This window comes from Microvirga sp. 2MCAF35 (assembly GCF_052115545.1).
Lineage (GTDB): Bacteria > Pseudomonadota > Alphaproteobacteria > Rhizobiales > Beijerinckiaceae > Microvirga.
This window is the reverse complement of the sequence record NZ_JBFRGW010000020.1, coordinates 1-81649: the sequence shown is the minus strand read 5'-3', so window position 1 is coordinate 81649 and position 81649 is coordinate 1. Positions and strand designations below refer to the sequence as shown.

At 63.1% G+C, this 81649-nt stretch carries 79 protein-coding genes; 53 read left to right on the top strand and 26 right to left on the bottom strand.

The window, feature by feature from the left end; translation table 11 throughout:
* Nucleotides 1-257: 257 nt before the first annotated feature.
* Nucleotides 258-737, bottom strand: coding sequence for a DUF2938 domain-containing protein (locus AB4097_RS12290; protein ID WP_442039858.1), 480 nt, complete (start codon nucleotides 735-737; stop codon nucleotides 258-260).
* 69 nt (nucleotides 738-806) lie between these two features.
* Nucleotides 807-1406: a superoxide dismutase gene (locus AB4097_RS12285; RefSeq protein ID WP_442039856.1), complete on the bottom strand. Its 600-nt coding sequence runs from the start codon at nucleotides 1404-1406 to the stop codon at nucleotides 807-809.
* 422 nt (nucleotides 1407-1828) lie between these two features.
* Here AB4097_RS12285 and AB4097_RS12280 point away from each other — a divergent pair, with 422 nt between their 5' ends.
* Entirely contained in the window at nucleotides 1829-2785 is a 957-nt protein-coding gene (locus AB4097_RS12280) for a hypothetical protein (RefSeq protein WP_442039854.1), read from the top strand.
* Here AB4097_RS12280 and AB4097_RS12275 read toward each other — a convergent pair.
* The 3 genes from AB4097_RS12275 to AB4097_RS12265 all read right to left on the bottom strand — a co-directional run bounded on the left by AB4097_RS12275 (nucleotide 2778) and on the right by AB4097_RS12265 (nucleotide 7923).
* Nucleotides 2778-3332 carry a hydrolase gene (locus AB4097_RS12275; RefSeq protein WP_442039852.1) on the bottom strand — a complete coding sequence of 185 codons (555 nt, stop codon included), beginning with the start codon at nucleotides 3330-3332 and terminating at the stop codon, nucleotides 2778-2780. The genes AB4097_RS12280 and AB4097_RS12275 overlap by 8 nt on opposite strands.
* Nucleotides 3333-3337: 5 nt before the next feature.
* A complete protein-coding gene (locus AB4097_RS12270) occupies nucleotides 3338-5722 on the bottom strand; it encodes a PAS domain-containing protein (protein ID WP_442039850.1) in 2385 nt (794 codons plus the stop codon).
* 89 nt (nucleotides 5723-5811) lie between these two features.
* On the bottom strand, nucleotides 5812-7923 hold the full coding sequence (locus tag AB4097_RS12265) for a S9 family peptidase (RefSeq protein WP_442039848.1): 2112 nt from the start codon (nucleotides 7921-7923) through the stop codon (nucleotides 5812-5814).
* Nucleotides 7924-8347: 424 nt separating this feature from the next.
* Between AB4097_RS12265 and AB4097_RS12260 the strand changes: the two genes are divergently transcribed.
* Together AB4097_RS12260 and AB4097_RS12255 are read left to right on the top strand one after the other, a co-directional pair.
* The gene (locus AB4097_RS12260) at nucleotides 8348-8782 is read left to right on the top strand and encodes a MucR family transcriptional regulator (protein WP_442039846.1); all 435 of its coding nucleotides are present in this window, start codon (nucleotides 8348-8350) and stop codon (nucleotides 8780-8782) included.
* A gap of 836 nt (nucleotides 8783-9618) precedes the next feature.
* Entirely contained in the window at nucleotides 9619-10443 is an 825-nt protein-coding gene (locus AB4097_RS12255; protein ID WP_442039844.1) for a DUF6456 domain-containing protein, read from the top strand.
* Here AB4097_RS12255 and AB4097_RS12250 read toward each other — a convergent pair.
* Nucleotides 10440-10895, bottom strand: a complete 456-nt coding sequence (locus tag AB4097_RS12250; protein ID WP_442039842.1) for a SufE family protein — start codon at nucleotides 10893-10895, stop codon at nucleotides 10440-10442. The genes AB4097_RS12255 and AB4097_RS12250 overlap by 4 nt on opposite strands.
* Nucleotides 10896-10936: 41 nt before the next feature.
* Nucleotides 10937-11257, bottom strand: coding sequence for a hypothetical protein (locus tag AB4097_RS12245; RefSeq protein ID WP_442039840.1), 321 nt, complete (start codon nucleotides 11255-11257; stop codon nucleotides 10937-10939).
* 354 nt (nucleotides 11258-11611) lie between these two features.
* Between AB4097_RS12245 and AB4097_RS12240 the strand changes: the two genes are divergently transcribed.
* Nucleotides 11612-12457 carry a peptidoglycan-binding protein gene (locus AB4097_RS12240; RefSeq protein WP_442039838.1) on the top strand — a complete coding sequence of 282 codons (846 nt, stop codon included), beginning with the start codon at nucleotides 11612-11614 and terminating at the stop codon, nucleotides 12455-12457.
* Complete coding sequence (locus AB4097_RS12235) at nucleotides 12457-12798, top strand: DUF1491 family protein (RefSeq protein ID WP_442039836.1); 342 nt, start codon at nucleotides 12457-12459, stop codon at nucleotides 12796-12798. Before AB4097_RS12240 ends, AB4097_RS12235 begins: the two co-directional genes overlap by 1 nt.
* A gap of 50 nt (nucleotides 12799-12848) precedes the next feature.
* On the opposite strand, the gene AB4097_RS12230 is transcribed toward AB4097_RS12235, so the two are convergent.
* Together AB4097_RS12230 and AB4097_RS12225 are read right to left on the bottom strand one after the other, a co-directional pair.
* Complete coding sequence (locus tag AB4097_RS12230) at nucleotides 12849-13433, bottom strand: carboxymuconolactone decarboxylase family protein (RefSeq protein ID WP_442039834.1); 585 nt, start codon at nucleotides 13431-13433, stop codon at nucleotides 12849-12851.
* Between the two features lie 103 nt (nucleotides 13434-13536).
* The gene (locus AB4097_RS12225) at nucleotides 13537-14544 is read right to left on the bottom strand and encodes a hypothetical protein (RefSeq protein ID WP_442039832.1); all 1008 of its coding nucleotides are present in this window, start codon (nucleotides 14542-14544) and stop codon (nucleotides 13537-13539) included.
* 249 nt (nucleotides 14545-14793) lie between these two features.
* Between AB4097_RS12225 and AB4097_RS12220 the strand changes: the two genes are divergently transcribed.
* The gene (locus tag AB4097_RS12220) at nucleotides 14794-14997 is read left to right on the top strand and encodes a hypothetical protein (RefSeq protein ID WP_262027528.1); all 204 of its coding nucleotides are present in this window, start codon (nucleotides 14794-14796) and stop codon (nucleotides 14995-14997) included.
* A gap of 33 nt (nucleotides 14998-15030) precedes the next feature.
* Here the strand turns inward: AB4097_RS12220 and AB4097_RS12215 are convergent, their stop codons facing one another.
* The 4 genes from AB4097_RS12215 to AB4097_RS12200 are packed head-to-tail and all read right to left on the bottom strand — an operon-like array spanning nucleotide 15031 to nucleotide 18961.
* Entirely contained in the window at nucleotides 15031-15540 is a 510-nt protein-coding gene (locus AB4097_RS12215) for a GNAT family N-acetyltransferase (RefSeq protein ID WP_442039830.1), read from the bottom strand.
* Nucleotides 15541-15545: 5 nt separating this feature from the next.
* A complete protein-coding gene (locus AB4097_RS12210) occupies nucleotides 15546-16109 on the bottom strand; it encodes a DUF1254 domain-containing protein (RefSeq protein ID WP_442039828.1) in 564 nt (187 codons plus the stop codon).
* On the bottom strand, nucleotides 16106-16756 hold the full coding sequence (locus AB4097_RS12205; RefSeq protein ID WP_442039826.1) for a DUF1214 domain-containing protein: 651 nt from the start codon (nucleotides 16754-16756) through the stop codon (nucleotides 16106-16108). Before AB4097_RS12205 ends, AB4097_RS12210 begins: the two co-directional genes overlap by 4 nt.
* A 21-nt stretch (nucleotides 16757-16777) precedes the next feature.
* On the bottom strand, nucleotides 16778-18961 hold the full coding sequence (locus AB4097_RS12200) for a transglycosylase domain-containing protein (RefSeq protein ID WP_442039860.1): 2184 nt from the start codon (nucleotides 18959-18961) through the stop codon (nucleotides 16778-16780).
* A gap of 242 nt (nucleotides 18962-19203) precedes the next feature.
* Between AB4097_RS12200 and AB4097_RS12195 the strand changes: the two genes are divergently transcribed.
* A complete protein-coding gene (locus tag AB4097_RS12195) occupies nucleotides 19204-19707 on the top strand; it encodes a YcgN family cysteine cluster protein (protein ID WP_442039824.1) in 504 nt (167 codons plus the stop codon).
* 244 nt (nucleotides 19708-19951) lie between these two features.
* The gene (locus AB4097_RS12190) at nucleotides 19952-21343 is read left to right on the top strand and encodes a M10 family metallopeptidase (protein WP_442039823.1); all 1392 of its coding nucleotides are present in this window, start codon (nucleotides 19952-19954) and stop codon (nucleotides 21341-21343) included.
* Between the two features lie 294 nt (nucleotides 21344-21637).
* Here AB4097_RS12190 and AB4097_RS12185 read toward each other — a convergent pair whose 3' ends face one another.
* The 6 genes from AB4097_RS12185 to AB4097_RS12160 all read right to left on the bottom strand — a co-directional run bounded on the left by AB4097_RS12185 (nucleotide 21638) and on the right by AB4097_RS12160 (nucleotide 28173).
* Entirely contained in the window at nucleotides 21638-21985 is a 348-nt protein-coding gene (locus AB4097_RS12185; RefSeq protein ID WP_442039821.1) for a hypothetical protein, read from the bottom strand.
* Between the two features lie 92 nt (nucleotides 21986-22077).
* A complete protein-coding gene (locus tag AB4097_RS12180; RefSeq protein ID WP_442039819.1) occupies nucleotides 22078-23160 on the bottom strand; it encodes an AI-2E family transporter in 1083 nt (360 codons plus the stop codon).
* Nucleotides 23161-23952: 792 nt separating this feature from the next.
* Nucleotides 23953-24543: a DUF2939 domain-containing protein gene (locus tag AB4097_RS12175; RefSeq protein ID WP_442039817.1), complete on the bottom strand. Its 591-nt coding sequence runs from the start codon at nucleotides 24541-24543 to the stop codon at nucleotides 23953-23955.
* A 158-nt stretch (nucleotides 24544-24701) separates the two neighbouring features.
* On the bottom strand, nucleotides 24702-25790 hold the full coding sequence (locus AB4097_RS12170; RefSeq protein WP_442039815.1) for a TRAP transporter substrate-binding protein: 1089 nt from the start codon (nucleotides 25788-25790) through the stop codon (nucleotides 24702-24704).
* A gap of 161 nt (nucleotides 25791-25951) precedes the next feature.
* Nucleotides 25952-27850, bottom strand: a complete 1899-nt coding sequence (locus tag AB4097_RS12165; RefSeq protein WP_442039813.1) for an HWE histidine kinase domain-containing protein — start codon at nucleotides 27848-27850, stop codon at nucleotides 25952-25954.
* 128 nt (nucleotides 27851-27978) lie between these two features.
* Nucleotides 27979-28173 carry a hypothetical protein gene (locus tag AB4097_RS12160; RefSeq protein ID WP_442039811.1) on the bottom strand — a complete coding sequence of 65 codons (195 nt, stop codon included), beginning with the start codon at nucleotides 28171-28173 and terminating at the stop codon, nucleotides 27979-27981.
* Between the two features lie 161 nt (nucleotides 28174-28334).
* On the opposite strand from AB4097_RS12160, the gene AB4097_RS12155 reads away from it, so the two are divergent.
* The 10 genes from AB4097_RS12155 to AB4097_RS12110 all read left to right on the top strand — a co-directional run bounded on the left by AB4097_RS12155 (nucleotide 28335) and on the right by AB4097_RS12110 (nucleotide 36501).
* Nucleotides 28335-29366, top strand: a complete 1032-nt coding sequence (locus AB4097_RS12155; RefSeq protein ID WP_442039809.1) for an endonuclease/exonuclease/phosphatase family protein — start codon at nucleotides 28335-28337, stop codon at nucleotides 29364-29366.
* 283 nt (nucleotides 29367-29649) lie between these two features.
* Nucleotides 29650-30198 (top strand): hypothetical protein, encoded by a 549-nt coding sequence (locus AB4097_RS12150; protein WP_442039807.1) that lies wholly within the window; start codon nucleotides 29650-29652, stop codon nucleotides 30196-30198.
* On the top strand, nucleotides 30155-31459 hold the full coding sequence (locus tag AB4097_RS12145; protein WP_442039805.1) for a DNA-packaging protein: 1305 nt from the start codon (nucleotides 30155-30157) through the stop codon (nucleotides 31457-31459). Before AB4097_RS12150 ends, AB4097_RS12145 begins: the two co-directional genes overlap by 44 nt.
* A 532-nt stretch (nucleotides 31460-31991) precedes the next feature.
* A complete protein-coding gene (locus AB4097_RS12140; RefSeq protein ID WP_442039803.1) occupies nucleotides 31992-32279 on the top strand; it encodes a hypothetical protein in 288 nt (95 codons plus the stop codon).
* 108 nt (nucleotides 32280-32387) lie between these two features.
* Nucleotides 32388-33563 (top strand): phage portal protein, encoded by a 1176-nt coding sequence (locus AB4097_RS12135; RefSeq protein WP_442039801.1) that lies wholly within the window; start codon nucleotides 32388-32390, stop codon nucleotides 33561-33563.
* A 425-nt stretch (nucleotides 33564-33988) separates the two neighbouring features.
* A complete protein-coding gene (locus AB4097_RS12130) occupies nucleotides 33989-34189 on the top strand; it encodes a hypothetical protein (RefSeq protein WP_009493950.1) in 201 nt (66 codons plus the stop codon).
* Nucleotides 34186-34335, top strand: coding sequence for a hypothetical protein (locus AB4097_RS12125; protein WP_442039799.1), 150 nt, complete (start codon nucleotides 34186-34188; stop codon nucleotides 34333-34335). The genes AB4097_RS12130 and AB4097_RS12125 overlap by 4 nt, the downstream gene beginning before the upstream one ends.
* Nucleotides 34332-34868, top strand: coding sequence for an HK97 family phage prohead protease (locus AB4097_RS12120; protein ID WP_442039797.1), 537 nt, complete (start codon nucleotides 34332-34334; stop codon nucleotides 34866-34868). Before AB4097_RS12125 ends, AB4097_RS12120 begins: the two co-directional genes overlap by 4 nt.
* Before the next feature lie 109 nt (nucleotides 34869-34977).
* Complete coding sequence (locus AB4097_RS12115; protein ID WP_114945502.1) at nucleotides 34978-35181, top strand: hypothetical protein; 204 nt, start codon at nucleotides 34978-34980, stop codon at nucleotides 35179-35181.
* Between the two features lie 81 nt (nucleotides 35182-35262).
* On the top strand, nucleotides 35263-36501 hold the full coding sequence (locus AB4097_RS12110) for a phage major capsid protein (protein WP_442039795.1): 1239 nt from the start codon (nucleotides 35263-35265) through the stop codon (nucleotides 36499-36501).
* 4 nt (nucleotides 36502-36505) lie between these two features.
* On the opposite strand, the gene AB4097_RS12105 is transcribed toward AB4097_RS12110, so the two are convergent.
* Nucleotides 36506-37327, bottom strand: a complete 822-nt coding sequence (locus AB4097_RS12105; RefSeq protein ID WP_442039793.1) for a S1 family peptidase — start codon at nucleotides 37325-37327, stop codon at nucleotides 36506-36508.
* A gap of 329 nt (nucleotides 37328-37656) precedes the next feature.
* Nucleotides 37657-38397, bottom strand: a complete 741-nt coding sequence (locus tag AB4097_RS12100; RefSeq protein WP_442039791.1) for a S1 family peptidase — start codon at nucleotides 38395-38397, stop codon at nucleotides 37657-37659.
* A gap of 24 nt (nucleotides 38398-38421) precedes the next feature.
* On the opposite strand from AB4097_RS12100, the gene AB4097_RS12095 reads away from it, so the two are divergent.
* The 6 genes from AB4097_RS12095 (at nucleotide 38422) to AB4097_RS12070 (ending at nucleotide 41056) form a co-directional block, all read left to right on the top strand.
* Nucleotides 38422-38988 (top strand): head-tail connector protein, encoded by a 567-nt coding sequence (locus AB4097_RS12095; protein WP_442039789.1) that lies wholly within the window; start codon nucleotides 38422-38424, stop codon nucleotides 38986-38988.
* A 249-nt stretch (nucleotides 38989-39237) separates the two neighbouring features.
* Entirely contained in the window at nucleotides 39238-39573 is a 336-nt protein-coding gene (locus tag AB4097_RS12090) for a phage head closure protein (RefSeq protein WP_442039787.1), read from the top strand.
* Nucleotides 39570-39980 (top strand): DUF3168 domain-containing protein, encoded by a 411-nt coding sequence (locus tag AB4097_RS12085; protein WP_442039785.1) that lies wholly within the window; start codon nucleotides 39570-39572, stop codon nucleotides 39978-39980. The genes AB4097_RS12090 and AB4097_RS12085 overlap by 4 nt, the downstream gene beginning before the upstream one ends.
* Nucleotides 39981-40033: 53 nt before the next feature.
* Nucleotides 40034-40444, top strand: a complete 411-nt coding sequence (locus AB4097_RS12080; RefSeq protein ID WP_442039783.1) for a phage major tail protein, TP901-1 family — start codon at nucleotides 40034-40036, stop codon at nucleotides 40442-40444.
* A 10-nt stretch (nucleotides 40445-40454) separates the two neighbouring features.
* Entirely contained in the window at nucleotides 40455-40787 is a 333-nt protein-coding gene (locus AB4097_RS12075; protein ID WP_442039781.1) for a gene transfer agent family protein, read from the top strand.
* 47 nt (nucleotides 40788-40834) lie between these two features.
* The gene (locus tag AB4097_RS12070) at nucleotides 40835-41056 is read left to right on the top strand and encodes a phage tail assembly chaperone (protein WP_442039779.1); all 222 of its coding nucleotides are present in this window, start codon (nucleotides 40835-40837) and stop codon (nucleotides 41054-41056) included.
* A gap of 415 nt (nucleotides 41057-41471) precedes the next feature.
* On the opposite strand, the gene AB4097_RS12065 is transcribed toward AB4097_RS12070, so the two are convergent.
* Nucleotides 41472-41828, bottom strand: coding sequence for a hypothetical protein (locus tag AB4097_RS12065; protein WP_442039862.1), 357 nt, complete (start codon nucleotides 41826-41828; stop codon nucleotides 41472-41474).
* On the opposite strand from AB4097_RS12065, the gene AB4097_RS12060 reads away from it, so the two are divergent.
* Nucleotides 41752-42426 carry a phage tail tape measure protein gene (locus tag AB4097_RS12060; RefSeq protein ID WP_442039777.1) on the top strand — a complete coding sequence of 225 codons (675 nt, stop codon included), beginning with the start codon at nucleotides 41752-41754 and terminating at the stop codon, nucleotides 42424-42426. The genes AB4097_RS12065 and AB4097_RS12060 overlap by 77 nt on opposite strands.
* Before the next feature lie 6 nt (nucleotides 42427-42432).
* On the opposite strand, the gene AB4097_RS12055 is transcribed toward AB4097_RS12060, so the two are convergent.
* Nucleotides 42433-42678, bottom strand: coding sequence for a YdcH family protein (locus AB4097_RS12055; RefSeq protein WP_442039775.1), 246 nt, complete (start codon nucleotides 42676-42678; stop codon nucleotides 42433-42435).
* Nucleotides 42679-42763: 85 nt separating this feature from the next.
* Between AB4097_RS12055 and AB4097_RS12050 the strand changes: the two genes are divergently transcribed.
* The 18 genes from AB4097_RS12050 (at nucleotide 42764) to AB4097_RS11965 (ending at nucleotide 65396) form a co-directional block, all read left to right on the top strand.
* Nucleotides 42764-43402: a phage distal tail protein, Rcc01695 family gene (locus AB4097_RS12050; protein ID WP_442039773.1), complete on the top strand. Its 639-nt coding sequence runs from the start codon at nucleotides 42764-42766 to the stop codon at nucleotides 43400-43402.
* Nucleotides 43403-43543: 141 nt separating this feature from the next.
* Complete coding sequence (locus AB4097_RS12045) at nucleotides 43544-44434, top strand: DUF2163 domain-containing protein (RefSeq protein WP_442039771.1); 891 nt, start codon at nucleotides 43544-43546, stop codon at nucleotides 44432-44434.
* 248 nt (nucleotides 44435-44682) lie between these two features.
* Nucleotides 44683-45117: an NlpC/P60 family protein gene (locus AB4097_RS12040; protein ID WP_442039769.1), complete on the top strand. Its 435-nt coding sequence runs from the start codon at nucleotides 44683-44685 to the stop codon at nucleotides 45115-45117.
* The gene (locus AB4097_RS12035) at nucleotides 45117-48974 is read left to right on the top strand and encodes a baseplate multidomain protein megatron (protein WP_442039767.1); all 3858 of its coding nucleotides are present in this window, start codon (nucleotides 45117-45119) and stop codon (nucleotides 48972-48974) included. Before AB4097_RS12040 ends, AB4097_RS12035 begins: the two co-directional genes overlap by 1 nt.
* A 168-nt stretch (nucleotides 48975-49142) precedes the next feature.
* The gene (locus AB4097_RS12030) at nucleotides 49143-50681 is read left to right on the top strand and encodes a DUF2793 domain-containing protein (protein WP_442039765.1); all 1539 of its coding nucleotides are present in this window, start codon (nucleotides 49143-49145) and stop codon (nucleotides 50679-50681) included.
* Between the two features lie 9 nt (nucleotides 50682-50690).
* Nucleotides 50691-51239 carry a glycoside hydrolase family 108 protein gene (locus tag AB4097_RS12025; RefSeq protein WP_442039763.1) on the top strand — a complete coding sequence of 183 codons (549 nt, stop codon included), beginning with the start codon at nucleotides 50691-50693 and terminating at the stop codon, nucleotides 51237-51239.
* Between the two features lies 1 nt (nucleotide 51240).
* Nucleotides 51241-51450, top strand: a complete 210-nt coding sequence (locus tag AB4097_RS12020; RefSeq protein WP_442039761.1) for a hypothetical protein — start codon at nucleotides 51241-51243, stop codon at nucleotides 51448-51450.
* 95 nt (nucleotides 51451-51545) lie between these two features.
* Nucleotides 51546-51860: a PepSY domain-containing protein gene (locus AB4097_RS12015; protein WP_442039759.1), complete on the top strand. Its 315-nt coding sequence runs from the start codon at nucleotides 51546-51548 to the stop codon at nucleotides 51858-51860.
* Nucleotides 51861-51979: 119 nt separating this feature from the next.
* Nucleotides 51980-52651, top strand: coding sequence for a response regulator transcription factor (locus AB4097_RS12010; protein ID WP_181053469.1), 672 nt, complete (start codon nucleotides 51980-51982; stop codon nucleotides 52649-52651).
* Complete coding sequence (locus tag AB4097_RS12005) at nucleotides 52648-54045, top strand: sensor histidine kinase (protein WP_442039756.1); 1398 nt, start codon at nucleotides 52648-52650, stop codon at nucleotides 54043-54045. Before AB4097_RS12010 ends, AB4097_RS12005 begins: the two co-directional genes overlap by 4 nt.
* A 65-nt stretch (nucleotides 54046-54110) precedes the next feature.
* Nucleotides 54111-55211, top strand: coding sequence for a c-type cytochrome biogenesis protein CcmI (gene ccmI / locus AB4097_RS12000; RefSeq protein ID WP_442039754.1), 1101 nt, complete (start codon nucleotides 54111-54113; stop codon nucleotides 55209-55211).
* Complete coding sequence (ccmE, locus tag AB4097_RS11995; RefSeq protein WP_442039752.1) at nucleotides 55208-55666, top strand: cytochrome c maturation protein CcmE; 459 nt, start codon at nucleotides 55208-55210, stop codon at nucleotides 55664-55666. Before ccmI ends, ccmE begins: the two co-directional genes overlap by 4 nt.
* Nucleotides 55667-55694: 28 nt before the next feature.
* Entirely contained in the window at nucleotides 55695-57677 is a 1983-nt protein-coding gene (locus AB4097_RS11990) for a heme lyase CcmF/NrfE family subunit (RefSeq protein ID WP_442039750.1), read from the top strand.
* Nucleotides 57678-57680: 3 nt separating this feature from the next.
* Nucleotides 57681-58139, top strand: coding sequence for a cytochrome c-type biogenesis protein (locus tag AB4097_RS11985; protein ID WP_442039748.1), 459 nt, complete (start codon nucleotides 57681-57683; stop codon nucleotides 58137-58139).
* 722 nt (nucleotides 58140-58861) lie between these two features.
* The gene (locus AB4097_RS11980; protein ID WP_442039746.1) at nucleotides 58862-60070 is read left to right on the top strand and encodes a S1C family serine protease; all 1209 of its coding nucleotides are present in this window, start codon (nucleotides 58862-58864) and stop codon (nucleotides 60068-60070) included.
* Nucleotides 60071-60208: 138 nt separating this feature from the next.
* Nucleotides 60209-60907 carry a winged helix-turn-helix domain-containing protein gene (locus AB4097_RS11975; protein WP_442039744.1) on the top strand — a complete coding sequence of 233 codons (699 nt, stop codon included), beginning with the start codon at nucleotides 60209-60211 and terminating at the stop codon, nucleotides 60905-60907.
* 10 nt (nucleotides 60908-60917) lie between these two features.
* Entirely contained in the window at nucleotides 60918-62351 is a 1434-nt protein-coding gene (locus AB4097_RS11970) for a HAMP domain-containing sensor histidine kinase (protein ID WP_442039742.1), read from the top strand.
* A gap of 93 nt (nucleotides 62352-62444) precedes the next feature.
* Nucleotides 62445-65396 carry a bifunctional [glutamine synthetase] adenylyltransferase/[glutamine synthetase]-adenylyl-L-tyrosine phosphorylase gene (locus tag AB4097_RS11965; RefSeq protein ID WP_442039740.1) on the top strand — a complete coding sequence of 984 codons (2952 nt, stop codon included), beginning with the start codon at nucleotides 62445-62447 and terminating at the stop codon, nucleotides 65394-65396.
* A 102-nt stretch (nucleotides 65397-65498) separates the two neighbouring features.
* On the opposite strand, the gene AB4097_RS11960 is transcribed toward AB4097_RS11965, so the two are convergent.
* Together AB4097_RS11960 and pepN are read right to left on the bottom strand one after the other, a co-directional pair.
* Entirely contained in the window at nucleotides 65499-67826 is a 2328-nt protein-coding gene (locus AB4097_RS11960; RefSeq protein WP_442039738.1) for a PAS domain-containing sensor histidine kinase, read from the bottom strand.
* Between the two features lie 191 nt (nucleotides 67827-68017).
* Nucleotides 68018-70669: an aminopeptidase N gene (pepN, locus tag AB4097_RS11955; RefSeq protein WP_442039736.1), complete on the bottom strand. Its 2652-nt coding sequence runs from the start codon at nucleotides 70667-70669 to the stop codon at nucleotides 68018-68020.
* Nucleotides 70670-70866: 197 nt separating this feature from the next.
* Here pepN and AB4097_RS11950 point away from each other — a divergent pair, with 197 nt between their 5' ends.
* The 10 genes from AB4097_RS11950 to AB4097_RS11905 all read left to right on the top strand — a co-directional run bounded on the left by AB4097_RS11950 (nucleotide 70867) and on the right by AB4097_RS11905 (nucleotide 80797).
* Nucleotides 70867-71307 carry a VOC family protein gene (locus AB4097_RS11950; RefSeq protein ID WP_442039734.1) on the top strand — a complete coding sequence of 147 codons (441 nt, stop codon included), beginning with the start codon at nucleotides 70867-70869 and terminating at the stop codon, nucleotides 71305-71307.
* A 139-nt stretch (nucleotides 71308-71446) separates the two neighbouring features.
* A complete protein-coding gene (gene xdhA, locus AB4097_RS11945; protein WP_442039732.1) occupies nucleotides 71447-72928 on the top strand; it encodes a xanthine dehydrogenase small subunit in 1482 nt (493 codons plus the stop codon).
* Between the two features lie 3 nt (nucleotides 72929-72931).
* On the top strand, nucleotides 72932-75457 hold the full coding sequence (gene xdhB, locus AB4097_RS11940) for a xanthine dehydrogenase molybdopterin binding subunit (RefSeq protein WP_442039730.1): 2526 nt from the start codon (nucleotides 72932-72934) through the stop codon (nucleotides 75455-75457).
* Nucleotides 75454-76419 (top strand): xanthine dehydrogenase accessory protein XdhC, encoded by a 966-nt coding sequence (gene xdhC / locus AB4097_RS11935; protein ID WP_442039728.1) that lies wholly within the window; start codon nucleotides 75454-75456, stop codon nucleotides 76417-76419. The genes xdhB and xdhC overlap by 4 nt, the downstream gene beginning before the upstream one ends.
* Nucleotides 76420-76424: 5 nt before the next feature.
* Nucleotides 76425-76910, top strand: coding sequence for a nucleoside deaminase (locus AB4097_RS11930; protein WP_442039726.1), 486 nt, complete (start codon nucleotides 76425-76427; stop codon nucleotides 76908-76910).
* Nucleotides 76911-76980: 70 nt separating this feature from the next.
* Nucleotides 76981-77646, top strand: coding sequence for an urease accessory protein UreE (locus AB4097_RS11925; protein ID WP_442039724.1), 666 nt, complete (start codon nucleotides 76981-76983; stop codon nucleotides 77644-77646).
* Nucleotides 77647-77666: 20 nt separating this feature from the next.
* Nucleotides 77667-78137 (top strand): Cys-tRNA(Pro) deacylase, encoded by a 471-nt coding sequence (gene ybaK / locus AB4097_RS11920; protein WP_442039722.1) that lies wholly within the window; start codon nucleotides 77667-77669, stop codon nucleotides 78135-78137.
* 85 nt (nucleotides 78138-78222) lie between these two features.
* Nucleotides 78223-79221, top strand: a complete 999-nt coding sequence (gene dusA, locus AB4097_RS11915) for a tRNA dihydrouridine(20/20a) synthase DusA (RefSeq protein WP_442039720.1) — start codon at nucleotides 78223-78225, stop codon at nucleotides 79219-79221.
* Between the two features lie 391 nt (nucleotides 79222-79612).
* A complete protein-coding gene (locus AB4097_RS11910) occupies nucleotides 79613-79936 on the top strand; it encodes a hypothetical protein (RefSeq protein ID WP_442039718.1) in 324 nt (107 codons plus the stop codon).
* A 90-nt stretch (nucleotides 79937-80026) separates the two neighbouring features.
* Complete coding sequence (locus AB4097_RS11905; protein ID WP_442039716.1) at nucleotides 80027-80797, top strand: ADYC domain-containing protein; 771 nt, start codon at nucleotides 80027-80029, stop codon at nucleotides 80795-80797.
* A gap of 639 nt (nucleotides 80798-81436) precedes the next feature.
* Here the strand turns inward: AB4097_RS11905 and AB4097_RS11900 are convergent.
* Nucleotides 81437-81649, bottom strand: a 213-nt coding sequence (locus AB4097_RS11900) for a hypothetical protein (protein WP_442039714.1), incomplete at its 5' end; no start/stop codon positions are given.

The window sequence follows — 81649 nt, the reverse complement described above, 5'->3', positions numbered from 1 at the left end:
TCTAAACGCCTAAAAGAACCGTGCGCGAGGAGCAGTTCGGCTCTTCCATTCACATCAGTAGCGAGCCGGATTGCCCGTCGCGCCACCCTCGATCAACCTTCAGGCTCGCAGCGCAAGCTGCGGGCCCATAGGTGCTGGCTCTTTGACAGATAAAGACCACTGCATTCTCAACGAACCGATTCTCGCTGGCGCAAACGGGCTGCCATGCTTCATGAGCAGAGACAGGACAGCTCCAGTACCGAATTGGCCTGAGCGTCTCAGCGGACGAGAAGTGCGCTCACGTAAAGGCCTAACCCGAATACGATATGCCCAGCGACGTTGAGAGCCCGGATCTGGTTCGCATTGGGCCGTTTCGAAGCGGCAATGCCTGCACCCATGCCGGGCTGGAGCAGGAACCAGCCTGCGCCGACCGTGACCAGGCCGACAATGAGGGCAGGCATCAGGGTCGGCTGCCGGGACCAGCCGGAGGGCGCGAGAGCCAGCAGAATGGCCGCAAAGAGGATGCCGACAGCGTAATGACCAATCGAGCCCACTGCCTTTTCGTGAGCGAACGGACGGGCCTTTGCGATATCTTCATGATAGACGGTGCCGCTCACAAGATGACAGAACCAGCGGCCAACCGGGCCCCAGTTCGCGCCCGGTAGTCCGAAAGCGTGTTTCAGGAACAGCCCCCACAGGTCGAAAACCGCCGTTGCGCCAATCCCGATCAGAATGGAGCGGTACAGGAACTCGATCACGACTAGGCCTCCATGGGGCAATATGAAACGGGCCCCCGAAGAGGCCCGTTTGACGTATCGTTATTCTGATTACTTGGTCGCGTTCTCGAACATCTCTTCGACATGCTCCCAGTTCACGAGATTGTCGAGGAAGGCCTTGAGATAGTCGGGACGGCGGTTGCGGTAGTCGATGTAGTAGGAGTGTTCCCATACGTCGCAGCCGAGGATCGGCTGGGCGCCGTGCACGAGCGGGTTCTCGCCGTTCGGGGTCTTCATGACCGTGACCTTGCCGTCCTTGACGGCAAGCCAAGCCCAGCCGGAGCCGAACTGGCCGACGCCAGCCTGGATGAAGTCTTCCTTCATCTTGTCGACCGAGCCGATATCCTCGACGATCTTCTTCTCGAGCTTGCCCGGAAGGGCGCCGCCGCCATTGGGCTTCATCCAGAGCCAGAAGTGGATGTGGTTGTAGTGCTGGCCGGCATTGTTGAAGAGGGCCTGGTTCTTGCCGTAGGAGCCTTTCACGACCTCCTCGACGCTCTTGCCCTCGAATTCCGTGCCTTTCAGCAGGTTGTTGCCGGTGTTGACGTAAGCAGCGTGGTGCTTGTCGTGGTGAAACTCCAGGGTTTCCTTCGACATGTAGGGCTGCAGGGCATCATAGGCATAAGGCAGTTCGGGCAGGGTGAACGACATCGGCGTCTCCTTTGGATTGAGCGACCCGGGCTATCGGACCCAGAAGTGGGGACCACTTCTGGGATCAGATCCGATACCCCTCGTTTGACTGCGCATCGCCCGATGCGGACCCGGAGGGCCGCGTCAGCGAAAACCGGGGCCACTTTCCCGCACGATGCGCCTGGAGCTTAGTTAAAGCGGCACATGCCCAAGAGCAACGGCCAAGCTCCGGACTTTTTTCTGGTCAAGCTTCCCAGGCGGTTGTCTTTTGCCTATAGAAGCATAGCTTTGCCTTGATTGTCCTGGCGCATCGTGCGGAAACGTTCATTCGGGTTTCCCGCGGAAACGAGCGCTGCCTATATGGGAGGGAGCATCGGATCGACCTTGAAAGTGGGGACCACTTTTCGGGCCGGTGCTCTGGGTTTGCGTATGATGGAGACGGCATGATCATCGCTCTTCTGGCCCTCGCTCTTGCGATGATCGTTGGTGGGCTTTTCGCAGCTTTCTTTGGATGGGATATCGTTCTGGTCGAGCGGGGCTGGACGATGGTGATCGCCGGCAGCATCACGGCTGCGAGCGGCGCGCTCCTGCTCGGCATCGCGGCAGTCGTTTCCAAGCTGGCGAAGATCGAGAAACGGTTGTCGCAGTTCCAGGGCAGCTTCGATGAGAAAGCCCTTCTTGGAACGCCGAGACCCCTGAATGAACCCTCGCTGGCGGCGCTCCCCGGCGGCGGCGTGGCCGGAGCCCCGGCCGCCCATGCCCTGGAGGACGACGCACGTGTCGACGAGAGGCAGGCGACCCTTCCGCTTTTCGAGGGCGAGGATCGCCGGGGGAATGACAGGGACGCCGCAGAAGACGTGAAGGTGGCTGCATGGCCGGAGGAGCCGCAGGCTCCCGAGCCGGTCGTTCCGTTCCCGCCCAGGACGGTCTCGTCTCCGGCCCGCGCAGAAGATGAGCCGGACATGAAGGTGCCGGATTTCCTCCTGGCCGAACGGGCACGCGACGAGGATGAAGAGCCGCGTGTCTTCGATGGTTCCGATCTCTATCACCGTGACTTGGACGAGCGTGAGCCCGAGACCGCTACACATCATCGCGACGAGCGTGGCGAATCTCGGGAGACGGCCGCCGAGACCGCTTCCGGGATTGAGCCCGAGCGCGAACCTGAAGTCGCGCCCGATTCTGAGAGGGAAGCGGAAGAGGAGCACGAGACGGCTCCCGACACGTCTCATCCCGCCGTGGTGGTCGGCACCTATAACTCCGGCGACAATAAATACGTGATGTTCTCGGACGGCTCGATCGAGGCCCAGACCCCGAGCGGCGTGTTCCGCTTCCAGTCCCTGGACGAACTGAAGACCTTCATTGCCGCGGGAGGCGAGGGAGGCTCGCCGACTTCTACCTGAACAGGGGAGCCAGCGCGCGGAAATCCTCCGTCGCCGCTTCGCCCATCCACTCGAAGGCCACCATTTCCGTGGTCACCCATTGACAGCCGGCGTGAAGCAGGCGCGCGCAGGCGGCGTTGACGCTGTGGATCGAGCGGCTCGACACCGCATCCGCCACCACGAACACCTCGAGCCCGGACGTCTTGAATTCCAAGGCGCTCTGCAGCACGCAGATATGCGCTTCGGTTCCGCAGATCACGAGTTGGCTCCGCCCGCCGCCTCGCAGTCCTGAAACCCGCTCGACAATTCCCGGATTGCGAGCGGCCGAGAACGTGGTCTTGGCCAGAGTGACGGCTTGCGCCGGCAAGGCTTCCTGCACCGGCGGAATGGTCGTGCCAAGTCCCTTGGGATATTGCTCCGTCACCGTGACGGGAACGCCCAGCCGTTTGGCCGCCTCCAGCAGGATCCGCACATTCCGGAGGATGGTTTCGCCTTCATGAATGGCCGGCATGAGGCGTGCCTGAAGGTCGACGATGATGAGGTGGGAGCGTTTTGCATCGAGCAGCATGGAGCCTACCTGTCCGGATTGAAGGTGGGGGGCTCGGTCGGGATCGGAAGCCGCATCGAGAAGTGCAGGCCCTCAGGGGGAAACTCCATGGAGACCTCGGCCTGAAGCTGCGTAGTCAGGACGCGTTGCAGCAGGCGCGTCCCGAACCCCTGGCGCGTGGGCGTGCCGACGATTCTTGGCCCGCCACGCTCCACCCAGGAGAAGCGCAGCATCGGGCATTCGCCTTCCAAGATCTCCCAGCGGACCTCCACCTGGCCGCCGAAGGTGGACAGCGCTCCATGCTTGGCCGCGTTCGTCGTCAGTTCATGGATCGCCATGCCGATCGGAACGGCCGCTTCCGAGGGCAGTTCGAGCGGGGGGCCCATGATGGTGATGCGGTTCCTGGCCCCATCCTCGTAAGGCCCGAGTTCCGTCTGGAGCAGTTCCTCCAGGCTCGCCTTCTGCCACAGGTCCTCGGTGAGGAGGTTGTGGGTGCGCGCCAGGGAGACGATGCGGCCGACGAAGCCCTGGTAGAATTCGTCGATGCTCGAAGCGGTGCGGGCCGTGGAGCCGACGATGGCCTGCACGGTGGCGAGAGTATTCTTGACCCTGTGATGCAGTTCCCGGATGAGAAGGTTCTGGCGGTTCTCCGCCTCCTTGTAATGTGTGATGTCGATGTCGACGCCGATCATCCGCAACGGGGATCCGTCGGCCTGATAGAAGAACAATGCGATGGTTTGCATCGTACGCATTCCGTCGGGACGCCGAATTCGGTAGATGAACTCGATCTCCTTATCCTTGCGGGCCAGCGCGTCTGCGATAGCCTGCGTGGCATAGGTCCGATCTTCCGGGATGATGCGATCCGCCCAGTCGGACGAGGAGCCTTTGAACGACCCGGGTTCGAGGCCGAAGAGACGCTCCTGCTCCGCCGTCCAGGTGATCGTGTCGGTCGGAATATGCCAGTCGAAGACGCCGATCCCTGCCGCGCTCTGAGCTAGCGACAGACGTTCTTCGCTCGAGCGTAGAGCCTCTTCCGTGATCTTCAGGTCATGGATGTCGACGCTGGTGCCGACCCATCCCTCGAAGTCTCTCGTGGCGGCATGATGCACCGGAGCCGCACGAATGATGTGCCAGCGGTATTCTCCGTCGGCGGAACGATAGCGAGCCTCCGTCGTATAAGTGGTTTTACCGGCGATGACAGGCTTGATCTCCTCGTTCATCCGGGCCCAGTCTTCAGGATGGATGGCTGTTGTCCAGCTATGTCCCAGGGCCTCGCTTGGCGGGAGGCCCGAATACGTGACCCATCGTTCGTTCGTGTAGGTCAATTCGAGGTTCGGCTTGATGATCCAGACAAGCGCGGGGAGGGATTCCGCGATGAGCTTGAAGAGAGCTTCGGTTTCGCGAAGCTTCGTCTCGGCGCGGGTCTTTTCGATGGCCAGCCAGGTGCGCTCGGCCACATCTTCGACAAGGGAGAGCTCGTCGCTCGTCCAGTCCCTGGGAGTCGAAGAATAAACGTAGAATTCTGCGATGAAGCGTCCGTTCTTGTGAATGGGCACGGCGAAGCCCGAACGCACATTGATGGTGCTGTAGAAGGCTTGAGTGGCCGGATCATAGAGGCGAGAATCGGTTCTCACATCGTTGATGATCGAAGGTTGTCCTCGCTTCAAAGTCTCGATGATCGCATTGGCATGCTGATCGATTTTCCTGACCTTGCCCTCGTTGCTGATGAGCCCTCGCGACCATTCCCGTTCAACGATGATGACGCCGCGGTCTTCGTAGACCTCGCCATAGCCGGCGGTATCCACCTTCAAGAAGGTGCTCACATTGCGAGCAGCGATCTCCATGACCTGAAAGGGATCGTCGATATTGCTGAGCTGATCGTTGAGCTTGAGGAGGAACTCCTGGCGCCGTTGGGCCTGGCCCACTTCTTCTCTGATTTTCTGCCGCTCCCTGATGTCCTGCAGGACGCCGGCGAAGCGGACGGGTTCGTTATTCTCGTAGATGATGCCGCCTCGCACGTGAACATGGCCGATGCTTCCGTCGGGCTTCAGAATGCGATGCTCGATGTTGAAATCGGTCTTGGTGCGCAACGCATATGCAACCGCCTGGTTGATGCGATCGAGGTCTGCCGGATGAAAGAGGGCTTGCAGCTCGCCATAGGTCAGCGAGGCGTCCTGCGGGAGGCCGAGATATTCCTTGAAGACAGCCGTACCGATGACCTCGTCGGTCTTCAAGTCTCGTTCCCAAGCGCCGAGCCGGCCGATGTCAAGCGCGATCCTCAGCTTGAAATTGCTGGTGCGGAGGGATTCCTCTGTCTGAGCCAGACGTGTTTCCAGCTCTGCGATGCGCTCCCTGTCGCCCTCTGGTGAGGCGACTTTGTCCTCGGCCAGTAAACTGCCGCGCTTGGTCATCGATTTGTACTCTCGGCTTCCCTAGCAGGCTCTGCAGCTTGCTAAGGCGGCATCCTTCAATACGTTACGTTTTGACATAGCGCATCAGATCAGTTCTGAAACCCCTCAAGGCACCGGATGGCGAAGGTATAGGCCAGGGCGACTTCCTCAAGCCGGTCGAAGCGGCCCGCCGCGCCGGCGTGACCCGCATCCATGTTGAGCTTGAGGATGATCGGGCCACCGCCCGTCATGGTGGACCGCAGCTTGGCGACCCATTTCGCCGGCTCCCAATAGGTTACGCGCGGATCTGTGAGTCCGGCGAGAGCCAGGATCGCCGGATAGGCCTGCGGCTTCACGTTGTCATAGGGCGAGTATGACAGGATCGTGTGGAAAGCGGCTTCGTCCGCGGCCGGGTTCCCCCATTCCGGCCACTCGGGCGGAGTGAGGGGCAGTTCGCTGTCGAGCATGGTATTGAGCACGTCGACAAAAGGGACCTCGGCAATGATGCCTGCGAAAAGGTCCGGGGCCAGATTGGCGACAGCTCCCATCAGCATGCCCCCCGCGCTGCCGCCATGAGCCACGATCCGCCCGCGGGAGGTATAGCCTGCCTGGATGAGGGCCTCGCCGCAGGCGACGAAATCCGTGAACGTGTTCGTCTTCTTCTCGCGCTTGCCGTCCATGTACCAGCGCCAGCCCTTTTCCGTTCCGCCGCGGATATGGGCGATGGCATAGACGAAGCCGCGGTCGACGAGGGACAGAATGCCTGTTCGGAAGCTCGCCGGCATGGACATGCCGTAGGAGCCGTATCCATACAACAGGCAGGGCGCGGAGCCATCGAGTGCGACTTCGCGCCGATGGACAAGCGAGATAGGAACCTGCTCGCCGTCGGGAGCCGTGGCAAACAGGCGGCGCGTCACGTAATCGGCTGGGTTGTGCCCGCTCGGCACTTCCTGCCGCTTGCGCAAGGTGCGCTCTCCGGTGCGCAGATGGTAGTCGATCACCTCGCTCGGCGTGGTCATCGACGAGTAATGGTAGCGGATCACGTCCGTGTCGAATTCATATCCGGCCGAAAAGCCGAGCGAATAGGCTTCCTCCTCGAACGCGACGGTCTCCTCCCGCCCGGTGGCGAATTCACGCAGCACGATGCGCGGATTTGCGTTTTCACGCTCGAGGCGCACGAGATAACGGGCGAGCGCGACGACGGAGAGGATCATCGTGCCGGGTCTGTAAGGAACCAGCTCCTTCCACTGTGCCCGACCGGGCGTTGCGACCGGCACCGTGACGATCTTGAAGTCCTCGGAGCCGTCCGCATTGGTGCGGATGATCAGGCTGTCGCCGTGATGCTCCACGTCGTACATGAGTTGAGGCGTGCGCGGCTCGACGATCCGTGGCGATGCCGAGGCATCCGTTCGGTCGAGCAGCCAGATCTCGGAGGTTTCGTGATCGCTCGCTTCGATCAGAACGAAGGCGTCCGACTGCGTGATGCCGAGCTTCACGAAGAAGCCCGGGTCCTTCTCTTCATAGACGACCTGATCCTGGTCGGTGCTTGAGCCGAGGAGATGACGTTTGACCCGCACCGGGCGGTGGTTCTCGTCGAGCTCGACATAATAGAAGCCCGAGGAATCGTTGAGCCAGACGGCGGCGCCCGACGTCTGCGAGACCTCGTCCGGCAGATCCGCGCCGCTTTGGAGATCCCGAGCGCGGATGGTGAAGTATTCGGAGCCCTTGATATCCGCGCCCCAGGCCAGCAGCCGATGATCGGGAGAATGGTCCGCGCCGCCGAGATCGAAGAAGGGATGCCCTTCCGCCTCCTTGTCGCCGTCGAGCATGATCGTCTCATGGCCGCTGTCGCGGGGCTGCCGGCAGACGAGGGGATGCTGACCGCCCTCCCGGTAGCGCGTGAAGTACGCGAAGGGGCCATCCGGTTCCGGAACGGAGGAATCATCTTCCTTGATGCGCCCGCGCATCTCGGCCACGAGATGGGCCTGGAACTCCTCCGTTCCGGCGAAAGCTGCCGCAGCGTAGGCGTTCTCCTGCTCAAGGACCGAACGGATGGAAGGATCGAGGGTAGACGGATCTTTGAGGACTTTCTTCCAGTTCTCGGCCTTCAGCCATGCATAATCGTCCTGAACCCGAATCCCGTGCACCTGAAAGACATGAGGTTTAGCGGGAACCGACGGGGCGGCGGGCAAAGGGGCGACAGGAAGGCGCTGAATATTCATGAAATTGTCCGGCCAGATGATGAAGAAGTGGAATTATGCACAGATAACGGGGATTTCCCATGTCGGGTCCAGATTGGGCCTATCGGGCATCGAGCATCCAGGAAAAGTGCCTTTTTAGTTACTTCTTCGGATCGGAGTGATGAAATTTACGTGATGAACGCCTTAACCAGTGATCAACGGCGACAACTGTTCAACGCAGGTTTATTGCATAGTGATAGTTGATACGAAGTTTTCCAAAGTTTTCCTTATGCACATCTTGCAATGCGGCTCAATTTGCCATACTTGGAAAAAACGAGCACGATTTCTGTGCAAGTAGGGTGCGGCTCAAGCAAGAAGCAAGCATTGCTTCAGACGAGAATGCTCAAACATAGGTTGAAATGCTTTTTTGAGCCATTCTAAAGAGCCGGAAAGGAAGAAAATCAAAATGAGCGACAACATCGCTGCTTCGAACTACATTGAGCTGGCTGCGGATATCGTGTCCGCTTACGTCAGCAATAACTCTGTTCCTTCGGGCGACCTGCCGACGTTGATCAACGACGTCCATTCGGCCCTTCTGCGTGTCGGGGGCGGCACCGTGGAAGTGCCCATGGAGGCTCCGAAGCCGGCGATTCCCGTGAAGAAGTCCGTCACGCCGGATTACATCGTCTGTCTCGAAGACGGTAAGAAGTTCAAGTCCCTGAAGCGTCATCTGCGTACGCAGTACAACATGACGCCCGAGCAGTATCGTGAGAAGTGGGCTTTGCCCGTCGATTACCCGATGGTGGCTCCCAACTATGCCAAGGCCCGTTCGGAACTCGCCAAGGAAATGGGCCTCGGCCAGCAGCGCCGTAAGCGCCGTTCCTCGCGCAGCAGCAGCTAAGATCGCCTTGAGGGTCGAGACAGCCGCCCTCAGGGGCGGCTTTTTGCGTTTTGGGGCAACAACTCCGCTGTCAGTGAGCTCTCTGGTCAATTGATTCCGTGCGGACCGAGCGGGTGTCGCTGACGCTCTCGCGAGCGGTGGCGTGATTGGGGCTCTTGTCGTTGTATGAACTCAGGTGCTGCGGGCGTCGATCTTCCGCGGCGGCAAAGATGACGTCGGAGTTCTTAGCCGGAGAACTCACTGTCCTTGAGCCAGAGCATTTTCCAGCGTGGTGGATCCAGTTCGTTGTTCAAAAATACGATCCACCCAAGAAGAGAGGCTATTCCACGCAAGCGGAAACAGTTCTCGCGGCCGGGCGGCATTGCAACGACACTGACCAGTGGTCTCAAAACACTGCGGCTCGACCGCTTGGGCAAACCGTTCTCGGCGTATAACTGGACAGGCCCGACGAAGGCATTCTCAAGGTTGGAGCCGGATCGACATGGGATTCATCCGAAGCCTGTTCGAAGGGCTTTCCTTTGCTTGGCGACAGCGAAGGCTCATTACGGCCTTTGTACGGGTGTGGTGCGCCTCGTCCGACTTATCCTCACTCTTATCAACAGTTTTGAATCCTCGTTGACAACTAGGAATATGCCCCCACTATCGAGGGTGGAAAGGGCAACCCTTCCTTACTTTATTTATGGGAACAAAACATGAACATTATTGACGGCGATGCGGTTCATCAGAGTATTGCCGCAGCAAGGATTTCAGCCCCGAAAAAGACCGGCTCGGGGAGGCGTAGGCCTAGCGGAAGCTGCAAGCCGGAGAGCGCGGTCGGGCCTGCAGCCGGTGATTCCTTGACCAAGGAGGCGCGGCGGCTTCTCACAATGCTCGGGCAGCCGGAGACGTGGGCGATCATCGATCCGACGGACCCGGCGAGCGTGCTTGTCCACAGGCGTCGGTCGGGAGTTTCTGTTGGGGCAGGGCGCTTCGCTTCCGCCGTGGCGGACGCTCTCGTGCGCCAGGATCTCGGTCGCTGGGAGCAGTCCGCGTCGGGCCGGAAAACCCTGCGGCTGACGAAGGTCGGCGAAGCGTGCCTGCGGCGCGCCTCGGCGCCCGAAGCTGATATGGCGTTCTTTCACCAGCATCGCGAAACGGACGTTGCCATCGTGGAATCGGAGACAGGGGTCGCCCGCGTTCGCGTCGATTCCGACGAGAGCCCCCTTGATTGGCTGCGCCGCCGCAAGGGCCGCGACGGCGAGCCCATGATCGACGAGGCTTCCTATCAAGCCGGAGAGCGCCTGCGGACCGACATCATGCTCGCCGGGCTTCTGCCTGGGGTGACGGCGCGCTGGGATGGAATGCCGAGGAGTGGAGGACCGGGCTCTCCGAGCGAGTCGACGGACCGGATGGTGGCCGCCCGGCAGCGACTGCGGAACGCCTTCGATGCCATCGGGGGCGATTTCAGCGACCTGCTTCTCGACTTCTGCGGCTTCCTGAAGGGCTTGGAGCAGATCGAGCGCGAGCGGCAATGGCCCGCGCGCTCCGCCAAGATCGTGGTGCGTCTCGCCCTGTCCCGGCTCGCGGAGCATTACGGCATCGAGGCCTCGGCCCGAGGGCCTGCCGCCTCGCGCGGCATCCGCACCTGGCAGGCGGTGGTGATCGAGGGTGGAAAGGATTAGGACGCCGCGACGGCCGTCTGTGCGTCCCGACGGATGCGTTCGACCATGGATCTGACGCCGTTCGACCGTTGCGGCGTCAGGTGCTCGGACAGGCCGAGTTCCTTGAAAAGCGCGAGGGCATCGGTCGCGAGGGCCTGCGAGGGAGTCTTTTCGTTATAAAGGGAGATCAGGAGCGCCACGAGGCCGCGCACGATGTGAGCGTCACTGTCGCCGCGAAGATGCAGGACGGGTTCGCCGTTCGAGGAGATGAGCCCGGTCTGGAGCCAGACCTGGCTGGCGCAGCCCTGAACCTTGTTGGCATCGTTATAGGCCTCTTGCGGCAGCGGCTCCATGAGACGGCCGAGCTCGATGACATAGCGGTAGCGTTCCTCCCACTCATCGAGCAGCTCGAAATTGGAAACGATTTCGTCGATTGTCGGCAGCATGGCGAACCCGGGTTGTCTGCCCGTCATATAGCCATCGTCATCCGGTTTGGCGACGGAAGAGACCGGATTTATGTGCGGGGCTTGGACGCGGCGGGCTCGCGATCCTCGGGCCGCAGGGTATCGGAAGGCTTGGCGGAGCCGGCAAGCGGGAGGCCGGACGTGCTGAGCACCCGGTCGACGACCGCCTGCTTGGCACTTTCGGGCAGCGCCTTCCAGATGGATTCGAGATGGCCTGAATGATCGGTTTCGGGTGCGGTCGCCGTCGCCGGTTCGGTCTTCTTCGGAGTGAAGAAGGCCTCGACGGCCGCCGTACCCTCATCATGCTGCCGCACTGGTGAGAAGTAGAAAATGGTGCCGACGATGAGGATGAAACGGAGAATCGAAAACATGAAGCGGTCGGTCGGCTGAAGCCCAGGATTGATGCAGCACCATAACGTATGCCGAGTGGGCCGCGTAGGACGTGTTTGGGAAAGATGGAAACAGGATGAACAAAATATTTATGTTGGGACCATGCATTAAATGCATGAAAAGAAAAGAGAAATTTTAGAGCACTATGTTCTCTGCCGTCTCAGTGCCGCCTTTCCCGGGCGGTATCTCCCTGCGACCCGAGGCAATTAGGTTTCGCTTAAACCGGGTCTGTCAGGCTTTGCCCTCAGAAGGACAAGAATCGGTGCGTTGCCGTCTTGTCTTGCTGCCTGGGCGGACCACAACGACATCATCCTTCGAAGACGGAAACGACTCCCTTGCGTGAAGCTTTTGTCGACCATCCCGATGACGATCTCGACCTGCCGGCGGTTGTGCGCCGAAAGGCCCCGGCACGACCGGCGCAGAAACGTGCCGCCAAGCCGCCGCGCAGGCCGGGCATCGGCGAGAGGGTGGCCTCGATCGTCTTCAGCCATCCGCGCCAGATTCTTGCAGCCCTGTTCCTGACCGGATGCGGCGGCGCGATTGCCTGGAACGCGCTGACGCTGCAACACAGCCGCCATCCGGCGCCGCTCTTCAACACGCGGGAGATCGTGCTCGCGCCGGAGCCCAAGGTGGAGAGCGAAGCCCGCCAGCCTCTGCCGCCCGCGCGCCCCGGGGCGCCGCCCGTCGAAGACATGGCGCCGGCCTCGGCGCCCCATGAGGCCGCTGCCCATCCTTCCCCAGAGGCAGCGCTGCCATCGGTCGCCACGCCCCGGGCTCCGGCGCGCAACCCGATTGCTGAAATGATCCGCAACGGCGGACAGCCTGTCCCGGCCGCCGCGCCGGTCGCCCGCGTCCCGCAGCCGACTGCTCCCGCTGCGCTCGCGCCTCCGCCTTTGCGGAGCGCCAGCCACGATCCCATCGCGGACATGATCCGCATGGGCGGGCCGGTGCCTGTGCCGCCCGGAAATGTGGGGCGTGCGGACCAGGGCGATACGGTTCTGGCCGGGCAGCGTGCACTCGCGCGGTTGGGCTACAGCGTGAAGGTGGATGGCCTGATGGGCTCGGGCACGCGGCAGGCCATCGAGCGATTCGAGCAGGACCGGCGGCTGCCCGTCACCGGCGAGTTGAACGCGCGGACGATCCGCGAACTCTCAGCCGCGTCCGGCATCGCGGTCCCATGATGTCCCGCCTTCGCTCCGACTTCTGGGTTTCGGCTTACCTGCGCCGCTGTTCGGTCGAGGGAGTCGAAGCCGCCTTGCGCAAGCGCGGCGCCGCCGAAGCGGGCGCGGTATTCGTCAAGGTGGACCGGCTCGACGGCACGGCAAGCCTTTACGGGCCGGCACCGCAGCTCTTCCTCGACGAGAGTGGCGAGCGTCTCTTCTCGGCTGTTTTGAAGGACGTGATGCCGCTCGACGTGGAGGAGCGGATGACGCGCGAACTGCGCTTCGACTCCGATCTTTGGCTCGTGGAGGTCGACGACAGGGCAGGGCGGCACTTCCTGGACCTCGCGTCCGAGGACTGAATCGGTTGCCGACGTGCAGCACCGGCCTGGGTTTCGGTGCAGTTCATGGCTCAGAGCGGACGGCCAACACTCATGGCCGAACGGAACTCGACATCCTCGTCGATGAAGACCGCCTCGGTGCCCGCGCCCATGGCGTCGAAGAAGCGGCTGACAAAGCAGCGGAAGGAGGCGCAAAGGGCGATGTCGCAGATCTGCTGATCCGAGAAGCCGACCCGCCTCAAGCGCTCGATGTCGATCCCGGTGATATGGGGCGCGTCCCGGGCGACCTTTTCGGCATAGGCCAGCATCGCGACGTCTTTGTCCGATAAGCCCGCGGTTCGAAAATCCCGCTGAACGGCGAGCACCGCCTCCTTCGAGCCGAGGTCCTCGATGAGCTGCTTTCCATAGACGTGGGAGCAATAGGTGGAGGGAATATGTTTCGCCGCGATCAGCGTGATCAGGCGCCATTCTCGAAGGCCGAGCGAGAAGCCGGCGCGGAGACGGTCGGAGAATTCGGTGTAGATCGGCAACAGGTCCGGCCGGGCCGTGAAGCACTTTGCGGCCTCCATGACGAAACCGACTTGCGCTCGCTGCTTCTCGTAAATCCCCGCGACTTTGCCGGTTGCGTCTTCTTCCTCGATCGTCTGCAGGAACATCCGACCCTCCAGTCACATCGCCGACACGGACAATCTAGCAGAAACCCGGCTGAGCCTGCAGCCACCCCGAGCTTGGATCTTAAGGTGAGGTAGGTCCGCTGTCTCAGGCGAGTGCTTCCCCCGAGAGAATCTTCACATCCAGAATGCACTCGATGAGGGCCAGCGCGACAGGCCCGGGGACATCCTGCATTTCGTGCACCAACGTCCTGATGGCGGAAAGCGGGTAGGACAGGGCGGGGTGCAGATTGAGGAAGATCCGGATCGCCTCTCTCCGCGGCACACCGAGGACGTTCAACGCTAGTGCAAGAAGACGGTGGCGTCCGGTTTCTAGCAGACGCCACTCCGTGGATGGGGGAAAGCCGAAGAGGGCGGTCAGGATCGTTTCCAACCTGTGCTCGTCGCCCTTGAGGCCTGCGGCCATGAGGTCCGTCAGATCCTGTTCTGTCAGCGTGAACGACAGGCTCACACGCCGATGGGCGAGGCAGGCCGCAATACGCTCCCTGATCGCCTCTCGACGCTCCCTGGGGGCTGCCAGATACAGAGAGGCCTGAGCGGCCGCCGGAAGGTCGGCGCGGTCGAGAAGGATGGCCGCCAGGGCTGGACGTCGGCCGGCCTGCCGCAGCAGATCCGCGAAAGGCTCGGTATCGGGAAGAAGAGCGGGATTGGCCGCGAGCGCATCCTCGACGGTGTTCTCTCTCAAGGCCAGAAGCTTGTGGACCGTCGCCGAATCGAGATCCGGTTGTGACGCGATGGCGATGCGTCCTTCCGACGTGGCAAGCTGCCGTCTCCTGAAAGGAGGCGCGGGTCGGTGATGAGGGTTGTTGACGGCGTCAGGTGAATGCCGAGCCAGATAATCCAGGATGGATGCTGGCGTGTCCGGGCAGGGCGCGAGGATTCGGGCGAGGTCGCGCTTTGTCGCCGTGTCGGTCTTAGGCAGAAAACCGAGAACAAGCGTCTCGAAGGTTTCGATGCTCTCCCGGTCGCGCGCCGCCGCCGCGACGAACATCTCCGCGTTCACTTTCAGGAGAGCCGCGCGTGCATCGGGAGAGCCGTCCGGCGATCCAAAACCCGACAAGTCCGACCAAAGGTCCGGATGTGCAGACGATGACATGCTCGCACTCGCTTCAACGCAACTGGCTGAACGTTAGGAGTTGCTCCTTAGCGCACCTTTAACGATCAAGTACGGCCCAGGAATTAAGGGTTTCACATGAGGAACTGAAGCGCGGCAGCGAGTGTTGTTTTCTTGTCAGGGCGTGCAATTTTCTGATGCGCAGACCCCGGCGGCAACGAACTGTTAACCATAGATCTCTTTTTGTGAGTCAGGCGTAGAGGCAGAAGTGGCACGATAGAGGAGGGCGACATGCGAGACATCTGGACCAGATCGCCGGGAGTGGTGATCGCTTTTCCGGATAGTACGGAGCGTCCGCAGCGCCCGATCCTGGCGGCCGATGAGCCTCGCGGCGAGATCCTGCTGTTTACGGGCGTCCGTTACGAGAGGCCTTCTCCCAATCCGGGCCCCTCCCGCCCGCTGGCGTCCAACAGCCCCGGCCGTCGCCGCTCCTAAATCGTATTCCGATTTTATGATGATGGGACGCCGTTAGGCGTCATGGTTCGGGCTTGCCAGATCGTGCATCATGAGCACTGCGTCCGGCCCATAACTCGCGAGCTTCGCTTCCAGGCCCGACTTGGCCAGCACACGAAAGCCGACCCTCTCCCAGAACGCCTGAGACCTGTTGACGGCAACGAGCGAAAGATTGCCGAAGCCTGCTGCGCGCGCCATTTGGATCAGCCTGTTCGCCGCCTGCGCCGCCTGACCTTTGCCCCGCGCGATCGGCAGTAGGGCGACATCGTGGATGTAATAGGTGCTTGTCGCCTCAGGGAGTTTGCCGAGCAGCTTATTCAAGGGCGGCGGCTCTCCCCGGTGCCAGGGATGGGAGAGCGCATAGCCGATCGCGCGCCCGTCCTCGACCAGCATGAGGCACCCCTGTGGGTAGAGGTGCTGACGCTCCGCCAGCACTTCGAAATCCTCCGGATGATCGACGTGGATCGTGTCCGCGAGAACCTGCACCTGGGCCAGATCCTCAGGCGTCATAGGGCGCCAAGGCATGATGGTCAGGGATCCTGTTCGGCCGTGCAGGAGACCGCCTTCGCGGCCTCTTCCGCCTGAGGCCTCAGGCTCGGGCTGGGAGCGGCGACGCGCACGATCACGAAGCCCTGCTGCTCGGGGGAAACGATCCGCACGTCCCGCGAGGGATCGTTCTCGTCCTCGGCGGCGCGGGCCTCGTCGAGCTGACGGGCGGTCAACGTGACGATCTCAAGTTCGCCCCGCACGGCGGCACGGTCCGTGACCGCGAAGAAGACGCCGCCCGACTCCTTGTGAAAGGAGAAGGACAGGGGAAGCGACCCGGTCTGAGCCGTGACGCGCATGGGACCGTTGCGGAGATCGAAGGCGCAGGTCGCCACGGCGATGGCCGGGTCCGGTCGCGGAAGCCAGGTGTTCTCACCGCCCGGCGCGCTGATGATCTGTGCCTTCTCGGCGGTCAGGGTCGCCTGGACCTTCGCGAAGGCATCCTGGTCCGCAAGATAGGGACTCGCAAGGATCGCCACGATGTGAATCCCTGCGGCAATCACGATGCCGCAGAAGGTGGCGATCAGGAAGCGGGAAAAGCCTCTCATGCTCCGCACCCCAGACGCTTGATGACAGGAAAATCGGCTTCCTCGAGATTGGCTCCGGCAGCTCCCGGAGGATCGTAGAGACGCAGTGACACCGTGAAGGGCCCCGAGGCGGGAAGCTGAAGCCAGTTGCCAGGCTGCAGAATGCGGGACAGGGCGATGGTGAAACGGTCCTGTGAATCCCGGAGCACTTCCACCGAGGTGAAGTTCCTGCGTCCAAGCTCCGTGATGGGCAGGCGCCCGTCTCCGTCATAGAGGGTCAGCGTCCAGAGCCGCGCGGTGGGAGCGATTGCGCCGATGGTGTAGGTGCAGGCGGAATCGAGCGGCTGACTATCGCTGTCGGTCCGGGCGGTGAAGCCCAGTCCTTCGCCCGTCGCCAACGGAACATCGCCACGTCGGGCGAGGATCGCGCGCATGTAGGGATCCGCCCCAGGCGAGCCGAGCTTGGGCCACGCCTGCCACGGTCCGAGCCGCAGGCTGCCGAAGGGCGGATCGCCGTTGATGGCCCAGTAGGCGGAGCCCAAGCCCAGTCCCAGCGCCAGAAGCAGCGCATAGACGATGAGGATGGCTGTCGGGACGCGTCTGACGGTCACGGGCGATAACGGGGTCGATGGCGCGCGCATCGAAGCGGCCGCCGGGGCATTCGTCAAGTGAGCCTCTGTCTGCATTCGTTAGGGCATCGCTACCTGGCGACGGCCATCCGCAGCCGCGGAGCCGCCCGGGGCCTCCGGAGCCTTGCCTGTCATGGCCGAGCGATCGACGGACTGGAATAGGGTGCCGATGCCGCCAAGGACCTCGTAGGACTTACGGGAAAGAGTGCCCGCCAGGAAGGATTGGGCAGGGTCCGGTGTCTGGTCGGCCGCCGGTCCCTTCGAGGAGGCGACGCGGAAAGCATTGGCCGGGCTCGCGCCAGGGATGGGGCGGATCTCCAGGTTCTGGTGGGCAACGGCCATCACTTCGTGCCATGTCATGGCCGGGAGCGTGCCGCCGGTCATCTCGTTCATGGGGCGGGAATCATCGTTGCCGTACCAGACGCTGGCGACGAGATTTCCGGTGAAGCCGACGAACCATGCATCCTTGTAGCCGTTGGTGGTTCCGGTCTTTCCTGCCGTCGGAATGCCTTCCAGCGCGGCGCGCTTGCCGGTGCCTTCCTCGACCACCTTGTTGAGCATGAAATTCATGTCGTTCACGACCCGGGTGTCGAGCACCTGCTTGGGCGGTGTGTCCCGGTCGTGCCGGTAGATTACCTCGCCCGAAGAGGTGCGGACCTCCCAGGCGGCATAGGGATCGGCGCGCTTGCCGCCATTGGCGAAGACCGCGTAGGAGGCGGCCATGTCGATGGGCGTGACCTCGGCGGCGCCGATAGGCAGCGAACTCGAATCGGTAAGCGGGTGGGTCAGGCCCATGCGCTTGGCCGTATCGACGATCACGGCGCGGCCCGCCTTGGCGTTGCCCTTGCCGATTTCGACGGACATCTGGACCGGAATCGAGTTGATGGAGCGAGCGAGCGCCGAAACCAGAGGCATGGCGCCGGCGAAGGAGCGGCCGTAGTTCTGGGGACACCAGTTTCCGAGGCAGATCGGCCGATCGACGACGGTCGAGTTGGGCCGCAGCTTCGGATTCGTGGTCAGGGCCGCAGCATAGACGAAGGGCTTGAAGGACGAGCCCGGCTGGCGGAGCCCGGCCGTGGCGCGGTTGAACTGACTCTGGCCGTAATCCCGCCCGCCGACGATGGTGCGGACGGCGCCATCCACGTCCATGACCACGATTGCGCCCTGGCCGGCCCGGTACTGGCGGCCATGCTGGCGGAGCATGTTCTCCAGCGTCTCTTCCGTATGGCGCTGGAGAGCCGTGTCGAGTGGCGTCTTGACGATCAACACCCGCTCGTGGCCGAACTTCTTCTGGGCAGCGATCGCCTTGACCTGATCGTACGCCCAATCGAGATAGAAATCCGGGGTCGTCTCGCGCTGGCGGTTGACCGGCGTTGCGGGATTGCGTCGTGCCGTCTGGATCTGGCCTTCCGTCAGGAAGCCGGCCTCGACCATATTGCGCAGGACCTCGTTCGCCCGGGCGCGGGCCGCCGGCAGATTCACGTGCGGGGCATATTTGGTCGGAGCCTTGAACAGGCCGGCCAGCATGGCGGATTCCGCCAGGGTCAACTCCTTGGCGGGCTTGCCGAAATAATAATCCGCCGCCGCCACGACACCGTGGGCGCCGCCGCCCATATAGGCGCGGTCGAGATAGAGCTTAAGAATCTCGTCCTTCGTCAGGTGAAACTCGAGCCAGACCGCCAGGAACGCTTCCTTGATCTTGCGCTCCAGGGAGCGCTCGTTCGTGAGGAAGAGGTTCTTGGCCAGCTGCTGGGTGATGGACGAGCCGCCCTGCACGACGCCCCCGCCTTGGGTGTTCACCACGAGCGCGCGAAACGTGCCGATCGGGTCGATGCCCCAGTGATCGTAGAAGCGCCGGTCTTCCGTCGCCAGCGCGGCCTTGATCATGTAGTCGGGGAAATCCTCAAGCTTGTAGGAATCGTCCAGGTGCAGGCCCCGCCGTCCGACCTCCTGGCCGTAGCGGTCGAGGAAGGTGACGGCGAGATCCTGGGTCTTGAGCCAATCGTCCTCCGTCTCACGGAAGGCCGGGAGGGCAAGCGCCAGCATGACGATGCCGCCGGCGGTCCCGAGCGTCGTCGCCTCGCTGGTCAGATCGAGGATGCCGCGAAGAGGGCCGCGAAACCGCAGGCACTTCATCTTCTCCGTGTACCAGCCCCATGCGCTGCCCAGCCCGCGTCCGCTCTGATACAGCGTCGAGTTGAGCCATGCGTCGAACCACAGCGCGCCGCGCTTGATCCGCGTCATAAGTGAAATTGGGGGCTTCTGACTCACGACGGTCCTCGAGCAGGTCGGGGCCTGACCTGTCTAGTTTATGATCTTCGAATGTCTTATCGGCAATGCCGAAGCGTGGCGATGCCGATATATATATAACTCAGAACCTTGTTTGTAGGTTCACAGAGATTTACCTCTTCCGAAGGATAGGCCGCCCCGTTGTGCGGCCGAGCACCTTCCCTCAAACCGCCTCAAAGAGACGTCAAAGCGCCCACATGCCAAATGCCGCACCCCTCGCTCTCCCTCAGCCGGAAGAGCAACCCTTCTGGCGCGTGAAGCCGCTCGAAGCCATGGCCTCGGACGAGTGGGAGAGCTTGTGCGACGGCTGCGGTCGCTGCTGTCTCGTCAAGCTCGAGGACGAGGATACGGCTGAGGTGATGTACACGGATGTAGGCTGCACCCTCCTGAATGACCAGACCTGTCGCTGTCGAGATTATACGAACCGCCAGGCCAAGGTGGCCGACTGCGTGCGCCTGACGCCACAGGCCGTGCGGAGCCTCTCCTGGCTGCCAAATACCTGCGCATACAGGCTGCTGGCTGAGGGACACGATCTCTATTGGTGGCACCCGCTGGTTTCAGGGGACCCCGAGACGGTTCATGCAGCAGGGATCTCCGTGCGCGACCGGGTCGCCGGCCCGGAGGAAGAATTCACCATCTCCGAGCTTCTGGAGCGGATCACCGATTGGCCGATGGAGGATCCAAGCCTCCGTGGGGAATGAACGTTCGGGGGGCAAAGCGTCGCAGACTTGGATGGTGCGAAAGCCCGACGCGATCTCCTCCTCCCAGGGGAAGACACGCAAAGTCGCTGAATGATTGCAGTGTACCCGAAATAAAATCCGCTCACGAAACCGACGAATACCTCTTTTGGAGTAATTGCCAGCATCGCGTTCAAAGGCAACCCTTATCGGTCTTGGATAAGTTCTAATCTCTTATTTTAAGATTAATTTCCGAATAGGGTGTTTTATGTCTGCTATTGCTACTTTCGGCCGGGCTGGAAATGCGTATATCGACAGCGTTCTTGGCGATTATAAATGGGCAGCCAACAGCGTAACCTATAGTTTTCCGACGAGCGGATCGGTCTACGGAAATCCATACGGCTCAGGAGAAAACATTACGCACTTCGCGAGCCTCGGCTCCGTTCAGCAGACAACCGCCCGCAACGCATTGAACGCCTATGCCTCCGTTGCGAACCTGTCCTTCACGCAGATGAATGAAACGTCTAAGCAGCACGCCGATGTGCGCTTGGCCATGTCGGATGCGACACCGACCGCTTGGGCTTATCTCCCCTCAACGGCAGCGGAGGGCGGAGATGTCTGGTTCAATGTCTCCAACAGGTACTTCACCAGCCCGGAAAAGGGCAATTACGCCTACATGGTCTTTCTGCACGAGCTCGGGCATACGCTTGGGCTCGAACATACGCATGAAGGCAATATCATGCCGCAGGACCGAGACTCGCTGGAGTACACGGTCATGAGTTACCGCTCCTATGTCGGAGGATCGACGACATCAGGCTACACGAATGAGCCCTTTGGATACGCGCAGTCGCTCATGATGTACGACATCGCGGCCGTGCAACACATGTACGGCGCAAATTACGCCACGAACAGCGGCAACTCGACCTATGCTTGGAATCCAGCGACGGGCGAGATGACCATCAATGGCGTAAGTCAGGGGACGCCCGGCGAGAACAGGGTCTTCCTGACAATCTGGGATGGCGACGGCGACGACACGTATAACCTCTCGAACTATACAACCAATCTCAAGATCGATTTGCGGCCTGGTGAATGGACTAAGACATCCAACACTCAGCTTGCGAAACTGAACTGGGACGGCTCGAAGGTCGCCGTCGGCAACGTTGCCAATGCCTTGCTCTATCATGGCGATACGCGCTCTCTCATCGAGAACGCCGTGGGCGGCTCAGGCAACGATTCATTGACCGGAAACGAAGGCAGAAACCACCTCATTGGTGGTGCAGGAGCGGACAAGCTATACGGACTTGACGGGGCAGACATCCTCGAAGGCAACGCCGGAGCCGATACGTTCTTCGGGGGCAGCGGTGCGGACATCTTCGATTTCAATTCCCGCAGTGATTCTCTCTCTAGTGCACGCGATACAATCCAGGATTTCGTGCGAGGCACCGACCACATCGACCTGCGCACCATCGATGCCAATACCGTAAGCAGTGGGGATCAGGCGTTCTCGTTCATTGGGGGCGCAGGCTTTACGGGCCACGCAGGTCAGTTGAACTTCACAGGCGCTGTATTGGCGGGAGATGTGAACGGCGACAAGATTGCGGATTTCCGCATCAACGTCACAGGCATCTCGATGCTGAAATCCGCCGACTTTTATCTCTGATAAGAGTTCATGGGGTTGCGCCGATGAGCGAGTGGATCGATTTCGCCCAATGGCAGAACTGCATGCAGATGGAACGACCCGGTCTCGTATTCGAAGTCCGGAACGGCGAGGGGCGGAGCTTGCTGACCACCTGCACCGTTCCGCTTCAGCTGCCATCCGATTGGAAATCGCCACCTGTGCAATTCCGTCTGGTCCAGGAGCCGAAGCCGCGTCATTCGAACCCTATCCCAAGACCGCAATCCTGAGATTGCGCGGAGAAGCAGGCGCTAATTCATAAGATTGGGATGCAGGGTTTTATTGTGGGGAGTTCCGGCGGCGCGACGTGACCGTTGGATTTGTCCCCTGGGCGACCTGCAGACAGGTGAGCATGTCGACATAGCTCGGCGTGCCGCCGATCTGCGCCTCCCCCGCGCAGGTGGTGCGCAGTCCCTCGGGCGCGCCACCCCAGATCTCCCGAAGCTGTCGTTCCGCCGCAGTCTCGTCCCTCACGCAGCTCTCGTATGGGTTCGTATCCTGCGGTGTGAGAGGCAGAGCCTCCTTGCAGGTCGCCTCGACATTGAAACGGGGAAGCTGCTGGGCCGTAGCGGGAACGCTTGCAAGGCTTCCAAGCAGCGCAATCGTACCGAGCATATATGCCTTCATGACAGCCTCCCTGGGCTATGCGTTGCTTCAACCCCTTGGTGGATCGAACACGGTACGTATTCCAGCGCTCAGGCTGTGAGCTCATCAGAAGGTTACGTGCTCGCCTCCTTCTGTTTGTCATTGCCAGACTCGCCCGGGACTACGGTGTGCTCCCCGAGAGTTTCGCGCACATAGAGCTTCTTGACCAGAACGTAAGCAACCACGGCCAGCGGGAAGCCGAAGATTAGGCCGAATGCGCCGAACAGGGCGCTGCCGGTCAGGATGGCGAACAATGCCAGAGCGGGAGGAATGCTGATGACGCTGCGCGCCACGAGGGGAAAGATGACGTTGCCTTCGATCTGCTGAATCACGATGACGGCGAGAACGGTCCAGAGCGCCGTCTCTCCGCTCACGCCGAAAGCGATTAGCACGGCAGGCAGCGCTCCCAGGATCGGGCCGAGAAACGGGATGAAATCGGCTAAGCCTGCGATGAGACCGAGTGCGATGGCGGAGGGCAGGCCGATCAGCCAGAAGGCTATCGTAGAGAGAATCGCCACACAGGACATGGCGATCAACTGTGCCGTGAGCCACAGCCTCAGGGCTTGTCCGGACGCCTGCAGCGAACTTTCCACGCGGGCATGGTGGCGGATGGGAAAGAGCTTCACGAAGCCTTGCTCATAGACACGCGGCGCGGCCGCGATGTAGAGGCCCGCGAGCACCACCAGGGCGAAGTCTGCAAGTCCATTGAGAATAGCGCCGCCTATCCCGGCCAGGCGGGCCGCCATTCCGCCGACGGGCGCATTGCTCATGATCTCCGAGAGGTCGTCGCTGACTGCACCGAGGCCGAGTTGCTTGGCAAAGTTGTCGATGGCGAGGGGAAGCTGGTCAACCACGCTCGAGAACTGAGATCGCACCTGCGTTCCGAACAGCGCGATGATAGCAATGAACAATGCGAAGATGACCAGGGCAGCCACAGTCAGGCTCCAGCGTCCAGGAACCTTGAGGTAGCGCACGAGCGCATCTGACGCCGCGTGCAGCAGGATTGCCACGAGGACGGCGCCGAAAGCGAGAAGGAGAACGTCTGAGAGCTTCCACAGCAAGAGGGCGAGCACCCCGATCCCGAGCACGATGAGGGTCTTTCGGATGAACTCCGCGTCTCCCATAAGCCCCCGGACGGAACGGTTTCGATCATCCATCGTTTACGCCTCACCTTCGACCTTGTGACAATCAAAGCGGCCGAGCTCGGTTCCCTCCGCTGAGAGCGACGGATGTCGGGGTTAATGCACTTCTCGTATTTACATATTAATTCGTGTTGTTCTTGTCGAAGTATTTACTCCGTCGGAACGTATTCCCGTAATCGCGGTTATAGTGTCATGGAGGGAATGGAAATGACCTCACAAGTCATCTGTTTTATTCTTGGCACTGTGTTTCCTGTTGCCATGGTTGGTTGGCTGTTCATCCATTAATGAACATTCCCAATACTATTCCATGGAAGAGGAAGTGCCGGAATTTGCGTTCAAGTCCCGCGTAACGAAAAGCCCGCCTGTCATCTCAGGCGGGCTTTTCGGCGTCTTGGATCCCCAACGCATTATCGGACAAGCTCCGTGCAGGCCTGATTCCCGTGAACATCGACCGAGCAGGTCCGCTGCCTGATGGAACCGGTGGTCGCTGCATCCGGTACCACGACAATATGCTGCCCAGCTTGAGTCCTGGCACTCTGCTCGGCCAAACCTCCCGCGATGCCGCCGACGCCCGCCCCGACAACGGAACCCACGGGGCCCCGACGATGGCGCCCGTCACGGCTCCGGTTGCAACGCCGGCAGCCGTACCTTCCTGTGCCGAAGCAAGTTGTGGGACAATTGAAAGAGAAGCGGCGGTGATGATGAAAGCAACTTTACGCATAACTCGTTACTGCATCGGATGTTGCTCTGACAGAGAACGCCCTCGTTATGTTCAAGGTTCCTGGAACAGAGTAGAGGCGGGATCTTCTACTTCGTCGCGGCTGCCGCGCGCTTGGTCAATTCTTTTCTAAGTGTCTCGGGAAGTTCTATTCCGGTCAGTCGCCATGTGGCGCTGCTCAGGCGGAGCGTGATCCTGAACTGCCGATCCTTCTGCTCGTCCGCCGGAAGCGGGATGGTGATGGCGCGGAAACCTTGCGTCTCCGACAGGATGAATGTCCGCCAAGCTTTTTCGAAAGACGCGGCATCGAAGCGCAGAGGAAAGAAAAGCCCGTTGGCGACCGCCGCCCCGCCGGATTGCTGCAATTGCCCGTCGTCGAGAAGGTCGATGAGAGCCTGCGGCGTGATGAGTTCCTCGAGAACAGGGTTGAGCGTTGCGGTTCCGGCCTGAGCGGCTGTTTGCGGGTCGAGCCCTCCAAGATCCTGCGTCTTCAGGAACTGGCCGAGAATCTGGCGGGCGAGGGAGGCGCGAAGCGCGTTGAAGTTCACCCGCTCCGTGATCCGGTCGATATCCTTGGCTTCGACAGCTTTGGACAAGTCGTAGAGCGCGACGAAGGGTGAGACCATGAAGATGGCCCAAGCCAGAAAGAGGAGAAAGCTGATCCGCAAAGTCCAGCGCATCGTTCAGGTCGTGCCTTTGAATGGAAGGAAGGGCTTGCCGTAGGGTTGGAGCCGTCAGGGACAGTAACTTGCTCCGGATGAACTCATGTGGGGACGATGCGGCCAACAAAAAAGGGCGACCTTCCGGTCGCCCTTTTGAAGATTGATCTTAAGTGAGATCAGCCGCGAGCACGGGCGCGGATCATGAAGGTATCATAGGCGTATTCGGCCACTTGGAACCAGAGGTATTCTTCGTTCCGGAAAGCCTTGACCGCGTCGATGACCTTCTTGAAGTCGGCGTTCTTGGCCGAGACTTCGTCGAAGACCTCATTGGTTGCCTTGTAGGCGGCCTCGAGGATTTCCTGCGAGAACGGACGCAGCTGCGTGCCGGATCCGAGCAGGCGGCGCAGGGCGGCGGGGTTCCTGGCGTCGTACTTGGCCAGCATGTCGTTGTTGGCATAGCCGGCGGCTGCGGTCAGGATTGCCTGGTACGACTTCGGGAGTTCTTTCCACTTGCCCTGGTTGACGAAGAGATGGATTGCGGGACCACCCTCCCAGAAGCCCGGATAGTAGTAGTACGGCGCGACTTTCGAGAAGCCGAGCTTCTCGTCGTCGTAGGGGCCGACCCACTCGGCGGCGTCGATGGTGCCGCGCTCGAGCGACGGATAGATGTCGCCGCCGGGGATCTGCTGCGGCACGGCGCCGAGCTTCTGCATCACGAGGCCGGCGATGCCGGCGATGCGGATCTTCAGGCCCTTCAGGTCCTCGACGGTCTTGATCTCCTTACGGTACCAGCCGCCCATCTGCACGCCGGTGTTGCCGGCGGGCATGCCGTAGAGGTTGTGCTTGGCGTAGAACTCGTTCAGCAGGTCGTTGCCGCCGCCCTGGTAGAGCCAGGCGTTCATCTGGCGGGCATTCAGGCCGAAGGGGGCCGCCGTGCCGAGGGCGAAGGTCGGATCCTTGCCGAAATAGTAATAGGAGCAGGTATGACCAAGCTCGACCGTGCCGTTGCCGACGGCGTCGGCGATCTGAGGCTGGCCGACGATTTCACCGGCCGCGAAGGGCTGGATCTGGAACTTGCCGTCCGTCGCCTCGGAGACGAACTTGGAGATCACTTCGGCCGCGCCGTAGATGGTGTCGAGGGACTTGGGGAAGCCTGATTGCAGGCGCCACTTCAACTCGGGCATCGACTGGGCGATGGCCGGGGCGGCCACTGCGGTCGCGGCGGCACCCACCGCGGCGGCCTGCATAAACTGACGACGTTTCATCGCTTTTTCCTCTCTGGATCGTGACATTCGTCACTTGGCTCTTGACCGTGACTTTCGCCACTTGCGCCCTATTGACACTAAATTAGGTTGCGTTCGCAAGAAGCCTGACGGCTCTATCGACTAATGATCTATGCGCCTTTTGAAAACGTGCTTCGTCCTGCTCAGGAAAGCGGCACGTCGACGGTGCAGATGACCCCGTCCGGATCGTAGTTAAGCACGACGGTGCCGTTCAGCTCCCGGGCCAAGCCGTCCTGGATGAGACGCGACCCGAAACCCTTGCGGGACGGAGGCTCCACCGGAGGGCCGCCACGTTCTTCCCAGCGCATCGACAGGCGCGAGCCTGGCGAACCGGCGATGATCGACCAGGAGATGCGGACGCCGCCCGATGCGTTTCTCAAGGCCCCGTACTTGAGGGCATTGGTGAAAAGCTCGTGCAGGACCATGGAGAAGCTGAGGGCGATCGACGGCGAAACCCGAAGGTCCGGCCCTTCGATCTCGATGCGGCGGCACTCCGCCTCGTTGGTCCGGTAGGGTGTGCACGCCTCGGCCAGAACGTCTGAAAAGTCGGCTCCTTCCCAGTTCTCCCGCGTCAGCACGTCATGGGCCCGGGCGAGGGCGAAGAGGCGCGCCTCGAAACTGGCGCAGGCGGCAGGAAGGACCTCGATGCTCTGTGCCCCTATGCTGCGAAAGCTTTGCGCCGCGAGGGACTGGACCGTGGCGAGCGTGTTCTTCACCCGGTGATTGAGCTCGTTGAGCAGAAGCCGCTGATGCTCTTCCGCGCGCTTCTGATCGGTGATGTCGAGCTGGATTCCATCCCAGACGATATTGCCGTTCGGAAGCTTGCGGGGCGCATCGACGATGCGCTGCCAGCGGATCTCGCCGGTCTTGGCATGGCGGATGGCGAACTCGAGGTCGAGCGGCTTGAGCTGGGCATGCGCTTCCACCTGCGCACGATAGACCGGCTCGCGGAACTCGGGGAGGATGAGATTGAAGAGAAGACTCTGATCCTTGGGGACCATGTCAGCCGGGATGCCGTTCAGCCGCTCGCAACTGGCGGAGACGTAGATGAAGCGCCGGCCCTCGTAGCCGACGCCGTTATCCATCTGATAGACCATGCCGAGGGGGAGATTGTCGGCCAGGGCGCTGATCTGCGCCTGGCGCTCGCGCATTTCCTCCTCGGCGCGTTTGTGATCCGTGATGTCGATCTGAAGGCCATCCCAGACGTGGCTGCCGTTCGGCAACTGGCGGGGCGTCACGATCAGGCGATGCCAGCGGATTTCCCCGGTCTTCCCGTGGCGCATCTCGAATTCCATGTCGAATGCCTTGTGTTCGCGAACGGCTTCGACCTCCTTGGCCAGCATCCGCTCGCGGTACTGGGGCAGAACGAGTTCATAGAGGAGGGAGAGGTCGGCCTGCACCTTCTCGGCCGGGATGCCGTTCACCTGCTCGCAGGTCTTCGAGATGTAGAGGAGCTTGCGGTCCTTGTAATCCGCCGCATCGTTGAGCTGGTAGAACATGCAGGCGGGCGCATTGTCCGTCAGGGAGCTGAGCCGCGCCTGGCTCTCGCGCAGCTCCTCCTCGGCGCGACGGCGGTCTGTCCAGTCGCGAAAGCTGACGCCGAGACCCCCGTTATAGGGGAAGACGTGGAATTCCAGGTAATGTCCCTGGCGTCCCACTGCTTCGGACTCGAAAGACAGGGGCTGCCCCGTGGCAAAGACCTCCTCATAGCGCCGCCGCAGATCCGTGCCTTCGGATTCAGGGAACACGTCCCAGATCATCTTGCGCAGCAAGTCATGGCGAGGAACGCCGAAGTAACTCTCGGCCGCGCGGTTGATGTAGCTGAACCGCCACTGGGTATCGAGGGAATAGAATGCATCCCCGATGCCTTCCAGCACCACGGAGAGCTGGGCCTGCACCTTCGCTTCGATCGTGTGTGCAAGGGCCTGTTGCAGGGCGCTGTCGAATGCGCCTTTCGGTCGCTCGGAAACAGAGGCGGCGAAGTCGCCGGTGAGCTGCTCCAGATCGACGGTTGAAGTCAAAGCGGTGCCGGGCATGGTCATTTATGAAACGTAATCACGAAACGTCATTTATAGCAACGCTTCTACATTTCAATGACGCCGCGGTAGTTCCGTCTTCTGGGCGCCTTGCAGCCTGCCCGATGGCTTCACTTCGTCCGATCCTGCGAAAATCAGGCTTCCGTATGGGTCCGGCCCTTGTCGAAGCTCGGGTTCTTCGGAATGCTGAAGGCTTCCGCGGCGCAGATCAGCATGAACAGGGCAATGACGCCGCCGATCTCGGCCACGCTGACGAGAATGGAGGAGGGGTCGCCCACATAAGCGAAAGCGCCCATGGCGAGCGCGGAAACAGCAGCCCAAAAGATCATGGGCCTTCTCCCCTGCAAAGCTTGATGCGCACACATAACGGCTTAGGTCCCAATAAGTTCCTAAGCTCGGGCGGAAAGATTCCTGAGGCATGCCGTTACGGCAAGTGCAAAATGCCCTAATTCCAGACTTTCGGTAAATCTTTTTTCGAACCGTTCGTTCCATGCGCCCTGTCATCCGTCAGGTTGTCCCGAAACTTCATGCTCCGGAGGCCTCGATATTGGGGGATGCGCGGCGGGCCGAGCCCCGGGGCGAGGATGCCCACCGGGCGTTCCTCTCGCGCATCCCTGCCTTTCGCGCCATCGAGCAAGGGCCGCCGACGCGGCCGCTTCCATGGCCCGGTTCGCTGAGAATTGCGGCGTTCAATACGGAGCGACTGAAAGATCGGCCGGCGGTTCGCCATCTCATGAGCCGGGCCGGCGCCGACATCGCCCTGCTCAGCGAAGTCGATCTCGGCATGGCGCGGTCCGGGAACACGCATAACATCCGCGATCTCATCGCCGGGACGGGAGAGGGCTATCTCTACGGCGTCGAATTCGTGGAACTCGACCTCGGAGACCGAGAGGAGATTCGCGCCCATGCGGGCGAGCACAATGCCTGCAGCCTCCATGGCAATGCCATCGTGTCCGCATTGGGCCTCGAGGCGCCGCACCTGATTCCGCTCGAAGAGAACGGGTTGTGGTTCTCAGGCTTCAAGGGCACGCAGCGGCGAATCGGCGGACGGATCGCACTGGCCGCCCGCGTTTCCGGGGCACCGGCGCCGCTCTGGATCGTCAGTACCCATCTTGAAAGCAAGTCCGATTCGGCGGATCGTCGGGCGCAAATCCAGGCCCTTCTGCGGGCTCTCGACACGATCGCTCCTCACGAGCCCTGCGTGATCGGCGGCGATTTCAACACCAAGGCTTTGCCGCGTGGGGAGGACGACAGGGACCTCCTGCTCTCGGCGCCCGAGCGAGATGAGCCTCTGTTCGCCGACCTGCGCGATGCTGGCTTCGAGTGGCAGCATGCGAATCTCGCGCTGCCGACTCAGACGCCGGGGCCGACGAACAAGCACGAGCCGCCTTTCGGAAAGCTCGACTGGCTGGTCGTGCGCGGCCTTGCGGCGGCAAATCCGCAGGTCGTCCCGGCGCGGGACGGGGAGGGCAGGGCCGTGTCGGATCACGAGATGATCACGGTCGATGTGAGCTTCTGGTGAGCGAGAGGCTCCGAATTGTCCGTAAAAGCCTTAGTGGATGTGATTGGTCGTTGTCTGGCGCTCGTGGGCTGTGGATCAAGCCGAGCGAAGGGCAGAAGGAGATCGAGCAAATCCCCGCCGGGCCCGGATTTTCAGAATGTTTCAGAATTACCTTGACAGCGTGACGCTCCTAGAGTACAAAACGTGAACACTGACGAAGTGTGAATGCAGCCCCCGCATCACGGTTTCGGTGTCCCTTCACCGCCCAGCGCCTCCGCCTGGGCGGTTTTTTGTTGGCTTGAACATGCCCCAGAGAATCGAAATCACCGACGAGCAGAGGCGGCAGGCTTGGGAGATCTATGCCCGCGAGCCGAGCAAGCATCTGCCTGACATCCAGAAATTTCTCGGTGTCAGCGCAGGCACCTTCGTGCGGATGCGCCAGCGCTGGGGTTGGCCATCGCGCCAGGCCGCGCTCGAGGAGAACGCCTTGAGCAAGGCCGCGAAGGATAAGGGCGGCGCTGCGGGCCTTCATAAGGCCGCCGAAGCGTCCGTGAACGATGCGGCCCGGGCTCTCGCCCAGGCGACCCGGGTGCAGATCGACGCGCTCATGGACGAGCAGCGCACCGGACGCGCCAAGGATCACGACAAGACGGCCCGACGGCTCGCCTCCTATGCCAAGACGCTGGCGGCCGCCCGGGCCCTTCTTGAACAGGAAGGCTCACCGCTCGATGACTGCGAGCATCATGACAAACCAAGACGCAGCCTCCACGAGCTGCGCGACGAACTTGCTCACCATCTTAACCGGGTTATTGCGGAAGAGGAGGCTCGCGGATGCGACGGCATCCTGGTCTGAACACGATTTCGAACAGGTTCTGCGCCATTGGCCTGTCCGCTGCCGCCCCGAGCAGCGACTGCCCGGCCTCGCGCGCACGCACGATCCCTGGACGACGTGGCTGATTCTCGGCGGGCGAGGGGCGGGCAAGACCCGCACCGGCGCCGAATGGGTGCGCGGCATAGCACTGGGTGCGCCCGATTTCGCCCATCAATCGTCCCGGCGCATCGCACTGATCGGCGAGACGTTTGCCGATGCGCGCAACGTGATGGTGGAAGGGCCTGCGGGCATTCTCTCCATCCACGGTCGCCGTGAACGTCCCGCATGGTCGCCGTCCCTGCGCAAGCTCGAATGGGCAAACGGCGCCTTGGCGCATGTGTTCTCGGCCGAGGATCCTGATTCCCTTCGCGGCCCCCAGTTCGATGCCGCCTGGGCCGACGAGCTGGCCAAGTGGAAGCACGTGGAGGAGACTTGGGACATGCTGCAATTCGGCCTTCGCCTCGGAGCACATCCGCGCCAGATGGTGACGACGACACCGCGGCCGATCCCGCTCATCAAGCGTTTCCTCGCCGATCCATCGGTGGCGGTGTCGCGCGTGCGCACATCCGACAATGCGGAGAACCTGGCGCCGGCCTTTCTCGATACGGTCATGCGCCGCTATGCGGGCACGCGTCTCGGGCGGCAGGAACTCGACGGCGACATCATCGAGGATCGTCCGGACGCCTTGTGGACCCGCGACGTGATCGAGGCGAACCGGGTTTCCGTCGCGCCGGCGCTTGTTCGCATCGTCGTTGCCGTCGATCCGCCCGCCTCATCGTCGAAACGCGCCGATTCCTGCGGGATCGTCGCGGCCGGCATGGACGAGAGCGGCATCGCCTATGTGCTCGAGGATGCGACGGCCGCACACCTGAAGCCGCCGGAATGGGCCGCGAAGGCCGTGGCGCTCTACCGAAGGCTCGAGGCCGATGCGCTCGTCGTCGAGACGAATCAGGGCGGCGAGATGGCGACCGGCGTGATCCGCGAGGTCGACCCGTCGGTGCCCGTCATCGGCGTACGCGCGACGCGCGGCAAATACCTGCGCGCCGAGCCGGTCTCCGTGCTCTACGCGCAGAGCCGCGTGCGCCACGTGGGGGCGCTGCCGGAGCTCGAGGATGAACTCTGCGATTTCGGCCCCGGCGGTCTCACCTCCGGCCGCTCGCCCGACCGCATGGACGCGCTCGTCTGGGCCCTGACCGAATTGATGCTGCGGGAGAAGCGGCAGCCGCGCGTGCGGGTGTTGTGATGGATGTGCGGTTTCGGCTTTCTGCTCCCTGCTTTCTAAGCCCTCATCCTGAGGGCCGCCGACGGCGGCGTCTCGAAGGACGAGGGCGCTTCCCGTGTTCTCTGGAACCTCCTTCGAGACGCCGCTGACGCGGCTCCTCAGGATGAGGTCGAGAGGAGAGGAATGCGATAGTCATAACCGATTGCAGATAGCGTGAAAAAAACGCCCCAGCCGAAGCACGGCGTTCACGCACGTCTCCAGCCGGGGCGCCGTGACTCCCGTAGGGGCAAGAGACGGAGCCACGGTGCATAAGCTATGCGGCTTCGTGCGATCATCAACGTCCTCTCATGGAGTGAGTCTTTGGGGCATCAAGGCCCGAAAGTGGACACCCCTTTCGAGCGCGATGTTTCAAGCCTCGACGAGGGAACCGTTCGGAGATCAGGAATGGGGGCCGTTCGCCTGAAGGCTGGGGCGGATGGCAGTCCATCCGTGCCGATCCGCCCCGCCATCTTCCTCATGCCGTCCCGAATAAACGATCAGGACGACAGAGCTCGTGAAACTGATGGTCGCGCCAGCCAAGTGGGGGGACCAGCTCGGCTGGCGCGTGAATGTCGCCGGATGCCCCGCAACATCTGAAGATTACCGCATGAGTTGTGACCGCCCAATGACAATGGGGCAGGAATTGCCTGCTCCTTCGGCATCGCATGCGGAAGTTGTTGGCAATCTGAATCGCGCGAAGGCAGAGATGTGCCAGTGTAGCGCAGATGGGATGCTTGTCTCGGACCGTGATGACACACTCGACGTCATCACGGGCCTTGTGCCGGTGATCCCGATTGAATGAAACGCCGAGCCTTTTGGGATCGAGATGGCCGGCACAAGGTCGGCCATGACGTCTGCGGATTACGGTTTACTTTTATCCCTTCATGCCCTTTTCGGGTAGGAGTTTTCCATGCTCAATCGACTGACCCGCTGGCTTCAGGCGCCGCCCGAGGCCAAGGCTTCGCGCGTGCAAAGCGCCATCGCGCTGTATGTCGCCGGGCGCGCCGTGTGGACGCCGCGCGATTACGCGGCACTGTCCCGCGAGGGCTTTCAGAAGAACGCGATCGTGTATCGCGCCGTGAGGCTCGTAAGCGAGGCGGCGGCATCGCTGCCGCTGGTGCTCAAGAGCGAGGACCGGGAGCTGTCGGCGCATCCGCTGCTCGCCTTGCTCTCACGGCCGAATGCCCGCGAGACCGGACAGCGCTTTCTGGAGAGCCTCTACGGCCACCTCATGGTGTCCGGCAACGCCTATGTGGAAGCAGTGAGCCTCGACGGTGCGCCGCACGAACTCTACTGCCTGAGGCCCGACCGGATGCGCGTTGTGCCGGATGCAGACGGCTGGCCGGTCGCTTACGAATATGCGGTCGGCGCGCAGACCGTGCGCTTCGCCATCCACGACGACGAGACGTTGCCGCCGATCCTGCATCTCACGTTGTTCCATCCGGCGGACGACCACTACGGTCTCTCGCCCATGGAGGCGGCCGCGACTGCGCTCGACATCCACAATGCGGCGGGCGCTTGGAACAAGGCGCTCCTCGACAACGCTGCGCGCCCCTCCGGCGCTCTCGTCGTCGGCGGTTCGACGCTCACCGACGCGCAATTTGACAGGCTCAAAGGCGAACTCGAAACCAACTATCAGGGCGCCGGCAATGCGGGCCGTCCGCTGCTCCTCGAAGGCGGGCTGGATTGGAGGCCGCTCTCGCTCTCGCCGAAGGACATGGACTTCGTCGAGGCGAAGGCTGCCGCGGCAAGGGAGATCGCGCTCGCCTTCGGCGTGCCGCCTCTGCTGCTCGGCCTTCCCGGCGACAGTACGCATGCGAATTACGCCGAAGCCAACCGCGCCTTCTATCGGCAGACGGTGATTCCGCTCGTGAAGCGCACGGCGGAATCGCTGTCGCACTGGCTCGGTCCGGCTTTCGGCGAAACGCTGCGGCTCGAACCCGACCTCGACGCCATCGAGGCGCTCGCCGACGAACGCGAAAGCCTCTGGCGCCGCGTCTCGGCCGCGACCTTCCTGTCCGACGACGAGAAGCGCGAGGCGGTGGGGTACGGGCGCGCTGCGGGACGCAAGGGGAGGCGGGCGTGAAAGCGATCGCCACCATCATGTGCACCACGTCATCACCTCCCCGGGCTTGATCCGGTCGGGATGGCCGGCACAGGGCCGGGCATGACGTAAAGTGGTCATCCTGGACGGAGCGTAGCGAAGATCCGGGATCGTGTGACGCATAAAGCCCCGTTTCACCTCTTCCGAGTGGGAGAGGTCGTATCTTTAGGTCCGGGTGAGGGGCCGAGCTCAATCCGGGGGGCTCCATAAACCCTCACCCTCAGGGAGAGGGGAGTTCGAGCCATATTCTACGAACGATCCCGGATCGCCTTCGGCGTCCGGGATGACGCTGGGTCGACGCCCGCAACCTCACGATAGGCATCACCGAGGGGCCACCACCGATCCGCCAACCCACCTCATCCCCACGCGCACCCACCCTCAACGGAGTTTTTGCGCAGGAACAAAACATGAACACATTCGACCAGATCACCGAGGCCGTCATTCGGCGCGGGGATCTTGCCCATCTTGCCCTCTTCGTTTGGGCGAGCGGGGCGTCCGCCTTGCTTGCCATGACCTTGCGCGATCTGTTCGCGGCCAACCGCCGGTTCGACGCGTTCGTGCGCGAGCTGTCCCTCTTCAACCGCCGCCATTCGGGAGACCCCTCATGACCCGCTCCATCACGCGTACGCCGCGCAAGCCGAAAGCCGCGCGGGACGGGCAGGGCCGCGCCACGCTCGTGTTCCGCGACTTCGTGCGCCAGCTGGAAAAGCTCGACGTCAAGCCGCCGAAGACACTCCGCGGAGCCACACGATGAAGACCGGCCTGCCCATCATTCAGGAGCGCAAGTTCCTGCCCGAGCCGCTGAACGCGATCGATGTCGACGGCGTGTTCGAGGGCTATGCCAGCCTATTCGGGACGGCCGATCTCGGCAAGGACGTGGTCATGCCGGGCGCGTTCTCGGACTCCTTACGCAAACGCGGCGCATCCGACGTACGGCTCCTCTGGCAGCACGATCCGGGCCAGCCCATCGGGCGTTGGCTTCTGATCCAGGAGGACCGGCGGGGCCTGCGGGTTCGCGGCAAACTCAACCTGGCCGTGGAGCGCGCACGGGAGATCCACGCGCTCATGCGGGAGGGCGCCGTCGACGGACTCTCCATCGGCTTTCGGGTCGAGCGCGCGCGCGCCGAGCGGCCCACCGGCCTGCGCCGGCTGGAGAAGCTCGATCTGTGGGAGATCTCCGTCGTGACCTTCCCGATGCTGCCCGACGCGCGGGTCGAGACCGTGAAGCATTCGCGTCCGAAGCTCGCCGCCAGCATCCGCCAGGCTACGGTGCGATTATTGTCCTGAACCTTGTCCATAGGAGCGCGTTAGAAGATCGCCCGCACGGTTCGCGGACGCGGCGGGCCCTTTCGTCACCCGGAAGGTGTCAGGGCTCCGCGAATCTCGGGAGGTTTTCATGAAGAAGCTCGCTTTCGTCGCACTCCTCGGCCTCGCGGCCGCGGCCTGCACCACCACGGAAGAGCGCGTCGGCGGCGCTGCCGTCGGGGCCGGCGTCGGCTCGGTGGCAGGTCCCGTCGGCGCCGTGGCCGGTGGCGCAGTTGGCGCTGTGACCGGGCCGACCGTCGCCCGTTCGGCGCGTCGTACCGCCCGGCATATGTAAGCATTTCCCTCACGGGGAAATAAACGGGCCCGCCTCTCGGCGGGCCTTTTTCGTTGAAGCATTCAAGATCGATTGATTGATATGATCCCAGTTGTAGACACCAAATCCATTTCCGACGATGTCGCTTCGGCCTTCGAGGATTTCGCCCGCGCCTTCGAAGCGTTCAAGGAAACCAACGACACGCGCCTGTCCGAGATCGAGACGAGGCTTTCGAGCGACGTGGTGACCGACGAGAAGCTCACCCGCATCGACAGCGCGCTCGACGATGCCAAGCGCCGCCTCGACCGTCTTTCCCTCGACCGCTCGCGTCCGCCCCTAGGCAGCACTGCCGAGATGTCGCGCGATCCGGCTAAAGGAGAGCACAAGGCGGCGTTTCATTCCTATATCCGCAGCGGCGAGGCATCGGGCCTGAAGCGGCTCGAGGAGAAGGCGCTGTCCGCCGGCTCCGGTCCCGATGGCGGCTATCTCGTGCCCGACACGGTCGAGACCGAGGTTCTGCGCCGTCTCTCCGCCGTCTCGCCGATCCGCGCTATCTCGTCCGTGCGGGTGATTTCCGGCGGCCAGTACAAGCGCGCCTTCTCGGTCACCGGCCCGGCGACAGGCTGGGTCGGAGAGACGGCGGCCCGCCCGCAGACCGCGAGCCCGACGCTCTCCGAGATGAGCTTCCCGGCCATGGAGCTCTATGCCATGCCGGCCGCCACCCAGACCCTTCTCGACGATGCGGTGGTCGATATTGATCGCTGGATTGCCGAGGAGGTCGAGGCGGCCTTCGCCGAGCAGGAAAGCACTGCGTTCGTGACGGGTGACGGCGTCAACAAGCCGAAGGGCTTTCTCGCCGCCGAGACGGTCGCGGAGGAGGCCTGGGAATGGGGCAAACTCGGCACGGTGCGGACGGGCGGCGCCGCGTTCCCGGCGGACGATCCGTCCGATGTGTTGGTGGACCTGATCTATGCCCTCAAGGCCGGCTACCGACAGAACGCCTCCTTCGTCATGAACCGCAAGACGCAGAGCGCGATCCGCCGGTTCAAGGACGATAATGGTCAGTATCTCTGGGCTCCGCCATCGAGCGTCGGCCAGGCCGCGACCCTGATGGGCTTTCCCGTCGTCGAGGCCGAGGACATGCCGGACATCGCGGCGAATGCATGCGCGCTCGCCTTCGGCGATTTCAAGCGCGGTTATCTCATCGTAGACCGTGCCGGCATGCGCGTGCTGCGCGATCCGTATTCTGCAAAGCCCTACGTGCTGTTCTACACCACCAAGCGCGTGGGCGGCGGCGTGCAGGATTACGCGGCGATCAAGCTGCTGAAATTCGCTGCGTAGACATTCAGCGGTGCGAGGGCGAAGACACCGGCGCCTCCGTCCACGCACCGTTCATGACCTCGAGATGGCGCATGTTCGACGAGATCCAGCCGAGATGCTCGGCAATCGGGGTGACGGCCGTGAGGCCGCCGCAGGCGCTGGGCTCCCGGCTGCGCAAGGGACCGCTCGACCAGCTCGTGATGCCGTAGAGCAGATAGCCCGACCGGGTGGCGGCCAGGATCGGTCCGCCGGAATCGCCCCGGCAGGCACCGGCGCCGGTCGTTTCCGCCAGCCGGTTGCGGTCGGCGACGATCAGGACGCGGTTGGCCACTTCGATGGGGCCGAGCGACACCAGGTTCGTCTGGCGAAGCGTCCGGGCCGTGCGTTTCGCCCGTTCTGTCAACACGCCGAAGCCCGCGATCGTCACGCCGTCGCCCACGTCGATCCGTCCCGCCTGGGACGGGTTGAGGGGCAGGAAGTCGGGGCCGAGCGCGTGGTCGAGCTTGAGAATGGCGAGGTCGATCCCGGGCTGCGTGCGTGGCGTGGTGCCGGGCACGAAGGTCGGGTGGACCGCGAGCGCGGCGACGTTGAACCGCTGCTGCTTGAAGGCGCGGTTGAGCGCCGTGACCCGGTAGGCGGCTCGATCCGTCATGCAATGGGCGGCCGTGAGCACGAGGTCCTGTCCGACGATCACGCCGGAGCAGAGTTCGCCGGTAGAGCTCTCGATCGACACCACGGAGCGGCGCAGTCCATCCGGATCGCGCGACGTGGCACCTTGCAGGACGGCCCAGGCGGGAGTGGTGACAAGAGCGAAGACGGCAAGAGCAAGAGTTGGCAATGCGCGCATGAAATGATGATGCCGTGTGGGAGAAGGATTTTTTAAGGCAAGATCTTGGCCGTCAGGATAGTTCCGATTGCTGATGAATTTCTAGAGTGTTGGACGTGAAAGCGAGCATCGCTTCAAATTCGAGGTCGGCTACGTCATTCAGATAGCACGAAGGCTGCCATGGCATCCCCTCTCCCGGGCAGGAGAGGGGCAGGGGTGAGGGCGGGCGGGCTCAGAACAGGGCACTATCCATTCGCTACCGCGACACATCTCTCAGCGCCTCATTCGGTGCTGGCCTTCCCTCACCCCGACCCTCTCCCGAACGGGAGAGGGAGGGCCGCTCCGTCAACCTAATCGCTGTTCCACGAGGCCGTGCGATTCCAGCCTTTCAGAATCCGGTCGATCCATTCGCGCTGAGGGCCGACGAGGATGCCCTGCGTGACGCCTCCGCAGCTGCGTCCTTTCGCCGGCGATGACCAGCTTGTGATCGCCGCGACGGACGTTCCGGAGGCCATCGGCCCACCGGAATCGCCCTGGCAGGCGCTTGCCGTGCCGGAGCCGTCCGCCCAAAGCAGAATCCTGCTTGGGCCAAAGGGCTCCACGGCGGTCAGGGAGGCGATGCGGAAGGTACCGGAGGTTTTGGCCTCGCCCTCGCGGGCAAGGCCGTAGCCGCCGACGACGACGGGGCTGTTCTTCGTAACGGGCCCGGCCGTGAGCGTCGCGCGCTCGAAGCGTGCGGGCAGGGCCTCGGGAATACGCACCAGTGCGAGATCGATGGAGCGCTGCCGGGTCTCGATGGCCTTTGCGTTGTAGCCGGGATGCACCGCCTTCGCAGCGGGCGTGATCAGCACCGGCTCGCCGGTCTCGTCGCGAAAATGCACCCGGTGCTCGGCGGCGCCCGTGACGCAATGGGCGGCGGTGAGCACCACGTCACGCGCCAGCACCACGGCGCTGCACACGCCACCGTTCGAACTCAGGACCATGACGCTCCGGCGGGCGAGGGGGCCTTCATCCTCGGCGCCGCCCACGATGGCATTCGCCTCTGTCGCCGTCAGCGACAGGGCGAGACAAAGCATAACCAGACGTTGCATGACAGATAAGGATTCCTGTTCAAGATGATTCCCATATTCATCAGCGGCCCCGCCGTCGAGCCCATAGCGCTCGCGGAGATGAAGGCCTATCTCCGCGTCGATGACGATGACGGCACACAGGACGATCTGATCGCGGGTCTCGTCAAGGCGGCGCGTCTCATGGTGGAGGCGGCCTCGCGACGGATCCTGATCGAGCAGCGCTGGCGCGTGGTTCTCGACCGCTGGCCCGCAGGAGGCACGATCCTGTTGCCGCTCTCGCCGGTGATCGCGGTCGACGGCATCAAGATAACGGATGCATCGGGCGATGCGTCCGACATTCCTGCAAGCGCCTTCGAGGTGGATGTGCTGAGCGACCTGCCGCGCATTACGGTCAACGATGCGCCGCAGCCGGGCAAGCTGAGGAACGGCATCTCCATCGAGCTGCGGGCGGGCTACGGCACCGCACCGGAGGCGGTGCCCGCGACCCTGAAGCTCGCGATCCGCATTCTCGTGGCCCATTGGTTCGAGAACCGGGGCGACGCGATCGGCGAGCAGATCCTGCCGCCGGAGGCGCTTGCCCTGGTGGCACCGTTTCAGCGGATGAGGCTGTAACGCTCCTCCCCCTGTCATCCCCGGCGCACGAAGTGCGGGCAGGGGATCCACGATCAAACGCTGAGCGATGGATTCCCTTCCCCTTTGCTGCGCTTCGGCCGGGAATGACACTCACACCGTCGTCACCGGACTTGTCCCGGTGATCCCGATTGATTGAAACGCCGTGCCTCACCGTATCGAGATGGCCGGCACAAGGCCGGCCATGACGTCTGGCTCAGACGCTTCGTACTTACTCCCAAAGACATTGCCATGAAACCAAAACACACTTCCATCGGTGCGCGGGCGCGCCGGTTCGTGCTCGAAATGCCGCTCGAGCGGGCCGACGGGTTCGGTGGCGTCATCCGCACCTACACGCCGGGGCCGCAGCTCTGGGGCGCCATCGAAATGCTCTCCGGGACCGAGCGCGTGCGCGCCGACCGTCCCGAGCAGAGCCTGACCCATCGCATCACCCTACGCTATCGCGAGGGCGTGACCGGTGCCATGCGCCTGACCGCCGGCTTGCGCCGTTTCGCCATTCGGGCCGCGTCCGATCCGGACGGATCGAAGCGCGACCTCGTCTGCCTCGTGGAGGAGATGCGCGCATGACGAGCCCCGTTCTCGCGCTTCGCCGCGCGATCATCGACGCGGCCGCTTCGGACACGGAGCTGCGCGCGCTCATGGGCGGAGCCTTGCGCCTCTATGACGAGCCGCCGCGCGGCGCGGAGCCGGTCTATGCCCTGTTCTCGGACGTGCGCGCGACGGACTGGTCCACGGATCACGACAGGGGGCACGAGCAGAATCTCGGCATCGTCGTCTGGTCCGAGCGCGGTGGCGCCCGAACGGCTTTGGCCGTTGCCGAGCGTTTCGACGCGATTCTCGACGACGCATCGCTGCCGCTCGACGGACACCGCCTCGTCAATCTGCGCATGACGGAGCTTTCTTCCGAGCGCGACAAGGACACCGGCCTCACCCGCGTCAGCTTACGTCTGCGCGCGGTAACGGAGGTGGTGTGATGTGCGCTTAGAGCAACTGTCATTCTTTCCACTCATTCAACAAAGGACATCCCATGCCTGCTCAGAAGGGCAAGGATCTGCTCATCAAGATCGGCGATGGCGGCAACGGCTTCGTCACCGTGGCGGGATTGCGCACGCGCCAGATCGCCTTCAACGCCGAGACCGTGGATGTGACCCATGCGGAATCCGCCGGGCGCTGGCGCGAGCTGCTTTCCGGCGTCGGCGTGCGCCGTGCGTCGATCTCCGGCTCCGGCGTGTTCAAGGACGAAGCCTCGGATTCGCGCATGCGCCAAGTCTTCTTCGACGGGGACATTCTCACCTATCAGATCGTCATTCCGGATTTCGGCCGTATCGAAGGCCCGTTCCAGATCACCAGTCTGGAATACCGCGGCGACCACGCGGGGGAGGTGACATTCGAAATGGCGTTCGAATCCGCCGGCGCGTTGTCGTTTGTGGCATTGTAAGGAGTTTATCATGCCCAACAGACGACGGGGCGAGGTGGGGCTGCAGCTCGGCGAGACGCGCTATACCCTCTGCCTGACACTCGGCGCACTCGCGGAGCTCGAGGAGGCTTTCGGCGTGCAGGATCTCATGGCGCTCGGTGAACGCTTCGGCTCCGGCCGCCTGTCGAGCCGCGACCTCCTCACGCTGCTCGGCGTTGCCTTGCGGGGCGGCGGACAGGCGATGAGCGACGCGGAGGTGGCGAAGCTGCCGCTCCACGATGGCATCGAGCCGTTGGCCGCGGCCTTGGCCGATCTTCTCGTCACGACCTTCGGCGGAAGCGACGCATCGCCAAACCCTCGCTAGCGCATCGTTCGACGCCGGACGATGCGCTAGCGTGGGACGGGAGCAGCGTGCCCGATAGGAGCAGCGCAGAATGCGAGCCTGACGCTTTCCCCTGGGACGACGCGCTGACCTTGGGCCTCGGCATTCTGCGGTGGAGCCCGGACGCCTTCTGGCGCGCGACGCCGCGCGAATTGATGGCGGCCTGGGAAGGTTTGCATGGCGGACGGAAAACCGGCCCGGCGCTCAGCGGCGATCTCAGTCGGCTGATGGAGGCGTTTCCGGATGGGTGAGGCTCGGCCTATCGACAAGCAAATGTCTTGAGGCAAGAAACTATTGCCGCTGATCGCACCCGCCAGCTCACTACCATCATGGGTCAATTCCAATAGTATGGCTGGACTGCAACAGTCTTGGAGCTTGGTCTCCGTGCGGTATCAGTGCTCCCGACGAAAGTGGCTCCTTTCGATTCGGCGCAGAGGATATAAAGCTTGCTGTATTGTTCAGTTGCAATGACGCCGATTTTGATGGCGGCAACTGCTCTCGCAGCTTCGTATTCGCAAGTCTTATCAACATGCTTCCATTCAGCCTCTTTCAGCGCCCCGATCTGGAAGAGAAGCTGAGGCCTTTCTCGCTTGTCGACACATCCTGAAAGTGTTGACTGAGCAAACACAATAAATAACAGAAGTCTCGTTGAGTAATATTGAAGGCTCATGATTTCGGCTTGGCAAGCTGCTGGTCGGTTGTTCCAAGGTATTTGATGCCTTTGAGCTCTATGCATTGAATATAGAGGCGCTGCCAACGAGAATGGGCGACATTGATAGGAGCCGATCCTGTAGCCTTCTCCGCCTCATAGTCGCATTCATCCTGCGCCCTGGACCACTCGCTATCGGATAGATTGCCAGTTTCGAAAACAAGAGATGGTGGTTTGTAAGCACAGGCCGATAAAATCAGAGGCGAACTCAGAAAAAGAAACAAGGGAAATCGGACTATGTCTAGCCATGTAGAAACAAAAAATGCCTCTAAAGAGGTTTTTAGCGACAAAGACCGCCAGCTCAACACTCTCATCAGCCTCTCCGAAAAGTTCGGCGACTCCCTGTCCAATGCTTTCGCCAAGAATATCGCGGAAGGCAAGAAGTTTGATAACGTTATAAAGTCTGTTCGCCAATCGATTGTGGAAACCGGGCTGCGCTTGGCACTGGCGCCGCTGCAGCTTGCCCTGAGCCAGAGCGTGAAAGGCATGATGGCGGGTTCCATGCAGGGATCGCTGCCGCTTGATGGCGGCGATCTGCTCGGCGGCCTCGTCAAGGGACTGGGCTCGATCGTCGGTTCCCTGTTCGGCGGAGGAGGCTCGGCCTTCGCCAAGGGAGGCGCGTTCTCGCGCGGCATGGTGATGCCGTTCGCGCAAGGCGGGGTGATCGGCGCGCCGACCTATTTCCCGCTCGGGCGCGGGCTCGGCCTCATGGGCGAGCAGGGCGCCGAGGCCGTGATGCCGCTGGCGCGAGGGCCGGATGGGCGCCTCGGCGTGCGCGGCGGTGGAGGAGGGCGGCCGCTTTCCGTGACCGTGAACGTGTCGACGCCCGATGCGGATAGCTTCCGCCGTTCCGAGGCACAGGTCTCCGCCGCGCTGGCCCGGGCGGTCGCGCGCGGCCAGCGCGGGATGTAAAGGTCCTCAGCCGCCCGCACCGTCGAGCATCGCCATGAGTTCGTCCTTGATCTGCAGGCGACGGCGCTTGAGGTCTTCCTCAACCTCGTCGGGCCTGGGCTCCACCCGGGTCTCGATCCGGTGAATGGTGCGGTTCAACTCGTCATATTCGTCGTAGAGCCGCGCGAAGTGGTTGTTGCTCGTCTTGAGCTGGTGGATCCGGTCGCGCTTGTCCGGGAAATCATCCGCGAGATCGTTGTGAGCGTTGCTCATCGCCTGCCACCTCCTTGTCGTTCGGGCGTCGCCACATCAACGCCACCCCGGCTTTTTTCGTTTCATCTTTCGAAAAGGAGGGATCATGCCCTCGGATTTCCATGAGGTCCGCTTTCCGCTCGATGTCAGCCTCGGCAGCCGGGGCGGGCCGGTGCGGCGGACCGATATCGTCACGCTGTCCTCCGGCCGCGAGCATCGCAACAGCCGATGGTCCAGGTCGCGCCGCCGCTACGATGCGGGGCTCGGGGTCAGGAGCGTCGATGCTTTGCACACGGTGATCGCCTTCTTCGAGGAGCGGCGAGGCCGGCTCTACGGCTTCCGCTTCCGCGACCGGACCGACTGGCGCTCCGGCCCGCCTTCGAGCGAGCCGACACCCCTCGACCAGCGCATCGGCACCGGCGACGGGCAGACGTCGGGCTTTCCATTGGTGAAGGCCTACGGCTCGTCCTTCGCGCCCTACAGCCGCCCCATCGCCAAGCCTGTCGGCGGGACGGTGCGGGTGGCGGTGAACGGAATCGAGCAGAGCGTCGGCACGGACTTCAACTGTGATCCCACGACGGGCCTCGTGACCTTTGCGTCCGCGCCGCCCGCGGGCGCCGTCATCACCGCGGGCTTCGCCTTCGATGTGCCGGTCCGTTTCGATACCGACGAACTCGACATCGACCTTTCCACCTTCGACGCCGGCGGCATCCCCCAGATCCCGCTGATCGAGATCGTTCCTTAAGCGTCGTCGCCGTCATCACCGGCCTTGTGCCGGTGATCCCGATCCGAAGACCGCTGAGCCACACAGCATCGGGATGGTCCGGACAAGACCGGTCATGGCGTCGTGCGTTGTCCCAACCTCCGCATCCACGAACAGAAATTCATGCGCACCATTCCCCAAAACCTCGCCGCCCATATGGCCGACGGGGCAACGACGCTTTGCCATTGCTGGAAACTCATCCGCCGCGACGGCGTAACCCTCGGCTTCACCGACCACGACCGCGATCTCTCGTTCGGTGGCACCGTCTATGCCGCGCGGACAGGGCTCGAGGCTGCGGAAGTCACGACAGAACTCGGCTTCGCCGTGGGCGGCGGCGAGGTCTCCGGCGCGCTCGTGTCCGCGGGCCTTACCGAGGACGATATCTCCTCCGGCCGCTACGACGATGCGAGCGTCGAAACGTGGCTTGTCAATTGGAACCAGGTGGAGGAGCGGCTGCTCCTCGACGTCGGCTCCATCGGCGAGATCCGCCGTGCCGACGGCGGTTTCGTGGCCGAGGTGAGGGGCCTCATGCACCGTTTCGACGAGGAGCGCGGTCGCCTGTTCCGCGCCACCTGCTCGGCGGATCTCGGCGACGAGCGATGCGGCATCAATCTCGCCTCGTCCACCTATGGCCAAACCGGCACGGTCACGGCGACGGACGAGGCCCTGACCCTCGCGGCCTCCGGCATCGGCTTCTCGGACGGATGGTGCACGGCCGGCCAGCTCACCTGGACGAGCGGCGACAATGCCGGCCTGTCGGTGGAGATCAAGGTTCATCGCGCGATCAGCGGCACGGACGAGTTCGACCTCTGGCAGCGCGCCCCGCAGGCCATCAGGATCGGCGACATGTTCCGCGTCACGGCCGGATGCGACAAGACCCACGCCACCTGCCGGGCGAAGTTCAGGAACGCCGTGAACTTCCGCGGCTTCCCGCACATGCCCGGCAACGACTTCATCATCCGCATCCCGCAACAGGGCGAGCCCGGCCTGGATGGCGGAAGTTTTTTCAGGTGAGGCGCCTTAACCCTCCCTGGCGCAGGCCGGGTGTTCCCGACTTGCGCATCAATTATGCGGATCTCGGGAACACCCGAGATCCGAGGGGGAGAGGCGCGAGCATCGCGAGCGGGGTGGGGGGCAGCACCGCTCTTTGCCGACCGCGCTCAGACCTGACGCCAGCCATTCGAACCGCTCGCACCATTCACCCCACCCCGGCTCTTCGAGCCGACCCTTTTCCTCACGGGGAGGGTTCTTCCGCACGCTTTATGACCATGCCCCAAGCTCACATCATCCTCGCCGAGGCCCGTTCCTGGATCGGGACGCCCTATCGGCACCAGGCGTCGCTCAAGGGCGTCGGCTGCGATTGCCTCGGGCTCCTGCGCGGGGTCTGGCGCGGCGTCCTGGGTCATGAGCCCGAGCTGCCGCCGCCTTATTCGCCCGATTGGGCCGAGGCCGGGGCCGATACGCTCGTGGCTGCGGCGCGGAAGTACCTCGTCGAGATCGCATGTGACGAGTTCGCGACCGGCGACGTGCTGCTGTTTCGCTGGCGCGCGACCATGCCGGCCAAGCACTGCGCGATTGCGACCTCGCCCGAGACCATGATCCACGCCCATGACGGCGCGTCGGTGGCCGAGGTCGCGTTTCATCCCTGGTGGCGGCGCCATATGGCTTATGCCTTTCGTTTCCCGGACACACATTGATGGCCACAATCGTTCTTCAAACCGTCGGCGCCGCAGTGGGCGGCATGATCGGCGGTCCCATCGGCGCCATGGCCGGTCGCGCGCTCGGCGGGCTCGCGGGGGCTGTCATCGACAATGCGCTGTTCAGCGGCGACAACACCAAATATGTCGAGGGTCCCCGCCTCAGGGACATCGACGGGCTCACCTCCACGGAGGGGGCGCCGATCCCCCGCGTCTATGGCCGCGCGCGTATCGGAGGCCAGCTCATCTGGGCGACGCGGTTCGAGGAGGTGGTGAACTCGAAGACCGACCGCTCGAGCCAGGGCGGCAAGGGCATGAGCGGGCCGAAGACCGTCACCACCACCTATTCCTATTTCGCCAACCTTGCGGTCGGCCTGTGCGAGGGGCGCATCGCCTTCATCCGGCGCGTCTGGGCCGATGGGCGCGAGATCGATCTCAGCACCATCACCATGCGCGTGCACGCGGGCAGCGAAACGCAGGGCGCCGATCCGCTGATCGTTGCCAAGGAAGGGGCGCAGAACGCGCCGGCCTATCGCGGATTGGCCTATGTGGTGTTCGAGCGCCTGCCGCTTGCCGATTTCGGCAACCGCGTGCCGCAATTCTCCTTCGAGGTTGTCCGTCCCATCGACGGTCTCAACCGCATGGTCCGGGCCGTCTGCCTGATCCCTGGCGCGAGCGAGTTCGGTTACGATACGCTGCCCGTGTCTCAGGTGCTCGATCTCGGCAAGACTCGGCCGGAGAACCGTCACCAGATGCAGCGCGACACCGACATGGCGGCATCACTGGACGCCATGCAGGCCCTCTGTCCGAACCTGAAGCGCGTGTCACTGGTGGTGAGTTGGTTCGGCGACGATCTACGTGCCGGCTCCTGCCTCGTCGAGCCGCGCGTGGACGTGAAGACCAAGACCAACGACGGCGCAACGTGGTCCGTGGCAGGCGTGACGCGCGCGGATGCGAAGGCGGTGTCGCTCGTGAGCGGATCGCCGGCCTATGGCGGAACGCCCTCGGACGAATCCGTGAAGCGCCTGATCAGGAACTTGAAGGCGCGTGGGCTGGAGGTTGTGCTCTATCCCTTCGTGATGATGGACATACCTGCTGCCAACGATCTTCCCGATCCCTATGGCGGGTCCGGCCAGCCGCCCTACCCTTGGCGCGGGCGCATCACCTGTCATCCAGCTCCGGGGAGGAGTGGCTCTCCCGATGGAACGGCAGCGGCAGCCACACAAGTCGACCGCTGGTTTACGAACGCTTCCGGTTTTAACCGCATGGTCCTTCACTATGCCAACCTTGCGGAACAGGCCGGGGGCGTTCACGGCTTCATCTTAGGCAGCGAGCTCGTCGGTTTGACCCGCGTGCGCTCGGCATCGGGCTCCTATCCGGCCGTCACGAAGCTGAAGGCGCTTGCGGGGCAGGTGCGGGATGTCCTGCGTGCGTCCACGAAGATTGTCTATGCGGCGGACTGGACGGAATACGGTGCCCATGTGCTCGACGGCGGCGGCGAGGTGCGCTTTCCGCTCGATCCGTTGTTCGCCAGCGACGACATCGATGCGGTCGGGATCGATTATTATCCACCGATCTCGGATTGGCGAGATGGGCCCAACCACGCGGACCTGCCTGCGGCCCGCAACATCTACGACGTGGATTACCTCCGTGCGCGGCTGGGAAGCGGCGAGGCCTTCGATTGGTACTATGCCAATGCCTCCGAGAGGACTGCGCAGACACGCCGTCCCATCACCGACGGCGCTTACAACAAGCCGTGGGTCTTCCGGGCGAAAGATCTCGTCTCCTGGTGGTCAAACGGGCATGTGGAGCGTGTGAACGGCGTCGAGTCTGGCGCAACGTCATGGCTGCCGCAATCGAAGCCGATCTGGCTGACCGAAATCGGCGTTCCCGCCGTCGACAAGGGTCCGAACGGGCCGAACGTGTTTCCCGATCCCAAATCGTCGGAATCGGCCTATCCGCCGTTTTCTCGCGGGGTGCGCGACGATCTCGTTCAGGCGCGCACGCTCGAAGCGATCCTGTCGCGGTTCGATCCGGCCCAGAGAGGTTTTCTCGCGGAATACAACCCGGTATCGTCGTCCTACAACGGGCGCATGGTGGACCCGAACAGCGTCTTCGTCTGGGCTTGGGATGCGCGTCCGTTTCCGACTTTTCCTGATTTCGACATGGTGTGGTCTGACGGTCCCAACTGGGAAACCGGTCACTGGATTACCGGCCGCATCGAGGGCGCGACGCTCGACCGGCTGATTGCGCGCATTCTGCGCGATTACGGATTCGCTGATCCCGGTGCCATTCCCGTCGACGGCTTCCTGGACGGCTATGTGATCGACAGGCCCATGTCCGTGCGGGGCGCGATCGAACCCCTTCTGCGTCTCTTCGGCATCGATGCCGTCGCACGCGGCGGTGGCCTTGCATGGCAAGGGCGCGGCGGGCGAGCGGTTGTGCATCTGACCAAGGACGATTTCGTGCTCGGCGACAAGGAGCCGTCGCTCAAGCTCACCCGCGCGCAGGAAACCGAGTTGCCCCAGCAGGTGGAGGTCGGCTTCATCGAAGGCGACACGGATTACCGCCGGGCCTCCGTTGCCTCACGCCGGCTCTCCGGTTCGAGCCGTCGTGAAGCGCGGGCGGATAGTGCCGTCATCACTCGCCGCGCGGAGGCGCAGCGCCTCGCTGATGTCTGGCTGCAGGATCTGTGGGCCGGGCGCGAAGGCGCGGAGTTCGAACTGTCGCCGCGGCGGATGGAGCTGGAGCCGGGCGATGTGATCGCGGTTCCGACCGATGCGGGCGAGAAGCTGCATCGCATCACGCGCATCGCCGATGGTCCGACGCGGAGGGTCAGCACCAGGGCCGTGGAACCTGCCGTGTTCGAGCGGCCAGGCCAGTCCCTTGAGAAACCCGTCAAGCGTCCGCCGTCGGTGCCCGGCAAACCGGCCGTCGTCGTGCTCGATCTGCCCGCGGCGCTGGGCGATCCCCCGCCTCTGCAATATGTCGCCGTGGCGGCGGATCCCTGGCCCGGTGCCATGACGATCTGGCGCTCCGGCAACGGGACGAGCTTCACGCCTGTCCGCGTTCTCGACCTGCCGGCTATGATCGGGCGCACGAAGACGGCGCTCATGCCGGGGCCGCTCTGGCGCTGGGATCCGTCCGGTGTGCTCGATGTGGAGATTTCGTTCGGGGCCTTGAATTCCATCGACGACGAAGCCGTTCTTGGCGGCCGGAACCTGTTCGCGCTGCAGGGTCCGGACGGCCGGTGGGAGATTTTGTCCGCCGGGCGTGCCGAGATGATCGGAGAGCGTACATATCGCCTTACGCGCTTCCTGCGCGGTCTTGCCGGGTCCGAGCCTGAGGCCGGCCGCGTCGTGCCTGCAGGCGCTCTCCTGGTCAAACTCGACGAGGCTGTGGTGCCACTTACCACGAGTCTCCAGGATCTGGGAGGCACCTGGCGTTACAGGATCGGGCCCTCAGGCCGGGACCACGCGGATCCGTCTGCTACCGAAGTCGTCGTGACGGTCGGGCGGGATGCTCTCAAACCGTTCAGTCCGGTGCATGTCTCGGCCCGGCGGGAAGCAGGCGGCATTCGCCTTGAGTGGCTGCGCCGCACCCGTAGCAACGGCGACGGCTGGGAGGCGATCGAGGTTCCGCTGGCCGAGGATGCCGAACGTTACGAGATCGACATTCTCAGGGACAACGCGGTCGTAAGAACGCTGACCAGCGCGCAGCCGTCCATCGTCTATGGCAGCGTCGAGGAGACGGCCGATTTCAGCGGTATTCAATCCACGCTCAGCCTTCGTATCGTGCAGATCAGCGCCGTGGCCGGACGCGGTTTCGAGCGCAGCGTCACCATCGCCGTTCGCTAATCTGAGAACGACAACCCGCGGCGTCATGGCCGGGCCTGCCCCGGCCATCCCGATGGTTTGAAACGGTGCACTCTTCCAATCGAGATCCCCGGCACAAGGCCGGTGATGACGTCGGATAGGGGTGCGACCTCCGATTTCTTGCATTCCCTCATCAGAGCCAGTCATTCCATGTCGTCAACACCTCATCTCGCCCTGCCGCTCCTCGCGGCCGCGCAGGCGCAGAAGCATGTCACCCATAACGAAGCGCTCGCGGTGCTCGATGCGCTCGTGCAGCTTGCGGTCAAGGAGCGCAGCCGCACCGCTCCGCCAGCATCGCCCGAGGAGGGAGACCGGTTCCTCGTCGGAGCCGGTGCGGCGGGCGTCTTCGCCGGTCAGGAGGGCAACATCGCCCTGTTCGACCTCGGAAGCTGGCGCTTCTTCACGCCGCGTTCGGGATGGCGGGCTTACGTAGAGGCCGAGGATCTGCTCATTGTCTTCGACGGCGATGAGTGGAAGCCATCTGCTTCGGTTCCTGAAGAGATCAGCAACCTGCAACGGCTCGGACTCGGCACGACAGCGGACGATCACAATCGTCTGTCGGCAAAGCTCAATGCGGCCTTGTTTTCCGCATTGGCCCCTGAGGAGGGCGGCACGGGGGACCTGCGCTTCGTGCTCAACAAGAGCACGGAATCCGGTGTCCTGTCGCAGCTTTATCAGCGTGGTTACAGCGGGCGCGCAGAAGCGGGCCTAATCGGCAATGATGATTTCGGCATCCGCGTCTCGTCCGATGGGAGCCAATGGCGCGATGCGCTGCTGGTGGATCACCGGACGGGCGTTGCATCCTTTCCCTTCGGTATTGCCAATGTCCCGGGATCGAACCTCCTGATCAACGCGGCTTTTCTCGTGAACCAGCGCAAGTTCCCGGGCGGCGCTCTGGGCGCGGGCATCTATGGTTTCGACCGCTGGAAGGGTGGTCCGGGCGGCTGTACGCTCGCCGTTTCGGGGGACGGCACGATCACGCTGTCCGGTGCTCTCGACCAGGTGATCGACGTAAGTTCTGCTGCGGCGCAGATCGGCGCGGCCAGTTTCGCGGGCGCGACCCTGACGCTCTCCGTCGAAGATTCTTCGGAGCCTCTGCCGATTGTCATCGGATCGAAGACCGCCGTGATCTCGGTGGGGGCAGGTCGCCACGCGGCGAGCGTGACGCTCGATGGGACCGAGACGGGCAACATCACGGTGCGGTTCCAGCCGTCAGGTACCTGCTCCTTCAGGCGCCTGAAGCTGGAGGTCGGGGCTTACGCGACGCCATGGGCGGGTACGGCACTCGATGTCGAGGAATTCCGGTGCCGCCGCTATTACCAGCGCCTTGCCGTAAGCGGCGGAACAGCCGGGATTGTAGGCGCTCTCGGGCAGCGCGTGGGATCCAACAACATCGATCTTCCCTGTACCCTGCCGGTGCCGATGAGGGCCGATCCCGTGCTGACGACCAGTGGGTTCTCGTGGTCGAACGGAACGCCCGCCGGCAATCAGGTCGGCTTCTACAACAACAGCGGGGCTTCCTGGTCGAATCTTTCGGGGGCGTTGAATGTGACGATGGTGACACCGGCCAGCCCGTCCTGCATCGTCCTCAGGTTCCAGGCCACGGCCACATTCACGGGCGTTACGGGAGCCATCGGTAATCTCTATCTGGGCAATCAGGCCTTCATCGCCCTGCAGGCGGAACTGTGAGGATCGCGCATGACTGCTTCTCCATCCCGCTTCGAACAAGCCGTCGAGCAAGTGCTGAAGCACGAAGGTGGCTTCGTTCAGCACCCCCGCGATCCCGGTGGGGCGACCAAGTTCGGCATCACCCGTGAGACACTCTCCCGTGCAAAGAAGCGCTCGGTTTCCGTCAACCATGTGCGCCGTCTTAGCCGGAGGGAGGCGATCTCCATTTACCGGCAGCTCTACTGGGACGCCGTGCGCGCCGACGAGCTTCCTCTCGGGCTCGACCTCGCGGTCTTCGATCTCGCGGTCAATTCCGGCCCCGCACGGGCCGTGAAAATGCTGCAGGCGGTTCTCGGGGTCGAGGCGGACGGGATCGTCGGGCCGGTTACGCTGCGGGCGGCTCGCGAGGCCGATATTCCCGATGTCATTCGCCGTCTGATGAAAGCCCGACTGGGCTTTCTCGGCCGCCTCGTCACCTGGCCGGTGTTCGGACTGGGCTGGCGCCGGCGCGTCCTCGCCATCGAGCAGGAAGCTCTCCGGCTCGCGTCCCTTTCATCTTCTTCATCAAGGAATGTTTGACATGTTCGATACCAAGACCATCCTGGCCAGCCGCACCGTCTGGGCCAACCTCATCGGGCTGGCAGCCCTCGTTCTCGGCCTGTTCGGCTTCGACGGCTCAGCCCTCGCGACAGGAGCCTTCGAGGAGGCGCTCGTGCAACTCGTCGCGGCGACAAGCTTCATCGCCTCGACCGTTTTCCGGATCCTGGCTACGAAACAAATTCTGAATTAGAAGTCTTTTCAGGGCGATGAGGCCGATGTTTTGGCACGATATCGAGCCTCAAAGCATTCAGAATTTGTTCATTGCGGCAAGGTCATGGTCAATTCATGCGTCTGGTTGGGCTGGTCATAGCATTGTGGGGGGTGACGGGGGCGGCGTTCGCGCAGAGCCCGGCGGCTGCCCTGAAGAACTGTCTGCCGCCGCGCGAGATGCAGGAGGCCGTGGCGGCCAAGGGTGTCGTCGCACCGGCATCCGCCGTGATGACGGCGCGGCGCCAGGTCCCGGGGGCGGACGTGGTCAGGGCCAGCCTGTGCCGCAACAGCAATGATCTTGTCTATGTGATCTCGGTCCTGCAAAAGGACGGTCGCATCGTGCAAGTGATGATCGAAGGCTCCTCCGGGCGCGTGAAGTCGGTCCGCTAACGCGTCGCGCGGGCCCAAGGGCCGCGCGAGTGAAAGCAGGCCCGGTTCTCACGCCCGAGAAGGGCCGTTGAAGGAATCCAGCATCGGACCGATCCGATGCTTTAGGGGAAGCTCGAACCGTGCGCTTACTCGTTGTCGAGGATGACAGAACTCTCAATAAGCAGATCGTGACGGCCCTTGAGCAGGCTGGCTACGCGGTCGATACCGCTATGGACGGCGAGGAGGGGCAGTTCCTCGGAGAGACCGAGCCCTACGACGCCATCATCCTCGACCTCGGTCTTCCCAAAGTCGACGGCGTTTCCGTCCTGACCGCCTGGCGCCGTGACGGACGCAAGACCCCCGTGATCATTCTCACTGCTCGCGACCGCTGGAGCGACAAGGTCCAAGGCTTCGACGCCGGGGCCGACGACTATGTCACGAAGCCCTTCCACATGGAGGAGCTTCTCGCCCGCGTCCGCGCGCTGCTGCGGCGCTCGGCCGGCCATGCCACGAGCGAAATCGCCTGCGGACCCGTGAAGCTCGACACCCGTTCCGGCCGCGTGGCGGTGGACGGCAACCCGGTGAAGCTCACTTCCCACGAGTACCGGCTCTTGTCCTATCTCATGCACCATACGGGCCGCATCGTCTCGCGGGGCGAGTTGACCGAGCATCTGTATGACCAGGATTTCGACCGCGATTCGAATACCATCGAGGTCTTCATCGGCCGCCTGCGCAAGAAGCTCGGGGTCGACATCATCCAGACCGTCCGAGGCTTGGGCTACCTCCTCGACGCGGGCCAGACCAAGACGTGACCCGCCTGCCGCCGTTCGTGCGCCGCTTCGCAAGCCGGCCCATCGCGGTCCGGCTTGCGGTCTCCTCCGTCTTCTGGAGCTTCGTGATCCTCCTGATCGCGGGGCTCATCCTGTCGACGCTCTATCGCGACAATACGGAGCGCGCTTTCGACCAGCGGCTCCTCGTCTATGCCAATACGCTGGCCTCCAACCTCGTCGGGCCCGGCGACCCCGACCGGGATCTCGGACCCATCGGCGACCCCCGCTTCGAGCTGCCCCTATCCGGCTGGTACTGGCAGGTAGCGCGTCCCAACGCAGCTTTGGGCGAGATCCGCTCCTCGAAATCCCTGTTCGGCGGGCAGTTGCCGAGCCTCGCTTCCGGCGACAACCGCTTCGGCCAGATCCGCCGCGGCTATGGCAAGGCGCCGGACGACCGCAACCTGCGCATCATCGAACGCGACATCGATCTCGGCGAGGATGGACGTTACATCATCCGAGTTGCCGGTCCGGCCGATGAGATCGATGGCGCCGTACGGGATTTCATCTTCGCGCTCACCGTCACCTTTGCGCTTCTGGGAATCGGCTTAGGTTTTACAACGTTGCTGCAGATCCGCTTCGGTCTGCGCCCCCTCGCCAACCTCCGCAGTGCGCTCGGCGCGATCCGGCGGGGCGAGGCGGAACGGATCGTGGGCGAATATCCCCGCGACATTTCCCCCCTGGCCAGCGAGTTGAACCTCCTTCTCGACACCAACCGCGAGATTCTCGAGCGTGCCCGCACGCAGGTGGGCAACCTCGCCCATGCGCTCAAGACGCCACTCAGCATCATCATGAACGAGGCCGAGAACGCGCCTGAGGATGTTGCCGCCAAGGTCCGCGAGCAGGCGACGACCATGCGCGATCAGGTCAATTACTATCTCGACCGCGCCCGCGCGGCAGCGCTTGCGGGTACGCTTGGAACGTTCACCGAAGCCGAACCCATCATCGCAGGCCTCGCGCGGACCTTCGCCAAGATCTATCGGGACAAGGACCTGGAGGTCGAGCTGGCCGTCCCGTCGGACCTGCGCTTCCGTGGCGAGAAGCAGGACCTGGAGGAGATGGCCGGCAATCTCATCGACAACGCGGCCAAATGGGCCGCGCGCAAGGTGGTGGTGTCGGTCGACATCCTGCGCGACGACGATCGGCCCCGCTTCCGTCTTCTCATCGACGACGACGGGCCTGGGCTGCCGGAGGCGGCACGGGAGGAGGTGCTCAAGCGCGGTCGCCGCCTCGATGAAACCAAGCCCGGCTCAGGCCTGGGCCTGTCCATCGTGAGCGATCTGGCGGCCCTCTACCGCGGCACCTTGAGGCTGGACGCCTCGCCCGCAGGAGGTCTCAGGGCCATTCTCGAACTCCCCGGGGATAGGAGTTCGACTTAGGGACATTTACGCGTGACACCGTGCCACCGTCGTGCTTGAGGAGGACACGCAGTAAATAGGACTTTATGGTGATCTGGATCATTCTCCTGGCGATGACGGCGGCGGCCGTGATGGCGGTGCTGTGGCCTCTGTCGCGCCATTATGCCGTGGCACGGCAGGTCGATCCGGACACGCAGTTCTACCGCGAGCAGATTTCCGAAATCGACAGGGATCTGGCGCGCGGCGTGCTGCTTCCCGCCGAGGCCGAGGCCGCCAGGGCGGAAGCCGGCCGCCGCCTCCTGCGAGCAACGGGCCTGCGTGGCGAGACTCTCATGGCCGTGGGAGAGCCGGCCCTGCGCCGCCGCCGCGCCGCGTCGACGCTGGCCCTGTCGATCATCCCGATCCTGGCGCTCGCGACCTATGAAATCTATGGATCTCCGCAGTCGCCCGGCCAGCCCTCCGCCCAACAGGCGCCGCAGCAGGCTGGCAATATCGACCTCATGACGGCGGTGGCACAGATCGAATCCCATCTGGCGAAGAACCCGCAGGACGGCCGCGGCTGGGAAGTGATCGCTCCGGTCTACCTGCGCATGGGGCGCATCGACGATGCCGCGAAGGCCTATGAATCCGCTGCCCGTTACCTGCCGCCGGATGCCGAGCGCTTCGCGAATTACGGCGAGGTTCTGGTGATGGCCAAGGATGGGCTCGTGTCGGGCGAGGCGCAGATGGCATTCGAGCAGGCGATCAAGCTCGATCCTGCATCGCCGAAAGCCCGTTTCTATCTTGCCCGCGCGGCTGTGCAGGATGGACAGGTCGAGAGGGCCAAGGCAGCCTATACGGAGCTTCTGTCCTCGTCGCCGCCCGATGCTCCCTGGGTCGAGGCCGTGAAGCAGGAACTCGCCGCCCTCGGCGCCCCTCAAATGGCTACGGTCCCGACCGGCGAACCGCAGATCGGTCCCGAGGCGATTGCCGGGATGGTGGCGGGCCTCGCCAGCCGCCTGGAGGCCCAGGGCGGAACGGCGGAAGAATGGGCGCGACTGATGCGCTCCTATGCGGTTTTGGGCCAGCGTGATAAAGCCGTCGCTGCTGCTCAGCGCGCCAGGGAGTCATTGGCGCAGGATAAGGACGCCTTGAACACCATCGATATGATGGCGCAGGAACTGAAACTGACCGACGCTCAGCCATGACGAGAAAACAACGCCGCTTGACCCTGATCGGAGTCGCAGGATGCGTCCTGGCGATTGCGCTCGGTCTCGTGCTCTACGCCATGAATGATACGATCGTGTTCTTCAATTCCCCCGCCGACATCCAGGCGAAGAACGTGCAGCCCGGGACACGCATCCGCCTCGGCGGCCTCGTCAAGGAAGGCTCCGTCCAGCGCGGCTCCGATCAGCAAATCAGCTTCGAGGTCATGGACGCTCATGCGGCGATCCAGGTGAGCTACAAGGGCCTGCTCCCTGATCTCTTCCGCGAAGGGCAGGGGGTGGTGGCCGAGGGCGTGCTCGTGAGCCCCGGCACGTTCCGGGCTGATTCCGTTCTCGCCAAGCATGACGAGAACTATATGCCCCGCGAGGTGGCCGATACCCTGAAGAAACAGGGGCACTGGATGGGCGAGGCCGATGCCGCGCCCAAGACACAGTAAAGTAACGCAGTAGCAAAGGAGATCCCTCGTGTTGGTCGAGGCTGGACATTTCGCACTCGCGCTGGCGCTTGGGTTGTCCCTGATCCAGTTCATCGTGCCGCTCTGGGGCGCGCGCGCCAACGATCCGGTGCTCATGGCCGTGGCGCCGGCAGGCGCTCTCGCCGTGCTCGCCTGCATAGCGTTCTCGTTTGTGGCGCTGACTTTCGCCTATCTGAACTCCGACTTCTCGGTGCTCAACGTCGTCCAGAACTCCCATTCGACCAAGCCGCTGATCTACAAGATTTCCGGCGTGTGGGGGAACCACGAAGGCTCCATGCTGCTCTGGGTGCTGATCCTCGCCCTGTTCGGGGGCGTGGTGGCGTTGGCGAGAAACAGCATTCCCCTGCGCCTTCAGGCGAATACGCTGGCCGTTCAGGCCTCCATCACCATTGCCTTCCTGCTCTTCATTCTCACGACCTCGAACCCCTTCACGCGCGTCATTCCGGCACCGCTTGAAGGGCAGGATCTCAATCCGCTGCTGCAGGATCCCGGCCTCGCGATACATCCGCCGCTGCTCTACATCGGCTATGTGGGCTTCTCGATCTCTTTCACCTTCGCCTGTGCGGCCCTGATCGACGGGCGCATCGATGCGGTCTGGGCCCGGATCGTGCGCCCCTGGACGCTTGGAGCCTGGGCGTTCCTGACGCTCGGCATCGCCATGGGTTCCTACTGGGCCTATTACGAGCTCGGCTGGGGCGGCTGGTGGTTCTGGGATCCGGTGGAGAACGCCTCCCTCATGCCGTGGCTCGCGGGCACCGCGCTCGTGCATTCCACCGTCGTGATGGAAAAGCGCGATGCTCTCAAGGTCTGGACGATCCTTCTCGCCATCCTGACCTTCTCCCTGTCGCTCCTCGGCACCTTCCTGGTCCGTTCCGGCGTTCTCACCTCCGTGCATTCCTTCGCGGTGGATCCAGAGCGCGGGACGTTCATCCTCGGCATCCTCATCCTGTTCATCGGCGGATCGCTGGCGCTTTTTGCCTGGCGCGCGCCGATGCTCAAGCAGGGTGGCCTTTTCGCGCCGGTGTCCCGCGAAGGCGCGCTCGTTCTCAACAATCTCTTCCTCGCCAGCGCCTGCGCGACCGTGTTCATCGGCACGCTCTACCCGCTGGCCCTGGAGGTGCTGACCGGTGAGAAGATCTCGGTCGGTGCGCCGTTCTTCAACTTCACCTTCCTGCCGCTGATCGTTCCATTGCTGCTGCTGCTGCCGCTCGGACAGACGCTCGCCTGGAAGCGCGGCAACTTCCTCGGCACGGCCCAACGGCTCTATGCAGTGTTCGGCATCGCTCTTCTGGCCGCCCTGGCGATGTTCGCGCACGAGCATGGCGGGCCGGTGGCGGCGCCGCTCGGCGTGGGATTGGGCGTGTATCTTGTGCTCGGCTCCCTCAACGAGATCCTCACCCGGACCTGGTCCAAGGGCACACCGCTGTCGGTTGCCTGGCGGAAAGCCCGTGGCCTGCCGCGCTCGGCTTGGGGAACGGCCATCGCCCATGCGGGCGTGGGCCTGACGGTTATCGGCATCGCCGCGACCGCCTGGGGTGTCGAGGCCATCGGGAGTCTGAAGCCCGGCGAACTGCTCAAGGCGGGCGCCTACGAAGTACGGCTCGAGCGGGTGACGCCACGGGTCGAGGCCAATTATCGCGAGGATGTCGCGCTCCTGACGGTCTTCGGCTCCGGCCGCGAACTCGGGACGCTCGAGACCATGAAGCGGCTCTACGTGACGCGCGGCATGCCGACGACGGAAGCCGGCATCATGACCATCGGGCTCGGTCAGATCTATGCCAGCGTCGGCGAGATCCAGACGGACGGATCCATCGGCATGAGGCTCTATCACAAGCCTCTGGTTCTGCTGATCTGGATCGGCGCCCTCGTGATGGCGGCGGGCGGGGCCCTGTCGCTCACGGACCGGCGCCTGCGCATAGGCGCTCCGGCCCGCGCGAAGGTCGTGCCGGCTACGGCCGTCCCCGCGGAGTAAGCCATGCGGTTCGTTCTCGCCTTCCTCGCGGCTCTCCTGTTCAGCGGCCCGGTCTTCGCCGTGCAGCCTGATGAGGTGCTCAAGAATCCGACTTTGGAAAAGCGTGCCCGCGAAATCTCGTCAGGCTTGCGCTGCCTCGTCTGCCAGAATCAATCCATCGACGATTCCGATGCCCAGCTCGCCAAGGATCTTCGGATCCTGGTGCGCGAGCGCCTCGTCGCGGGCGATACGGACGGCCAGGTGCGGGACTTTCTCGTTCAGCGCTACGGCGAGTTCGTGCTTCTGAAGCCCACTTTCAGTACGCACACTCTGCTGCTCTGGCTGACGCCTGCTCTCGTGCTGGTCCTCGGCGGCATCGGCGCCTATGCCGCCTTGCGCCGCCGCCCGCGTCCTGCGCCCGCGCTCGATGCCGAGGAGCAGAAGGCGCTGGACGATCTGCTCAAGCAGGACCAGGGCGCTTGACGTCATGCGGCAGGAGCAGATTGAAGAAGCTGCGTTCCTCCCATTAAGCAGTTTCGCTTCTTTCTGTTGATCATGCCATTGTGTCGCGGCGCCAAGCTTGGCAACGGCTGATATCGGACCTCCACGTCTCCCCGATATTCCCTTGCGAAAGGTCCGGTCGTGAAGCTTGCGGCCTATGGATTTTGTCTCGTTCTCCTTGCTCTTCCTTCCGCTGCCCGGTCGAGCGAAAATCTCGCCGACAAACGTGAGGCATGCCGCATCGAGGCGAGGAGCCGTATCGTGCCCAGGGGCAAGATCAAGGTCGACGATTACCGTCGCATCGTTGAGCGCCGCGCGGCTTATGTCACGCGATGCATCGATCGAACCGTCGTGGCCGGCAGCAATACGCCCCTCCCGCCGCGAAGAGTGTTCGGCGATGCGACAGCCGAGGGCGGGCAAGAGGCGCTCGCATCGAGTCCCGGCAAGCCCCATCACAAAGCTGGGCGAACGAAATCAACCAGGATGAAGGCAGCTTCGACCAAGACGGCCAAGGCCGCAAAAGCAAGGGTCAGGCAGCTCAGGCTTGCATCTCGCAGGGGGCGGTGAAGCCGCCGGGAATACCGCCCAAAACCTTACCAACATTTCATCTTGGGGTGAGAGTACCGTAAGGCTTGAACCCCCATCTTGCTCCCATGACGAACCGGGAACGGTTCCTCCAAAGGTTCTTCGAGGAGAGACAAGAGATGTTGGACAAGGTTTCCACCCCCGCCCGCAAGCGCGCCGCAAAGTGGCTCGGCGCAGCCGCCGTGGCCGCGATCATCGCGGGCGGCGCCGTCGATAGCGGTCTGATTGCTCCCAATCCCGCCCATGCCGAGCTGCGCTCCATGGCGCAGCCGATGCAGGGCATGCCGTCCTTCGCCGATATGATCGACCGGGTGAAGCCCGCCGTCGTGGCCGTCAAGGTCAAGGTGCAGAACGTGGCCGACCAGGGCGACGATCAGGATGGCCAGCAGTTCTCCATGCCCGATTTCCCGCCCGGCAGCCCGATGGAGCGCTTCTTCCGTCAGTTCCGCGATCAGATGCCCGGTCGTGGCGAACGGGGCGACCGCCAGCAGCGTCCGCGCCAGTTCGGCCAAGCACTCGGCTCGGGCTTCTTCATCTCGGCTGACGGCTATGTGGTGACGAACAATCACGTGGTCGAGAACGGCTCCCAGGTCACCGTGACCATGGACGACGGCAAGGAGCTGAGCGCCAAGGTGATCGGCACCGATCCGAAGACCGACCTCGCTCTGCTGAAGGTCGATGGCAACGACTTCCCCTATGTGCGCCTTGCCTCGCAGAAGGCCCGCATCGGCGACTGGGTCCTGGCCGTCGGTAACCCGTTTGGCCTCGGCGGCACTGTTACGGCAGGCATCGTTTCGGCCCAGCACCGCGATATCGGCTCCGGTCCCTACGACGACTTCATCCAGATCGACGCGCCCGTGAACAAGGGCAACTCGGGTGGCCCGACCTTCAATCTTTCGGGCGAGGTCGTGGGCGTGAATACGGCGATCTACTCGCCGTCCGGCGGCAGCGTCGGCATCGCCTTCGCCATCCCGGCGAGCACCGTCGAGCAGGTTGTCGCCTCGCTCAAGGACAAGGGCTCCGTGACCCGCGGCTTCATCGGCGTGCAGATGCAGCCGGTGACGAAGGAAATCGCCGAGGCCATCGGCCTCAAGGAGCCCAAGGGCGCCCTTGTGGCCGAGGCCCTGAAGGACAGCCCTGCCGCCAAGGCGGGCGTCAAGACCGGCGATACCATCATCGCGGTCGACGGCGAGCCGATCAAGGAGGCCAAGGACCTGTCGCGGAAGATCGCGAACGTGGCCCCCGGCAAGTCCGTGACGCTCACTCTCTGGCATCAGGGGCAGGAGCGGACCGTGACCCTCGAGGTCGGAAGCCAGCCGAAGGCCTGATCCACATCAGAGTAAAAGGCACCGGGCTTTGTAGTTGATCGCCCCCCGCACCTGGTGTCTTCTGCCCACGGTAGGCTGGCCTCTCCCCCTCCAAGGCCGGCCTGCCGTCGGGCATTTCATTGCGTTACAAGTAGGCTCATGCGGATTCTCATCATCGAGGACGACAAAGAGGCAGCCTCCTACCTCGTGAAGGCGTTTCGCGAAGCGGGCCATGTGGCGGACCATGCTGCCGATGGGCTCGACGGCTATGCCTTAGCGGAGGAAGGGGATTACGACGTGCTCGTGGTCGACCGCATGCTGCCCAAGCTCGACGGCCTGTCCCTGATCCGCTCCCTCCGCGAGCAGCGGGTCGAGACGCCCGTCCTCATCCTGTCCGCCCTGGGGCAGGTCGACGACCGTGTGAAGGGCCTGCGCGCGGGCGGGGACGATTATCTTCCCAAGCCTTATGCCTTCTCCGAGCTGCTGGCCCGTGTCGAGGTGCTCTCGCGGCGCCGGGCATCGGCCCCCAATACGGAGCCGACACTCTATCGCATCGCCGACCTCGAACTCGACCGCCTGTCGCACCGCGTGACGCGCTCGGGCCAGGAGATCGTGCTGCAGCCGCGGGAGTTCCGGCTGCTCGAATACCTGATGAAGAACGCCAACCAGGTGGTCACCCGCACCATGCTGCTGGAGCATGTGTGGGATTATCATTTCGACCCTCAGACGAACGTGATCGACGTTCACGTCTCGCGCCTGCGCGCCAAGATCGACAAAGGCTTCGACAAGCCGCTGATCCATACCATTCGGGGTGCGGGCTACATGGTGCGCGTCGGCCAGGAGGGCGACGAGGAATGAGCGTGCCGCCATGAACGCCTCCATGAGTGCCCTCGGCAAGCTCGTCCGGACGACCGCCTTCAAGCTGTCCTTCGCCTATCTGCTCATCTTCACCATCTTCGCCTTCGTGGGCCTCGGCTATGTCGCGTGGAACGCCCAGCGGCTGCTCACCAATCAGTTCGTGTCCACCATCGAGAGTGAGATCAACAGCCTCTCCGATCAGTACAGGTTCGGCGGACTGCGTCGTCTCGTGAACATCGTCGAGCGGCGCTCACGCGCCCCGGGCGCGATGCTCTATCTCGTCACGACGGAAGCAGGGGAACGGGTTGCCGGCAACGTCGGAGCCCTGCCGCCCGGCGTGATCGGCCGCACAGGCCAGTTCGAGACGCTCTACAACCGCACGGACGAAACGGAGGCACGGCCCGACATGGCGATCGTGCGCGTCTATCTTCTCCCGGGCGGGTTCAGGCTCCTCGTGGGCCGCGACATCGAGGAGAGCCGACGCCTGCAGGAAGTCATCTACCGCGCCTTCGGCTATTCGCTTCTCTTCATCGTGGTGCTGGGCTGCGTGGGCGGCTGGTTCATCACGAGGCGTGTCCTGAAGCGCGTCGACGACATGACGGAGATCACGCGCCACATCATGACGGGTGATCTGGGAGGGCGACTGACGATTGCCGGAACCGGCGACGAACTCGATCGACTTGCTCAAAACCTCAACGACATGCTCGACCGTATCGGCGAACTGATGCGAGGCATGCAGGAGGTCTCGGACAACATTGCCCACGACCTGAAGACGCCCCTGACGCGCCTGCGCAACAAGGCAGATGAAGCCCTGCGGACCGCAAGTACGCCCGATGAGCTGAAATCGGCTCTCGAAGCGACCATCGAGGAAAGCGACAACCTCATCCGCATCTTCAACGCGCTGCTCATGATTGCACGTCTGGAGGCGGGCAATGCTCGCGAGGGGCTTGCGGATTTCGATGCCGCCGAGGCGGTGCGGGACGTATCGGAGCTCTATGAGGCGCTTGCCGAAGAGGCGGGCGTGTCGCTTGAGGTCTCCGTGGAGGACGATCTGCCGATCCATGGCAGCCGCGAGCTCTTGGGCCAAGCCATGGCGAACCTTCTCGACAACGCCTTGAAATATGGCGCTTCAGCCGGCGGTACTTCTCAGGCCATCAGCGTGTCGGCCCAGCGGAACGGCGGCGACGTGCGGATCGTCGTGGCGGATCGCGGCCCCGGTATCCCGGAAGCGGAACGCGGTCGCGTTCTGGAGCGTTTCGTGCGCCTCGAGACGGCCCGATCACGCCCGGGTTTCGGCCTTGGCCTCAGCCTGACCGCTGCCGTGGCCCGGCTCCATGGCGGAACCCTGCTGCTGGAGGACAATGAACCTGGACTGCGTGTCATCCTCGCATTGCCTCTGAAGGCCGTTGAACTGCCGCAGGCCACTCTGCAATCCGCAGCCTGACCCCTCAGCTAAGATCATACCGGCACTTTTCGGTTGCCTCCGGCTCTCCGGCATGAACACTCAGGGCCATCGCAAATACCCGATGGATTGGCCGTGCCCAACCGGACGAACTCACTTCTCAATCGCCTGACCAAGGCTCCTTTGGTTGCGGACACGAAGCGCGCGAAGGCGCAGCTGGCGGATTTCCTCAAGCGCATCCGGCAGGAGCCGGAGGCCGAGGAACTGCTGGGCCATCTCGAAAGCGGGTTGTTCCGCGACCTTTTTTGGGCGCTGTCCGACCATTCCCCCTTCCTCTGGCAGCTTGTCGTCAACGATCCGGCCAGGATGGCGAGGCTTGCCTTCGAGCCGCCTGAGGAAGCGCATCGCGCCATCATCGACAGCCAGTCCAATCTTTTCCGGGAGGTGCGTTCCGGCGCGATGACGCGGATGGATGCGGTGCGCGCCTTCCGGCGGAACCGCAATGCCCATGCGCTTCTCGTAGCCCTTGGCGATATGGGTGGCCTCTGGAGCACGGAAGAGGTCACGCAGGCTCTCTCCGATTTCGCCGACGCGTCCGTGGCCGGCGGGGTGAACCTGGTGCTGACCGAAACGGCCGATATGGGTCGCATCAACCTCAAGAACCCCGAATCTCCCGGGGAGGGTTCCGGTTTCACCGTTCTGGCGCTCGGCAAGCACGGTGCGGGCGAGCTCAATTATTCCAGCGACATCGACCTCGTCATCTTCTTCGATCCGGCCACGACGATGCTGAAGGACAGTTCCGAGGCGGCGACGATCTATACCCGGATCGCCCAGCAGCTCGCCAAGCTCCTGCAGGAGCGCACCGCCGATGGATACGTGCATCGCGTCGATTATCGCCTGCGTCCTGATCCGGGCTCGACGCCGACGGCCGTGTCGCTGTCGTCGGCCTATGTCTATTACGAGACGGTCGGGCAGAATTGGGAGCGCGCGGCCTTCATCAAGGCGCGGCCCGTGGCCGGTGATCTCGCGCTCGGCGAAACCTTCCTGAAGGAGCTTCGCCCCTTCATCTGGCGCAAATATTTCGACTTCGCCTCCATCGCCGACGTGCACGCCATGAAGCGGCAGATCCATGCGGTGCGCGGACATGACGAGATCGCCGTCGCGGGACACGACATCAAGCTCGGGCGCGGCGGAATCCGCGAGATCGAGTTCTTCGTGCAGACGCAGCAGCTCGTCTTCGGTGGCCGCCGTCCAAATCTGCGGGGCCGCCGCACCCTCGACATGCTCAAGGCCCTGCACGACGAGGGCTGGATCACGGCCCAGGCGCGCGACGAATTATCCGAGGCCTATCGTTTTCTGCGCACCATCGAGCACCGGCTGCAGATGGTGGCGGACGAGCAGACACAGCGCCTGCCGTCGGACGAGGAGCAACTGAAGCGCTTCGCGAAATTCTGCGGCTATCCCACCTTGAAGGCATTCGCGAAGGCGCTCACGGATCAGGCAAAGATCGTGCAGGGCCACTACGCGCTGCTCTTCGAGGAAGGGCCCGAACTCGCCTCTGACGTTGGCAGCCTCGTCTTCACGGGAACGGGTGACGATCCGGAAACTCTTTCCACACTTCAACGCTTGGGCTTCCGCGAGCCCGAGCGTGTGGCGGAAACGGTGCGCGGCTGGCATTTCGGCCGCCGACCCGCGATCCAGAGCGCCCGCGCCCGAGAGGTTCTGACCGAACTCACCCCGGCGCTGTTGTCCGCGCTCGGCGGCACCGCCGATCCGGACGGCGCCCTCGCGGCCCTCGACCGGGCCTTCGGCCGCATGCCGGCCGCCGTCGAACTTCTCACCATCCTGCAATCGCATGACCGCCTGCGGCTTCTCTTCGCGGATCTTCTCGGCACGGCCCCGCGCCTCGCCGATACGGTCGCGCAATCGCCGCACGTGCTCGACGCGCTGATCGATCCTGCCTTCGGAACGCCCACCACCGACGATGACGCCATCGAAAGCCAGGTGAGGCAGCTCATTGGCTCCGTGCGCGATTTCGAGGATTTCCTGGACCGTGTCCGCGATGCGGCGCGCCAGATGCGTTTCATGACCGGGGCACGCCTTCTTTCCGGCGTCCTGTCACCAGCTCAGGCGGGCGAGGCCTATGCGGCGATTGCCAGGGCGGTCATCCGCGCCTCCTTCGAACAGGTCCGACATGCTTTCGAGAGCGAGCACGGAACGGTTCCGGGCTCCAGAGTTGCGGTCCTCGGCCTTGGGCGGCTCGGCAGCCGCGAACTGACCGCAGGTTCCGATCTGGACCTCGTGGTCATCTACGATTTCGACGAGAATGCCCGTGAAAGCACCGGACTGCGCAGCCTCGATGCTGTCGTATACTACACGCGCCTCACGCAGCGCCTTGTCTCCGCGCTCACAGTGCCGACACGGCGTGGCCTGCTCTACGAAGTGGATCTGCGTCTTCGTCCGCAGGGCGGGAAAGGGCCCGTCGCGTCGCAATTCAAAGGCTTCGTGAACTATCAGAAAACCGAAGCCGATCTCTGGGAACACATGGCGCTCACCCGCGCCCGCGTCCTGGCCGGCGATGAAGAATTCGGCGCCGAGGTTACAGATGCGGTGAGGAGTATTCTCAGCGCAAAACGCGATCGGAAAACCGTGTTCAAGGACGTCCGCACCATGCGCGAACTGATTGCGCAGGAGAAGGGTGACAGCGATCCTTGGGACCTGAAGCTTGCCCGAGGCGGTCTGACTGACCTCGACTTCATCGCGCAAGCCCTGGTGCTGGCCCATGGCGGGGCGCATTCGGCGCTGATCGGGCAGGCCGCGGAGGGAGTCTTCGCAACGGCGCAGGCCGCAGGCTTGCTGGACACGGAAACAGCGCGGTCGCTGATCGATGCGCATAAGCTCTTCAACGACATCTTTCAGTGGCAGCGGCTGACGATCGAAGGCCGCTTCGACGCGACAGCGGCGCCGAAGCCGATTCTGAAAAGGCTGTCGACGGTGGCAGGGTTGCCGAACGAGACCGTTCTGCTCTCGCATCTCAGCGACACTTACCGTCAGGTGACGGAGATCTACAAGGCGGTTCTGAAGTAAGGTTCTGCCTCTGCGGTCGCGCAGGATCTTTCCGCCTCAAAAGAAAAGGCGCCGGGGCAGATGCCCTGGGCGCCATTTTGTTGGCCAAGTCGTTGCAGAAGCTTACGCCGCCGCATCGGCCAGGGCGATGTCCGCGTTCGTCGCTTCAGTGAGCGGCAAGTGGACGAGTACGATGGTGCCGACGCCTTCCTGGCTTCTGATGCGCAAGCTGCCGCCATGGAGCTCGGCGAGGGAGCGGGCGATGGCGAGGCCGAGCCCTGAGCCCTTGTAGCTCTTCGAGAACTCGGTTTCGACCTGCTCGAACGGCTGGCCGAGCTTGTGCAGCGCGTGATCGGGAATGCCAATGCCGTTGTCTTCCACGTAAATGTTGACCGCGTTGCCAGCCTGGCGGGTTCGGACCGTAATGCAGCCGCCGTCGCTCGTGAACTTCGTGGCGTTCTGGAGCAGGTTGACGAGGATCTGGTGCAGCGCTCGCTCGTCCGCCGGAACGATGATGTCCTCGGGGTTCACGTCGACCGTGACGGAGAGGTTCTTGGCCTTGGTCTGTTCGCCCACGAGCTTGAGGGCGCGCTGGATCGATGCGTGGACCTCGATCGGCTGCTTGGTGAGCGACGTGCGGCCCGCCTCGATGCGCGACATGTCGAGAATGTCGTTGATCACCGACAGGAGATACTCGCCGCTTGAGCGGATGTCGGAGCAGTATTCCTCGTATTTCTCGGAACCGAGAGAGCCGAAGATGCCGCTCTGCATCACTTCCGCGAAGCCGATGATGGCGTTGAGCGGCGTGCGCAGCTCGTGGCTCATATTGGCGAGAAATTCGGACTTCGCGCGGTTGGCGCTCTCGGCCTGAGCCTTCTGATCGAGATAGCGTTCTGCGAGGTCCGCAAGCTGGTGGGTCTGCGCTTCCAGCTTCTGGCGCGATTGCTTGAGATCGAGGACCGTCGCGATCAGCTCCTTCTCGGATTCGACGAGACGATGCTCGTGGCGCTTGAGCGCGGTGATGTCCGTGCCGACCGACACGTAGCCGCCATCCTTGGTGCGGCGTTCGTTGATCTGCAGCCAGCGGCCGTCCTGCAGGCGCGCCTCGAAAGTACGCGCTCCCACATCCTGCTGCTCGCGGCGCAGGAACTGATGTTGCACTTCCGGCGGTCGTCCGAGCGCCATCACTTCCGCGTAGGACTTGCCCTGAAGCTGCGCATCCGCCGGCAACTCGTGCAACTTCTGGAATTTCGAGTTGCAAAGCACGAGATTGTTGTTGGCATCCCACAGCACGAAGGCCTCGGAGATCGCCTCGATGGCATCGTGCAGACGGGCATCGGCCTTCGCGGTCTTCTCTTCCAGGCCGCGCTGCTCGGTCACGTCCACGGCAATACCGACGAGGTGGCTCGCCGCATCGTCTGGGTCGTTCATCAGTTCGGCACGCGCACGCAGCCATACCCAGTCGCCCGTGATGCTGCGGATGCGGAACTCATAGTCCACGAGCGAGGTGCTGGCCGAGGCAAGCTGCTCGGCCAACGTAAAGAGATCCTGATCCTCGGGATGGATCATGGTGTTCACTTCGCCGAAGGAGAGGAACTCGTCCTGGCGCTCGTAGCCCAGGAGCTCGTACATCGAGTCCGACCAATAGATGCGACCGCGGCCGATGTCCCAGTCCCACAATCCGCAGCGTCCGCGGTTGAGAGCGGAATCGATCCTGTCGCGCACCTTTTCGCAAACCTCGTCTGCCGCCCGGGCTCGGTTCGCCTGCATCACGTAAGCCACGCCGATGCCGAGCAGGACCATGATCGTGGCGCCGAGCAGCGAGACATGCCCGATCGTGCGCGTCCACCAGCCGGAGAGAATGTGCGGCATCGGCTGCACGAGCGCGATCTGGCCCGAGGAGGCATGAAGCGCACGAACGGTGGCCATTCCTTCGGTGCCACCGGGAAGCTTGATCGTCATGACGCCGGCGCGGTCTGCGAACAGCATCAGGGGCTGCGCCTCACCCAGGATCTCCGTCAGTTTCGTCGGTGCCTCTTCAAGCGGCGGATAAACGGCGAGAATCATGCCTGACGGATCGACGAGCATGAGGGAACGGTTCTGGGTCAGCGCACTTGGCGGCATGTCCTTCGCGAGACGCTCGAGCTGTGCCGCCGCCTGCGCACGGTCGGCCGGAGCACGGGTGGCGCCGAGCTTCGCAGCCGAGAGCGATGCAATGATGTCGATGTCGTTGATGGCGTCGAAAAGGGTGTCCTTGCGGCCTTCACGGATCTGAATCCATGCGCTGCCCGCAAGAGTGATGAGGAACAGAACCAGGAGAGCAGGGACTGCAAGCCTCAGCAGGGGCTCATATTGCTCGAGCCGCCGATATGCCGGATTTGCGTCCGATCGCGTTACACCTAGAATCGTACCCGCGCGTGCGGGTACGCATGCGGTCACCGCCCCCGCCATGCGATGCTTCCTCCGGAACCATTTGCGTCCTGTTTCGGAGGACGTGCCGCATCTCTCCGAATCACTAACAATAGAATCTTGAGCGGGTGATTTGTCTAGTTAGTAGAACCCGAAGGTTAATAAAAAATTTCCCATCTCACCTTCCCCTGGGGAAATCTTGGAAAACCCACTAACCTATTAAAATAGATAGTCTATTTCCCTTGGCTCTCCTCAAGGGATCGGCTCACGATATCGCCTACATCGCGGGAAAGATTGGGCTTTTGCGCGATGGAACGAAGGGCCTCTTCCGCGTGCGAACGGCGCGTATTTTCCATCATCCGCCACGTGCTGAAAGCGGTCAGAAGACGAGCCGCGAGTTGTGGATTCAGCTCGTCCGTACGCAGCACGATAGAGGCCAGGAAGCGGTAGCCTGCTCCGTCCGCACGATTGAACTGAACCTGGTTCAGCATGGCGAAGCTTCCGATGAGCGCGCGCACGCGATTGGGATTGGCGATCGAGAACGCCGGATGCTGCATCAAACCCTTGATCCGCTCCAAGGTGCCATTCTCCGGAATGGCCGCCTGCAGCGTGAACCACTTGTCGAGGACGAGCGGCTCGTTGCGATAGCGCTCGCCGAACCGGGCGATGGCCTTCTCTCGCGCCTCGCCCGGCAAAGTGGTCAGGACGCTCAACGAGGCGAGCCGATCGGTCATATTGACCGCGGATTCGAGCTGCTGCACGGCAAGAGCTTCGCCCACGCCTGGATCGGCGGCGGCCAGCAGATCGAGGGAGGCGTTGCGCAAGGATCGGCGTCCGGCGCTGGCTGCATCAGGGCTGTAGGGACCCGTGTCGGTCAGCGACTCGTAGAAACGCCGCAGGTGGTTGGCGCAGCTCAGGCCGATCCGCCGCCTCATCTCCGAACGGGCCCGGTGAATGGTATCGGGATTTACATCCCGGCCGATTTCCTGCGCGATGTCCGCTTCGCTGGGAAGCGTGACGACGAGCGCCGCGAAGGCCGGATCCTCGCAGGCATCCCGGTCCATGAAGGAGGCGAGGGCCGCCGAGAAGGCATCGATTTCCGCGTCGGAGACCTCGGCCCCGGTCGAGAGGGCGGCCAGCAGGCGCATGGCGACCGTCTGTGCCGCCTGCCAGCGATTGAACGCGTCCATGTCATGGCGGAGAAGGACCAGCAACTCCTCGTTGGGAAGGTCGAGAGAAACCTTTACCGGAGCCGAGAAGCCTCGGAAGAGAGATGGAACGGGCAGGGATGTCACGCCCGTGAAGGCGATGCTGTCTTCAGGCTTGTCGAGCAGAAAGACGCCCCGCGAGTCCACGCGGTCGCAAGTGCCGTTCGACGGCGATCCGTCATGCATTACTAGGCCGAGCGCCACCGGGATCGCCATCGCGTCCTTCTTTACTTGGCCAGGCGTCGGAGACGTGCTCTGCGCAAGATCGAGACGATAGGTCTGCGCATCAGGGTCGTACCGCCCCTTCACCTTGACCCGCGGCGTACCGGATTGTTCGTACCAACGGGCGAAATGGGACAGGTCTCGGCCGGTCACATCGGCGAACGCGCGCAGGAAATCCTCCACCGTCGCTGCCGTGCCGTCGCAGCGATCGAAGTAGAGATCCATGCCGCGCCGGAAATCCTCGTCGCCGATGATGGTCTTGAGCATGCGGACGATCTCGGCGCCCTTCTCGTAGACGGTAGCGGTGTAGAAATTGTTGATCTCCCGATACTGCGTCGGCCGGACCGGGTGGGCGAGGGGGCTCGAATCCTCCAGGAACTGCCGCGCCCGCAAGGTCTTCACCTCGGCAATGCGGTGAACGGGGCGGGAGCGTTCGTCGGAGGAGAATTCCTGGTCCCGGAAGACCGTCAGGCCCTCTTTCAGGCAGAGCTGGAACCAGTCGCGGCAGGTCACGCGGTTGCCGGTCCAGTTGTGAAAGTACTCATGCGCGATGATGGCTTCGATGTGGGCGTAGTCCATATCCGTGGCGGTCTCGGGAGACGCCAGAACGTATTTGTCGTTGAAGATGTTGAGGCCCTTGTTCTCCATCGCGCCCATGTTGAAGTCGGACACGGCCACGATGTTGAACACGTCGAGGTCGTATTCGCGGCCGAAGACCCGCTCGTCCCAGCGCATGGAGCGCTCGAGGGCGTCGAGGGCATAATCGGCGCGGTCCTCCTTGCCGGGTTCCACGTAGATCGCCAGCTCCACCTCGCGTCCGCTCATGGTCGTGAAGTTTTTGGCGATGCGGCCGAGGCGCCCACCGACGAGGGCAAAGAGATAAGACGGCTTCGGGTGCGGGTCGTGCCAGACGGCATAATGCCTGTCGGAACCGTCCACGGTTCCGCTTTCAACCGGATTGCCGTTGCCCAGGAGAACGGGAGCATCGTCGCCCTCGGCTTCGATACGGGTGGTGTAGACGCTGAGAACGTCGGGTCGGTCGAGGAAATAGGTGATGCGCCTGAAGCCTTCAGCCTCGCATTGCGTGCAGTAATTGCCGCTGGACCGGTAAAGACCCATGAGCTTGGTATTGGTGGTCGGGTTGATCTCGGTCTCGATGGTGAGCGTAAACGGCTGCCGGGGAGCCTGCGCGATCGTAAGCGCTTGCGGCGAGGCTTCGAACTCCTCGCCCGCCAAGGTACGGCCGTTCAGAGCAACGGACTTCAGGTTCAACTCGTCTCCATCGAGAGCGAGCGGCGCATCCGGGCGTCCCTCCGGATTCGGCCGCATGGCGAGTGTGGCAATGACCCGAGTTTCCGTGGGGTGAAGTCTGACATCAAGCTCGACGCTGTCGATCAGGAAGTCGCTGGGTCGGTAATCCTCAAGGCGTACAATCGGGTTCGTGTCGATGCGCATCAGATACTCGTCTGAAACTGGGTTACGTCGAAAGCTAGGGCCTTGCGGAGGGACCTCCAGTCTGCTTGGAGCAGCATTTGTTAAAAGTCACCTGATCTTGAGCAAATCCAAGGCTTTTTCGGCGCAAGAAAAAGGTACCCCTTGATCTCCTCGACAAATACGCCATGACCTATCCCCGACCCATAGGGAAACTGATCATGGAATATCTGCACACGATGGTTCGCGTCTCGAACCTCGACGAATCCCTCGACTTCTTCTGCAACAAGTTCGGGCTGGTCGAGGTTCGCCGCACGGAGAACGAGAAGGGACGTTACACCCTCGTTTTCCTGGCGGCTCCCGACGACGTGGAGAAGTCAAAGGGTTCGAAGGCCCCCTTGCTGGAGCTCACCTACAACTGGGACGAGAGCGAATACACCGGAGGTCGTAATTTCGGCCATCTCGCGTATCGGGTCGACGATATCTACGAGACCTGCCGCAAGCTGATGGACGCAGGCGTCACCATCAACCGTCCGCCTCGCGACGGCAACATGGCTTTCATCAAGACCCCGGACAACATCTCGATCGAATTGCTGCAGCGCGGCGAGCCGAAGCCCGTGCAGGAGCCATGGGCGTCGATGCCGAATACCGGTACCTGGTAGGCCAAAGCCTCAGGGACGGGGCAATCCGACCCCGGTGACGGACAGTCTCGCTTAGAGGCGCCCTTGGCGAAAAGGTCTTGCTCCGCCATTCTACCCGGCTCACCATAACAAGGCCGGGTGCAACCGGCGGAGGATCATCGTGGTACGAGACACAATCCGCTTCTGGCGGAACGGACAGGCCGTCGAGGTTTCAGGCTTTCACCCGCGCACCACGCTTCTGGACTACTTGAGGCTTCAGGAGCGTCGCGTTGGCACCAAGGAGGGGTGCGGGGAAGGCGATTGCGGTGCCTGCACCGTGGCGTTGGGTCGGGTGAGGGGCGGGCGCGTCCGTTACGAGCCTGTTAATGCCTGCATCCTGCTGCTCGGCCAGATTGATGGAGCGGAACTCGTTACGGTCGAGGACCTGACCGCAAACGGGGACCTGCACCCGGTTCAATCCGCCATGGTGGCGCATCACGGGTCGCAATGCGGCTTCTGCACCCCCGGCATCGTGATGAGCCTTTTTACCCTCTATCACGAAGGCGAGCGGCCCTTGAGCCGCGAGAGCGTCAACGATGCGCTGGCCGGCAACCTCTGCCGCTGCACCGGTTATCGGCCGATCGTCGATGCAACCCTTCAGACCTGCAGCCAGCAAGCCGACGATGTGTTTTCCGCAAATAACGAGAAAACCGCGCATGGGCTCATGAGCCTCGCCGATGGGCGTGACGTCTTCATCGGCAACGAGACCCGTTTCTTCGCCGCACCGGCGAGCGAGGATTCTCTTGCCGCGTTATATGCCCGGCATCCTGATGCGACCTTGGTCGCCGGCTGCACCGATGTCGGCCTTTGGATCACCAAGGCCATGATGGAGATCGAGAAGGTCATCTGGCTCGGGCGCGTGGCGCGCCTCGACCTGATCGAGGATTCCTCGGATAAGCTCGCGATCGGCGCAACGGTGACGCATGCGGAGATCCATCCATCCCTTGCTCGGATCGATCCCGATCTCGGCGAAATCATGCGCCGCTTCGGCTCGGTGCAGGTGCGGGCCTCGGGAACGGTGGGCGGCAGCATCGCCAACGGTTCGCCCATCGGCGATCTCGCGCCGGCCTTGATTGCGCTTGGCGCGATATTGGAGTTGCGACAGGGCGACACCACCCGCACCTTGCCTCTCGAAGACTTTTTCATCGCCTATCGCAGGCAGGACCGAAAGCCGGGCGAGTTCGTGAGGCGGCTGACGGTGCCGAAGCTGCAGGCCGATGAGGCTTTCCGCGCCTACAAGATCTCGAAGCGCTTCGACGAGGACATTTCATCGGCTCTCGGCGCCTTCAAGTTCACGCTCGACGGACGGCGTATCGCGGACGTCCGCGTTGCGTTTGGCGGTATGGCGGGGACGCCCAAGCGAGCGGCCGAGACGGAGCGGGCGCTGATCGACCTGTCCCTCGATGAGCCGTCGTCCTGGGGCGAGGCCATGGCTGCGATTGCACGGGATTACCAGCCTCTCGACGACCACAGGGCATCGTCCGCATACCGCTCGACAATCGCGCGCAACCTCGTGTTCAAGGCCCTGAGTGAAACTGCGTCGGGCGAAACACGGGCGACGCGGATCGTCGGCCAGCGCGACGCGCTGCAGGCGGCGGAGTAGAGCATGAACGAGCAGCCAAAACTTGCCGCCGCTGCCACCCCCCCCTTGAGGGGGGAGGTCGCGCCGCAGGCGCGGGAAGGGGTGGGAACAGATCCATCGGCCAATGTTGCGCCGTCACCCCACCCCGGAGCGCTGACGCGCTCCGACCCTGCCCCACCCAAGTCGGATGTTTCCGACGTGGGAAACCAAGAGCGGATCTCGGGAACACCCGAGATCCGGGGGGAGGGTTATGAAGCTCTTCGCCACATCCGCCGACCCATCGCTCATGATTCCGGCATCAAGCATGTTCAGGGCTCGGCACAATATATCGACGACATCCGCGAGCCTGAGGGCACGCTGCACGTCGCCATTGGCCAATCGCCGAGGGCCCGTGGGCGGCTGGTCTCTCTCGACGTGTCGGCCGTGCGCGCCTTGCCCGGCGTCGTGGCCGTTCTCACCGCAGCCGACATTCCCGGAAAAAATGACGTATCGCCGGCCTTCGGCGACGATCCACTCTTCGTCGACAAGGAGATCAGCTTTCTCGGCCAGGCTCTGTTCGCCGTCATTGCGACGAGCCGCGATGTCGCGCGTCGTGCCGTCACGAAGGCGATTATGGACATCGAGGCGGAAACACCCAGCATCACCGTCGAGGATGCGCTCGAACGCGGCGAGACGGTGCTGCCGGATTATGCTTACGGGCGTGGGGATCCGAAGGCGGTGATCGTGAAGGCGCCGCGGAAACTGGAAGGCCAGTTCCGCGTCGGCGGGCAGGAGCACTTTTATCTCGAGGGCCAGATCGCCATGGCGGTGCCGGGCGAGGATGGCGACATCCACGTCTATTCCTCGACGCAGCACCCAACGGAAGTGCAGCACGTGGTCGCCCGCGTGCTCGACATTCCCGATGCCTATGTGACCTGCGAGACGCGTCGCATGGGCGGCGGCTTCGGCGGTAAGGAAAGCCAGGCGACGCAATGGGCCGTCACGGCGGCTCTCGCGGCCCGCGTGACGGGCAGGCCCTGCAAGCTCCGCCTCGACCGGGACGACGATTTCGTCCTCACCGGCAAGCGTCACGATTTCCGCTGCGACTGGCAGGTCGGGTTCGACGACGAAGGTCGCATCCAGGGCTACGCGGTCGACCTGCTGGCCCGCTGCGGCTATTCGGCGGATCTCTCCAGCGGCGTCGTCGACAGGGCCATGTTCCATGCGGACAACGCCTATTGGATGCCGGCCGTCCACATCGCCTCGAAACGGCTGAAGACCAACACAGTCTCGAACACCGCCTTCCGCGGCTTCGGCGGCCCGCAGGGCATGCTGGCCATCGAACACGTGATGGACCAGATCGCCTGGGCAACAGGGCGCGATCCACTTGACGTGCGCTACGCCAACTTCTACCGGCCTGGCGAGAACGTGACGCCTTACGGCATGGAGGTCGAGGAGACGGATACGCTCCTCAATCTCGTGCGCACCCTCGAAGAGACATCGAACTACCGCTCGCGTCGCGAGGAAATCGCGGCCTTCAACGCGTCCTCGCCGATCATGAAGCGTGGGCTCGCGCTGACGCCCGTGAAATTCGGCATCAGCTTCACGCTCACTCATATGAACCAGGCGGGAGCCCTGGTGCATGTGTATCAGGATGGGTCCGTGCATCTGAACCATGGCGGCACCGAGATGGGGCAGGGGCTCTACATCAAGGTGGCGCAGGTGGTGGCCGAAGAGTTCGGCATCGCCATGGAGCGGGTGCGCATCACCGCGACGACCACGGCCAAAGTGCCGAACACGTCTCCGACGGCTGCTTCCTCCGGTTCCGATCTCAACGGCATGGCGGCACGCGTCGCGGCAGGCGCGATCAAGAGGCGCATGATGGCCTATGCGGCGGAAGCCTACGGGGTGCCGGAAGAGCAGATCGTGTTCCGCGACGACCGGGTCTTCATCGGCAACGACAGCGTTCCTTTCGACGAGCTGGTGAAGAAGTGCATTTTCGCCCGAGTCTCGCTGTCCGAGGCCGGGCATTACAAGACGCCCAAGATCACCTGGGATCGGGCGAAGGGCACAGGGCGCCCGTTCTTCTACTTCGCCTATGGGGCGGCCTGCTCGGAAGTGATCGTCGACACGCTCACCGGCGAGAACCGCCTGCTGCGCGCCGACATCCTCCACGACGTGGGCCGCTCCCTCAATCCGGCCATCGATGTCGGCCAGATCGAAGGCGGCTTCGTGCAGGGCATGGGCTGGCTGACCACGGAGGAGCTGATCTTCAGCACGGAAGGCCGTCTGCTCACGCATGCGCCGTCCACCTACAAGATCCCGGTCGCTTCCGACGTGCCTGCCGATTTCAACGTGGCGCTCTATCCTAACGAGAACCGCGAGGAGACCATCTATCGGTCCAAGGCTGTCGGCGAGCCGCCGATCATGCTGGCGAACAGCGTGTTCTGCGCCCTCGCCGACGCGGTCCATGCAGTCGATCCATCGAAGCCCGTACCGCTCAACGCACCCGCCACGCCTGAGGCGATCCTGCGCGCCTGCGAGAGCCTGCGGGGGAGGCCCATGGGGTGAGGGTCTGGCGCCAGCTCACCGATTTCGTGGCGCGGCACGGAAGCGCCGCCCTCATCACCGTGCATGACGTGAAAGGCTCCGCCCCTCGTGAAGTCGGCGCGCGCATGGTCGTGCGGCCCGATGGGGCCTTCCACGGCACCATCGGCGGAGGGCAGCTTGAATTCCGCATGCTCGACATCGCCCGCGAGATGCTGGCGGCGGGTCGCGGTCCGGCGCGGATCGTCGATCAGGCGCTCGGGCCCGATCTCGGCCAATGCTGCGGTGGCCGAGTGAAGATCCTCATCGAGACTTTCGACCAGCAGGACCTCGAAGACCTCGCTCCTCTCGTTGCGGCTGAAGCCGGGGGCGGGTTGTTCGAGGTCGAATGCCGGATGGACGGAGGCCGCGTGCGGCGCGAGATCTCCTCCGCCGTGGGGGACGACCGCTGGACCGGCTGGCATGAGACACACGGCGAAGTTCGGACTCCCGTTCTCATCTTCGGTGCCGGGCATGTGGGACGGGCTCTCGTCCTGTCGCTCGCGCCCCTGCCGTATTCGATCCGCTGGCTCGACGACCGGGAGGATGCCTTTCCCTCCCATGTTCCGGCAAACGCGAAAGCGGTCCGTATGTGGGCCCCCGAGGCCGAGATTGCGGAGGCGAGGCCGGATTCGCTTATTCTGGTCATGACCCACGACCACCCCCTCGACATGGCGATCGCGGCTGCGGCCCTGAGGCGGGATTTCCCCTATGTCGGCCTGATCGGCAGCGCCACGAAGCGGGCCCGCTTCGAAAAGCGGTTCCGGGAACTCGGGATGCCAGAGGAAAAAATCCGCTCGCTCGTCTGCCCCATCGGTCTTCCCGGCATCGCGGACAAGGATCCGGCCGTCATCGCCGCCTCCGTGACGGCGCAGCTGCTGCAGGTTCGGGAACGTGGAGGCTTGGAGCGAAATCTCTCGCCTCCCGCCGCCTCAAACGATACATAAGCTCCATGAGCACCATGAAGACTGAAGACCAGCGCTACCTGGCGCGTGCCATCGAACTCTCGCGCGAGCACATGGACAAAGGGGCCGGGGGGCCCTTCGGTGCCGTGGTCGTGCGCGACGGCAAGGTTCTGGCCGAGGGCTGGAACCAGGTGACCTCATCCAACGACCCGACGGCCCATGCCGAGGTCACGGCGATCCGCCGCGCCTGCCAGGAAATCGGCGATTTCTCCCTGGAGGGTGCGACACTCTATACGAGCTGTGAGCCGTGCCCTATGTGCCTCGCCTCGGCCTATTGGGCCCGGGTGAGCCGCATCGTCTTCGCCAATACCCGGAAGGATGCGGCCGATATCGGCTTCGACGACAGCCTGATCTATGACGAGATTCCCAAACCCATCCCCGAGCGCGTCCTCCCGATGGATCACCTGCCAAGCCTGGAAGCCAAGGCCGTGTTCGACGCCTGGGCGGACAAGGAAGACAAGGTCAGGTATTAATCCGGGATTGATCTAGGTTCCGTCCGACGCCTTCTTATCTAAGCCTCACCGACATTCATCGAGACAAGCCATGCCCCGAGTCACCACGATCGTCCGCAAGCCCGCCGTGAAGGCCGACCGCGTCGTCGATACGATCAGCCTCGACCACGAAGCCCGCAACCGCCGCCATGGCGTGCTGAAGGCCGAGGGCGGGACAGAGATCCTGCTCGATCTCGACATGGAAACCACCATCAACGACGGCGATGCCCTGCGGCTGGAGGACGGTCAGCTCGTTCAAGTGAAGGCGGCGGCCGAGTCCCTGCTGGAAGTAAGGGCCGAGAATCCCTTGCGCCTCACGCGCTTGGCTTGGCACCTCGGCAGCAGCCATGGACTGGCGGAGGTCACGGCGGACGCCCTTTACGTCGAGAACAACCCGGCCATCGCCGAGCTGGTGCGCGGGCAGGGCTGCACGGCGACCCCGGTCGAGCGCCCGTTCAAACCCGAGAAGAGCGCTCCTATGTGCGATCACGACCATGGGCACCACCATCATCATGGTCATGCTCATAGCCACAGCGAGAGCCATAGCCACGCTCACTCCCACAGCCACGAGCATCATGACCATGGGCACGCTCATGCCCATGACCACAAGCATGATCACGACCATCATCACCATGACCATGCTCATCATCACGAGCACGGCCCCGGCTGCGGGTGCGGCGGCCATCACCATGACCACGGTCACAAGCACGATCACTGACCGGCTTTGATTTTTCGACGATGTCCAAAACGACCCGTGCGACCCAGGCGCTGCAGCAGGCCGGAATCCCCTTCACGATTCATGCCTACGAGTACGACGCGAATGCGGAGCGGATCGGCCTGCAGGCGGCCGAGGCCATGGGAGCCGATCCTGGTAGCGTGCTCAAGACCCTCATGGTGCTGGTGGACAACAAGCCCGCCTGCGTGATCCTGCCCTCCGACCAGGAAGTGAATCTGAAGAAGCTCGCCGCCACCCTCGACGGCAAGGCGGCCCAGATGATGAAGCCGGCCGATGCGGAGCGCATCACCGGCTACCATGTCGGGGGCATCAGCCCCTTCGGTCAGAAGAAGCGGGTCCCGACCGTGCTGGAGGAATCTGCATTGGAATATGCAGAGGTGTTCATGAACGGCGGCCAGAGAGGGCTGCAGGTCAAGCTCGACCCTCGGGCAGCGGCAGAGGTGCTGGGCGCGACTGTGGCCGGGGTGATCTAGGAACAGCGCGGCCTATTTGCCTTGTAGCTGTCATCCCCATATGAAAGGGCCTTCCTCAAGCCCTAGACCCGCTGTTTTGCTGACCATGATGCAGAAGTTTTTCACCGTAGCCCCCATGATGGATTGGACCGACCGGCATTGCCGGGCGTTCCATCGCATCCTGTCGCGCCGGGCGCAGCTTTATACGGAGATGGTCACCACGGGGGCGGTCATTCATGGACCGCGTGAGAGGCTCCTGGGCTTCAGCGAGGTCGAGCATCCCGTGGCCGTTCAGCTTGGCGGGTCCGATCCGAAGGACCTCGCGCAGGCGGCCCGGATCTGTGCCGATTTCGGCTATGACGAGATCAACCTCAATGTGGGCTGCCCGTCCGACCGGGTGCAGAACGGCCGCTTCGGAGCCTGCCTGATGCAGGAGCCGGTTCTGGTGGGCGATTGCGTGGCCGCCATGAAGGCGGCGGTATCCCTGCCGGTGACGGTGAAGTGCCGGATCGGCGTCGACGACCAGGATACGGAAGAGGCTCTGACCCGCCTGGCCGACTGCGTCGTGGCGGCGGGCTGCGACGAGCTGACGGTCCATGCCCGCAAGGCCTGGCTCAAGGGGCTTTCGCCGAAGGAAAACCGGGATATTCCGCCCCTCGACTACAGCCGGGTCTATCGCCTGAAGCAGGCACGGCCGGATCTTCCCGTCGCCATCAATGGCGGGATCAAGACATGGACCGAGATCCACGAGCATCTGAGGCATGTGGATGGGGTGATGCTGGGGCGTGTGGCTTATCACGAGCCTGAGATCTTGCTCGCGGTCGATCCCGAGCTTCATGGCGAGGAGCCACCAGTGGCCGACGGCTTCGAGGCGGTGGAGGCCTATGAGCCCTATATCGCGGCGCAACTCGCGAAAGGCGAGCGCCTTAGCAACATCACCCGCCATATGCTCGGTCTTTTCACGGGCCGTCCGGGTGCCAGAGCCTATCGTCGCCATCTGGCAACCGAGGCCGTGAAGCCGGGTGCGAATTTGAAGACGTTGCGGGAGGCCGTTGCGCATGTCTCGCGAGAAGTCGCTCCCACGGCAGCAATGGCCCTGGCTTGAACAGCGCCATTTTTGACGGGTCGGTTTGAAGGGGCTGGAGTTTAAGGCAGTCCTCTTGTCGAGTGGCGAACCAGTCAACCGCGATAATCGCCATTGCGGACAAGGCTTCCCCTCGCTCGAAGGGTTCCTTCTGTGAGGGAAAGCCAGATCCGGCGGATACAACTCACGATGCTATCGGCGGCGCATCTGGAAATCATCTCGTTGCATGATGATGCACCCTAGGGCTGCATCCTGCGCTGCAAATTGAGATGAGCTCACGGGATCGCTTGCTCCCAGGCACATGCCAAGAGACACGTTATAATTGCTTTACTATAACATTTCATATCGTAAGATCTTAACGGACACCCCGTTCGAGGGCGTCCATAAGAATGTGTACTAACGGAGGTTAGTGATGAAATTCTTTCCTAAGCCAGCATCGCTCTCGCGGATTGCGCTTCTTTGCGCAGTTCTTGGGGCTTCAGCCGCGACGCAGGCTCAAGCTTTCTTCCGTATGGATGACCGGCCACCGCCGAATGGTGCTAATGGCACCAGCCTGAATGGTCTCACGCTGAATGGCCTGACCCTGAACGGCCTTACTCTGAATGGTCTCACGCTGAATGGTCTCACGGTTAATGGCCTGACCGTGAACGGTCGCGACGTTGGTGGTCGCATCGTTCAGGATCTCTCGCCTCATGCCGTCACTCTGCCGAACGGCGAGCGCGTCGAGTTGCGCTAATCGACTCTTCCCAAAGAGGACTGGCCCCTTCGTTTCTGACGAGGGGGCCTTTCATTTTCAATGTGTCGCTTTCTGCTCCGTTGCCTTCGAATGGGCATCCTGCTCGCCGCCCTTGCCGTGCCTGCTGCAGCCCGGGAAGGGCACTTCGCTCTCGATGATCTGGATCTCACGCTTCACCTGAGCGACGGAACGGTCCTGAGGGGCGATGCGCTGATCGGCCTGACCCTCGTGGCCGGTCTGCAACCCAACGAGTTCGAGATTCATATTGACGACATCGTCCGTGGGGGCCGGCTCGCCGATCGTGGCATCACCTTCTACCGCATGTCCGTCAAGAATCCCGCAACGGGAGTGCCGCAGCCCCTATGCGATATCGATCCCGATGGCGAGCGCGCCGCCTTTGCCTTTCCGGATGGAGCGGGAGGTTTCTCCATCACCTGCACCAGCGGTGCGGAAGGCAAGTGCATTCTCTTCGGCTATCTGCCGTGGGAAACGAGAGATGGTGTTCCGCTGCGCGATCTTCATAAGGCCTGCATCCACATGCTGCGGGCCGATTATGGTGGCGATAATCGTCCCACCACCCGCAACGGCACTGCCGTGAACGTCTATGATCGTCTCGGTATTCAGCATCCCGATCCGGCGCCGGGGATGGACTTCGAGGCGGCCTGGGGGCCCGATGGCGCCGTCTGTGTTTCTCACACCCGCATCGCCGACAACATCAGCCTGGAGGAATTGGCCGAGCGTTATCCCCGGCTGCGCGGAAAGCTGGGGCCACATGTTTGTTCGGAGGATGCCGTGCGGGCCGATCCGAGAGCACTCGTCTTCAATCAATCCGTTCTGACGTGGCGCAGAGACAAGCGGTAACGAACGTCCAACGGACACCAACCGACCCGCGCATCAGCCCCGCTTCAGCGGGGCTTTTTGTTGGCACACGGTGTGCCGCACAGGTGCACCTATCGGCAACGTCTTCAGTTTTGCCGCCATCAGATGCCCGCCCGTGCCTCATAAGCTTATCCTGCCGGGATCGTCGGGTCTGCCTCGCAGGAAAGGCAACCTCGAATCGCCCGTAGAGCATTCCTTAAGAAACTCGCGATATCGAGCCTCCGCAATAACGGGCAAGCGATCGAGTGGAGATCACGGAAGAGCGGACCCGCTTTTCAACGCTGACCGGGAAGCCGGAGCGTAGGGGGGCAACCGTTAAAACAAAGCATCGTTGCGTGTGGATATTGGGGGCCATGCAATGCACGCGTGCAAAGCAACCTAGGGTTATTTACTAAAATTTTCTCAACGATAAATGAAACCAATTCAATCTGAAATAGAGCTAAATATAATTTAGCTCAACTGAAAATGAGCCGCAAAGTAAGCTTTGCAAAGATGCATAAATAACGTTGCATTTCAGGCTATGAAGTAAGGTTATTACGTGTATTTTCCTCTGCGTGAACAGGCGAACTGCCGCTGAGTCACTTCGCAGAAAAAGCAATCTAAGGGGATAAATATGCGTATTCAGTCTTGCTTTCCGATTATCGTTGTCGCATTCGGCCTTTCGGTAGCCTCTGGTGCAAGTGCGGTTGAGATAACGAACGGCCTGAGCACGAACGGCCTGAGCACGAACGGCCTGAGCACGAACGGCCTGAGCACGAACGGCCTGAGCACGAACGGCCTGAGCACGAACGGCCTGAGCACGAACGGCCTGAGCACGAACGGCCTGAGCACGAA

What these genes read in the sequence shown, in the direction of transcription:
- ccmI (WP_442039754.1), top strand. Translation starts at nt 54,111, where the DNA reads ATGGTGATCTGGATCATTCTCCTGGCGATGACGGCGGCGGCCGTGATG.
- AB4097_RS12100 (WP_442039791.1), bottom strand. Translation starts at nt 38,397, where the DNA reads ATGCAACGTCTGGTTATGCTTTGTCTCGCCCTGTCGCTGACGGCGACA.
- AB4097_RS12235 (WP_442039836.1), top strand. Translation starts at nt 12,457, where the DNA reads ATGTCCCGCCTTCGCTCCGACTTCTGGGTTTCGGCTTACCTGCGCCGC.
- AB4097_RS12195 (WP_442039824.1), top strand. Translation starts at nt 19,204, where the DNA reads ATGCCAAATGCCGCACCCCTCGCTCTCCCTCAGCCGGAAGAGCAACCC.
- AB4097_RS12030 (WP_442039765.1), top strand. Translation starts at nt 49,143, where the DNA reads ATGTCGTCAACACCTCATCTCGCCCTGCCGCTCCTCGCGGCCGCGCAG.
- AB4097_RS12160 (WP_442039811.1), bottom strand. Translation starts at nt 28,173, where the DNA reads ATGATCTTTTGGGCTGCTGTTTCCGCGCTCGCCATGGGCGCTTTCGCT.
- AB4097_RS12175 (WP_442039817.1), bottom strand. Translation starts at nt 24,543, where the DNA reads ATGCGCTGGACTTTGCGGATCAGCTTTCTCCTCTTTCTGGCTTGGGCC.
- dusA (WP_442039720.1), top strand. Translation starts at nt 78,223, where the DNA reads ATGATGCAGAAGTTTTTCACCGTAGCCCCCATGATGGATTGGACCGAC.
- AB4097_RS12020 (WP_442039761.1), top strand. Translation starts at nt 51,241, where the DNA reads ATGTTCGATACCAAGACCATCCTGGCCAGCCGCACCGTCTGGGCCAAC.
- AB4097_RS12155 (WP_442039809.1), top strand. Translation starts at nt 28,335, where the DNA reads ATGCGCCCTGTCATCCGTCAGGTTGTCCCGAAACTTCATGCTCCGGAG.
- AB4097_RS12250 (WP_442039842.1), bottom strand. Translation starts at nt 10,895, where the DNA reads ATGACGGGCAGACAACCCGGGTTCGCCATGCTGCCGACAATCGACGAA.
- AB4097_RS12060 (WP_442039777.1), top strand. Translation starts at nt 41,752, where the DNA reads ATGTCTAGCCATGTAGAAACAAAAAATGCCTCTAAAGAGGTTTTTAGC.
- AB4097_RS12285 (WP_442039856.1), bottom strand. Translation starts at nt 1,406, where the DNA reads ATGTCGTTCACCCTGCCCGAACTGCCTTATGCCTATGATGCCCTGCAG.
- AB4097_RS12190 (WP_442039823.1), top strand. Translation starts at nt 19,952, where the DNA reads ATGTCTGCTATTGCTACTTTCGGCCGGGCTGGAAATGCGTATATCGAC.
- AB4097_RS12150 (WP_442039807.1), top strand. Translation starts at nt 29,650, where the DNA reads ATGCCCCAGAGAATCGAAATCACCGACGAGCAGAGGCGGCAGGCTTGG.
- AB4097_RS11905 (WP_442039716.1), top strand. Translation starts at nt 80,027, where the DNA reads ATGGGCATCCTGCTCGCCGCCCTTGCCGTGCCTGCTGCAGCCCGGGAA.
- AB4097_RS11985 (WP_442039748.1), top strand. Translation starts at nt 57,681, where the DNA reads ATGCGGTTCGTTCTCGCCTTCCTCGCGGCTCTCCTGTTCAGCGGCCCG.
- AB4097_RS12050 (WP_442039773.1), top strand. Translation starts at nt 42,764, where the DNA reads ATGCCCTCGGATTTCCATGAGGTCCGCTTTCCGCTCGATGTCAGCCTC.
- AB4097_RS12130 (WP_009493950.1), top strand. Translation starts at nt 33,989, where the DNA reads ATGAACACATTCGACCAGATCACCGAGGCCGTCATTCGGCGCGGGGAT.
- AB4097_RS12210 (WP_442039828.1), bottom strand. Translation starts at nt 16,109, where the DNA reads ATGAGAGGCTTTTCCCGCTTCCTGATCGCCACCTTCTGCGGCATCGTG.
- ccmE (WP_442039752.1), top strand. Translation starts at nt 55,208, where the DNA reads ATGACGAGAAAACAACGCCGCTTGACCCTGATCGGAGTCGCAGGATGC.
- AB4097_RS12110 (WP_442039795.1), top strand. Translation starts at nt 35,263, where the DNA reads ATGATCCCAGTTGTAGACACCAAATCCATTTCCGACGATGTCGCTTCG.
- AB4097_RS12245 (WP_442039840.1), bottom strand. Translation starts at nt 11,257, where the DNA reads ATGTTTTCGATTCTCCGTTTCATCCTCATCGTCGGCACCATTTTCTAC.
- AB4097_RS12215 (WP_442039830.1), bottom strand. Translation starts at nt 15,540, where the DNA reads ATGCCTTGGCGCCCTATGACGCCTGAGGATCTGGCCCAGGTGCAGGTT.
- AB4097_RS12090 (WP_442039787.1), top strand. Translation starts at nt 39,238, where the DNA reads ATGAAACCAAAACACACTTCCATCGGTGCGCGGGCGCGCCGGTTCGTG.
- AB4097_RS11910 (WP_442039718.1), top strand. Translation starts at nt 79,613, where the DNA reads ATGAAATTCTTTCCTAAGCCAGCATCGCTCTCGCGGATTGCGCTTCTT.
- AB4097_RS12120 (WP_442039797.1), top strand. Translation starts at nt 34,332, where the DNA reads ATGAAGACCGGCCTGCCCATCATTCAGGAGCGCAAGTTCCTGCCCGAG.
- AB4097_RS12280 (WP_442039854.1), top strand. Translation starts at nt 1,829, where the DNA reads ATGATCATCGCTCTTCTGGCCCTCGCTCTTGCGATGATCGTTGGTGGG.
- AB4097_RS12080 (WP_442039783.1), top strand. Translation starts at nt 40,034, where the DNA reads ATGCCTGCTCAGAAGGGCAAGGATCTGCTCATCAAGATCGGCGATGGC.
- AB4097_RS12220 (WP_262027528.1), top strand. Translation starts at nt 14,794, where the DNA reads ATGCGAGACATCTGGACCAGATCGCCGGGAGTGGTGATCGCTTTTCCG.
- AB4097_RS12270 (WP_442039850.1), bottom strand. Translation starts at nt 5,722, where the DNA reads ATGACCAAGCGCGGCAGTTTACTGGCCGAGGACAAAGTCGCCTCACCA.
- AB4097_RS12025 (WP_442039763.1), top strand. Translation starts at nt 50,691, where the DNA reads ATGACTGCTTCTCCATCCCGCTTCGAACAAGCCGTCGAGCAAGTGCTG.
- AB4097_RS12265 (WP_442039848.1), bottom strand. Translation starts at nt 7,923, where the DNA reads ATGAATATTCAGCGCCTTCCTGTCGCCCCTTTGCCCGCCGCCCCGTCG.
- pepN (WP_442039736.1), bottom strand. Translation starts at nt 70,669, where the DNA reads ATGCGCATCGACACGAACCCGATTGTACGCCTTGAGGATTACCGACCC.
- AB4097_RS12275 (WP_442039852.1), bottom strand. Translation starts at nt 3,332, where the DNA reads ATGCTGCTCGATGCAAAACGCTCCCACCTCATCATCGTCGACCTTCAG.
- AB4097_RS12105 (WP_442039793.1), bottom strand. Translation starts at nt 37,327, where the DNA reads ATGCGCGCATTGCCAACTCTTGCTCTTGCCGTCTTCGCTCTTGTCACC.
- AB4097_RS11970 (WP_442039742.1), top strand. Translation starts at nt 60,918, where the DNA reads ATGAACGCCTCCATGAGTGCCCTCGGCAAGCTCGTCCGGACGACCGCC.
- AB4097_RS11960 (WP_442039738.1), bottom strand. Translation starts at nt 67,826, where the DNA reads ATGGCGGGGGCGGTGACCGCATGCGTACCCGCACGCGCGGGTACGATT.
- AB4097_RS12055 (WP_442039775.1), bottom strand. Translation starts at nt 42,678, where the DNA reads ATGAGCAACGCTCACAACGATCTCGCGGATGATTTCCCGGACAAGCGC.
- AB4097_RS12200 (WP_442039860.1), bottom strand. Translation starts at nt 18,961, where the DNA reads ATGACGCGGATCAAGCGCGGCGCGCTGTGGTTCGACGCATGGCTCAAC.
- AB4097_RS12170 (WP_442039815.1), bottom strand. Translation starts at nt 25,790, where the DNA reads ATGAAACGTCGTCAGTTTATGCAGGCCGCCGCGGTGGGTGCCGCCGCG.
- AB4097_RS12040 (WP_442039769.1), top strand. Translation starts at nt 44,683, where the DNA reads ATGACCATGCCCCAAGCTCACATCATCCTCGCCGAGGCCCGTTCCTGG.
- AB4097_RS12035 (WP_442039767.1), top strand. Translation starts at nt 45,117, where the DNA reads ATGGCCACAATCGTTCTTCAAACCGTCGGCGCCGCAGTGGGCGGCATG.
- ybaK (WP_442039722.1), top strand. Translation starts at nt 77,667, where the DNA reads ATGTCCAAAACGACCCGTGCGACCCAGGCGCTGCAGCAGGCCGGAATC.
- AB4097_RS12095 (WP_442039789.1), top strand. Translation starts at nt 38,422, where the DNA reads ATGATTCCCATATTCATCAGCGGCCCCGCCGTCGAGCCCATAGCGCTC.
- AB4097_RS12230 (WP_442039834.1), bottom strand. Translation starts at nt 13,433, where the DNA reads ATGTTCCTGCAGACGATCGAGGAAGAAGACGCAACCGGCAAAGTCGCG.
- AB4097_RS11975 (WP_442039744.1), top strand. Translation starts at nt 60,209, where the DNA reads ATGCGGATTCTCATCATCGAGGACGACAAAGAGGCAGCCTCCTACCTC.
- AB4097_RS12115 (WP_114945502.1), top strand. Translation starts at nt 34,978, where the DNA reads ATGAAGAAGCTCGCTTTCGTCGCACTCCTCGGCCTCGCGGCCGCGGCC.
- AB4097_RS12225 (WP_442039832.1), bottom strand. Translation starts at nt 14,544, where the DNA reads ATGTCATCGTCTGCACATCCGGACCTTTGGTCGGACTTGTCGGGTTTT.
- AB4097_RS11930 (WP_442039726.1), top strand. Translation starts at nt 76,425, where the DNA reads ATGAGCACCATGAAGACTGAAGACCAGCGCTACCTGGCGCGTGCCATC.
- AB4097_RS12185 (WP_442039821.1), bottom strand. Translation starts at nt 21,985, where the DNA reads ATGAAGGCATATATGCTCGGTACGATTGCGCTGCTTGGAAGCCTTGCA.
- AB4097_RS12075 (WP_442039781.1), top strand. Translation starts at nt 40,455, where the DNA reads ATGCCCAACAGACGACGGGGCGAGGTGGGGCTGCAGCTCGGCGAGACG.
- AB4097_RS12045 (WP_442039771.1), top strand. Translation starts at nt 43,544, where the DNA reads ATGCGCACCATTCCCCAAAACCTCGCCGCCCATATGGCCGACGGGGCA.
- AB4097_RS12015 (WP_442039759.1), top strand. Translation starts at nt 51,546, where the DNA reads ATGCGTCTGGTTGGGCTGGTCATAGCATTGTGGGGGGTGACGGGGGCG.
- AB4097_RS12180 (WP_442039819.1), bottom strand. Translation starts at nt 23,160, where the DNA reads ATGGATGATCGAAACCGTTCCGTCCGGGGGCTTATGGGAGACGCGGAG.
- AB4097_RS12085 (WP_442039785.1), top strand. Translation starts at nt 39,570, where the DNA reads ATGACGAGCCCCGTTCTCGCGCTTCGCCGCGCGATCATCGACGCGGCC.
- AB4097_RS12125 (WP_442039799.1), top strand. Translation starts at nt 34,186, where the DNA reads ATGACCCGCTCCATCACGCGTACGCCGCGCAAGCCGAAAGCCGCGCGG.
- AB4097_RS11925 (WP_442039724.1), top strand. Translation starts at nt 76,981, where the DNA reads ATGCCCCGAGTCACCACGATCGTCCGCAAGCCCGCCGTGAAGGCCGAC.
- AB4097_RS12165 (WP_442039813.1), bottom strand. Translation starts at nt 27,850, where the DNA reads ATGACCATGCCCGGCACCGCTTTGACTTCAACCGTCGATCTGGAGCAG.
- AB4097_RS12135 (WP_442039801.1), top strand. Translation starts at nt 32,388, where the DNA reads ATGCTCAATCGACTGACCCGCTGGCTTCAGGCGCCGCCCGAGGCCAAG.
- AB4097_RS12260 (WP_442039846.1), top strand. Translation starts at nt 8,348, where the DNA reads ATGAGCGACAACATCGCTGCTTCGAACTACATTGAGCTGGCTGCGGAT.
- AB4097_RS11950 (WP_442039734.1), top strand. Translation starts at nt 70,867, where the DNA reads ATGGAATATCTGCACACGATGGTTCGCGTCTCGAACCTCGACGAATCC.
- AB4097_RS12065 (WP_442039862.1), bottom strand. Translation starts at nt 41,828, where the DNA reads ATGAGAGTGTTGAGCTGGCGGTCTTTGTCGCTAAAAACCTCTTTAGAG.
- AB4097_RS11980 (WP_442039746.1), top strand. Translation starts at nt 58,862, where the DNA reads ATGTTGGACAAGGTTTCCACCCCCGCCCGCAAGCGCGCCGCAAAGTGG.
- xdhB (WP_442039730.1), top strand. Translation starts at nt 72,932, where the DNA reads ATGAACGAGCAGCCAAAACTTGCCGCCGCTGCCACCCCCCCCTTGAGG.